The following is a 115343-nucleotide window of genomic DNA, read 5'->3' on the forward strand; positions in this document are numbered from 1 at the left end:
TCCCGGTCTGATCTGTCACCTATGTATCCGGTCATACAGAAGCGCCACCGGGCATCAAGGCTACATCAGAACTTATAATCCACGCCGACAAAGTAGCGACGGCCATCTTCCGTGTAGCTGTAATCGTCGCGGCTCAGATCTTTGTCCAGCAGGTTCTGCACGCCCGCGCGCAGCTTCACGCTTTTCGTCGCCTGCCACGCGGTGCCGGTATTCCAGATAACATAGCCACCCGGCGTTGGGTCGCTGCTGGTCAGCGCGCGTTTCTCACCGGTGTAGTTGCCCTGAACATAGAACGACCAGTCCTGCGTCGCCTTCCAGTCAACGGTCCCGTTGGCGGTGTGGAACGGCAGATCGGACAGCGGTTTGTTGCCGCCGTTGCTGATATCACGACCGTCGTTGTAGGTGTAGTTCAGCGTCACTTTCCAGTCGTCCGCCAATGGGAATTTCAGCTCGGTCTCCACCCCGCGGATGCGCGCCTTGTTGACGTTGTAGTAGCGGAAAATCGGTTCACCGTCTGCATTCAGGCCAACGTAGTTAGGGTAGCTCTGCGCCTGTTTCGCATTGGCCGTACGGCTGAGGCTGATGCGGTCATCGACGTTATTCTGGAAGGTGGTCACGCTGGCCTGTACGCCCTCTAACCAGCCCTCTTCCCCGCTGTAGTAGAGACCGAATTCGAAGCTCTCGCTGGTTTCCGGCTTCAGATCCGGGTTACCGACAATCTCACAGGCACCGCGGCACGAGCCGGTGACCCAGTCCGGGCTCAGCTGCAGCAGTGACGGCGCTTTAAACGCGGTCGCCCAGCCCCCTTTCACCGTGACGGTATCGGCCGCGTTGTAGACCAGATAGGCGCGCGGGCTCCAGTGGTCGCCGTAGGTATCATGGTCGTCCATACGGATGCCGGTGGTCAGCGCCAGAGGTTCAAAAATACGCCACTCGTCCTCCAGGAACAGGGCATACTGGCTTGTCGACGTACTGCTGCCGGAGCCGCCCGTCAGGTTGACCGGATCCTTAAGCTTATCGTGACGCCATTCGCCGCCGAAGGTCATCAGCTGGTTGATGTCGCCCAGCGGCAGCACGTATTTCCCGTCTACCGCGTTGCTCTCGGAGGTGATCGGATTGCTGTTGCCCGGGTTTTTGTTATCCACCTTCTCGCCGTAAACCTTCAGCTCGCTGTTGCCGATGCCCCAGCGGCCGTTGTGGCTGAGAGAGTAGTTCTGACGCTCAAGGCGGTTTTTGTCGAGGGAATCCGAGTCACGATCCTGACGGTCGAAACCGTAGCCCGCCGTAAAGTCGTGATTTTCAGACGGCGTCCAGGCGAACTCCACATTCGCATCGCGGCTGGTGAAGCCTTCAATGCGCGGTGTTTCACCGCTCGCCGTGGTAGAGGACTTCTGCTGACCGTCTTTCTCACGCTTTGCGAGGCTACCGTAGGCTTTCAGCCCCAGCAGGCCGTCCACCAGCGGACCGCTGGTATAGAACTGGCCGTCGTACGTATCACCACGATCGCGATGTTCCTGAATTGTGGAATCAGCGCTCAGGGTGCCCGTCCATTTCTGGCCGATTTTTTTGGTGATAATGTTCACTACGCCGCCCAGCGCATCGGAGCCATAAAGCGAGGACATCGGCCCGCGCACGACTTCGATTCGTTCGATGGCGTCAACCGGCACCCAGTTGAGGTCGAAATCATTATGGCGGAACACTGCGTTACGGGAATTGACGCGCTTGCCGTCGATCAGGATCAGCGTGTAGCTGCTGTCCAGCCCGCGAATACTTACCCCTTTACGGTTGTCCCCTTCGCTCGTGAGCTGCACGCCCGGCACATCCCGTAACACATCTTTCAGGTTCTGAACGGGTTTGCGCTGCAAATCTTCCTGGGTAATCACGCTGATGCTTGCCGGTGCGTCTTTCAGGTTTTGCTCGGTCGCGGAAGCCGTGACAACCATTGTGTCGCCGGATTCCGCTGCGATAACAGGCAGGGCCAGGGACATTGCGGACGCACAAAGTCCTCCCCTGACGAAGGGATTCAACCTAAACATTCCATATCTCCATGAGGTAAATACAACTCAATCAAATCATCATTGCTCACAGCGTCTTCCTTGCCGCCCACATCTCCGGTGGGTCGGTGACACGCTTATTTTTGATAACGATAAAGCAAACGATAATTATTATCAATTAAATTGTTAAGAAATATATCTTTGTTACAGGGGGCGGGAATAAAAAAGCCCGCTCAAACGAGCGGGCTAAGAGAGAGGAAGTGCGATTATTGTTTAAATCGTTCCGGGAATTCCATTTCACTGTAGCGAACGAAGTGTGTTCCTTTCGTCAGCTTGTAGCCAAACCAGATGACGAGGAACAGCGGAATACCAATGTAGGTTGCCGTGACGGCGCCCCAGTCAATGGTGTCCGCCAGGAACGCTTCATAGTTCTGTCCCAGCGTAATAATCAGGCACAGAATGAAGGCGAAAATGGGACCCAGCGGGAAGAACCCTGAGCGATACGGCAGCTGGTTAACGTCATAACCCTGTTTGACGTAGCCACGGCGGAAACGATAGTGGCTAATGGCAATCCCCAGCCAGGCAATAAAGCCCGTCATCCCGGAGGTGTTAAGCAGCCACAGGTACACCGTCTGGTTGCCAAACATAGAGGTCAGGAAGCACAGGCCGGCAATCACCGTTGTGGCGTACAGTGCGTTGCGCGGTACGCCGCCACGGGACAGCTTCGCGAAAATACGCGGTGCTTTACCGTCGCATGCCAGCGTGTAGAGCATACGGGTGGACGCGTACATTCCGGAGTTACCGGCAGAAAGTACGGCGGTCAGGATAACGGCGTTCATCACTGCTGCGGCTGAAAGCAGGCCGGCATGCTGGAAGACCAGCGTGAACGGGCTGACGCTAATGTCTTTGACGTCATTACGCAGCAGGCTTGGATCGGTGTACGGAATGATCAGGCTGATAATCAGGATCGCGAACACATAGAACAGCAGGATACGCCAGAAGACCTGACGAACCGCGCGCGGAATATTCTTCTCCGGGTTCTCTGACTCACCGGCAGCAATGCCAATCAGCTCGGTTCCCTGGAAGGAGAAGCCGACAATCATTGCCACGCCAATCATTGCCGACAGTCCACCGGCAAACGGCGCATCGCCTATTGTCCAGTTACTCCAGCCCGCAGGTTCAGCGCCTTTGAAAATACCAACGATCATCGCCACACCGACGACGATAAAGATGATGACGGTTGCCACTTTGATCAAAGAGAACCAGTATTCCGCTTCGCCGAAACCGCGCACGGAGATGTAGTTCAGCAGGAAGATGACGGCCAGGAACAGGGCGCTCCAGATCCAGCCCGGCGTATCCGGGAACCACCAGTTCATCACCAGCTGTGCGGCGACAAGGTCAACGGCGATGGTGACCGCCCAGTTGTACCAGTAGTTCCAGCCCAGCGCGAAGCCGAAGCCTTCTTCAACGTATTTTTGACCGTAGGTCGAGAACGAACCGGATACCGGCATGTACGCGGCCAGTTCGCCGAGACTGGTCATCAGGAAGTACACCATCAGGCCAATCAGGATATAAGAGAAAAGTGCCCCACCCGGGCCGGCTGCCGAAATCGTTGCGCCAGAGGCAACGAAAAGACCTGTACCGATGGAGCCGCCAATGGCGATCATCGTCAGGTGACGCGCCTTGAGTTCACGACGTAGCGTGGGCGCTTCTGTGGTTTTAATTTCTGAAACCATATGAAAATGCTGTCCATTTAATAAATGAGGCGCGATTGTAGCAGACGATCCGCGTTCCTTCCGGCAGAAATACTCAGTTATAAGAGAGCTTCATGACGCGGCCAGGATTATAAGTAAAGCATAATTTTTCCCTCTCCCCTTTGGGGTGAGGGACGCTGTCAGATTTCGCAATAGCGCAGAAAACGCTGCAGGGAGCTGGAAAGGTGTTTCTGGCGATGATGAATGCACCACAGCGTGCGCACCAGTTTCGGAAGCGGAACGGGAATCTCCACCAGCGATCCGGTTTCCAGCTGTTCGGCAATAACGCGCCGGGAAAGACAGCTGATACCCAATCCGTGGCGCACCGCGTGCTTAATCGCCTCTGAGTTCCCCAATTCCATCCCCAGCTGGAAATGCGGCAGATGGGACAGCAGCAGGTAATCGACAATTTCACGCGTGCCGGAGCCCTGCTCGCGCAGGATCCACTGCGCCTGCGCCAGCCGCTCCAGCGTCACCTCGCCCTGCAATAATGACGAGGCCGGGGACGCAAACACCACCAGCTCGTCTTCCAGCCAGGGCTCGGCAATGATATCGACGTTGTGGCAGGGCCCCTCGATGAGGCCGATATCCACGCGGAAGTCGATCACCGCGTTGATGACGTCCTGGCTATTGCCCACGCTCATCTCCAGCGGCAGGGTCGGGAAATCCCGACGATAGCGGGCGATCACCTCCGGCAGGATGTAATTGCCGATGGTGCTGCTGGCGTAGACGCGGATCGCGCCGTTATCTTCGCGGAACAGCTGTTCGATTTCGATAGCCTGCTCCAGCAGCGCCAGCGCGCGTGGATAAAGAAGACGACCGTGTTCGTTGACCACCAGACGCTTCCCTACCCTGTCGAAAAGCTGAACGCCCAGTTGTCCTTCAAGATCGGTCAACGCCGCGCTGACCGCAGACTGAGAGAGCGCCAGCATTTGTGACGCCTGGGTCGTCGAGCCGCTTTTCAGCACCTCGGCAAACACTTCCAGCTGACGCAAAGTAATGTGCATGGTTGCTTACCACTTATATAGATTGATTATAAGTATATAATCAATTTTATTTTTTAAGCCAGACCGCCGTAACCTTTAGCCAGACAAAGGAGAAGGTTATGTCAGAAATCACCTTACAACATCATCGTACAGTGTGGCACTTCGTGCCGGGTCTTGCGCTCAGCGCCGCAGTGACCGCCGTCGCGCTATGGGGCGGCAGCATCCCGGCCATCGCAGGCGCAGGTTTCAGCGCGCTGACGCTCGCCATTTTGCTCGGCATGGTCGTGGGTAACACCGTTTATCCACATATCTGGAAATCCTGCGACGGCGGCGTGATCTTTGCCAAGCAGCATCTGCTGCGTCTTGGGATCATTCTTTATGGCTTTCGTCTCACCTTTTCGCAGATTGCGGATGTGGGTGCGAGCGGGATCGCCATCGACGTTCTGACCCTGACCAGCACCTTTTTACTGGCCTGCTTTATCGGTCAGAAAGTGTTTGGACTGGACAGGCAAACCAGCTGGCTGATCGGTGCCGGGAGCAGTATCTGTGGCGCAGCGGCGGTGCTGGCAACGGAGCCGGTCGTGAAAGCCGAAGCCAGCAAGGTAACGGTTGCCGTCGCGACGGTGGTGATCTTCGGGACGCTGGCGATTTTCCTCTACCCGGCCATGTATCCGCTGGTCGCCCACTGGTTTAGCCCGGAAACCTACGGCATCTATATCGGCTCGACCATGCACGAAGTGGCCCAGGTGGTCGCAGCAGGACATGCCATTAACCCGGACGCCGAAAACGCGGCGGTGATTGCCAAAATGCTGCGCGTGATGATGCTGGCGCCGTTCCTGATTTTCCTGGCCGCACGGGTTAAACAGCTGGCTCCGGCGGGCGGCAGCGAGAAGAGCAAAATCACCATTCCGTGGTTTGCGATCCTGTTCATCGTGGTCGCTATCTTTAACTCCTTCCACCTGCTGCCGAAAGCGGTGGTGGATATGCTGGTGACGCTGGATACCGTACTGCTGGCGATGGCCATGGCGGCGCTGGGGGTGACCACACACGTCAGCGCGCTGAAAAAAGCCGGTGCGAAACCGCTGCTGATGGCGCTGGTGCTCTTCATCTGGCTGATTGTCGGCGGTGGCGCAATTAACCTCGCGGTCCATAGCCTGATGGCATAAACCACTACATCCTTCTCCTGTTAACCCGCTATCATAGGCATTTCGGGTTAACAGGAGTCCCTTTATGAAATATGTTGGAGCGCACGTCAGCGCTGCAGGTGGCCTTGCGAATGCCGCCATTCGTGCCGCCGAAATTGAGGCGACCGCTTTCGCCCTGTTCACCAAAAATCAGCGCCAGTGGCGCGCCGCACCGCTCACCGCTGAGGTGATTGATGATTTCAAAGCCGCCTGTGAGAAATACCGCTACGGGCCCGGCCAGATCCTCCCCCACGACAGCTACCTGATCAACCTCGGTCACCCGGTTGAAGAAGCGCTGGAAAAATCCCGAGAGGCGTTTCTGGATGAAGTGCAACGCTGCGAACAGCTGGGGCTGACGCTGCTGAACTTCCATCCGGGCAGCCATCTGATGCAGATCGACGAAGATGCCTGCCTGGCGCGCATTGCAGAGTCCATTAACATCACGCTGGATAAAACCAAAGGCGTGACGGCGGTGATTGAGAACACCGCCGGTCAGGGCAGCAACCTCGGCTTTAAGTTCGAACATCTGGCGGCGATTATCGACGGCGTGGAGGACAAATCCCGCGTCGGCGTGTGCATTGATACCTGCCACGCCTTTGCCGCCGGTTATGACCTGCGCACCACCGAGGCAACAAAAAACACGTTTGATGAGTTCGAGCGCATTGTGGGCTTTAAATACCTGCGTGGAATGCACTTAAACGATGCGAAAAGCGCCTTTGGTAGCCGCGTTGACCGCCATCACAGCCTGGGCGAAGGCAACATTGGCCACGATGCGTTTCGCTTTATCATGCAGGACGCTCGCTTCGACGGTATTCCGATGGTGCTTGAAACCATCAATCCGGACATCTGGGCAGAAGAGATTGCCTGGCTGAAGGCACAGCAAACCGCTGAACAGGCGGCATAAAAAAAGCCGGGTTGCATTAGCACCCGGCTTTTTTATTGCTTACCGCTTACGCTGCTTTCGCCACAACTTCCGCTTCCGGACGTTTCAGCACCGCGTAAGAGAGGCCCGCCACCAGCGTACCGGCAACAATCGCCAGCAGGTAGCCCAGTACCGGGGTGATGGCGCCAGGGATCAGCAGCACGAACAGACCGCCGTGTGGTGCCATCAGTTTTGCGCCAATCGCCATGGAGATTGCACCCGTTACCGCACCACCTGCGATACAGCACGGCAGCACACGCATTGGGTCACGCGCCGCGAACGGAATCGCGCCTTCGGTGATGAAGCACAGACCCAGCACCAGCGCGGCTTTACCGCCTTCCTGCTGCGCTTTATCGAACTTACGACGGGCAATAATCGTCGCCAGGCCGAGCGCCAGCGGAGGCACCATGCCTGCCGCCATGATGGCTGCCATTGGCGCGTAGGTCTGGGTACTCAGCAGGCCCACACCAAAGGCGTACGCCGCTTTGTTCACCGGACCACCCATGTCGGTACACATCATGCCGCCGAGGATTGCCCCCAGCAGAACCGCGTTCGCGGTGCCCATGGTCTGCAGCCAGTGGGTCAGACCCGCCAGGATGCCCGCAACCGGCTTACCAATCAGGTAAATCATCGCCAGGCCGACCACCAGGCTGGAAATCAGCGGAATGATCAGGATCGGCTTCAGCGCTTCCATACTCTGCGGCAGCTTCAGCTTCGAGCTAATCAGCTTCGCGACGTAACCGGCGAGGAAGCCCGCGATGATACCGCCGATAAAGCCAGAACCGGTGCTCACGGCCAGCATACCGCCGATAAGCCCCGGGGTCAGACCCGGGCGGTCAGCAATGGAGAAGGCAATAAAGCCCGCCAGTACCGGCACCATCAGGGCGAAGGCTGAGCCCCCGCCGATCTGCATCAGCGCTGCCGCCAGCGTTCCTTCTTCTTTAAACGCCGTGATACCAAACGCGAACGAGAGCGCGATACACAGACCGCCCGCGACCACCATCGGCAGCATGTAAGACACGCCGGTCAGCAGGTGACGATAGGCGCCTGCGGACTCTTTCTTCCCTTCCGTCGCGGTCTGGCGCGCGCCGGTTGCCTGATACGGCTTCGCTTCCACCAGCGCTTTATCAAACTCCTGCGCGGTCTTTTTCAGCGCCAGGCCTGTAGAGGTACGGTACATTGGCTTACCGGCAAATTTCGCCAGGTCCACTTCGATATCCGCCGCCACAATCACCAGATCGGCCTCCACCACTTCCTCTGGGGTGATGGCATTGCCGGCACCGACGGAGCCGCGCGTTTCAACTTTTACCCACCAGCCGCGTTTTTTCGCTTCGGTTTCAATGGCTTCAGCCGCCATAAAGGTGTGAGCCACCCCCGTCGGACAGGCCGTCACCGCCACAATGCGTTTCGGGCCCGTGGCCGCAGCCGGTGCCGTCGCGACAGGCGCGCTGTAGACAGACGCGTGACCTTTCGCTTCGCTCAGGAACAGTTCCGGATGTGCCACCGCGCGATTAATATCGCCCAGCCACACTTTTTTGCCGTTCAGCGCACTGTCAGCCGGGATGTTGTCGCCCAGGACAATGGCCAGTTCGGCATCGCCCGGGTTATCAGTCATCTCGAGATGTGCTTTGTTCGCCGCCGCTCCCAGCAAGGTCTTCGCCATATAGGCGCGTGCCTGTCCGAGACCGGAGTCAATGATCAGCAGCGTTTTCATTATTCCTCTCCTGCTGTTAGTTAAAAGGTTTTAAGTCAACGCGCGCCATCATCGCGGCTAACTGGGTACGATCGGTAATACCGACATTGCTCTGGCTGACGGCCAGGGCAGCAACGGCAGTGGCAAGACGTAAGGTATGTTCACTGGATTCCCGCATCAGCAGACCATAAATCAGTCCGCCAACCATGGAATCCCCTGCGCCAACGGTACTCACAACCTCCATTGACGGCGGTTTGGCGATCCATTCGCCAGACGCGTTAACCCACAACGCGCCTTCTGCACCAAGAGAGATCACCACGTGAGCGATACCCTGCTCGCGCAGCGCATGGGCAGCGTCAATCACATCTTTTAATTCTGGCAGCTTACGGCCCGCCCAGATCTCCAGTTCGCGGCGATTTGGCTTCACCAGCCACGGAGAGGCTTTCAGGCCCGCGACCAGCGCGTCACGGCTGCTGTCAAAAATAATGCATGGGCACTGGCTGCGCAGGCGCGTCATCCAGTCGGTAAACGCTTCCGGGCTGACGCCGGATGGCAGGCTGCCGCTGACGCACACCATGTCAAACTGCCCCAGCCAGGTCAGCGAGTCGTTGACAAAGCGTTCCCAGTCTGACGGCGTCACTTCGAAGCCAGAGAAGTTCAGATCGGTCACTTCACCGTCTTTCTCCGTCAGCTTAACGTTGATACGGGTACGGCCCTGAACAACCTGGAAACGGTTGGCAATGCCCAGCTCGCTGAACAGCTGCTGGAAACCATCCTGGTTGTCTTTGCCGAGGAATCCGCCCACGGTGACATCGATACCGAGATCCTTGAGCACTTTCGCGACGTTAATCCCTTTGCCCGCAGCATGCAGGCCGGTGGTACGCACGAGGTTAACTTCGCCGCGCTCAATTTCCGGGCAAAACCCCACCAGGTCATAAGCCGGGTTCAGCGTAATAGTCGCAACACGTCTGCTCATTATGCGCCCTCCCCCAGACCCGCCGCGATGGCATCGCCAATCGCTTTCAGCGCCTGTTCAGCATCGGCACCCTGCGCGGTGAAACGCAGACGGTGGCCTTTCTTCACGCCCAGCGCGACCACTTTCATCAGACTACGGCCGTTGGCCGGTTTGCCCGTGCCATCAAGATTCGCCACGGTAATCTCACTCTCAAATTGTTTAATGGTATTCACCAGCATGGTGCCCGGACGGGCATGCAGGCCGTGCTCGTTACGCACCACGAACTCCGCGGTTAGCACGTCATCCGTCAGCGCATCATCACTGGTCAGCAGTGCCAGCACGGTGGATGCATCAGCGTTCAGCAGTTTTTCAGCTTTGTTGTTCAGCAGCAGATCGCCAAGACGCTTCAGCACGGAAACCGGCTGTTCATCAGCCATCGCGACGGTCACCAGCATGGCTGCGCGCTCGCCTTCTACCTCAAACGCCGTGGCAGCACGGCTCACGGCAATCGCACTGCGCAGGTTGCCTTCAGCACTGTCGTTCAGCCAGATGCCCTGACCCAGATTCAACGGCTTATCGTTAATCACGCGCGTCACAAAGGTGGCATCCGCCGCGCCGGCTTCTTTCAGACGACCCGCGTTCAGCGCCTGCAGCGTCACCAGATCGGAAGCAACCACATCCAGCGTCAGCGTTTCATTATCCAGTTTCAGCGCTTCACTCTGTTTTTCGCCCATCAGCAAGGCGCGCAGCTCTTCCGCGGTGGTGGCGGATTTAAGCTGTTCAGCCACCGCGTCATCGCTCAGGACATGCGTCAGCTGACGCAGCAGACCTAAATGTTCATCGCTGCTGGCCGCGATACCGATGGCCACATAGGCCACCTGACCGTCGCCCCAGAGCACGCCCTGCGGGAACTGATACACCTTAACGCCGGTTTTCAGCACCTGATCGCGGGTGTCGGTGGTACCGTGCGGAATGGCAATGCCATTGCCGAGGAAGGTTGAAGTCTGCTGCTCGCGGGCCAGCATGCCGTTGACATAGCCGTCCGCGACGTTACCCGCCTGCACAAGCGCAGCGGCAACCTGGCGAATAGCCTCTTCTTTATCCCCGGCCTGAGCGCCCGGGTGGATATCCTGAACAGATAACTGGAACATGGTTCTCCACTCCTGCTGAACTTGAATCGTTTTAGCTTTAATGAGAAAAAATGCGCTAGCCTGCTCCGTTTGTTAAAACAAGATAGCGCTGAAACGTTTCAAAAAGTCTTGCGCTTTCTGCTGTACCTTGCAAGTAAACTCGTCTTTCTGATATCAGAATTTAGAGATACAGCACATTTCTTCTTCATTGAGCTGAATTTTGCTGAAGTTCAGCAAGTCAGTTTCAGCTAAGGTCAGCAGCGTGAGAGACAAGTTGAAATGCCATTTTGATTTTTCGTGGCATCATTGACCGCACCCACTGTTTATTTTTTAGCTGACGGCGTACACTCCGCCCCTCTCTGCTACTCGCTAATTATAAAACATGCATAACACCCCTGCGGCTGCCTCGCCAAAGCCCTTTGACTTGACCTCAGCGGCCTTCCTGATTGTTGCCTTTTTCACGGGCATTGCCGGTGCGTTACAGACGCCGACGCTGAGCTTATTTCTGACCAATGAGGTTCATGTTCGTCCGGCGCTGGTTGGCTTCTTTTTTACCGGAAGCGCCATCATCGGCATCCTGGTCAGTCAGTTTCTGGCGGGGCGCTCCGACAGAAAAGGCGATCGTAAAAGCCTGATCGTTTTCTGCTGCCTGCTGGGGGTCATGGCCTGCGTTCTTTTTGCCTGGAACCGCAACTACTTCATTCTGCTTTTCGTCGGGGTATTCCTGAGCAGCTTTGGCTCGACGGCTAACCCACAGCTGTTTGCGCTTGCCCGCGAACACGCCGACCATACCGGACGTGAAGCGGTGATGTTCAGCTCTGTCCTGCGTGCGCAGGTGTCGCTGGCGTGGGTGATTGGCCCGCCGCTGGCCTACGCGCTGGCGATGGGTTTTGGCTTTACGGTGATGTACCTGAGCGCGGCAGTCGCGTTTGTGGCGTGCGGCGCGCTGGTGTGGTTCTTCCTGCCGTCCATGCGCAAAGAGCCCAAGGTGGCAACGGGCGTGCTGGAAGCGCCGCGCCGTAACCGCCGCGATGCCCTGCTCCTGTTCGCGATCTGCACGCTGATGTGGGGCACCAATAGCCTGTATATCATCAATATGCCGCTGTTTATCATTAATGAACTGCACCTGCCGGAGAAGCTGGCGGGCATCATGATGGGCACCGCAGCCGGGCTTGAGATCCCGACCATGCTGATCGCAGGCTATTACGCAAAGCGCTTCGGGAAACGTTTTTTAATGCGCATCGCCGCCGTCGCCGGTCTGCTGTTTTATATCGGTATGCTGACGGTACATACGCCGGGGCTGTTGCTGGCGTTACAGCTGCTGAACGCTATCTATATTGGTATTCTCGCCGGGATAGGCATGCTTTATTTCCAGGATCTGATGCCGGGCCAGGCAGGCTCCGCCACCACCCTTTATACTAATACCACCCGCGTGGGCTGGATTATTGCCGGTTCAATGGCCGGTGTCGTGGCCGAAATCTGGAACTATTACACGGTGTTCTGGATTGCGCTGGTGATGTGTACGCTGACGATGGGCTGTCTGGCGAGGATTAAAGACGTTTAAGGCGCGGTGAGCGCTTCCAGCTCAAGAAGGTACGTTATCGCCTGCTCTCGCGTGCTGCCGCACATTTCAGCCGTGGGCTGAAGCCCGGAGCAGACCTTCGGGCGCAACGGTGAGCCAAAGATCATGCACAGGTTCGTTTCCGAGAGCTGAACGCAGCGGGTATTGGCAGGCTTGCCCTCGGGCATTCCTGGAATGGGGCTTGAAATGGACGGTGCAGTACAGCACGCGCCACAATCGGGACGACAATCCATAAATGCTCTCTTCCGCTGGCGAATGCCCGTACGGTCGGGCATCGCGCGCACAGTAACACCTTTTGTGTATTGATAGCAAAAGCCACGAATTCCTCTTGCCTGAAAGGCCGCGCGCGAGTAATTTGGCGCGATATTTTTTACCTCCCGTAAACAGGATTACTGCAATGCCAAGAGCGAACGAAATTAAGAAAGGTATGGTACTGAATTACAACGGCAAATTGCTGATTGTGAAAGATATCGATATTCAGGCACCAAGCGCCCGTGGTGCAGCTACGCTGTACAAAATGCGTTTCGCCGATGTGCGTACCGGCCTGAAGGTGGAAGAGCGCTTTAAAGGGGACGATATCGTCGATACCGTGACCCTGACCCGTCGCTATGTTGATTTCTCCTACATCGACGGCAACGAATACGTGTTCATGGACAAAGAAGATTACACCCCGTATATCTTCACCAAAGACCAGATTGAAGAAGAGCTGCTGTTCATCCCGGAAGGCGGTATGCCTGATATGCAGGTTCTGACCTGGGACGGCGTGCTGTTGGCGCTGGAACTGCCTCAGACCGTCGATCTGGAAATCGTTGAAACCGCACCAGGCATCAAAGGCGCATCCGCCAGTGCCCGCAACAAACCGGCTACCCTGACCACCGGCCTGGTTGTGCAGGTGCCGGAATACCTTTCTGCTGGCGAGAAAATCCGCATCCATATCGAAGAAAAACGCTATATGGGTCGCGCTGACTGATTGCGGCGTTTGTCGGGTGGCGCTACGCTTACCCGACCTACGAAAAAACCGGCCCAGAAGCCGGTTTTTGTGTTTTTGTAGGCTGGGTAAGGCGAAGCCGCCACCCGGCAATTCCGTTTACAGCAGCTCCGGATACTTCGTCATCTTCAGCGCCAGCTCAACGCCGCGCACTTCCGCCATCCCTTTAAGACGGCCAATCGCCGAATAGCCCGGGTTGGTTTTCTTACGCAGATCGTCCAGCATCTGGTGTCCGTGATCCGGACGGAACGGGATAGGACGCACATCGCCAGCCTGCTTGCGACGCGCCTCTTCCGCCAGAATAGCGTCCACCACCGCGACCATATTCACATCACCGCCCAGGTGCGCCGCCTCGTGGAAGGTTTTTGGGTTCTCTTCACGGCAGGTCGCGCGCAGATGCGTAAAGTGAATGCGATCGCCGAAGGTTTCAATCATCCGCACCAGATCGTTATCGGCCCGCACGCCGTAGGAGCCGGTACACATGGTAAAGCCGTTGTGAATGCTGTCGACCGTCTCTTTCAGCCACTGCATATCTTCAATCGTAGACACGATACGCGGCAGGCCGAGGATAGGACGCGGTGGATCGTCCGGATGTACCGCCAGGCGAACCCCCACCTCTTCCGCGACCGGCACAATTGCGCGCAGGAAATACGCCATGTTTTCACGCAGCTGCTGCTTATCAATATTGCCGTACTCCGCCAGGCGGGCGCGGAACTGATCCAGCGTATACCCCTCTTCGGCACCCGGCAGGCCCGCAATAATATTACGGGTCAGCTTTTCGATATCCGCGTCGCTGGCGGCATTGAACCATTGGAGCGCCTGCTGCTGCTCTTCAGCGGTGTAATCCGCGTCGGCGCCAGGGCGTTTCAGAATGTGCAGTTCGAATGCCGCAAAGGCAATCTGATCGAAGCGCAGCGCTTTTGAGCCGTCCGGCATTTGATATTCGAGGTCTGTACGCGTCCAGTCCAGAATGGGCATGAAGTTGTAGCAAACGGTATCAATACCGCAGGCCGCGAGGTTACGGATGCTCTGCTGATAGTTGGCAATCCAGGCCTGATACTCGCCGGAATGGGTTTTGATGTCTTCGTGAACCGGAATGCTTTCTACCACAGACCAGGTTAATCCTTTTTCCGCCAGCAGCGCCTGACGCGTCTGTATTTCCTCTACCGGCCAGACCTGACCGTTAGGAATATGATGCAGCGCCGTGACGACACCCGTTGCGCCAGCCTGACGCACATCATCAAGAGAAACCGGATCGTTCGGCCCGTACCAACGCCAGGTTTGTTCCATTGCCTCACCCTCTTAAGTTGTTATACCAATATGCGTTACTACAATGACGACTACCATACATGTTTACCGCGAAGGGTCAATACACCGCCACACATTGATTGATCAAACTCACATAACGGGGATATTTACGGCTCACCAATTTTATTTGCTGTCATATAACTTTACACTGGCATTGTTAATTAATGGTTAATCAGGTGTATCTCATGAAGACAATTGCCTCCACCGCCCTTCCTGCCCGGGTTCAGCAACCGCGCTACGATCGTCAGCAACTGCGCTCCCGCATCGTCCACTTTGGCTTTGGCGCGTTTCACCGTGCGCACCAGGCCTTGTTAACAAATCGGGTGCTGAATGAAAAAGGCGGCGACTGGGGGATTTGTGAGATTAGCCTCTTCAGCGGCGACGTGCTGATGAGCCAGCTGCGCGCGCAGGATCATCTGTTCACCGTGCTGGAAAAAGGGGCTGAAGGAAATGAGGCCATTATCGTCGGTGCCGTCCATGAATGCCTGAACGCAAAGCTGGACTCCCTGCCCGCCATTATTGAGAAATTTTGCGAGCCTCAGGTCGCGATTGTCTCGCTCACCATCACAGAGAAAGGCTATTGCATCGATCCCGCGACCGGGAAGCTCGACCTGAATAACCCCCGGATCGTCCACGACCTTGAAAACCCCTCAGAGCCACATTCCGCCCCTGGGATCCTGGTCGAAGCCCTCCACCGCCGCCGCGAGCGCGGCCTGCCTGCCTTTACCGTGCTCTCTTGCGACAATATCCCGGACAACGGGCACGTGGTGAAAAACGCCGTGCTGGGCATGGCGCAAAAACGTTCCGCAGGGTTATCTGAATGGATCGATACCCACGTAAGCTTCCCCGGAACGATGGTCGACAGGATTGTTCCCGCCGCGACGGAGGCCTCGCTGGCGGAAATCACCGACGCGCTCGGCGTGGAAGATCCGTGCGCCATCAGCTGCGAGCCGTTCATTCAGTGGGTAATAGAAGATAATTTTGTCGCCGGCCGTCCCGAGTGGGAAGTGGCGGGTGTCCAGATGGTGCAGGATGTTCTGCCGTGGGAGCAGATGAAATTACGCATGCTCAACGGCAGCCACTCTTTCCTGGCGTATCTCGGGTATCTTGCCGGCTACGCGCATATTAATGAATGCATGGAGGATGCAGCGTTCCGGGAAGCCGCCCGTCGGCTGATGCTGAACGAGCAGGCCCCCACGTTACGGATTAAGGATGTCGACCTCACCGCGTATGCCGATAGCCTGATCGAACGCTTTGCCAACCCGGCCCTCCAGCATCGGACCTGGCAAATCGCGATGGACGGTAGCCAGAAGCTTCCGCAAAGAATGCTGGACGGGATCCGCGTTCATCTTGAGCGAAACACGCCGTGGCCGCTGCTGGCCCTGGGCGTGGCCGGCTGGATACGCTACGTCAGCGGCACCGACGAGCGCGGCAACGCGATTGACGTTCGCGATCCCCTCAGCGATAAAATCCGCACGATCGTCAACGCCAGCAGCGACATCGACCGCGTCCCCGCGCTGCTGGGGCTGAGCGAAGTGTTTGGTCACGATCTCGCGCACAATCGTGTTTTTGTTGAGGCTGTTAGCCAGGCCTATCAGCGCATCACCCGTCACGGCGCACGTCAGGCTGTTATCGAAACGTTAAATATTTAACGATTGTTGCGCTTAACGCGAACGGATAAAGCCTTCGTTCGCCCTTCCCCTTCTCACAGGTCACGTTTTTCGCCAGGATAGAGAACAGTGTTATCGCATCATCATTCTCATCCGGAGCGCACGTGACCAAAACCAACCTCATCACCGGTTTTCTCGGCAGCGGTAAAACCACCTCAATTCTCCACCTGCTGGCGAATAAAGATCCGGCCGAGAAGTGGGCCGTGCTGGTCAATGAATTTGGCGAGGTGGGCATTGACGGCGCGTTACTGTCATCCAGCGGCGCGATGATTAAAGAGATCCCCGGCGGATGCATGTGCTGCGTCAATGGCCTGCCGATGCAGGTGGGGCTCAATACCCTGCTGCGTCAGGGCAAACCCGACCGCCTGCTGATTGAGCCCACCGGGCTGGGCCACCCGAAGCAGATCCTCGATTTACTGACCGCCCCGGTTTACGAGCCGTGGATCGATCTGCGCGCCACACTGTGCCTGCTCGATCCGCGTCAGCTTCTGGATGACAAGGCGGTGGCCAACGAGAACTTCCGCGATCAGCTCGCCTCGGCGGACGTTATCGTCGCCAACAAGGAAGATCGCGCCACGCCTGAAAGCCAGGCCGCGCTGGAGGCGTGGTGGCAACATTTTGGCGGCAATCGCACGCGGGTGCAGACCACCCAGGGGAATATTGATAGCACCCTGCTTGACCTGCCTCGTCTGAACCTCACCGAGCTGCCTGCCAGCGCGGATCATGCGCACAGCCATCCGGTTAAGCAGGGTCTGGCAGCCCTGAGCCTGCCGGAGCACCAGCGCTGGCGTCGTAACCTGAACAGCGGCCAGGGATACCAGGCCTGCGGATGGATTTTCGATGCTGAGACCGTTTTCGATACTATCGGGATTCTGGAGTGGGCCCGCCTTGCGCCCGTCGATCGCGTGAAAGGGATCATGCGCACGCCGGACGGACTGGTGCGGATCAACCGCCAGGGCGACGATTTCTTCATTGAAACGCAGAACGTGGCGCCGCCTGACAGCCGAATAGAGTTAATTAGTGCGGTTAACGCCGACTGGAATGCCCTCCAGTCCAGCCTGTTGAGGATTCGTTTAAGTTCGGGCGGCTAACGTTGCCCCAGTTTTCACTCTATGCAGAACGTTATGACAACTCGATTTCCCCTGATATTACTGCTTAATGTCGCCGGTCTGGCGCTTTTCTTCTCCTGGTATATCCCGGCGAATCATGGTTTCTGGTTCCCCCTGGATTCTGGCATCTTTCACTTCTTCAACCAGGCGCTGGTGAAGAGCGACGCATTCCTGTGGCTGGTGGCCATCACCAACAACCGCGCCTTCGACGGTTTCTCGCTGCTGGCCATGGGCTGCCTGATGCTCTCTTTCTGGCTGAAAGAGGATAAAGCGGGACGTCGGCGTATTCTGATTATCGGTCTGGTAATGCTGCTGTTTGCTGTCGTCATTAATCAGCTGGCTACCGCGATAATTCCGGTTAAGCGTTCCAGCCCTACGCTCTTTTTCACCGATATTTATCGCGTCAGTGAGCTGCTGCATATTCCAACAAAAGATGCGTCGAAGGACAGTTTCCCCGGCGATCACGGCATGATGCTGCTCATTTTTTCCGCAGTCATGCTTCGCTATTTCGGCCGAAAAGCGTTTGCCATAGCCCTGATTATTTTTGTGGTTTTTGCCTTCCCGCGCGTAATGATTGGCGCTCACTGGTTCACCGATATTGCTGTCGGTTCGCTCTCCGTTGCGCTGATTGCGCTGCCGTGGTGTTTAATGACCCCGCTGAGCGACAGGATAATAGCGTTGTTCGATCGCTATCTTCCCGGTAGAGCGCAACAACAATTAAACAAATAACTAACCTAAATTAACGTGAGCTATCAGGGATCGACATGATCCCCGATAGCCTTCCCGCCACGATCTTTTCCCTCTGTCATATTCTTGTCATCACATTCATGATAAAAATGAAGCAATTGCGCGATCACGCGTCGGATCTGACCGCATTTTAAGCAATTACGGATTTTTACTTTCTGTATCACATTTTCTTATAAAAAAAAGGCTTTTTTTACTCGCAATACCCCTGGCAATCGGTTAATCTCGAACTCGTTTTGCCCCATAGGGATAATTATTTCGATGGTGAATAATTTTGTGCGCTATGCCACAAATGTGACCAGAAAGAATTGTCTCGATGTGAACAGATAATTAGTCTCGTCACGTTTGGCATTTTTATAACGATATTTGTCGTTAAGGACTTCAAGGGAAAATAAACAAAATGGTCAAATCTCAACCGTTTCTGAGATATATCTTGCGGGGGATCCCGGCGATAGCAGTCGCGGTACTGTTATCTGCATGTAGTACATCGAACACCGCGAAGAATATGCATCCTGAGACGCGTGTTGTGGGAATGGAAGATTCCTCTTCACTGCAAGCCTCTCAGGATGAATTTGAAAATATGGTACGTAATCTGGACGTGAAATCCCGCATTATGGACCAGTATGCTGACTGGAAAGGCGTGCGTTATCGTCTTGGCGGCAGCACGAAAACAGGTATTGATTGTTCCGGTTTTGTACAGCGTACGTTCCGCGAGCAATTTGGGTTAGATCTTCCGCGTTCAACCTATGAACAGCAGGAGATGGGCAAGTCGATTTCACGTACCAAACTGCGCACCGGCGATTTAGTTCTGTTCCGCGCGGGGTCTACAGGTCGACATGTTGGCATCTACATTGGTAATGACCAGTTCGTACATGCCTCCACCAGCAGCGGTGTGACCATTTCCAGCATGAACGAACCGTACTGGAAGAAGCGTTATAACGAAGCGCGCCGCGTACTGACCCGCAGTTAATATAACTATTGTATCGTTGGTTATCCCTTGGCTGGCGATATGATGAAAAAAAGCACTGCTTCGGCAGTGTTTTTTTTTGCCCGTTACACTGAATACATCAAGCGGCTTTTCAGGAATCACGACGTCTATGCTCACCCGCTACTTCTCCAGTAATCGTAAAATACTGATCCTCAGTATTATCACGGGTCTCATCACCGCCCTGCTCCTGGGTTCCCTGCAATTTTCGTGGAGTTACCACAAGCGGGAAGTCAAATTCGACACCCTGGTGAATGATGTGAGCGCCTACATGGGGAGCTATTTCGAAGACCTAAAAAAAGCGGTCAATGTCCTCCAGCCTCTCACGCTGAACACGTGCCAGGACGTCAACCAGGAACTCACCTCACGCGCGGCCTTCAGCATTAACGTTCGCGCCTTCCTGCTGGTCCGGGACAAGATGGCATTCTGCTCCTCGGCAACAGGCCCGATGAATGCCCCGATGGAGACGCTCATACCTGAGCTGAACATCAATAAACAGATCGATATGGCGTTGCTTCCGGGTACCCCCATGCTGCCTGATGAACCTGCGATTGCGATCTGGTACCGCAACCCATTAGTGAAGGACGGCGGGGTGTTCACTTCTGTGAATATTAATCTGACGCCATACCTGCTTTATACTGAGCGCCAGGACGAGTTCGCGGGTATCGCTATCATTATCGGCGATAACGCCTTGTCGACGCGGTCCAGCACGCTGGTTCATACCCGCGACTTGCATGACATCCCGGTCCGCACGGCGACGCTGAAAGACCTCCCCCTGACCATCAACCTGTATGCGGACGCATGGACCAGCGATGAAATTCTCTACGCGCTGTTCTTCGGGCTGGTATGCGGGATTTGTGCCGGATCGCTTAACTACTACATCCTCAGCATTCGGCTCAACCCGGGTAAAGAAATTTTAAGCGCTATCAAGCGCGGTCAGTTTTATGTGGTTTATCAGCCCGTCGTCGATGCCAAATCGCTCAGGATGACCGGGCTCGAAGTCCTGATGCGCTGGAAACACCCGACAATGGGGGAAATTCCGCCGGACGCGTTTATCAATTTTGCCGAAGCACAGAAGCTGATTGTCCCGCTGACGCTGCATCTCTTTGACCTTATCATTCACGATGCGCCCGTGTTACAAACGCTGTTACCTCCGGGCGCAAAGGTGGGTATTAACATTGCACCGGGGCATCTGCATGCGGAAAGCTTCAAGGACGATATGCGCACCTTCAAAGCCCTGCTGCCGCCGGATTACTTCCAGATCGTGCTGGAAATTACCGAGCGCGATATGCTCAACCATCGGGAGGCCAACACCCTTTTCGAATGGCTGCATAACGAAGGGTTTGAAATCGCCATTGATGATTTTGGTACCGGCCACAGCGCGCTGATTTACCTTGAGCATTTCACCATGGACTATCTCAAAATCGACCGTGGTTTTGTTAATGCGATCGGTACCGAGACCGTGACGTCGCCGGTGCTGGATGCCGTTCTGACGCTGGCAAGACGACTGAATATGTCGACCGTCGCCGAAGGGGTAGAGACGCCGGAACAGGCGGCCTGGCTGCGCGAACACGGCGTTAACTTCCTGCAGGGATACTGGATTAGCCGCCCGATGCCGCTGGCGCAGTTCCGCGAATGGCGGCCTGATATTTCGCCCGAAGGCGATTAATTTCACATTGCCCGTGACGTCACTTATTATTCAGCTTAACCGAGCCGGTCTGTAGAGAGGGAGCTGCCGCGAGATGCTTATGCGCTTTATGTTGCTGATGTTGGCATTCACGAGCCTGTCCAGCCAGGCGCAAACCATCAAAGAGAATATCGCCTTCGCGGTGATTGGCGAGCCGAAATACGCGGTCAATTTTACGCACTTCGATTACGTCAACCCAACCGCGCCAAAAGGCGGTAAGGTCACGCTTTCCGCCACGGGAACCTTCGACAACTTCAACCGCTACGCCCTGCGCGGCGTGGCGGCCGCGCGTACGGAATCGCTTTACGATACGCTCTTTGTCACCTCCGATGACGAGCCCGGCAGCTACTATCCGCTGATTGCCGAGAACGTGCGTTACGCCGATAACTTCGCCTGGGCGGAAATCTCGCTGAACCCGCGGGCACGTTTTCACGATGGCACACCGGTGAAGGCCAGCGACGTTGCGTTCACCTTCCATAAATTCATGACCGAAGGCGTCCCCCAGTTCCGCATCGTATATAAAGGCGCGTCGGTCAGAGCCATCGCGCCGCTCACTGTGCGCATTGAGCTGAACGAACCGAACAAAGAGAATATGCTCAGCCTGTTCTCGCTGCCGGTGATGCCGGAATCGTTCTGGAAAAATCATAAGCTGAGCGACCCGCTTTCAACGCCTCCTCTGGCTGGCGGCCCCTACCGCATTACCGACTGGCGAATGGGGCAATATGTCGTTTATTCCCGCGTCAAAGACTATTGGGCGGCCAATCTGCCGGTCAACCGCGGACGCTGGAACTTCGACACCCTTCGCTATGATTACTACCTCGACGATAACGTGGCGTTTGAAGCGTTCAAAGCCGGGGCATTCGATTTGCGCGTCGAGAGCAGCGCCAAAAACTGGGCGACCCGCTATATCGGCAAAAATTTCGCCAAAGGCTATATCGTCAAAGACGAACACAAAAATGAATCTGCCCAGGACACCCGCTGGCTGGCGTTTAATATTCAGCGTCCGGTATTTAATGACCGCCGGGTGCGGGAAGCCATCTCCCTGGCCTTTGATTTTGAGTGGATGAACAAAGCGATGTTTTACGGGGCTTATAGCCGCGCCAACAGCTATTTTCAGAATACCGAATACGCCGCGCGCGATTATCCGAAAGCCGACGAGCTGGTTCTGCTGGCCCCCCTTAAAGCAGAGGTACCGCCAGAGGTGTTTACAACGGTGTTTCAGCCGCCCGCATCGAAGGGTGACGGTTACGACCGCGACAACCTGCTCAAAGCCAGCAAGCTGCTGGATGACGCAGGCTGGCACCTGAAGAATCAAAAACGTGTGGATGCCAAAACGGGCAAGCCTCTCAGCTTTGAACTGCTGCTCTCGTCCGGGGGCAACGACCAGTGGGTGCTGCCGTTTAAGCACAACCTTGAGCGGCTGGGCGTGACCATGAACATTCGCCAGGTTGATAACGCGCAGATCACCAGCCGCATGCGCAGCCGTGATTACGACATGATGCAGCGCCTGTGGCCCGCGCAGCCGTGGCCTAGCTCGGACCTGCAAATCTCCTGGGCCTCCAGCTACATCGACTCCTCGTACAATGCGCCGGGGGTAAAAAGCCCGGCGATTGATGCGCTGATTGCGAAAATCGTGGCGGCGCAGGGGGATAAAGACAAGCTCGTGCCGCTCGGGCGCGCCCTCGACAGGGTCTTAACCTGGAACTACTACATGCTGCCGATGTGGTATATGGGCGAAGATCGCCTTGCGCGCTGGGATAAGTTCTCCGTGCCTGCCGTGCGCCCGGTCTATTCTCTGGGCTTTGACACCTGGTGGTATGACGTTAACAAAGCCGCCAGACTTCCCGCTGAGCGGCGATAAGGAATTATCATGGGTGCCTATCTTCTCCGCCGTCTGCTGCTGGTCATCCCCACCCTGTGGGCCATCATCACGATTAACTTTTTTATTGTGCAAATCGCTCCCGGTGGGCCGGTCGATCAGGCCATTGCCGCCATAGAATTTGGCAACAGCGGCGGCATGCCGGGCGGCGGCGGTGAAGGGATGGGCGCCAGCCATGCGCGAACCGGCGTAGGGAATATCAGCGAAAGCCATTACCGCGGCGGACGCGGGCTGGATCCGGAGGTGATCGCCGAGATCACCCACCGCTACGGCTTTGATAAACCGATTCACGAGCGCTATTTCAAGATGCTCTGGGATTACATCCGCTTTGATTTTGGCGATAGCCTGTTTCGCAGTGCGTCAGTGCTGACGCTGATCAAGCAAAGCCTGCCGGTTTCGATCACGCTCGGGCTGTGGGGTACGCTGATCATCTATCTGGTCTCTATACCGCTTGGGATCCGCAAAGCGGTGTACAACGGCAGCCGGTTCGATATCTGGAGCAGCACGTTCATCATTATCGGCTATGCCATCCCGGCGTTTCTGTTCGCCGTTCTGCTGATCGTCTTTTTTGCCGGGGGCAGTTATTTTGATCTCTTCCCGCTGCGGGGGCTCGTCTCCGCCGATTTCAGCTCCCTGCCGTGGTACCAGAAAATCACCGACTACCTCTGGCATATCACGCTGCCGGTTCTGGCCACGGTCATTGGCGGGTTTGCGGCCCTGACCATGTTGACCAAAAACGCCTTTCTCGATGAAATTCGTAAACAGTACGTCGTCACGGCCCGCGCTAAAGGCGTGAGCGAAAAGCAGATCATGTGGAAGCACGTGTTCCGCAACGCCATGCTGCTGGTGATCGCCGGATTTCCGGCCACGTTCATCAGTATGTTTTTTACCGGCTCGCTGCTGATAGAGGTGATGTTCTCGCTTAACGGTCTGGGCCTGCTGGGCTATGAGGCCACCGTGTCGCGTGATTATCCGGTAATGTTCGGCACGCTCTATATTTTCACCCTGATTGGCCTGCTGCTGAATATCATCAGTGATATCAGCTATACGCTGGTCGATCCCCGAATCGATTTTGAGGGCCGATGATGCCGCGTTTAAGCCCCGTCAACCAGGCCCGCTGGGCCCGCTTTCGCCACAACCGCCGCGGCTACTGGTCGCTGTGGATTTTTGCCGTGCTGTTTGTCTTAAGCCTGTTTTCAGAACTGATCGCTAACGATAAACCGCTGCTGGTGCATTTTAACGATCGCTGGTACGTGCCGGTCATCGCCAATTACAACGAAAGCGACTTTGGCGGCCCGTTTGCGACGCCGGCGGAGTATCAGGATCCGTGGCTTCGCCAGCAGATTGAGCAGCACGGCTGGGCGCTCTGGGCGCCGGTGCGTTTTGGCGCAAACAGCATTAACTTCGCCACCACGACCCCCTTCCCTTCCCCGCCCTCCGCGCAAAACTGGCTGGGAACGGATGCAAACGGCGGCGACGTGCTGGCGCGCATCCTGTATGGCACGCGTATTTCGCTTCTCTTTGGGCTGATGCTGACGATCTTCTCCAGCGTGATGGGCGTCGTGGCGGGTGCCATTCAGGGCTACTACGGCGGGAAAATTGACCTCTGGGGCCAGCGGGTGATTGAGGTCTGGTCAGGCGTGCCGACGCTCTTTCTGATCATCCTGCTTTCCAGCGTCGTACAGCCCAACTTCTGGTGGTTATTAGGCATTACCGTCCTGTTCGGCTGGATGGCGCTTGTCGGTGTGGTCAGGGCCGAGTTTCTGCGCACCCGTAATTTCGACTATATTCGTGCCGCGCAGGCGCTTGGCGTGAGCGACCGCGGGATCATCTTCCGCCATATGCTGCCCAACGCCGTGGTGGCAACGCTCACCTTCCTGCCGTTTATTCTGTGCAGCTCCATCACCACCCTCACCTCACTGGATTTTCTCGGTTTCGGGCTACCGTTGGGTTCCCCGTCGCTCGGCGAACTGCTGCTGCAGGGCAAGAACAACCTGCAGGCGCCGTGGTTAGGCATCGCCGCCTTTCTTTCCGTGGCCGTGCTGCTGTCGCTGCTGATTTTTATTGGCGAAGCCGTGCGCGATGCCTTTGATCCGAACAAGGCGGTTTAAAATGACCCAGCCCCTGCTCCGTATTGATAACCTGTCGATTGCCTTTTCAAAACAGGACGAGACGCGCACCGTGGTCAGCGACCTGACGCTGCAGATCCAGCGCGGTGAAACGCTGGCCCTGGTGGGTGAGTCGGGTTCAGGCAAGAGCGTTTCGGCACTCTCCATCCTGCGGCTGCTGCCTTCTCCGCCGGTGAGCTACCCGCAAGGGGATATCCTTTTTCACGGCCGTTCGCTGCTGCACGCCGACGAACAGACCCTGCGCGGCATTCGCGGCAACAAAATCGCGATGATCTTTCAGGAGCCGATGGTGTCGCTTAACCCGCTGCACAGCCTGGAAAAACAGCTCTATGAAGTGCTCTCCCTGCACCGTGGGATGCGCAAAGAGGCCGCGCGGGGAGAAATTCTGGATTGTCTTGAACGCACAGGCATACGCAATGCGGCCAAACGGCTGAATGATTTTCCGCATCAGCTCTCCGGCGGCGAACGCCAGCGCGTGATGATCGCCATGGCGCTACTGACGCGCCCCGAGCTGTTGATTGCCGACGAGCCCACAACGGCGCTGGACGTGACGGTACAGGCGCAAATACTGACGCTGCTGCGGGACCTGCGTGACGAGCTAAACATGAGCCTGCTGTTTATCACGCACAACCTGAGCATTGTGAGAAAGCTGGCCGACAGCGTCGCGGTGATGCAAAACGGCCGCTGTGTTGAACAGAATGCGGCGTCCACGCTGCTGAGCGCGCCGCAATACCCCTATACGCAGCGCCTGCTCGACAGCGAACCCTCCGGCGACCCGGTTCCCCTCGACGCTGACAGCACGCCGCTGCTGCGCGTTGAGGATCTGTCCGTCTCGTTCCCGATCCGCAAAGGTATTCTGCGCCGCATTGTCGATCGCAACCCGGTGTTAAAAAATATCCGCTTCTCGCTGCGCCCGGGCGAATCCCTCGGGCTGGTGGGCGAATCCGGCTCGGGTAAAAGCACCACCGGTCTGGCGCTGCTGCGCTTAATTGCCTCACAGGGCGAAATTCTGTTTGACGGCATGCCGCTGCACCGCTGGAACCGGCGGCAGATGCTGCCCGTACGTCCTCGCATGCAGGTGGTCTTTCAGGATCCCAACTCCTCGCTTAACCCGCGGCTCAGCGTGTTACAGATTGTCGAAGAGGGCCTGCGCGTCCATCAGCCCGGCCTGAGCGCGCAGCAGCGCGAGCAGGAGGTCATGCGGGTAATGGTTGAAGTGGGTTTAGATCCCGAGACGCGCCACCGCTATCCTGCGGAATTTTCCGGCGGGCAGCGCCAGCGTATCGCCATTGCCCGCGCGCTGATCCTGAAACCAGAGCTAATTATTCTGGATGAACCGACGTCGTCTCTGGACAGGACCGTACAGGCGCAGATCCTGGCGCTGCTTAAAGGGCTACAGGAAAAGCACCGGCTGGCCTATATCTTTATCAGCCATGATTTGCAGGTGGTGCGGGCGCTATGCCATCAGGTGATTGTGTTGCGACAGGGAGAGGTGGTCGAGCAGGGAGAGTGCAAGCGCGTATTTAACGCGCCAACGCAGCGCTACACGCGCCAGCTGTTGTCGTCAGACTAGCGCTCAGAATGGATACTGGCCGGAGAAAGGCTCTGCAATAGCAACGCCAAAATTTTTCAGGCGGCAGGTGGCAGCAAACTCGTCCTGGCTTTTCACAAACAGGCACGGCTCCCCTTCGCATTCCAGCACGGAGCTGTCCACTTCGATATCCGTCAGGGCCTGACTGAGACGCTCCATCACCCGCCATGCATTTTCATCGCTCGGGCTCAGCAGCTTGAGCGCCACCAGGCAGTTTTCACAGCCCGCGACGTTTTGCGGAATCGGTTCAACTTTCGAACCAGCAAAACCCGCCGACCAGCGATAGCTCTGGGGCAAGCGATGGACAATAGAAAGTTGTAATGTATTCACGTTCGTTCCCCGGAAGCAAAATTTACTTCACAATTTATTTACATTTATAGTAACACATCATCGCCAGCCTGCACTATTCAGCACTTTTTTATCGGTATTCAGGCTCGCGTCGGCGCTATATGTACCCGTTTCTGCGATCTAACTCAACCTTTTTGAATACAATGATGTGACTTTTTACACAAATAGATTTTACATAAAATAAACAAACACGGCATAAACGAACGGGGGTTTGGTTGATATGCATCAACAAAAAAGGCCCTGCCGGGCCTTCTCTGTGTTTTAGTGGGCCGCTTTTCGCGGTCGACTGGCGTAAAGATAGAAGAGTATCGAGCTGGTTGCGCAAAAAGCCATCGCCCACAGCATGGGCCATGCCGTCGTAAAGGTGGCCATAGAAAGCAACGCGCCAACGATAGCGCCGATGCCGAAGCGGAACGTCCCCGCCAGGGAAGAGGCGGTCCCCGCCATGTGCGGGAACTCATCCAGAATCACCGCCATCGCATTGGACGACACCATCGACACGCAGCCGACAAAGGCCGCTACGCCGACCACCAGCGCCCAGAAGCCCACGCCCAGAAACGCGCTCACCACCAGCCAGATCGCCATCACAAACTGGATCCACAGCCCCGCGCGAAACATGTTCAGCGCCCCCACCCGCCGGACAAAGCGGCTGTTGATGATGGTCATGATGAACAGGAAGACGATGTTAAGCGCAAAGTAATAGCCGAAGTGCTGCGGCGACACGTGGTTAAGCTCGATGTAGACAAACGGCCCGGCGCTCAGGAAAGAGAACATTCCGGCAAAGCTGAACCCGCTTGCCAGCATATAGCTGAGCACGCGCTTGTGGCGAAACAGCGAGGCAAAGTTGCCGATGGTGGTACGGATGTGAAACTTCTGGCGGCGCTCGACGGGAAGCGTTTCATCTATAAAGAAGAAGATCATTGCCGAGGCCAGCAGCGCGGCCAGGGCCAGGATCCAGAAAATCACATGCCAGCTGAACCACACCAGCACCGCACCACCCGCCATTGGCGCCACCAGCGGCGCAATCGTCGTCACCAGCATCACGAACGACATCATGCGGGAGAACTCTTCCTTCGGGTAGATATCGCGCATCAGGGCGTTAATCACCACGCTTGCCGCTGCCGCCGCCAGACCATGGAAGAAGCGCATGATAATCAGATGATCGATGGTCTGGGCCAGCGCACAGGCAACCGCAGCGGCCGCAAAGACCAGCGTCCCGCCCAGAATGACGGGCTTGCGTCCAAGGCTGTCCGCCATCGGGCCATAAAACAGCTGGCCAAGGGCAAAGCCGAGAATATAGGTGCTGAGCGTCATCTGCGCGCTGCCCGCCGGGACGCCAAACTGCGCGGAAATGACCGGCAGCGCGGGCAGGTACATATCAATAGACAGCGGCATCAGCATGGCCAGCAGGCCAAGAATGAAGACGATTTTGAACGACGAGTGTGGCCTGATGGTCACAGGGTTCTCCTGAAATTAGTGCGAAGGCAGACCGACGCTGGCGATCTCTTCTTCCGTTAACGGACGGTATTCGCCTGGCGCAAGGTCGGGATCGAGTTCAATCGCACCAATCCGTTCGCGATGCAGGCCAACAACGTGGTTCCCCACCGCGGCAAACATACGTTTCACCTGATGGTAGCGCCCTTCGCTGATGGTCAGACGGACCTCCGTCGGGGTGATGACTTCAAGCACCGCCGGTTTAGTCAGATCTTTTTCATTATGCAGCTGCACGCCTTTCGCGAAGTGCTCAGCCGTGTCATCCGACACCGGTGACTCCAGCGTGACCAGATAGGTTTTCTCGCAGTGGTGGCGTGGAGAGGTGATGCGATGCGACCACTGACCGTCGTCGGTCATCAGCACCAGACCGGTGGTGTCGATGTCGAGGCGGCCTGCGGCATGCAGCTTGTGCGCCACCGGTTCGTCGAGGAAATAGAGCACCGTCGGGTGATCCGGATCGTCCGTTGAGCAGACGTAGCCTTCCGGCTTATTGAGCATGAAGTAGCGAGGACCGTGCTGCTGGGTCAGCGGATTGCCGTCGTACTCCACCTGATGGTCAGGTTGCAGTTTGAACGCGCTGTCTCTCACAATGTCGCCATCCACGGTAACGCGGCTGGCGCGAATTTCGCGCCCGGCAATAGCGCGGCTTACGCCGAGTTGCTGAGCGATAAACTTATCAAGTCGCATGAAATCTTTTTAGCCTTAATGGTGCAGGAAGTCGGACAACAGGTCCGAAAATAGAAGCAGTCTGGAACGGTTCAGTATAATGGTCTGGTTGCGCCACTCAAGGGAAAAAGTTTCGTGGCATACTATCTATACCCTAAATAATTCGAGTTGCATGAAGGCGGCAAAGGAGTGAATCCCCGGGAGCTTACATAAGTAAGTGACCGGGGTGAACGAGTGCAGCCAACGCACAGGCAACTTGAAGTATGACGGGTATATGTGCGGAATAACGAAACCGAGACACCATGACTTTTACACTTCGTCCCTATCAGCAGGAAGCCGTTGACGCCACCCTCGCCTGGTTCCGTAAACATCGCGAGCCGGCGGCGATTGTGCTCCCGACCGGTGCAGGCAAAAGCCTGGTCATTGCCGAACTGGCGCGTCTGGCCCGTGGCCGCGTGCTGGTGCTGGCGCACGTTAAAGAGCTCGTCGCGCAAAACCATGCCAAGTATTGTGCACTTGGACTGGAAGCCGACATTTTCGCCGCCGGTCTAAAGCGTAAAGAGAGCCACGGCAAGGTGGTGTTTGGCAGCGTGCAGTCGGTGGCCCGCAATCTGGATCTGTTTCGCAGCGAATTTTCGCTGCTGATTGTCGACGAGTGTCACCGCATCAGCGATGACGACGACAGCCAGTATCAGCAAATCCTGACGCACCTGAAAGACGTGAACCCTCACCTGCGCCTGCTGGGCCTGACGGCGACCCCGTTTCGTCTGGGTAAAGGCTGGATCTATCGTTACCATTATCACGGCATGGTGCGCGGCGATGACAAGGCCCTGTTTAGCGACTGCATCTACGAGCTTCCGCTGCGCTACATGATTAAACATGGCTACCTGACGCCACCTGAACGGCTGGATATGCCGGTGGTGCAGTACGATTTCAGCCGCCTGCAGGCGCAGAGCAACGGGTTATTCAGCGAAGCGGATCTTAACCTGGAGCTGAAAAAGCAAAAGCGCATTACGCCGCATATCATCAGCCAGATTGAGGAGTTCGCCGCGACGCGTAAAGGGGTGATGATCTTTGCCGCCACCGTTGAGCACGCGCGCGAAATCACCGGGTTACTGCCCTCCGGCGACGCGGCGCTCATCACCGGCGAGACGCCCGGCCCGGAGCGCGACCGCCTGATTGAGGCCTTTAAAGCCCAGCAGTTCCGCTATCTGGTTAACGTGTCGGTGTTGACTACCGGCTTTGACGCCCCGCACGTCGACCTGATCGCTATCTTGCGCCCGACCGAATCGGTCAGTCTGTATCAGCAAATTGTTGGCCGCGGCCTGCGTCTGGCGCCGGGGAAAACCGACTGCCTGATTCTGGATTATGCCGGTAACCCGCACGATCTCTATACGCCTGAGGTCGGCGCGCCAAAAGGAAAAAGCGACAACGTGCCCGTGCAGGTCTTTTGCCCTGCCTGCGGGTTTGCCAACACCTTCTGGGGCAAAACCACCGCCGACGGCACGCTGATCGAACATTTTGGCCGCCGCTGTCAGGGCTGGTTTGAAGATGATGAAGGGCATCGCGAGCAGTGCGATTTTCGTTTCCGCTTCAAAAACTGCCCGCAGTGCAACGCCGAAAATGACATTGCCGCTCGCCGCTGTCGGGAGTGCGACACGGTGCTGGTTGACCCGGACGACATGCTGAAAGCGGCGCTAAAGCTGAAAGATGCGCTGGTGCTGCGCTGTTCCGGCATGGCGCTACAGCCCGGCGCCGATGAAAAAGGCGAATGGTTGAAAATCACCTATTACGACGAGGACGGGGCGGACGTCAGCGAGCGCTTCCGGGTCCAGACGCCTGCCCAGCGAACGGCCTTCGAACAGCTGTTTATTCGCCCGCACACCCGCACCCCGGGCGTGCCCCTGCGCTGGATCACCGTGGCCGATATCGTGCGCCAGCAGGTGCTGTTGCGCCATCCGGATTTTGTCGTCGCCCGTAAGAAAGGCCAGTACTGGCAGGTGCGCGAGAAGCTCTTTGACTACGAAGGTCGCTTCCGTCGCGCCAACGAATTGCGCGGTTAGCGGGACTTTTCATTGATGTGAGGGGCATTTGAGTATAAAATGCCGCCCGCTTCACATCCGTGAGGCAGAACACTCACCTGCTGCTGGGTCGCCTGTAGTAGGGTTTTAAATACAGAGAGAAATCAATGTTCACTATCGAAGCAGAAGTACGTAACGTGCAGGGTAAGGGTGCGAGCCGCCGCCTGCGTACCGCTAACAAGTTCCCGGCTATCGTTTACGGTGGCGAAGCTGCTCCAGTTGCAATCGAACTGGATCACGACAAACTGTGGAACCTGCAGACCAAAGGTGAATTCTACAGCGAAGTTCTGACCATCGTTGTTGGCGGTAAAGAAGAAAAAGTGAAAGTTCAGGCTGTTCAGCGTCACGCGTTCAAGCCAAAACTGACTCACATCGACTTCGTTCGCGCGTAATCGCAAACCTGTCGAAAAAAACCCCGCTTCTGCGGGGTTTTTTGTGCCTGTTATTTACCGCCCGAGGTGCGGCGCTGAAGCTGATCGCGCAGATTCGGCGGCGTCCCCTTAATGGTCAGCGTATCGGTGGCCGGATCCCAGAAGATACGTTCCCCCAGCAGCATCGCATCAAAGTTGATGGTTAACCCGCCGCCGCTGCCGGCAAACTTGGTTAACTGACGCAGCGTGCTGCGATCCGCCGGGAAGCTCTCTTCAAGCTCATAGCCCTTCTCTGCGGTAAATTCCTGGAAGCTGACTTCGCTGACGCCCGCCAGCTCTTTTGACAGCGACTCCAGCTCAATCTCTTCCCCAGCCTGCAGCTGTTCGTTGCAGTAGCTGTAAACCTGCTGGCGCACCGTCTGGCGCTCAGATTTATCAAGCTGCGCTTCGGCTGTGAAATCGTCAACCGCCTGGAGCAGCCCTTTGTTCTGCGCTTTGGCGTTAAGCCCTTCACTGGCACCGAGGAAGTCCATGAAGAAATCCGCCACTTTGCGGCCCACGCGTCCCTTCAGGAAAGTCAGGTAGCGGGTCGACTCCGGGTTGGTTTCCCACTCGGTCAAATCAATACGCGCCACGATATCCGCATGGTTGATATCCAGATAATGCGTCGAGCTGATATCCAGCTGCTCGTTCACGCGCATGCTGCTTAAGTTATTCAGCACGGTAACCAGCAGGTACTCGACCGCCAGGTAGCGGTAGTGGCAGAACAGCACGATCCCGCCGTCGGCGAACGGATATTTTGCCAGCTCATCGCGCAGACGCCCGGTTGCCGCACGGCTAAACGCCAGGAAATCCTCTTCACCCTGGCGCTGCAGGCGCAGGCTATCGGCCAGTTCACTCTCTTCGCTGAACAGCCCATAGGCTTTATTTTTGGCGCTGTAGACGCGATGCAGCTCTGCCATCATCTCCACAACGGTCGCCGTAGGTTCCAGTAACGAATCGCGTAGCACCACTTCGAGGGTTTGCTCATCGCGCTTGATAAGCTGGTGCAGGGCAATCTGGTTGATTTCCAGACTCATGATAAACTCTCCTTTTAGACCGGGCGGTATTCAACCACCACCAGGACATGTGTGCAACAACAGATAAAAAAGGGGAAAAAAAGCTGTTGCTACGGTAATATGTTGCCCTTTCATCAACAAACTGATTTTGATTTATGCCACAACATTCCCGCTACAGTGATGAACACGTTGAACAACTGCTCAGTGAGCTGGTCAACGTACTGGAAAAACATAAAACGCCGACCGATCTCTCCCTGATGGTTTTGGGAAATATGGTCACCAACCTGATTAACACCAGCGTTGCTCCGGCTCAGCGTCAGGCGATCGCAAAATCTTTCGCCCAGGCTTTACAGTCGTCCGTCAGCAACGACCCGGCCCATTAAGGGATACGAACAACAGTTTATGGTGACGAATCGTCAGCGCTACCGTGAAAAAGTCTCCCAGATGGTCAGCTGGGGGCACTGGTTTGCCCTGTTCAACATTCTGCTGGCGACGGTCATTGGCTGTCGTTATCTGTTTGTCGCAGACTGGCCAACAACGCTCACCGGGCGTATCTACTCCTGGATAAGCGTTGTCGGTCACTTTAGCTTTTTGGTTTTCGCCACCTATCTGCTGATCCTGTTCCCCCTGACGTTTATCGTCATGTCGCAGCGTCTGATGCGATTCTTGTCCGCCATCCTTGCGACTGTGGGGATGACGCTGCTGCTTATCGACAGTGAAGTGTTCACCCGCTTCCACCTGCATCTCAACCCCATCGTCTGGGAGCTGGTGATTAACCCCGACCAGAACGAAACGGCCCGCGACTGGCAGCTGATGTTTATCAGCGTCCCGGTGATCCTGTTGATTGAGATGCTGTTTGCCACCTGGAGCTGGCAAAAACTGCGTAGCCTGACCCGCCGACGCCATTACGCGAAGCCCGTCGCCGCGCTCTTCTTCGTCTCCTTTATCAGTTCGCACATCATGTATATCTGGGCGGATGCGAACTTCTATCGTCCTATTACTATGCAGCGCGCGAACCTGCCGCTCTCGTACCCGATGACGGCCCGTCGCTTCCTCGAGAAACATGGCCTGCTTGATGCGCAGGAGTACCAGCGCCGTCTTATCGAGCAGGGTAACCCGGAAGCCGTCAGCGTGCAGTATCCTCTGAGCGACCTGCGCTATCGCGATATGGGCCGCGGGCAAAACGTCCTGCTCATCACCGTCGACGGCCTGAACTATTCCCGTTATGAGAAGCAGATGCCAGCCCTGGCCAATTTCGCGAGTCAAAACGTCACGTTTACTCAGCACATGAGCTCCGGTAACACAACCGACGCGGGCATCTTTGGCCTCTTCTATGGCATTTCAGCCGGATACATGGACGGCGTACTCTCTACCCGCACGCCTGCGGCGCTGATCACCGGGCTGAATCAGCAGGGCTATCAGTTAGGGTTGTTCTCATCCGATGGCTTTAACAGCCCGCTCTACCGCCAGGCGCTGCTGTCTGATTTCTCACTGCCGGCGGCACAGAATCAGTCCGATGCGCAGACCGCCAGCCAATGGATAAACTGGCTGCAGCGCTATGCCCAGGAAGATAACCGCTGGTTCTCATGGGTTGCCTTTAACGGTACAACGCTTGCTAACAGCAACAAGAGTGATTTCGCGCGCCGCTACGGCCGCGCGGCGGGTGATGTTGATGCGCAGATTGCCCGCGTGCTTGACGCGCTACGTGAGTCCGGCAAGCTGGACAACACCGTGGTGATCGTGACGGCAGGCCATGGCGTCCCGTTAGGTGACGAGACGAAGAGCATGAGCTGGTCACGCCCTAACCTGCAGGTTCCGCTGGTCATCCACTGGCCGGGCACCCCGGCGCAGCGCATCACTATGCTTACCGAGCATAAAGATGTGATGACCACCCTGATGCAACGCCTGCTGCACGTCAGCACGCCGGCAAACGAGTATTCGCAGGGCCAGGATCTCTTCAGCGCCGCGCGCCGCCATAACTGGGTTACGGCAGCAGGGAATAATACGCTGGTGGTGACCACGCCGAAGCTGACGCTGGTGCTGAACAGCAACGGGAATTATCAGACGTATAACCTGCAGGGTGAGCGGCTGAAAGACCAGAAACCGCAGCTGAGCCTGCTGCTGCAGGTCCTGACGGATGAGAAGCGTTTTGTCGCTAACTGATTAATAATAAACCAGTTAGCGACGGATTTCCTTGCATTCAAAACGGAATCGAGTAGTATTCTTTCTATGCGTCGGCACGTAGCGCAGCCTGGTAGCGCACCGTCATGGGGTGTCGGGGGTCGGAGGTTCAAATCCTCTCGTGCCGACCAAAAATACATTGAAAACCAGCCTCTTATGGCTGGTTTTTTATTTCGCCTCGTCCGGCGTTTTGCGCAGGTACACAAGCGTTACCAGACAAATCACCGCCCCGGCATAAAACGTATATTCCGCCCCAAACGTTTCCCAGATGGCTCCTGCCCCCAGGCTGGCGACTAACAATCCCACGCCGCTGACCAGACTAAAAATGCCGTAGGCGGTACCGCGCAGATCCGCAGGCGCCGTTTTTGCGATCATTGCCGCCAGCAGCCCCTGCGTCATCCCCATATGCACTCCCCAAAGCGCAACGCCCAGAAGCATTCCAGCCCAGTGGGTGCTCAGCGCCAGCACAATATCTGCTCCAATCAGCATCACCAGACCCCACTGCAGTAGCCGGGTGTGGCTCATCCGGTCCGATAACTTGCCAAACGGATAGGCAGAGAGGAAATAGAGCAGATTCATGGCTACCATCACCAGCGGGATCAGCGCCAGCGGCACCCCCGACTGCTGTGCGCGCAGAACAAGAAAGGCTTCACTGAAGCGTGCGAGCGTGAAGATGGCCCCCAGACCAATAACCCACCAGCAGCCTTTCCCGAGACGCCTGAGGTTCTCTTTTTTGATGGGGTTCGTGCGTTTATGTTCGACGGGCGTTTTCGGCTCATGCAGGCCGAAGAAAAGCAGCGCCACGGCGAGCACGCCGGGGATCACCGCGATCCAGAAAATCGTGCGGAAATCATCGTTCCACAGCAGCATCAATCCTACGGCCAGCAGCGGCCCGAGAAATGCGCCGATGGTGTCCATCGACTGACGCAGCCCAAAGGCCGCGCCGCGAAGTTCCGGCGGCGTAACGTCAGCAACCAGCGCATCGCGCGGCGCTCCCCGGATCCCCTTCCCGACCCGGTCGATTAAGCGTGCCCCCAGAATCATGCCGGAAGAAGAGGCGATAGCGAACAACGGTTTACTCAACGCGCCAAGACCGTAGCCCAGAACCGCCAGCCCTTTACGCTTGCCCAGATAGTCACTGATGGCACCGGAAAACACCTTGATAAACAGCGCAGTGGCCTCAGCCAGGCCTTCAATCAAACCAATGAAAATGACGCTGGCGCCCAGCGTCGTGACCATAAACAATGGCAGCAGGCTGTGAATGATCTCCGAAGAGATATCCATCAACATACTTACTCCACCGACCACCCAGACACCTTTTGGGATCTGGCGGAGCGTGGCAAACCGGGATTGCATTAAGCCTCTCCTGCTTTCTGTAAACAAAGGTGCTCTCAACAGAATATCCTGGAAAGGCGAATAAAAATTATCAGGCATAAAAAAAGCCACCCCGCAGGATGGCTTCGATATCGCAAATCGGCGTCTAGTGTTTATCACGTCCGCCCAGGAAGAAAATGCCCAGCGGGATGGCCAGCAGAACGGTGAATACCAGACTGTAGACAAAGATCATCGCCGACTGCAGGACGTACATGCTGGTTGTCCAGGCAGAGAGAGGAATGTTGTACTGTTCGATGACGCCAACAATCGTGGCACGCCCCACGCACGCGGCAGCAATCATAAACACGACCAGCAGCGCCAGGAGGAACTTGCGGCCTTCAGGCGTTTTCAGTTTTGCACGAACCATCTCTCTTCCCTTTTACAGATGAATAACATTATAGAGGGTCTAAAATAACACAAACGCCTGCCGGACTCCACGCCAGTACAAATCTCCACTTAAGTGGCAAATATATGGTTTATTACGCTATTAATATTGAAAATGTAAGTAAATAACACCAATCATTCACAGTCGCTATGTTAACCTGTGCAAGATCGTTTTGACATAAAGGAATGACAATGAAAAACGCACCTAAATTTGCCATCGCACTCATCGCCGCCGCGTGCGTCAGCACCAGCGCTTTCGCCAGCGAAACACCTAAAGCGCAGCCGCTGGAAAAAGTCGCCCCGTATCCGAAAGCGGATAAAGGGATGACGCGTCAGGTGATTCAGCTTCCGGTTCAGCAGGATGAAGCGAACTACAAAGTGGAGCTGTTAATTGGCAAGACGCTGGAAGTGGACTGCAACCAGCATCGTCTGGGTGGTCAGCTGGAAAGCAAAACGCTGGAAGGCTGGGGTTACGACTACTACGTCTTTGATAAAGTCACCTCTCCGGTCTCCACCATGATGTCCTGCCCGGATGGCAAGAAAGAGAAGAAATTTGTGACCGCCTATCTGGGCGACAACAGCCTGCTGCGCTACAACAGCAAGTTGCCGATCGTGGTTTATACGCCTGAAAATGTGGAAGTGAAGTATCGCGTGTGGAAGGCTGAAGAGAAGATTGAGCAGGCTGTCGTACGTTGAAATTAAGTCGGGTGGCGGCTTCGCCTTACCCGACCTACAAAACAACACCGAACATAGGCCGGGTAGGCGTCAGCGCCACCCGGCTTTTTTACCTTACAGCGCGATATCCGCAACCGGTTTGTTTTCCGGCTGAGGCTTCAGCTCCGCTTTTGGCGCAGCATCCGCAGCCTGCGGTTTGATGTACTGCAGCTGCAGTACGCGGCTGGTGTATTCCAGCTCCTGCTCCGTCGCGCTCACGTTACCGTTCAGCTTCGTGCCGTAGGATGGAATAATGGTTTTCAGCTTCGCCTGCCATTCCGGACTGGCGACTTTATCTTTAAACACTTTTTCCATCAGGTGTAGCATGATTGGCGCAGCGGTAGACGCACCCGGTGACGCACCCAGCAGCGCGGCGATGGTGCCGTCCTTATCGCTCACCACTTCGGTGCCCAGACGCAGCACGCCACCCTCTTTCGGATCGCGCTTGATGATCTGCACGCGCTGACCCGCCTGCCACAGACGCCAGTCTTCTTTCTTCGCCTCAGGATAGTACTCTTTCAGCGCTTCGAAACGGTCGTCGTCAGAGAGCATCACCTGGCTAATCAGGTATTTCACCAGATCGAAGTTATCCAGCCCCACGTCCATCATCGGCTTGACGTTAGAGGTGGTGGTTGCGCTGAGCAGATCCCACAGGGAGCCGTTTTTCAGGAATTTAGTGGAGAAGGTCGCGAACGGGCCAAACAGCACCACGCGTTTGCCGTCAAGCATACGGGTATCGATGTGCGGAACAGACATTGGCGGCGCGCCCACGGAAGCCTGACCGTACACTTTTGCCAGATGACGATTCACCACTTCCGGGTTATCGGACACCAGGAACTGACCGCCCACCGGGAAGCCCGCGTAGTCATCCGCTTCCGGAATACCGGACTCCTGCAGCAGTTTCAGCGCGGCACCGCCCGCACCGATAAAGACAAACTTCGCCTTGATGACGTGCTCGGCTTCGTTGTTTTTCAGATCGGCAACGGTCACGCTCCAGCTGTTATCCGCGTTGCGCTTGAAACCGCGCACTTCGGTGCTGAGCTGCAGGTTGAAGTTCTCTTTTTTCTTCAGTGACGTCACCAGCTGACGGGTAATTTCACCGTAGTTGACGTCGGTACCAATTTCGGTACGGGTCGCCGCCACTTTCTGGTTCGGGTCACGACCTTCCATGACCAGCGGAGCCCACTCTTTAATCTGCGCGTGGTCTTCAGAGTATTTCATTCCGCGGAACAGCGTGCTCTGCTGCAGTGCGGCGTAGCGCGCGCGCAGGAAGTTGACGTTCTGCTCGCCCCACACAAAGCTCATGTGCGGTACGGTGTTGATGAAAGAGTGCGGGTCGTGCAGTACGCCGCTGTTGACCTGGTGAGACCAGAACTGGCGAGATACCTGGAACGCCTCGTTGATCTCTACCGCCTTCTCGATACTAATGGAACCGTCCTTTTTCTGCGGCGTATAGTTCAGTTCCATGAGTGCCGAATGGCCGGTACCGGCGTTGTTCCAGCCGTTCGAACTCTCCTGCGCCACGCCATCAAGGCGCTCGACCATGGTCATTGACCAGTCCGGCTGCAGTTCTTGCAGATAGGTTCCCAGCGTGGCGCTCATGATACCGCCACCGATTAAAAGGACGTCCGTTTCCTGCTCTTTTGGTGCGTCAGCTTTCGCCGCCATAGAGACGGTGTTAAGCCCCACGGCCAGAGAAAAGAGCATGGCAGTCATTTTTTTCATAATTTATGCCTTAGTGTAAAAGTGCTTGATGCGTGGAAATTGCAGGTGAAACAAGCTGCGGGGGCACGGTAACAACTTTTAAATATTGTTTAAAGGTTACGAAATTATTGTAATTGTGAAATTTAATGATGGATTGTTTGTGAGGAATTATCGAAGCGTCTGGTAAAGCGCGGTTTAACTGGCTAGTATGTTGCGTTTTGTGATCGCGCGCACGGAAGCCTGCCCTAACCAGCGAAACGTTATGTCCCTACCCCATTCTGCTGTCTCTCCCGAAAACCGTGTCGCCAGCGTGCTGCGTTCCCCTAAACAGCTGACGCGTGAAACGCTGGCTGGCGTGATTACCGCCCTGGCGCTGATCCCCGAGGTCATCTCATTTTCGGTGGTGGCGGGCGTTGACCCGAAGGTCAGCCTGATCGCTTCCGTGGTGCTGTGTCTTGCCCTGTCCGTGCTGGGTGGTCGCCCGGCGATGGTCACGGCCGCGGCCGGTTCCGTGGCGCTGGTTATTGGACCCATGGTGCATCAGCACGGCGTACAGTACATTCTTCCCGCCGTGCTCATGGCTGGCGTAATTCAGATTCTGTTTGGCGTGCTGGGCATGGCCAGGCTGATGCGCTTTATTCCCCAGTCGGTCATGACCGGGTTTGTTAACGCCCTCGGGATATTGATTTTCTTTGCGCAGGTTCCGCATTTCTGGAGCCGAAGCCCGCTGATTGTAGGCCTGTTCGTGCTGACGGTACTGATCGTGCTGTGGGTGCCGCGCTATTTCAAAAGCATCCCTTCCCCACTGATTGCGATTGTGCTGTTAACCTTGTTTACCGTTTCAACCGGGCAAAACCTGCCGACCGTGGGCGATGAAGGCGCCATGAGCGGCGGCTTGCCGGGTCTTAGCGAACTTCTGGTCCCCCTCAATCTACAGACGCTGAGCATAATCTGGCCGTGCGCGTTGAGCATCGCGTTTGTCGGCCTGCTGGAATCCCTGCTGACCGCAAAGCTGGTGGATGAGCTGACCGCGACGCCGTCAAGTAAACGCCGCGAAAGCATTGGATTAGGCGTCGGCAATATTCTGGCCGGATTTTACGGTGGGATTGCGGGCTGCGCGATGATCGGACAAACCATCGTTAACGTAGAGATGGGGAAAGGCCGAAGCCGAATTTCAACCTTCGCTGCGGGCATCGTGCTGCTGATCCTGGTGACGGCGCTCAGCGACGTGATGGCCAACATCCCGATGGCGGTGCTGGCGGGCATTATGGCCATCGTCGCCGTTAAAACCTTCAGCTGGCACAGCCTTCAGCCGGCCACGCTGAAAACGGCCCCGATTGCAGAAACGGTCGTCATGCTGGTGACCGTTGCCGCCACGGTATCAACCGGCAATCTGGCGATTGGCGTGCTGGGCGGGATTATCGTCATGGTGCTGCTTCCCGCCCGCATTAAGCGTCGGCTTAAAGCAGAAAAATCGTCGCCAGCCCAAGAAAAATAAAGAAACCGCCGGTATCGGTGATGGCGGTGATCATCACGCTCGACCCCACCGCGGGGTCGCGCCCCAGTTTGGTCATGGTCAACGGGATAATGACGCCCATCATCGATGCCACGAGCAGATTCAGCACCATCGCCAGCATCATCACGCCGCCTAACGCCATATCGTCATACAGCCACCAGGTGATGCCGCCCATAATGCCGCCCCACACCAGGCCGTTGATCAGCGCCACGCCCATCTCTCTGAAGATCAGAAAGGCGAAGTTGCCGGGCTGAATATTCTCCAGCGCCAGCGCGCGAACAATCATCGTGATAGTCTGATTGCCGGTATTGCCGCCAATCCCGGCCACAATCGGCATCAGCGAGGCCAGCGCCACCAGCTGCGAAATGGTGTGTTCAAAGCCGTCAATCACGCGGGAGGCGATAAACGCGGTACACAGGTTAATGGCCAGCCACGCCCAGCGCGTTTTCACCGCCTTGCCGACGGAAGCATGGACGTCATCTTCCGCGCTGATCCCCCCCAGCGCACGCAGGTCGTTATCGGTTTCTTCATAAACGACGTCAACGATCTCGTCGATGGTCAGACGCCCCATCAGTTTGCCGACGGAGTCCACGACGGCGGCACTCACGAGGTCATCACGTTCGAAGGTACGCGCCGCTTTTTCCGCATCGTCCTCCGGGGAGAAGACCATCGGCTCGTTTTCCATCACCTCGCTCACCTTCCGCTGGGTGCTGTTGAGCAGGATGGTTTTCAGCTCCAGTTCGCCGAGGAGGGTTTTATCCCGGGAGGTGACAAACAGCTTATCGGTGTTATCCGGCATTTTGCCCAGGCGGCGCAAATAGCGCTGCACGGTGCCGAGCGTCACGTCCGGGCGCACCGTGATAACGCCGAACTCCATAATCGCGCCGACGCTGTTTTTCTCGTAATGCATCACCTGACGCACGCGCGCGCGTTCATCGGCAGGCAGTGACGCCAGCAGGCGGCCGGTCAGGTTTCGCGGCAGGTGTTGAACCAGGTAAATCTGTTCGTCGATATCCAGCGTTTGCAGGGCGTCGAGGATGTCCCGATCGCTCATCTCATCGATCAGGTCGTCCCAGACGTTTTCCGAGGCCTCAAGCAGCACCTGTCCGCGCTCGTGATCCTGCACCAGCCTCCACAGGGCATGACGCTCTTCCGAGGGAAGCGCTTCAAGGGTGTCCGCCAGATCCGGCGGGGGTAAGTGAGCAACCAGCGCACCTACCTCAGCAATATCGTCGGCTAACGTGCCGACATCATATTGCTCAGCCAGGGTCAGTTTGCCTAATAGCGTAGACGTGACCGCTTTATCGGTCGTGAGAAGCCAGATCAGTCGCGCACGTTCCTGGTCACGCTGTCTGGCGCTGTTTTTCTTTAATACCGACATCAATCATAAATCCATGAAATAAGTTGGTATTAAGCATAGCGCGAGGATATGTAAATAAGAATAAACAACGGGCCGGGATGGAGAAAAAAGCGGCATATCGTGCAAATCATTGTGCCCGGCGGCGCTACGCTGCACGGGCCTACAAAATCCCAGGCCGGGTAAGGCGAAGCCGCCACCCGGCACACGGGCATCAGGCCGTTCGCGCCACCGCGTCACGCGAGGCCGCATCGCGCGCTTCACCGGTCAGCTCGCTCAGCCTGCCGTCGCGCATCTCCAGCAAGCGGTCAGCGTGAATAAAGTAATGATCGTCGTGGCTGATGGCGAAAATGGTTTTGCCCATCTCCTGCATCAGCGGCAGCAGCACCTGATAAAACTCGCGGCGGAAGTGCGGGTCCTGATCCGCCGCCCACTCGTCGAGCAGAATGATGTCACGCTCTTCCGCCAGCGCCAGCAGCAGCGCCACGCGTTTTTTCTGCCCTTTGGAGAGTTTGAGGTTAAGGATCTTGCCGTCCTGAAGTTCCAGCTTGTGCGACATCTGCAGGTGCGCCAGCCATTTTTCCACCAGCGCAGGATTGGCCTGCTGCCCTTCCGGCCCCAGCAGCCGATCAAACAGCCAGACGTCGGTGAACACCGCCGAGAAAAGCTTGCGGTAGTCCTCGGGCTTCTCCGCGCTCAGCGCCCTGCCATCCAGTAAAATCTCGCCCGACTGCGGCTGATAAAGGCCAGTGAGCAGCATCGCCAGCGTCGATTTACCGCTGCCGTTGCCGCCAATCAGGAACAGCAGCTCGCCGCGGCGGATCGTCAGATTGAGCGGCCCCACGGAGAAGGCGCTTTCCTGATAACGGAACGTGACGTTACGCAGCTCGAGCGTCTGCCAGTTCGGGAAGGCCTGCGGGCGCGGGAATTCGGCCTTAAACGGCGCGAGATCGAATTTTTTGAGTTTATTAAAGGCCACCTGCGCACTCAGCAAGGTGGGCAATGCGCCGACCGCCGAGAGCAGCGGCGTGCGCAAAAACAGCAGCGTCAGTGAGTAGGTTGCCGCGACGTTGGTATCCGCCCAGCCCAGGCTGTTCGCCATCCAGAACACCAGGCCAATGGCGCCCAGCATCATAATGTTTGACCAGTTCACCGCGCTCAGGTGGAAGGTATCGGCGCGAATGATGTGATGCCGGTATTCGCGCGCGTCCGGAATATAGAGATGGTTAAAGATATACTCGGCGCGCTCGCGGTTCAGGGTGAGCTCTTTGCGACCTTCCAGTACCGTCTGGTAATCGTTATAGAGCTTATCTTCGGTTTCGCGCAGGACCGCCATGTGTTTATAGACGCGGGACACCAGCACAAAACCGCCCCAGATGGTGATGGCAATCCACAGCGCAGTCACCGCCAGCATTTTGCTGGAGAGCCAGGCGAGATAAGCCGCCGAGCCGAAGGTCAGAATGATCCCCTGCACCAGCTCCGGCAGACGAACGAACGCGATAGTAATGGCGCGAACGTCGCTGGTCAGCCCCGCCAGCAGGGAGGCGCTGCCGAGCTGCTCGACGCGCTCGACCTGAGTGTCCAGGATGCGCTTGATAAACTCGCTGCGCAAACGAAAAACGAAATGGTGCCCGAGCGCGGTCAGCGCCAGCTGGGAACCGAGCGTAACCGCCATCAACAGAAGCAGCAGGCCGAGAAACTCCGGCAATACGGAGAGCGAAGTGTCGACCATTTCAATCAACCGCACGTTAATAAACGCGATCAGGCCAATACCCAGCGCGGCGCTGGCCAGGCTTAACGCCATGACGGCGACGAAGGGCCAGCGGTACTGACGCCAGACGAGGAGAAGTAGTTGCATGCAGGCAATCCGGACAATAAAAATCAGCCAGCAGTGTAAACTGCCCTGCGCGGACATCAAGAATAATTCTTATTTTAGTTTACTGTACCCCGCCTGACGGAAGGTCAGATTAAAGCGGTACTCGCCCGTGAGGGGGTGAACGCCGGGTTTCAGCGGCTGAATGCCGTGATAGTAAAGCCGCGATTCCCTGCCCCACACCACCACATCGCCATGTTCCAGCATGATACGTTTGAGCGGATCGTTGCGGCGTAATCCCCCAAACTGAAAGACGGCGGGCAGGCCTAACGATACCGAAACGATAGGCGCGCGCAGATCGGGCTCATCCTTGTCCTGATGCAGCGAGAGCTTCGCCCCGACGGCGTAGCGGTTGATCAGACAGGCGTCAGGACGGAAGTCAGGATAATCCGCCGCCACGGCAGCCTCGTGACAAAGTGCCTGGAAAACCGCAGGCATGGGAGGCCACGGCCGACCTGTCGTGAGATCGTTCGGAGCATACACATACCCACGTTCGTTTGTCGCCCAGCCCAGTTCGCCGCAGTTGGTCATGGCCACCGACATGGTGTAGCCGCCCGGCGTCACCATATGGCGAAACGGTGAAGCCGCTGTGACCTCTTCAATACCGGCAAGCAACGCCTCCGCACGGGAGAGAGCAAAGCGGCGCAGGATAACCGCCCCCGGCGCAAGCGGCTCCTGCCAGGGTTCAGCATCCGCAAAAAGATCGAGCATTATCCCTCCCGGCGTTTCGCCTCACGTTTTAGTAATAGCGCTTTTCGCGCCGCCCCCCAGCGATAGCCCGACAGCGCGCCGTCGTTGCGAACCACGCGATGACAGGGGATCACAATCGCCAGCGTGTTGGCCGCACAGGCTCCGGCGACGGCGCGTACCGCACTGGGCTGACCAATCGCCTGCGCCACCTGCTGGTAACTTGCCGTTTCACCGCAGGGAATTGCGCGAAGGGCCTGCCAGACGCGCTGCTGGAACGCGGTACCGCGAATATCCAGCGGCAGCGCAAGCGGTACGTCGCGGTTATCAATACTGGCAATGACCTGGTGGATCCGCTGTACGAAGGCGTCGTCCCGCGGCGCGTGCGTTGCTTTTGGAAATTGCGTTGCAAGCTCTGCGGTTAATTCAGCATCGGTGTCACCCAGCAGAATCGCGCAGATCCCCCGCTCGCTTTCGGCGACCAGACAGCGTCCTAACGAACAGTCATCGATAGCATACCGTACGGCCACCTCTCCTTTACGGTACTGCTTCGCCGTCATGCCCAACGCATCGTTGGCTTTACGATAATAGCTGCTGCTGTCGGGAAATCCCGCTGCCAGCACGGCATCGGTAATTTTGTCTCCCTGCGCAAGCGCGGTGCGCAGACGCTGACCCCGTGCCGCCTGCTGCCAGGCTTTTGGCGTCATGCCGGTCACGGATTTAAACAGGCGGTGGAAATGGAAAGGACTCATGGCAACCTGCTCCGCCAACCTCTCCAGAGTTAGCGCAGGATCCTGCTCCAGAAGCCGACAGGCGTGTTCCACTTTTGCCAGCTTTTGCGCCTGCGGATCGCGCTTGTCCGGCATGCAGCGCTTGCATGGACGAAAGCCCGCCTGAGCGGCGTGCCGGGCATCGGGATAAAAGCGGACATTTTTACGCAGCGCGTGGCGGGCGCGGCATGACGGACGGCAGAAAATACCCGTCGTCTGCACGGCGAAGACAAACTGATCGTCAGCGAGCGGATCGCGGGCCAGCACGGCCTGCCAGCGATCCTCATCGGTAGTGAAGGTTGGGTTTTTCATGATCGGCTCCTCGTATAAGCATACATAGAGCGTGCCTGAGCGCCACCGATAAAAAACCCGCAACCTTGCTTTTTAATTTTTGTCGCTGACCAGGAAACTGTTGAACTGCGGCGAGCTCCAGGTTTTAAACCCGTCGCCCTCTTTGGTGATCATATAAACCGCCAGCCCTTCCTGACGGACCACCTCTTTGGCTTTTTCCGGGCCAAGAACCATTAATCCGGTATCCCAGGCATCCGCTTCGAGCGCGGTGGGGGCAATGACCGTCACCGAGACCAGGTTATGCGTGATGGGGCGACCGGTCTGCGGATCAATCACGTGCGAAATACGCTTCCCGTCAAGCTCATAATAGTTGCGATAGCTTCCGGAAGTGCTGATGCCATGTCCGTTGATATCCACTATCGCCTGCACGGCATTTTGCCGATCCGTCGGTTTTTGAATCGCCACGCGCCACGGTTTATCGCTGGCGTTCATGCCCCGACTGACCAACGCGCCGCCCACGGAGACCAGATAACGGGAAATCCCCTCCTGCGCCATCAGTGCAGCAAGATGATCCGCCGCATAGCCTTCCCCGACCGTCGACAGATCGACAAACAGATCGGGAATATCTTTCTGCAGGTACTGCTGCCCGTACTGGTTGATGACGGTCAGATGCTGTAGCCCGGTCCGGGCGCGGGCGTCATCAATGGCCGCCTGTTCGGGCGTCTTCACCGGCTGTTTATTCGGGCCAAATCCCCAGAGGTTCACCAGAGGGCCGACGGTGACATCCATCGCACCGTTGGTTTTATAACCTACGCGCATTGCCTCGGTCACGATATCGGCCATCGCCTCGCTCACCGGCCACAGAGAGGTGCTGGTTGAGAGGTTAAAGCGCATCAGCGCCGAGTCATTTTTATAGGTCGACAGCAGCTGATCGTCGGCGTCCAGCTGTGCCTGGATTTTGCCCCGAAGCTCATCCGTGCGCGTTTTATCGAGGTTCATCACGCTGACGCGCCAGAAGGTGCCCATCGTTTTGCCTTCGAGCACCGTCGCGGCAGGTGCGTCGGTTTTCGCCACGGGCGCGGGATCGTTACACGCGGTCAGGAAAAAAAGCATAGCCAGAAAGCTGGCGCGTAAAAAAGTCATGTCCATTCATTATTATCCTCATGCCAGGGCGGCAAGAGTACACCAAAACGGGTGAGTTGTGAGAATCTGGGAAGCACAAAAAAAGGGAGCCATCAGGCCCCCTTACGTCACACGATGGCGCGATTAGAACTGGTAAACCAGGCCCAGCGCGACGATATCGTCAGTACCGATACCTGCCTGACGGGTGAATTCATTTTCATCAACCAGGTTGATTTTGTAATCCACGTAGGTGGACATGTTTTTGTTGAAGTAGTAAGTCGCACCCACATCAACATATTTCAGCAGATCCTGATCGCCGTAACCTTCGATGTCTTTGCCTTTAGACTGCAGGTAAGCTACGGATGGACGCAGGCCGAAGTCGAACTGGTACTGAGCAACCACTTCGAAGTTCTGCGCTTTGTTAGCAAAGCCGTAAGCGGTAGTTGGGTTGCTGCCGTTAGAGGTACCAAAACGGGTTGCGTTGTAGGTCTGAGAGTACTGTGCTGCCAGATAGATGTTGTTGGCATCGTACTTCAGGCCACCAGAATAGACTTCTGCGTGATCCCCTTTACCGTATACGCCCAGTGCGTTCTGATCGGCGGTACGTTTGGAGGAGGACATCGCACCACCCACGCTGAAACCTTCGCCCAGGTTATAGGTCACGGATGCACCGTAGCCATCGCCGTTCTGGTTCAGCAGGCTGCGACCGTCGGTGTTTTCACCGCTTACGCTGCCGTTTTTGCCCTGATACTGCAGAGCAAAGTTCAGGCCATCAACCAGACCAAAGAAGTCCTGGTTACGGTAGGTTGCCACGCCGTTAGCACGAGACTGCAGGAAGTTGTCGGCACCATAGGTGTCTCCACCGAATTCAGGCAGAACGTCGGTCTAGGAGGTCACGTCGTAAATCACGCCGTAGTTACGACCGTAATCGAATGAACCTGCTTCCGCGAACTTCAGACCTGCAAACGCCACACGCGTCCAGGACTGGTTGTCGCCTTCGTCCTTGTTGCCCTGAATCTGGTATTCCCACTGGCCATAACCGGTCAGCTGATCGTTAACCTGAGTTTCACCTTTGAAGCCAAGACGCATGTAGGTCTTGTCGCCGTCGTTACCCTTGTCGTCAGAGAAATAATGCAGACCATCGACTTTGCCGTACAGATCTAATTTGTTGCCATCTTTGTTATAAATTTCGGCCGCATTTGCTGCGCCTGCCACCAGGAGTGCTGGTACCAGGAGGGACAGTACTTTAACTTTCATTTTATTAACCCTCTGTTATATGCCTTATAATTGCCACTGCTTACTGGTTAACCCTCATTAACCAGTCGGCAATTTCATTCTCCGCAAAATTACAGAATAATCCAATGCGAATATGATACGAAAACTTTGAAGATGTTTCATTTGTCAATCAAGATGTTTCAAAATGTAAATATCAAGGAACTTTTACAAAGCACAAATAGCTTATAAATTTAGCACTTATAATCAAAAGAAAAATCATACATATAGCAATCAAGTACTTATAATAAAAACCGTTACAGCACTGAATGACAAAACAAGATCGCGGCTAATCTCTAAAATATCTCTCGCTATCATCATTAACTTTATTTATTACCGTCATTCAGTTTTGAATGTCTGTTTATCCCTAATTGAGCCGGATGCTTCGCATTCGGTTTTTTTTTACCTTTCTTTACGCAACGCCTCATTTTTTGTGCTACCGCACCGAAATTGTAACGACTATTAACTAAATTCTCCCCGGCCATCTTTCGCTAACACACAATTGATGTAAAACTTAATTTCTTGTTAATTCGTGCTATTTGCTGGCCAGGCGCACTTTTTATTTGTACGCGCAGGACGAGTTTGTACATGTTTACCGCGCCACCCGCCGCCGGTATTGTCCGTTGAAAAAGTCGCCTGTTCCCGGACGGTGGCGCTGGAAATTCAGTTATTACCCTTTATACTGCCCTATCGCCACAGAGCATGACCATGACGGGTTAAAGATATCAATGAGTCAGACTGAAACCACCGCCCCGAGCAAATTCTCCCTCCTCCCCGGGAGCATCACCCGTTTCTTTCTTCTTTTGATCGTTGTGCTGTTAGTGACCATGGGGGTGATGGTACAAAGCGCGGTTAACGCCTGGCTGAAGGATAAGAGCTATCAGGTCGTCGATATCACCCACGCCGTGCATAAGCGCATCGATACCTGGCGCTACGCCACCTGGCAGATTTACGACAATATTGCGGCCGCCCCGGCCTCCTCATCCGGAGATGGACTTCAGGAGACGCGGCTTAAGCAGGATGTCTATTACCTCGAAAAACCGCAGCGTAAGACTGAGGCGCTCATTTTTGGCTCTCACGACAGCGCAACGCTCGAGATGACACAGCGTATTTCGACCTATCTGGATACCCTCTGGGGGGCCGAAACGGTGCCGTGGTCGATGTACTATCTGAACGGTCAGGACAACAGTATGATCCTGATCTCAACCCTGCCGTTAAAAGATCTCTCTTCCGGGTTTAAAGAGACCACCGTGGGCAGCATCGTCGACTCCCGCCGGGCAGAGATGCTGCAGCAGGCGAATGCCCTTGATGAACGTGAGAGCTTCTCTTCCCTGCGTCGTCTGGCCTGGCAAAACGGTCATTATTTTACTCTGCGCACCACCTTCAACCAGCCAGGACATCTGGCGACGGTTGTGGCCTTCGATTTACCGATTAACGATTTAATCCCGCCGGACATGCCGCTCGACAGCTTCCGTCTGGAGCCCGACAACAGCACCCAGAACATGCGTGCGGCATCTGACAAAGAGGCCGCAGAAAGCGTCTCGATCTCCTTTAACGGCTCAAAAATCGAAATTGCCTCATCCCTGAACTCGACCGGTATGCGTCTGGTGTGGCAGGTGCCGTTTGGCACGCTGCTGCTCGATACCCTGCAAAATATCCTGCTGCCTCTGCTGCTGAATATCGGTCTGCTGGCGCTGGCGCTGTTTGGCTACAGCACCTTCCGTTTCCAGCCGGGGCGTCAGAGCGACGCCTCTGCGGTCCCGGCAGGCACCAGCAATGAACTGCGCGTGTTACGTGCGCTAAATGAAGAGATTATTTCCGTGCTGCCGCTTGGGGTCTTAGTTCACGATCAGGAAGCGAATCGTACGGTAATGAGCAATAAAATTGCCGACCATCTGCTGCCGCATCTTAACCTGCAGAACATCACCACCATGGCGGATCAGCACCAGGGGGTGATCCAGGCCACCATCAACAATGAGCTGTACGAGATCCGTCAGTTCCGCAGCCAGGTCGCCTCCCGCACGCAAATTTTCATCATTCGCGATCAGGATCGCGAGGTGCTGGTGAATAAAAAGCTCAAGCAGGCGCAAAGACTGTATGAGAAAAACCAGCAGGGGCGCGCCGCATTTATGCAGAACATTGGCGATGCCTTCAAGCAGCCGTTAAAAACGCTGGCGACCCAGGCGGCGGCGTTAAATACGTCAGAAAGCCACCAGCTTGCCTGTCAGGCCGACTCGCTGGTCAGAATGGTTGACGAGATCCAGCTGGCGAACATGCTGGAGAATGATTTCTGGAAAGGAACACCAACCCTCTTCTCTATTCAGGATCTGATCGATGAAGTGGTTCCGGAAGTCCTGCCCGTGATTAAGCGTAAAGGGTTGCAGCTGCTGATCAATAACAATCTTCCAGCAAATGACGAGCGCCACGGCGATCGTGAAGCGCTGCGCCGCATACTGTTGATGATCATTCAGTACGCGGTGACGACCACGCAGATCGGCAAGATCACCCTCGAAGTCAGTACGGAGGAGTCGGCAGAAGACCGCCTGACGTTCCGCATCCTCGACACCGGGGAAGGCGTCACCACGAGTGAAATTGATAATCTCTACTTCCCGTTCCTGAACGACACGCAAAGCGATCGCTACGGCAAGGCCAATGCCCTCACCTTCTGGCTGTGCGATCAGCTGGCACGCAAGCTCGGCGGCCATCTGAATATCAAAGCCCGTGAATCCCTCGGCACCCGCTATTCTCTGCACGTGAAAATGGCGGCCAATCCGCAGGAAGAAGATGAAGAGCGTCTGCTGGATGATGTCGTGGTGATGGTCGATGTGACCTCGAACGAGATCCGCAATATTGTCGTTCGTCAGTTAGAAAACTGGGGGGCGGCCTGCATCACGCCGGATGAAAGACTTGCAAGTCAAGAATTTGATCTGTTTTTAACTGATAATCCGTCTAATCTTACTGCCTCCGGCTTGCTTTTAAGCGATGATGAGTCAGGCGTGCGGAAAATCGGCCCTGGCCAGCTGCGCGTCAACTTTAATATAAGCAATGCGATGCAGGAAGCTGTACTACAACTAATAGAAGAGCAGCTGGCGCAGGAAGAGATAGCGGAATCCCCGCTTGGTGGTAATGAAAATGCCGAGCTTCACGCCAGCGGATACTATTCACTCTTTGTTGATACAGTACCAGATGATGTTAAGCGGTTGTATACTGAGTCCGCTGCGAATGATTTTGCAGCGCTGGCACAGACAGCACACCGGCTTAAAGGGGTGTTTGCCATGCTTAATCTGGTTCCCGGCAAGCAGTTATGTGAAACGCTGGAACATCTAATTCGTGAGAAAGATGCCTCTGGCATTGAAAAATACATCAGCGACATTGACGCCTACGTCAAAAGCTTGCTGTAGCAAGGTAGCCTTATACATGAACAATATGAACGTAATTATTGCCGATGACCATCCGATTGTACTGTTCGGTATTCGCAAATCACTTGAACAGATCGAGTGGGTGAATGTAGTCGGTGAATTTGAAGACTCTACAGCACTGATCAATAACCTCCCAAAGCTTGATGCACACGTGCTCATTACCGATCTCTCCATGCCCGGAGACAAATACGGTGATGGGATCACGCTCATCAAATATATTAAACGTCACTTCCCGGATATCTCGATCATTGTTCTGACCATGAACAACAACCCGGCGATCCTGAGCGCGGTACTGGATCTGGATATCGAAGGGATTGTGCTGAAACAGGGCGCACCGACCGATCTGCCTAAAGCGCTTGCGGCGCTGCAGAAAGGCAAGAAGTTCACGCCTGAAAGCGTTTCTCGTCTGCTGGAAAAAATCAGCGCGGGTGGCTACGGTGACAAACGTCTGTCGCCGAAAGAGAGTGAAGTTCTGCGCCTGTTCGCAGAAGGTTTCCTGGTGACCGAGATTGCCAAGAAGCTGAACCGCAGTATTAAAACCATCAGCAGCCAGAAGAAATCAGCGATGATGAAGCTGGGTGTGGACAACGATATTGCTCTGCTGAACTATCTCTCCTCCGTCACGCTGAGTGCAACTGACAAAGATTGATCTCCGCTGTCTATGCCGGGTGGCGCTCACGCTTACCCGGCCTACAGACCCCGCAGAAAAGGCCCTTCCGGGCCTTTTTTATATTCTCGTTTTTCTCACGCGCTCTGCGTAAATCGACAATGTCTGCTTCAGCACGTCCAGCGTCACCGGTTTCGACAGACAGCTGTCCATGCCTGACTCCAGACAGCGCTGCTTCTCTTCCGCCAGCGCGTTCGCCGTTACGCCCACCACCGGCAGCGTCAGGCCAAGCTGCCGGATGCGCTGCGTCAGACGGTAGCCGTCCATGTTAGGCATGTTGACGTCGCTCAGCACGATATCAATATGATTCTTACTCAGTACGTTCAGCGCATCCACGCCGTCATTGGCGGTTTTGCACTGGTAGCCCAGCGATCCAAGCTGGTCAGCCAGCAGGCGGCGGTTAATCGGATGGTCATCCACCACCAGAATCATCATATCGTCATTCACCGACGCCAGAGACTCCGGTGACGGCAATCCGCCCGCGCCGTCGCGCTCTTCCAGCTCCACTTTGTAGATGCGTGCCAGCAGGCTCAACAGCTCGTGCGGCGTCGCAACACTGTGTACCCATTCCCCAGGCGCGCGCTCGACGGGAATGCCGATGTGGCGACGGCAGAAGAGCACCGACCCTCTCCCCTGCCACGGTTGCTCCTGCATCTCGTCGGCGATCAGCACATCGTCAACGTCCGGTGTTTGACCTTCATAGCGGCACACCCTCACGCCGCAGTGGGTCAGCAGCGCCGTCAGATAGTCATTCAGCGAGGCGTTATGCACCGCCAGCCAGCAGCGCTTATCGCTCAGGCCATCTACCGTGGCTTTTGCCGGATATTGCGCAGAATAGAGCGGAATGCGGATGGTGAACTGGCTGCCCATGCCGGGCTCGGTATCTACGGAGATATCGCCGTCCATCATGCTGACGAGCTTCTCACAAATCGCCAGCCCCAGTCCGGTGCCCTGGAAGTTACGCTGCACGCCGGTACCGACCTGGAAGAACGGATCGAACAGGCGAACCACCTCCTTCGCCGGAATGCCGACCCCCGTGTCGCGCACGCGAATGCTCAGGTAATCCCCTGCCCGGCAGACGTGCAGCACAATACAGCCGGTATCGGTAAATTTGATGGCGTTGCTGAGCAGGTTAGAGATGACCTGCTGCAGGCGCATCGGATCGCCGTGCAGCGTCAGCGGCACGTCCGGTTCGATAAAGCAGTAGAGCCCCAGCTGTTTACGCACCACCAGCGGCAGATAGTTGGCGCTGATGTGGTTCATCACCTCGCGCGGTGAAAACTCGCGCGGCTCGATTTTCAACTGCTCGGACTCAATTTTAGAGAAGTCGAGAATATCGCTGATGATTTTCAGCAGCAGGCTGGAGGAGTTGTTCATCGCCGTCACCAGCCGGTCGACGCCTTTCGGCAGCTCTTTAGTCTGCAGCAGGTCGAGGTTACCGATAATCCCATACAGCGGCGTACGCAGCTCGTGGCTGACGGTCGCAAGGAACATGGATTTTGACTGGCTGGCCTGCTCCGCCGCCTGCGCCATCTCCTGCAACGACTCTTCCATCTTCACGCGCGCGGAGACATCCACCAGCACGCAAATCGCCACGTTTTCATTGCGATAGCGGGAATGGACAAAGCTAATCTGCAGGTTGGTGTGCGTACTGGTGAGCACGTCAACGAAGTTAACCTGCTGACCGCAGATAATCTGCGTCAGCCTCTGCCGGTCTTCGTGCGTCAGCATGTTCAGGTAGTTATGCGCCAGTTCGTTACTCAGGATGTTGGTCCCGTCCTGGGTACGCAGGATACAGATCCCCACCGGCGCCGAGGCAACAATCTTGCGGTTAAACTGCTCGTGTTCCTCCAGGCGCTGGGCGTCGCTTTCGGCGGGAATAAAGATTTTCCGCTCATACATGCGCGCCAGCGTAAACAGCGCGCCCCCCGCCAGCAGGTTGAGCAGAATCGCATTCATGATAAGAATGCGTATCCGCTCAAGTACCATATCCACCGGCAGCGAATAGACGATACTCAGCGACGAAGGCGGCAGGCTCTTCTTCAGCACCAGCTCGCGGAAGCCCGAGGTATAGCCAAACCACGACCGCTCCTGCATCCAGTGCGGTTCGACGTTCAGCCGGTTATCGGGCCCGGCAAGCGAGATCAGCTGATGGCCGTTTTCATCCAGAATGGTCACCCCCATGGGCAGGCTGCCAGGGGTGAAGAAGTTTTCCATGCGGATGGTCTGCTCAATCCCCATCAGCGCCTGCAGGCGATTACCGAGATAAACCGGCGTCAGGGCATAGAAATAGCCCACACCGGGGCGCGGGCCCTGGCTCACCCAGAAGATGTTATTCCCGCGCTCGTCCTGTGGTGCATTGCGGTATTTCACAATACGTTCATGCAGGCTTTTCAACGCATTGTCACGCTCAACGGGCACGTCGCGTAGGCCAAAGTCAGCCATGCAGAGATTTTCGCTGCCAATCAGGAAGACGCGGTTCAGGTCATAGGCGGCGGAGAAGTTGTCGCGCCAGTAGCGCATAAACCAGGCTAGCGATTCCAGCGACCCGCGCCAGGTATTGCTCATGGTGGAGCAATCGGAATCCGGGAACAGCGGCTGGAAGTCCGGAACTTCGGTTTTGTCGTTACGCCCGCGGAGCGCAAGAATACCGTTTTCCGCCGTCAGACGATTCTCGGCAATATACTTCAGCTCCTTCATGACGTCAGACGTTCGCTGAATGTAGCGCTGGGCCTGGTCGGAGCTTAAGTTAAACTCCTGGCGGATCTCCGCTTCTTTCTGATGCAGCGCATTAACGATGTAAAACACCGAGAACAAGGCCACCAGCAGCCAAAGCAGGAGCGCCAGCGCTCTAAACAGATAGCGAGAGACTTTCAGCGTAGTACGAAAGGAGACGAGGTATTTCAAGGGGGCGAGGCTCCGCCGTCGGGGTCAAAAGAATGTGGTTAAGGTAGCGGTAAACGCGCCAGGTCGCAACGTTGACTTATCTGCTTCTGCAAAAGAAAAGGGCCGGAATCCGGCCCTTTTTTACATCAGGAGACATTACTCGTCAGCGTCATCCGCTACGTCATCGTCGGTGTCGGCTTCTGGCGCGATGTCCTCATCGCCTTCCGCGACGCTACCGTCGATGGAGTCGAGCTCTTCGTCATCCACCGGCTCGGCAACGCGCTGCAGACCCACCACGTTTTCATCTTCCGCTGTACGGATGAGGATCACGCCCTGAGTGTTACGACCCACCACGCTGATCTCAGACACGCGGGTACGCACCAGCGTACCGGCATCGGTGATCATCATGATCTGGTCGGCATCGTCTACCTGCACCGCGCCGACAACGGAACCGTTGCGCTCGGTCACCTTGATGGAGATAACGCCCTGCGTGCCGCGAGACTTGGTTGGGTATTCCCCTTCCGCCGTACGTTTACCGTAACCATTCTGCGTGACGGTCAGGATAGCCCCTTCACCGCGCGGAATAATCAGAGAAACAACGCTGTCTTCGCCAGCCAGTTTGATACCACGAACGCCCGTCGCGGTACGGCCCATTGCACGGACGGCGTCTTCTTTGAAGCGCACCACTTTACCGGCCGCAGAGAAGAGCATGACTTCATCAGAACCGGAGGTCAGATCCACGCCAATCAGCTCGTCGCCTTCGTTCAGGTTCACGGCGATAATACCGGCAGAACGCGGACGGCTGAATTCGGTCAGCGCGGTTTTCTTCACGGTACCGCTGGCGGTCGCCATAAAGACGTTCACGCCCTCTTCGTACTCGCGTACCGGCAGAATGGCGGTGATACGTTCGTTCGCTTCCAGCGGCAGCAGGTTAACGATTGGACGACCACGTGCGCCACGGCTTGCTTCCGGCAGCTGATAGACTTTCATCCAGTACAGACGACCGCGGCTGGAGAAGCAGAGGATCGTGTCATGGGTGTTCGCCACCAGCAGGCGGTCAATAAAGTCTTCTTCTTTAATACGTGCTGCAGATTTACCTTTACCGCCACGACGCTGTGCTTCGTAGTCCGTTAACGGCTGATACTTCACGTAGCCCTGGTGAGACAGGGTCACCACAACGTCTTCCTGGTTGATCAGGTCTTCGATGTTGATGTCCGCGCTGTTGGCAGTGATTTCGGTGCGGCGCTCGTCGCCGAACTGATCGCGGACCAGCTCCAGCTCTTCGCGAATCACTTCCATCAGGCGCTCTGCGCTGCCCAGGATATGCAGCAGCTCAGCAATCTGTTCCAGCAGCTCTTTGTATTCGTCGAGCAGTTTTTCATGCTCAAGGCCGGTCAGTTTCTGCAGACGCAGATCCAGAATCGCCTGGGCCTGCTGTTCAGTCAGGTAGTATTGACCGTCACGCACGCCGAACTCAGGTTCCAGCCATTCAGGACGCGCCGCGTCATCGCCCGCACGTTCCAGCATCGCGGCGACGTTGCCCAGATCCCACGGACGGGAAACCAGCGCGGTTTTCGCTTCCGCCGGGGTTGGCGCACGACGGATCAGCTCGATGATCGGGTCGATGTTGGCCAGCGCAACCGCCAGCGCTTCAAGGATGTGCGCACGGTCGCGCGCTTTGCGCAGTTCGAAGATGGTACGACGGGTCACCACTTCACGTCGGTGACGGACGAACGCGCTCAGGATCTCTTTCAGGTTCATGATCTTCGGCTGACCATGGTGCAGCGCAACCATGTTGATACCGAAGGAGACCTGAAGCTGCGTCTGGGAGTACAGGTTATTCAGGACAACCTCACCCACCGCGTCGCGTTTGATCTCAATCACGATGCGCATACCGTCTTTATCAGACTCGTCACGCAGCGCGCTGATGCCTTCAACGCGTTTTTCTTTTACCAGCTCGGCGATTTTTTCAATCAGACGCGCTTTGTTCACCTGATACGGGATCTCGTGAACAATAATGGTTTCACGGCCGGTTTTGGCGTCCGCTTCTACTTCAGCGCGGGCACGGATGTAAATCTTGCCGCGGCCGGTACGGTACGCTTCTTCAATGCCGCGACGACCGTTGATGATCGCCGCCGTCGGGAAGTCCGGGCCCGGGATGTGTGCCATCAGCCCTTCAATGCTGATATCTTCATCGTCGATATAAGCCAGACAGCCGTTGATCACCTCGGTGATATTGTGCGGCGGAATGTTGGTTGCCATACCGACCGCGATACCGGACGAACCGTTCACTAACAGGTTCGGGATCTTGGTGGGCATCACATCTGGGATGCGCTCGGTGCCGTCGTAGTTATCGACGAAATCAACGGTCTCTTTTTCCAGGTCGGCCATCAGCTCATGAGCGATTTTCGACATACGGATTTCCGTATAACGCATCGCCGCAGCGGAGTCGCCGTCGACTGAACCAAAGTTACCCTGACCATCTACCAGCATGTAGCGCAAGGAGAATGGCTGCGCCATACGAACGATGGTGTCATAAACGGCGGTATCACCATGCGGGTGATATTTACCGATGACGTCACCGACGACGCGGGCAGATTTTTTATAGGCTTTATTCCAGTCATTGCCCAATACGTTCATGGCGTATAGTACGCGACGGTGTACCGGCTTAAGGCCATCGCGGACGTCCGGCAGCGCACGGCCAACAATGACCGACATCGCATAGTCCAGATAGGAGCTCTTCAGCTCTTCCTCGATGTTAACCGGTGTAATTTCTCTCGCAAGGTCGCTCATCTAACCGCTATCCCTCTACTGTATCCCGGATTCAAAGGTCGCAAATTATAACACAGCCGAGGTGATTGAGGTAAACCTATACGCTTTATTCACAGGGATTGCCTGATATACTCATTCGTCTTGCTAAATAAGGAGTAAAAGCGCCCATGAATGCCGAAAAATCCCCGGTGGCTCACAACGTTGACCACGAAGAGATTGCCAAATTTGAAGCGGTGGCGTCCCGCTGGTGGGATCTCGAAGGCGAGTTCAAACCGCTGCACCGTATTAACCCGCTGCGTCTGGGCTATATTGCGGAGCGTTCCGGCGGTCTGTTCGGTAAAAAAGTGCTCGACGTCGGCTGCGGTGGCGGTATCCTGGCGGAAAGCATGGCGCGCGAAGGGGCGAACGTCACGGGCCTGGATATGGGCTTTGAACCGCTGCAGGTTGCTCGTCTTCATGCGCTGGAGTCTGGCATACAGGTGGACTACGTGCAGGAAACCGTGGAAGAACACGCGGCAAAACATGCTCATCAGTACGATGTGGTGACCTGCATGGAGATGCTGGAACACGTTCCCGATCCGCAGTCCGTGGTGCACGCCTGTGCAAAACTGGTGAAACCGGGTGGACAGGTCTTCTTCTCGACCATCAACCGCAACGGTAAAGCCTGGCTGATGGCCGTCGTTGGCGCGGAGTATGTGCTGCGCATGGTGCCGAAAGGCACACATGACGTGAAGAAATTCATCAAGCCTGCCGAACTGTTAGGCTGGGTCGACCAGACGTGGCTCAAGGAGCAGCACATCACCGGCCTGCACTACAATCCGCTGACCAATAAATTCAAACTCGCACCGGGCGTTGATGTTAACTATATGTTGCATACAACCGCCAAAAACGACTAACGTCATTCGTTATTCTTATAAAGATTGCGCGACATCATGTTGCGCAATTCTGACCGCCCGTTGAAGAAATCAGCACTCGATCAAATTTTGAATTTTTTTTCTTAATTATTGACATGTCTTCCAGGCCTTACGGTACGAGGACTTAGCCTTTTTTACCCTTTCACAACCTCAATTTAACGTCAAAATCAACCCTTGTACTGAAAAGAATCCTTACTAGAATACTCACCATATAGCGTTTTTCTTATCGCAAACCCCCTATATGTAGTATTTATCCACAGAGTTAGTCACAAGACGGTTCTGTGGATAAGCGGGGGATATTTTTTTATTTCACGGACAGGTAAACCCCACATGAATCAGAGTCTGCTGGTGACAAAGCGCGACGGTACTACCGAGCGTATCAATCTGGACAAAATCCATCGAGTTCTCGACTGGGCAGCAGAAGGACTGAACAACGTATCTATCTCCCAGGTTGAACTGCGTTCACACATCCAGTTCTACGACGGCATCAAAACGTCTGATATCCACGAAACGATCATTAAAGCGGCGGCGGACCTCATCTCCCGCGAAGCACCGGATTATCAGTACCTCGCTGCACGTCTGGCGATTTTCCACCTGCGTAAAAAAGCCTACGGCCAGTTTGAGCCGCCGAAGCTTTACGATCACGTGGTGAAAATGGTTGAGCTGGGCAAATACGACACGCATCTGCTGGAAGACTATACGGAAGAAGAGTTCGAGCAGATGAACGGGTTTATCGATCACTGGCGCGACATGAACTTCTCCTACGCGGCGGTGAAGCAGCTCGAAGGCAAATACCTGGTTCAGAACCGTGTAACCGGTGAGATCTACGAAAGCGCCCAGTTCCTCTATATTCTGGTGGCCGCCTGCCTGTTCTCTAACTATCCACGTGACACCCGTCTGGATTACGTGAAGCGTTTCTACGATGCGGTATCGACGTTCAAGATTTCACTGCCGACGCCAATCATGTCTGGCGTGCGCACCCCAACCCGTCAGTTCAGCTCCTGCGTACTGATCGAGTGTGGTGACAGCCTGGATTCCATCAACGCCACGTCCAGCGCCATCGTGAAATACGTTTCCCAGCGTGCCGGTATCGGCATCAACGCCGGTCGCATCCGTGCGCTGGGCAGCCCGATTCGCGGCGGTGAAGCATTCCACACCGGCTGTATCCCGTTCTATAAGCACTTCCAGACGGCGGTAAAATCCTGCTCTCAGGGCGGCGTGCGCGGCGGTGCTGCGACCCTGTTCTACCCTATGTGGCACCTGGAAGTGGAAAGCCTGCTGGTCCTGAAAAACAACCGTGGTGTTGAAGGCAACCGCGTGCGTCACATGGACTACGGCGTGCAGATCAACAAGCTGATGTACACCCGTCTGCTGAAGGGCGAAGAGATCACCCTGTTCAGCCCGTCCGACGTCCCGGGCCTGTACGACGCGTTCTTCGCCGATCAGGACGAATTCGAGCGTCTGTACACCAAATACGAAAAAGACGACAGCATCCGCAAGCAGCGCGTGAAGGCGGTGGACCTGTTCTCCCTGATGATGCAGGAACGTGCCTCTACCGGCCGTATCTACATCCAGAACGTTGACCACTGCAACACCCACAGCCCGTTTGATCCGGTGGTTGCACCAGTGCGCCAGTCTAACCTGTGCCTGGAGATCGCCCTGCCGACCAAACCGCTGGAAGACGTGAACGACGAAAACGGTGAAATTGCGCTGTGTACGCTGTCCGCGTTCAACCTGGGTGCCATCAAGAGCCTGGACGAGCTGGAAGAGCTGGCCGTGCTGGCGGTTCGTGCGCTCGACGCCCTGCTGGACTACCAGGATTACCCAATCCCGGCCGCGAAACGCGGTGCGATGGGGCGTCGTACCCTGGGTATCGGCGTGATCAACTTCGCCTACTGGCTGGCGAAAAACGGCAAGCGTTACTCCGACGGCAGCGCCAACAACCTGACGCACCAGACGTTCGAAGCGATTCAGTACTACCTGATGAAAGCGTCCAACGAGCTGGCGAAAGAGCAAGGCGCGTGCCCGTGGTTCAACGAAACCACCTACGCGAAAGGCATTCTGCCAATCGACACTTACAAGAAAGACCTGGATGCGATCGTCAGCGAGCCGCTGCACCTCGACTGGGAAGGCCTGCGCGAGTCCATCAAGACTCACGGCCTGCGTAACTCCACGCTCTCTGCCCTGATGCCGTCCGAGACCTCTTCGCAGATCTCTAACGCCACCAACGGTATTGAGCCGCCGCGCGGCCACGTCAGCATCAAAGCCTCGAAAGATGGCGTGCTGCGTCAGGTGGTGCCGGATTACGAGACGCTGGGTGACAACTACGAGCTGCTGTGGGAAATGCCAAACAACGACGGCTACCTGCAGCTGGTGGGTATCATGCAGAAGTTTATCGACCAGTCGATCTCTGCCAATACCAACTATGACCCGACGCGCTTCCCGTCCGGCAAGGTGCCGATGCAGCAGCTGTTGAAAGACCTGCTGACCGCCTATAAATTTGGCGTGAAAACGCTGTACTATCACAACACCCGTGACGGTGCGGAAGACGCGCAGGACGACCTGGTTCCGTCAATTCAGGACGATGGCTGCGAAAGCGGCGCATGTAAGATCTAATGTAAATGCCGGGTGGCGCTACGCTTACCCGGCCTACGTTTTTAGGACACACTCATGGCATATACCACCTTTTCACAGACGAAAAACGACCAGCTCAAAGAGCCGATGTTCTTCGGCCAGCCGGTCAACGTGGCACGCTACGATCAGCAAAAATATGACATCTTCGAAAAGCTGATTGAAAAGCAACTCTCCTTCTTCTGGCGTCCGGAAGAAGTGGACGTCTCCCGCGACCGTATTGACTACCAGTCTCTGCCGGATCACGAAAAACATATCTTCATCAGCAACCTGAAGTACCAGACGCTGCTGGACTCCATTCAGGGCCGTAGCCCGAACGTGGCGCTGCTGCCGCTGATCTCGATTCCTGAGCTGGAAACCTGGGTGGAAACCTGGGCGTTCTCTGAGACGATCCACTCCCGCTCTTACACCCACATCATCCGCAACATCGTGAACGATCCGGCGGTGGTGTTTGACGATATCGTCACCAACGAGCAGATCCAGAAGCGCGCGGAAGGCATTGCCCATTACTACGACGAGCTGATCGAGATGACCAGCTACTGGCACCTGCTGGGCGAAGGCACCCACAACGTGGATGGCAAAACCATCACCGTGAACCTGCGCGCGCTGAAAAAGCAGCTGTACCTGTGCCTGATGAGTGTTAACGCGCTGGAAGCGATCCGCTTCTACGTCAGCTTCGCCTGCTCCTTCGCCTTTGCCGAGCGCAAGCTGATGGAAGGCAACGCCAAAATCATCCGTCTTATTGCCCGCGATGAAGCCCTGCACCTCACCGGTACCCAGCACATGCTGAACCTGCTGCGCAGCGGCACGGACGATCCGGAAATGGCGGAAATCGCCGAAGAGTGCAAGCAGGAGTGCTACGACCTGTTCGTGCTGGCGGCTCAGCAGGAGAAAGAGTGGGCAGACTACCTGTTCCGCGACGGCTCCATGATTGGCCTGAACAAAGACATCCTGTGCCAGTACGTTGAGTACATCACCAACATCCGCATGCAGGCGGTCGGTCTCGACCTGCCGTTCCAGACGCGCTCTAACCCGATCCCGTGGATCAACACCTGGCTGGTGTCCGATAACGTGCAGGTTGCGCCGCAGGAAGTGGAAGTAAGTTCTTATCTGGTCGGTCAGATTGATTCTGAAGTCAACACCGACGACCTGAGCGACTTCCAGCTCTGATGTCACGCGTCACGTTAAGTCTTTCCGGCACTGAGGTACTGTGTCGGGAAGAGCACCCTTCTCTGCTGGTGGCGCTTGAGGCGCATCAGGTCGAAGTAGAGTACCAGTGTCGTTCCGGCTACTGCGGCTCTTGCCGCTGCCGTCTGGTCGCCGGCCAGGTGGACTGGCTGACCGAACCGCTAGCCTTTATCAACGAAGGGGAAATTTTGCCCTGCTGCTGCCGGGCAAAAGGCGATATCGAGATCGAGATGTGAATGTGTCGGGTGGCGCTTCGCTTATCCGACCTACAAAACCGCAGTTCGTAGGCCGGGTAAGGCGCAGCCGCCACCCGGCAATTTCAGCGTTTATCCTTCAGGAAGCTCACCGCTTTATCCGGGAAATCCGTAAACAGTCCGTCCACGCCCGCCTGGTTATATAACACCTCATAAAGCTGATTCACATCCGTGGCATACGGCGGAAGCTGGTCTGCACGCACGGTGTACGGATGCACCTGCATCTTGCTGGCATGCGCCTCTTTCACCATCGCCGTCAGCTTCACGTGTCCCGGCGTTGAGCCTTCCGCCACCAGCATGTGGTAATCCGGCCCGATGCCGTCGGCGTACTGCGCAATCTGCTTCATCGCACCCGGCTTAAACATCCAGTCGTAGCTGTAGTTCACCCACTTGCCGTCCGGCTGCTTCTCCTGGGTTTCATTCCAGTCGGTATAGGCAATCAGCTGCACCAGATTGAGATCCATCCCCATCTTCGGCTCCAGCTCGGTTTTGATGCGCTTCAGCTCGGCGGCGTCAAAACACTGCAGGTAGACTTTGTCCTGCTTGCTGGTGTAGCCGTACTGTTTGAGCACCTCCAGCGTCTTCGCGGCAATGTCTTTCCCTTCCTGATGGTGGAACCATGGGGCTTTGATTTCCGGGTAGATGCCGATGTTTTTACCGGTGGAGTGGTTCAGTCCCTGAACAAACTCAATCTCTTCCTGGAAGGTATGGATCCGGAAGTCAGATTTGCCCATCGGGAAACGTCCCGGATAGACCTGCACCTTCTTGCCGTTTTCAATCTCGAAGCCTTCGGTGAACTTCAGGGAGCGGATCTCCGCCAGCGTGAAGTCAATGGCGTAGAAGCGGCCATCTTTGCGGGCGCGATCCGGGAAACGCTCTGCTACGTCCGTCACGCGGTCAAGATAATGGTCGTGCAGGACGACCAGCTGGTCGTCCTTCGTCATCACCAGATCCTGCTCCAGGTAATCCGCCCCCTGCGCATAGGCCATCGCTTTTGCCGGCAGCGTATGCTCCGGCAGATAGCCGCTCGCACCTCGGTGGGCAATAACGATTTTATCCGCCGCCAGCGCGGAGCCTGTCATCAGGCCCGCCAGCAGCAAGCCGGTTGCTAACTGAGTTAATTTCATCGCAAAGCTCCTTATTGACGACGCGCCAGCACTTCCGCGTGGTGACGTTTTTCACCGATCATCACAACAACCAGCAGCAGTACCGCCAGCACGCTGCCGCCGATCATCACCATAAAGCCGCCGTCCCAGCCGAAGAAGTCAACGGTATAGCCCACGATGGCGCTCGCCGCGACCGAACCGCCGAGGTAGCCGAACAGGCCGGTAAAGCCCGCCGCCGTTCCCGCCGCTTTCTTCGGCGCCAGCTCCAGCGCGTGCAGACCGATCAGCATCACCGGACCGTAAATCAGGAAGCCGATGACGATCATACAGGCCATATCCACACCCGGATTTCCCGGCGGGTTGAGCCAGTACACTACCGTTGCGATAGTCACCAGGGTCATAAAGAAGACGCCCGTCGCACCGCGGTTACCCTTAAACACCTTGTCCGACATCCAGCCGCAAAGCAGCGTGCCTGGGATCCCGGCGTATTCATACAGGAAGTACGCCCAGGAGGATTTATCCAGCGCGAAGTGCTTCACCTCTTTCAGGTAGGTTGGCGACCAGTCGAGGATGCCGTAGCGCAGCAGGTAAACGAACACGTTGGCGACCGCGATGTACCACAGCAGCTTGTTCGGCAGGACGTACTTCATGAAGATCTGTTTTGCGGTCAGCTCCTCTTCGTGCTCCTTGCTGTAATCATCCGGATAGTCGTTTTTGTACTCTTCAATCGGCGGCAGGCCGCAGGACTGCGGCGTATCGCGCATCAGGGCGAAAGCAATAATCGCCACCAGAATGGCACCAAAGGCAGGCATGTAGAGCGCCGCGTGCCAGTCGTTGAACCAGGCCATCCCCAGCAGGAACAGCAGCGGCGGAATACCGCCGCCCACGTTATGGGCGCAGTTCCACACCGACACGATGCCGCCGCGCTCTTTCTGCGACCACCAGTGCACCATGGTGCGTCCGCACGGCGGCCACCCCATTCCCTGGAACCAGCCGCAGAGAAACAGCAGCACGAACATGATGGCAATGCTGGAGGTTGCCCATGGCACAAAGCCCATAAACAGCATCACCGCTGCCGCCAGGATCAGACCGGCAGGCAGGAACACGCGCGGATTCGAGCGATCCGACACGGAACCCATGATGAATTTGGAAAAACCGTAGGCGATGGATATCCCTGACAGCGCGAACCCCAGATCGCCGCGGGAGAAGCCCTGCTCCACCAGATACGGCATGGCGAGCGCGAAGTTTTTACGTACAAGGTAGTACGCCGCATACCCGAAGAAGATCCCCAGGAAGATTTGCCAACGCAGACGGCGATAGAGCGGATCTATTTCTGCCTCTGGCAGACGCGCCCTGTGGGGCGCAGGTTTGAAGATACTGAGCATAACAGCCTCCGTGGCCTTGAAATGAATGAGCAGGTGGCTCGCACCTGAATTCCAGAGGCGGGGATGTTAAGAAATCACGGTGATTGTTACTGTGAATCAACGCACAGATTGTTACAGAAATATGACAGAATGCGCAAAAAAGCGCATGAAATCACGTTTCACTTTCGAATTCCGCGCGTTTATGTTCGAAATCAAACAAACCACAAAATTACTATGGCTAAATGATAAAAAACGAACATAGAGGGTAAACAATGACCAGTCACGATCCTCGTTATAGTGATGTGATAATCATTGGTGGTGGCGCAACCGGCGCCGGGATCGCGCGCGATTGCGCCCTTCGCGGCTTAAGCGTTACGCTTCTGGAACGCCATGATATCGCCACGGGCGCAACCGGACGGAACCACGGCCTGCTGCACAGCGGCGCCCGGTATGCGGTCACCGACGCGGAATCCGCGCGCGAATGTATTGCTGAAAACCAGATCCTCAAGCGTATCGCACGCCACTGCATTGAGCCGACCGACGGCATCTTTATTACCCTTCCCGAAGATGACCTCGCCTTTCAGGAGACCTTTATTACCGCCTGCACTGCCGCGGGCATTCAGGCGGAGGCCATGGATCCGGCGCTGGCGCGGCGGCTGGAACCGTCGGTCAACCCGGCGCTTATTGGCGCGGTTAAAGTCCCTGACGGTACCGTCGATCCGTTTCGCCTGACCGCCGCCAACATGCTGGACGCCCGTGAGCATGGCGCACGCATTCTGACCGGACATGAAGTGACCGGGCTTATTCGCGAAGGTCATCGCATCTGTGGGGTGCGGGTGTTTGATACGCAGTACAACGAGCACGGCGAGCTGTATGCCGCCGTAGTGGTCAACGCGGCGGGGATCTGGGGCCAGCGTATTGCGGAATACGCGGACCTGTCGGTGCGCATGTTCCCGGCGAAAGGCTCGCTGCTGATCCTCGACCACCGCATCAATAACCACGTGATTAACCGCTGCCGCAAGCCGTCTGACGCCGATATCCTCGTCCCGGGCGATACCATTTCGTTAATCGGTACGACTTCAACGCACGTGGACTACAGCGAGATAGACTACAACCGCGTGACCGCCGAAGAGGTCGACATCCTGCTGCGCGAAGGGGAAAAACTGGCCCCGGTGATGGCCCAGACGCGCATTCTGCGCGCCTACGCGGGCGTGCGTCCACTGGTCGCCAGCGACAACGACCCGAGCGGACGGAACGTCAGCCGGGGCATCGTGCTGCTCGATCACGCCGCGCGCGACGGCATGGACGGGTTTATCACCATCACCGGCGGCAAGCTGATGACCTATCGCCTGATGGCCGAGTGGGCGACCGATGCCGTCTGCCGCAAGCTCGGAAATACCGAGCCGTGCGTCACGGCAGAACAGCCGCTGCCGGGATCGCGTCAGTCCACCGAAAAAACGCTGCAGAAAATCATCTCCCTGCCCGCGCCGCTGCGCGGGTCCGCGGTATACCGCCACGGCGACAGAACGCCACCGTGGCTTGGTGAAGGAAGATTGAGCCGCAGCCTGGTGTGCGAGTGCGAAGCCGTGACGGCCGGTGAGGTGCAGTACGCGGTGGAGAACCTGACGGTCAACAGCCTGCTCGATCTCCGCCGCCGCACCCGCGTCGGAATGGGGACCTGTCAGGGCGAACTGTGCGCCTGCCGTGCTGCGGGGCTGCTGCAGCGTTTTCATACCACCACCGCCACCCAGTCGCTCGATCAGCTCAGCGCGTTTTTAAACGAGCGCTGGAAAGGCATTCAGCCTGTCGCCTGGGGCGATGCCCTGCGTGAAAGTGAATTTACCCGCTGGGTCTACCAGGGGCTTTGCGGTCTGGAGAAGGAGCAACACGATGAAATTTGATACCGTGATTGTCGGCGGCGGGCTGGCGGGCCTGCTCTGCGGCATTAAGCTCACGAAGCAGGGGCTGCGCTGCGCCATTATCACCCGGGGGCAGAGCGCCCTGCACTTCTCGTCGGGCTCGCTGGATCTGGTGGACGAAGCGTACCGCGATAAGCTGCCGCCGGAGCACCCTTATCACCTGGTTGGCGCACAGCATATTGACCGCTTTGCGCTGGAAACCGAAGCGCTGCTGGCGGAGTGCGGCGCGCGTCTGCAGGGCAGCGCCAGGTTCAATCACCAGCGCGTTACGCCGCTCGGCACCCTGCGTTCCGCCTGGCTCAGCCCGGAGGAAGTGCCCGTTGCCCCCATTCGCGCGGGACGCGTGCGGGTGGTAGGGATTAGCGGCTTTCTGGATTTTCAGCCCCATCTCGCGGCGGCGTCACTTTGTCGCCAGGGCGTTAACGCCGAAACGGCAGAGATAGAGCTGCCTGAGCTTGATGTCCTGCGCGATAACCCGAGCGAATTTCGCGCGGTGAATATCGCCCGTTTTCTGGATAACGAGGACAAATGGCCGCTGCTGTATGAGGCGCTCAGCCCGCTTGCGGCAGGATGCGATGCGCTATTGATGCCCACGTGCTTTGGCCTGAACGACAACCGACTCTGGCGCTGGCTCTCAGACCGTCTGCCCTGCACGCTCGGTTTGTTGCCCACGCTGCCCCCGTCTGTCCCCGGCATTCGCCTGCATACCCAGCTCCAGCGTAAGTTTGTTGCGCAGGGTGGCGTCTGGATGGCAGGTGATGAAGTGAAAAAAATCACCCTGACAGACGGCGCGGTGAGCGAAATCTGGACGCGCAGCCACGACGATATTCCGCTTCGCGCCCGCTATACGGTGCTGGCAAGCGGCAGCTTCTTCAGCAACGGGCTGCTGAGCAGCCGGGAGGGCATCCGGGAAGCCATTATGGGGCTGGATGTTCGCCAGCGAGCCTCCCGCGCGGACTGGTATCAGAGTGATTTCTTCTCGCCGCAGCCCTGGCAGCAGTTCGGCGTGATTGTCGATAACCACCTGCATCCGCAGCTTGCCGGTAAGCCCGTCAGTAATCTCTTTGCCATCGGCTCGCTGCTGGGCGGGTACGATCCCATTACCCAGGGATGCGGTGGCGGAGTCTGCGCCGTCACGGCGCTGTATGTGGCAGAGCAGATTAGCCAGCGCACGGAGGCTGAACAATGAACGATACCCGTTTTGAAAGCTGCATCAAATGCACGGTGTGTACCACCGTCTGCCCGGTCAGCGGCGTGAACCCACGCTATCCCGGGCCAAAGCAGGCCGGGCCGGACGGCGAGCGTCTGCGCCTGAAGGACGGCAAGCTGTACGATGAAGCGCTGAAATACTGCATCAACTGCAAACGCTGCGAAGTCGCCTGCCCGTCGGATGTGAAAATCGGCGATATTATCCAGCGCGCCCGGGCGCGCTACAGCACGCAAAAGCCGTCGCTGCGGGACGCGATTCTGAGCCACACCGATCTGATGGGCAGCGTCTCGACGCCGTTTGCCCCGCTGGTGAATGCCGCGACCGCTCTCAAGCCGGTGCGCCAGCTGCTGGATGCCACGCTGAAGATAGACCATCACCGCAGCCTGCCAAAATATTCTCACGGCACCTTCCGCCGCTGGTATAAATCCGTGGCGGCGGAGCAGGCGCAGTACGCCGAGCAGGTGGCTTTTTTCCACGGCTGCTACGTGAATTACAACCACCCGCAGCTGGGTAAAGATCTGCTGAAGGTGCTGAACGCCATGGGAACGGGCGTTCAGCTACTGAATAAAGAAAAGTGCTGCGGCGTGCCGCTGATTGCCAACGGGTTTACCGATAAAGCACGCAGGCAGGCTCAAAGCAATGTCACCTCCCTGCGCGAGGCGATTGTCGAGAAAGGCATACCGGTATTGGCGACCTCATCCACCTGCACCTTCACCCTGCGCGACGAGTATCCGCATCTGCTGGATGTGGATAACACCGGCCTGCGCGAGCACATCGAGCTGGCGACGCGCTTCCTGTGGCGCAAGCTGGACAGAGGACAGACGTTGCCGCTGGGGAAATTACCCCTGAAAGTGGTGTACCACACGCCGTGTCATATGGAAAAAATGGGCTGGTCACTCTATACGCTTGAGCTGCTGCGGTTAATTCCGGGGCTGGAGCTGACGGTGCTGGACTCACGCTGCTGCGGGATTGCGGGAACCTACGGCTTTAAGCGTGAAAACTACGAAACGTCGCAGGCGATTGGCGCTCCGCTGTTCCGTCAGATTGAGGAGAGCGGCGCGGATATCGTGGTGACGGACTGCGAAACCTGCAAGTGGCAGATTGAGATGTCCACCAGCAAGCGCTGCGAGCATCCGATTACGCTGCTGGCAAAGGCGCTCGGGTGAACATGGCCGGGGCGAAAGGCCCCGGCACAGGCGTTACTCCACGAACAGCGACTCAACCACGTTAATCCAGCCGTGCTCGCTGGCCACCTCTTTGCCATTCAGCCAGCGGCGCAGCATGTTCAGCGCCATCATGGCGCACACCTCCTGACGCACCGCCAGGCTGTGGCGGGTAATGCTCATTTTTACCCGCAGGGCGTGGGTGCCCTCAGGCGTCGCCAGCGCGAAGTTGAGGTATTCCTCATCCAGCCCGCCGACAAACAGCGCCAGACCGGCAAAATGCTTCACCCTTCTCTCGGACGCCCAGCGGGCGGTCTGCGCCAGAGTCTCCTGCTGGAACGGCACCACTTCGCTGGCCAGCAGCGGCGCGTTGACGCGCGACAGCTGCAGCGCCAGCAGGCCACCGGTGAACTGCTCGCTTAAGGTCACGCTCAGCTGGCGCGACTGCAGATGCTTCGCAATCTGCGCCGGTAGCCCTTCCGTGCCTTCAAAGATCAGGCTTTCACCCGCTACGCGCTGCACCTCAGGCCACAGCGCCAGCATCGCCTCTTTCTGGGTGGCCGGTCCGGTCAGCTTGAGCTCAATGATCGGCATGGAGGATCGATAGCCCATAGACACGCCCGGCGGGAGTGAGAGGTGATCGAGGCTCTGAGCCAGATCGCTTTCCGAACGACCAAAAGTGGTCAGACGCAGGCACAGCGGGGGTTCCGGCAGGGTAAAACGCTGGCGAAGGCGCGGCAGGATCTGCTGCTCGACCATCACTTTAAATTCTGAGGGCACGCCCGGCGTGAAGAACATCAGGCAGCGGTTCAGCTGCATGGCAAACCCGCACGCGGTACCGACCGGGTTATCGACCAGTTCAGCACTGGCGGGAATTTCAGCCTGTTTGCGGTTGCTGGGGGCCATGACGCGACCACGTTCGGAGAAAAAACGCGCCATCTGCGAGAGCCACGCCTCATGCAGCACCAGCCCTTCGCCTTTTGCGGTCGCGGCGGCCAGGGCACTGAGATCGTCACTGGTGGGGCCGAGCCCGCCGTTCACAATCAGCACGTCGCACTGTTCACTGCGCTCGCGCAGAACAGCGACCAGTGACTCAAGATTGTCGCCCACCGTATTGCGGCGCGTTAACGGTAATCCTTGCTCAAAGAAAAGATCGGCCAGCCAGGCAGCATTGGTATCAATAATTTGTCCATGCAGCACTTCGTCGCCGGTGGATAACATCTCCACGTTAATCATTGTGTTCTCCCGCTTATTTGGTCAAAACACTATAGCGCAAACGCGGGGTGGAGAAGAGGAGAAACTGGCGCGACAGCATGCCGCGCCGGAGAGATTAGAAGCCTGCGCTAACGCCCACGTACGGACCGTCGGCCAGCGCGTTGTCGCGGTTACCGTCTTTGCCGGCCAGGTTCAGATAGCGATAGCCTGCTTCGATGGTGATTGGACGCATGATGGTCCAGCGCGCGCCGGCGTTGGCTTCCTCATAGCTGTCGATACCGCTTGAGAGGGAATCTGGAGAGTAATAGTACTCGCCAAACAGGCCGAAGCTGTCGCCAATTTTCCACTGCAGGCCGCCGCCCACTGCCACCGCATATCCTTCGTCACCGTCATTTGGGTTGGTATAGATACCTTTACCGCCGACGGTCGCCAGGAACGGGCCCAGAGGAATGTTGAGGCCCAGGCCGAGGCTTGCCGCGTCGCCGTCGTCATCGTTATGCGTCCAGCCGCCGGTCATCGCCAGACCGGATGTCTCGGTACCCATGCCGAAGCCCAGGTGGGTATAATCCTGACCCGCCGAGCCGTTAATGCTAATGGCGTTCGCCGCCGCAGATACAACCATCAGGCCGAAGCCCAGTAATGCCACTTTTTTCATTGTCGTGATCCCGCACAATTTTTATAGAGAAGCCCCAAAACCGCGAGATTTTAACCTGGGTCTTCCGGGGATCAAGCACTCTGCGTGCGGCCGGCCAGTAGATTGTAACTATTTGAAACGGCTATTATCCCTTCAGCGTTGCGTTAACCCACTCCTGCAGCGCGCGACGCGAAACTTTAATGCCGCCATTTTTGAGTTCGGTCGGCAAAAGCAGCCAGCGGACGGGTTGCTCAAAACGCGCCACCTTGTCCCTGACCCAGTCGGGTAAAGTGGTGATATCCGTTCCCGGCTCGCACTCCACCACCGCCACCGGACGTTGCCCGAACTCAGCGTCGTCCAGCGGAACGATAAACACCTGGTTAACCTGCGGGTGCGTGGCGATAACGCGCTCGAGCGATTCCGGCTGGATCCCTTCTCCGCCGCTAAAAAAGAGGTTATCCATGCGGCCGAGGATCGTCAGACGGCCGTCATGCCATTCGCCGCGATCGCGGGTGGCGAACCATCCCTGCGCGTTGGTCAGCGGAATCAGTTCGCCATCCCGCCAGTAGCCTGAGGCCATGCTTTGCGCCCTGATCCAGACTTCACCGTTAACGACCTGCACCTCTCTGCCCGGCAGCGCACGGCCCACGTCCGGCTCGCCGTCGGCCTCTTTCGCACAGACGGTTGAGGCAAACTCGGTCAGACCGTAGCCGCAGAAGGTGCGTATATCCTGCTCTCGCGCCTGTTCGGTCAATTCCACAGGGATGGCCGCCCCGCCCAGCAGCACCGCTTTCAGTGCGACAGGCTGGTGGGCATTAAGCAGACGCCAGAGCTGGGTTGGCACGAGCGAGGCGTGGGTGCAGCCGCACAGCGCCTGCTCCAGAGGCTGTTTCTCGCGCACGGTTAACCGCGCGCCGGCCTGCAGCCAGCGCCATAAAATCCCCTGGCCGGAAACGTGAAACAGCGGCAGCGAAAGCAGCCAGTCGTCATCTTCACCGTAGGGCATCAGCGACAAAACGCCGCGCGCGCTGGCAAGATGGGCCTCGCAGGTATGGACCGCCGCTTTCGGCAGTCCGGTGGAGCCTGAGGTCAGCGTCATGGAGGCCAGCCGCGCCGGTTGCCACGCAGCGCAATACGCATCGGCGGTCTCGCGCATGCTCAGGGCAGGAAGGCCGTCGTAGCTGCCGTCCAGCACCAGCGCAAAGCGCAGCGTCATCTGCGGGAGCAGCACGTCCAGCAGCGGGCGCGGCAGCTGCGGATTAACGGGAAGAATACGCGCCCCGCACTGGAGCAGCGCCAGCCACGCCAGCAGGGTGTGCGGGTGGTTATGGGCCAGCAGCAGCACGCCGTCGCCCTCCTCCACGCCCTGACGGTGAAAGCCCGCCGCAAGGCTGTCGATGCGCGCGCACAGCTGTTGCCAGCTGAGCACCTCGTCGTTCAGCCTCAGAGCCGGTTTATCGGCAAATTGCGCACGCCAGTGCCGCCACGGCCAGTCGGTAAAACTCATCGCAACGGCTCCAGCGCCGCGACGTCGAGGCACGGCAGCGCGCTGTCCGGCCACGGGCGAAGAAGCTGAGCCTGCATCAGGTTCAGCGTGTCGAGGCCGGGGACCGTGTCAGGCGTTAACCAGGCGGCAATGCGCGCCAGCTGGGTTAGCCCAAGGCTGGACTCAATTGACGAGCTGATGACCGCCGTCAGCCCTAAGGCGTGCGCCGCCGCGACCTGCTCGCGCACTTTCGCCAGGCTGCCGGTCAGCGTCGGTTTAATCACCACCGCGCTGACGCCGGGCTCGGCAGCAAATTCAAAATCGGCCTCGCGCAGGCTTTCATCCCAGGCGATGGCAATCCCCGTTTCACGGGCAAACGCGCGTGAATCGTCGCGGGTTTTGCACGGCTCTTCGAGGAAGGCAATGCGGCTGCGGTACGCCGGATTGACGTACTTTGCAAACTGCTGCGCCTTAAGCGGCGTCCAGGCACGGTTGGCGTCCAGACGCAGATGCAGATCGGGGATCGCCTCCAGCAGCAGGTTGGCGACCATGCCGTCACGCACCGCTTCATAAAGCCCGACTTTGATTTTCGCGACCTTCTCGCCCGGCATAGCGGAGAGCTGCGCGAACAGCTCGTCCGGATCGCCCGTACAGAGCGGTGCCGCGCGGTAATTCCCGGCTTCTGGCAAGCTGCCGTCCAGCTCCGCCAGCGCGCAGCTGATACCAAAGGCCGCGGAAGGGACGTCCGGCAGCGCCGGATCCGCCCCCTCGCGCCACGCGTCCGCCCACGCCAGCAAGGCCGCCCGCGCGTCATCCAGCGACTCGAGGCTAAAGCCCGGCAGAGGCGAAATCTCGCCCCAGCCTTCCCGCTCGCCCTGCTGCAGATGCACGAAGAAGCCGTCACGGGTTTTTAACCGCCGTTCACGCAGCACCACGCCCGCGTCCATCGGTATCTGCCAGCGGTAAACCTGCGCGCGACGCATTACGGATTCCGTTTGTATTTGCTGAAGTCTGGCTGGCGTTTTTCGTTAAACGCGTTGCGCCCTTCCTGACCCTCTTCGGTCATGTAGAACAGCATGGTGGCGTTGCCCGCCAGCTCCTGCAGACCCGCCTGACCGTCGCAGTCGGCGTTGAGTGCCGCTTTCAGGCAGCGCAGCGCCATCGGGCTGTTTTGCAGCATTTCGCGACACCAGCGTACGGTCTCTTTTTCGAGATCGGCAAGCGGCACCACGGTATTCACCAGGCCCATATCCAGCGCTTCCTGCGCGTTGTACTGACGGCACAGGAACCAGATTTCACGGGCTTTTTTCTGCCCGACGATGCGCGCCATGTAGGAGGCACCCCAGCCGCCGTCGAAAGATCCCACTTTCGGGCCGGTCTGGCCGAAGATGGCGTTTTCAGCGGCAATGGTCAGGTCGCACATCATGTGCAGCACGTGGCCACCGCCGATGGAGTAGCCCGCCACCATCGCCACCACCGGTTTTGGACAGGTGCGGATCTGACGCTGGAAATCGAGGACGTTCAGGTGGTGCGTCCCCGCATCGTCCTGGTATCCGCCGTAGTCGCCGCGCACTTTCTGATCGCCACCGGAGCAGAACGCTTTCTCGCCTTCGCCGGTCAGGACAATCACGCCGATGTTGTCGTCATAGCGCGCATCCGCCAGGGCCTGAATCATCTCTTTCACGGTCAGCGGACGGAAGGCGTTACGCACCTGCGGGCGGTTGATGGTGATTTTGGCAATACCGTCGGTGGATTTGTGGTAACGAATGTCGGTGTAGCCTTCGGAGCAGTCCTGCCATTCAACCGGGGCGTAAAGCATGTGTTCATCAGGATAGATCATAGAGTGTCCTTTATTCGAAGACGCAGTATCTGAGCCAGACTCGCGGCAACCGCGTCGGGGTTTTCACGGTGGGCGTTGTGTCCGGCGTTGGGAATTGCATGGCAAACGGCGTTCAGCTCCGCAGCAAGGGCCGTAAACTTCTCATCACGTTCGCCATAGAGATAATCAAAAGTGAAATCACGTGCGCTGAGCGCGGTACGCAGGTCGGGCTGCACGGCCAGCGACGTCGCCTCGAGCATCATCGCCAGCGCCGCGCCGTTGTTCTGGCTGCGCAGGGTAATCAGCGCGTCGCGCTGGGCGTCCGTCAGGGAGGCAAACACGGGCTGTTGGTACCAGTCAGCGAACACCTTATCCAGCGGTTCGCTGCGAAAACGCGTCGCCCAGCGGCGGTCTGATGCCAGCCGCGCCTGTCGCGCATCGGCATCCTGCAGGCCCGGATGGCCGCCTTCTACCGTCACACCCAACAGCCCCTTCGGCTGCTGGCAGGCATGGAACATCGCAATGCGGCCGCCGAGGGAGTACCCGACGAGCCAGAATTTCAGTATGTTGTAACTAATCAGAGTTCGGGTAAGCAACGCGCTCATCTCGTCGAAGCCCGTCACGCCAAGATTCCGGGATCCGCCGTGTCCCGGCAGATCCAGATACAGCCTGGGGTAATCGCAAAGCCGCTCACCAACACCCTGCCACTCGCGGCAATCGCCGGAAAAACCGTGCAAAAAGACCAGCCAGGGATAGCCTGGTTTTCCAGCCTGCTGCACGCCCGAGAGGATCACAGCTGGCTCACCTGCGCCAGCAGGCTTTGCAGGGCCTGCGCACCGTCAGCCTCGTTAACTACCAGCTCAATCAGCGTCGCGCCGGGCTGCTTCCAGGCGGTGCTTAACGCCGCATCCAGCTGTTCCCAGCTTTCCGGGCGATGGTATTTCAGGCTGAACATTGCCGCGGCGTGTTCGAACTGCACGTTCTGCGGCATCAGATAGAAGCGCTCGCGCTCGCTCTGCGGCGTGGGCAGCAGGGAGAAAATCTGCCCGCCGTTGTTGTTAACCACGATCAGCACAAACGGGGCAGACGCCTGACGCAGCAGCGCCAGCGCGTTGAGATCGTAAAGCGCGGAGAGATCCCCCACGATGGCCAGCGTCGATTTTGCGCTGGCGCGCTGCACGCCCGCCGCCGTCGAGATCAGCCCGTCGATGCCGCTGGCGCCACGGTTGCTGTACACCGGGTAGCCCGCGGGCAGCTGCGAAAAGGCGTCAATCAGCCGCACGACCAGGCTGTTGCCGACAAACAGCTGCCCCTGCTCGGGCAGGTACTGGCGAATACGGTGCGCCAGCCCGGCCTCGCTGAACGCTTCACAGCGCGCATGGGTCAATTCCCACGCCTGGCGCGACAGGTCCGGGAGGGTAACCGCCCAGGGTTTGCGTTTTTCAGCCGGATGGAGCGCCAGCCAGGCGTCGATACGGCTGACCAGACGACGACCGCGGTGGTGCGCCGGGTCAAGACGCCCTTCCAGCGCGTCCACCAGCCAGTATTCGTCCGGTGTGCAGGTGGCCTGCCACTGCAGTAACCGTTTGCCGGTTAAACTCGATCCAAGCTGGACCACAATTTGCGCCTGCGACAGCTCGGTGACCGCTTTGGCATTACCCAGCCAGAGATCCGCGCACGGCAGCGGCTGACCGGTCTGGGAAAGCACGTCGCCGATCAGCGGCCAGCCCAGGGTTTGCGCCCATTCGGCGACCAGCTTGCCTTCGGCGGCGCTCATGCGCCCGGCGATAACCACGCCGCGCTTCTGCCGCCAGAAGAACCAGTCGCGCTGCTTCGCGCTCTCAAGGTGCGTCTGCTCGCGCAGCCACGGTTTTTCACTCTGCCACCAGTCACCGAGGGTCTGCTGCCAGTCAAGACCCGTATCGTCCAGCTCGCCGTACAGCGGCTCGGCAAACGGGCAGTTAATGTGCAGCGCCCCGCCGCGCAGCGTCTCCATGGCATGATCGACGGTGGAGACCAGCCAGCTTGCCGGAATATCCTGGGTGGGCCGGGGCAGCGAAATCGTCTGCGAAGGATGCGAAGAAAAGAGTCCCGGCTGACGGATGGCCTGATTGGCGCCGCAGTCGATAAGCTCAGGGGGACGATCGGCCGTCAGCAGAATCAGCTTTTCACCGGTTAACCCGGCTTCAATCAGAGCCGGATAGAGGTTCGCCACGGCGGTACCGGAAGTGACAATCACCGCCACGGGTTCTTTGCTGACCTTCGCCAGACCCAGCGCGAGATGACCGAGGCCGCGCTCATCAAAGTGGGTGTGGTGAATCAACGCCCGGTTTTCGGCGGCCGCCAGCGTCAGCGGCGTTGAGCGAGAACCCGGTGCAATACACACGTGCCTGACGCCATGGCGCGTCAGGGCTTCAAGGATCACCGCCGCCCAGCGTCGGTTAAAAGAACTTACTGACATGAGATTGTCCGGTATCAAGAATGCGACACAGTATAAATAATAGAAAAAATTGGAATTTTGATGTGAATCGGGATTGCGCGATTCAGTATTAATCCCTTAGGAGCAGAGAGCGCAATCCGGCCGCTTTGTTTTCAATCTCCTGCCACTCCTGCTCCGGGTCAGATCCGCTGACAATACCCGCTCCGGCGTAAAGCCGCAGAGCGTCTTCCTGTACGCGCGCCGAGCGCAACGCCACGCAGAACTCACTCTGGTCAGGCGATAAATACCCGGCCGAACCGGCGTACCACTCGCGGTTAAAGGGCTCAACCTTCTGAATAAACTCGCGCGCAGGCTGTCGCGGCAAACCGGCAACGGCCGCCGTCGGCTGTAGCATATGCAGACACTGCTCGTCGTCGGCCTGTTTGAGCTCGGTCCAGATACAGCGGCGCAAATGCTGCACCTTACGCAGGCGCACCACCTGGGGGGGCAGTACCTCAAGCGTCCGCGTGTAGTGCTGAAGACGCTGACAGATATCCTCCACGACCAGCATATTTTCGCGCTGGTTTTTATCGTCATTCAGCAGCCACTCGCCCAGACGCTGCGCCTTTTTATCATCGGTATGGCTGGCGACGGTGCCCGCCAGCGCTTCGGTGCGCAGCAGCGTGCCGCGTCGCCGCCAGAGACGCTCGGGCGTCGAGCCGAGAAACGCGTTGCTGGCGTCGAATACCATGCAGAAGTGATAGCAATGTAAATTGAGGGCGCGGCTGGCCGCCATCAGCGCGACGGGGTTAATGCGCTGTGTAAACTGAAGATCGGTGGCCCTCGCAAGGACAACCTTTTCAAAATCACCGCGCGCGATGGTTTCGGTCGCCCTGCGGACAAGTCTCAGCCATTCGGCCCGTTGAGGCTGATGGTTTTCGTGCTCAACCTGAACGGCCAGCGGGCGGATAGGCCTGGCTGGCTGGAGCCGCTGTAAAAAATCCCGCGCGGCATGGGCATCTTCCTGAAGTGAATAATCGCTCCACAGCTGCAGACGCAGCGTAGCGGTGCCGGCGGTACGTCGCCAGAGCAGTCGCGGTAAAAAGAGGCTGCCCTGCTCCGGATTAAAGGCGTTCAGGCCGCAGATGCGAGTATCACCTGCCGCGTTTTGCTCGCGCAAAAACTGCGTGGCTAACGCCAGAGAGGAAAAGGTGATAACCGCCCCCAGCGCGGCCAGCTCTTCATCGCCGTTACGCTGCTGCCAGTAAAACTGCGGATAGCACTGCTGCGCCCCAAGCCAGGCGAGAGGGTCGAAGGCATCGTTTAACGGGAAAGAGACGTCGAAATGACGTATGCCGGGCGTTGCGGGTAACGCTTGCGAAAGCTGGGTACGCAATTGCTCCAGCGCGAGGAAAATCGAATTCACGCGAACCTCTCCCTGTTAAAACCTCGTATTATACGGGGTACTGACCATAAATAGCAGTACCCACATATAGGGAGTGGTTAAGCGGCTTAACGACGGGCTAAGAGCAGCCCCAGTACCAGGCCGACGGCAGCACCTACTCCAATGCCCTGCCACGGTTTTTCATGCACGTAATCATCGGCACGATACACCGCTTTTTTGGCGCGGTAGTAGTAGGTATCAGACGCATGGCTGACGCGGTTTTTCACTTCATGCAGCGCCTGCTCGGCGCGGGCTTTTAGCTCAATATATTTCTGATCGGCAGGGTCGCCCGAGGAGCGTAACACCTCTTCCAGCGTTTCGCTCAGTAAGGCCAGGTCGTCGTCGATACGGGTATCCCAGGATTGAAATGACATATTTTTCTCCATGTTAGTACACCAGTTCGCTAACTATAGCCAACGACTCGCCATTACGCCTGCTTCGCTTCCCGCGCCATGCCGATGTGGGGAATGCCGTCTTCATCATACACCTCGGTGACCGGCACGAAACCAAAGTGGCCGTAGAAGGACTGCAGGTGCGCCTGCGCGCCCAGGTATAACGCCTTGTTCGGCCACTGTTTCTGGCATGCCTCCAGCGTTTTATCCATCAGCTGATAGCCCAGTTTTTCACCGCGTGCTTTGCCGCTGATGATGACCCGACCAATCACGACAGGCTCGAATTCGTCCTCGCTTTTCAGAATCCTCGCATACGCCACCAGCTCGTTTTCCCGCCAGCCAAGAATATGGCGGTTCTCGCCGACGAGATCGTCGCCGTCGATGTCCTGATACGGGCAGATCTGTTCAACCACGAACACTTCGCAGCGCAGTTTCAGCAGGGCGTAAAGTGAATGAACGGTGAGGTCACTATGGTGTAAATCTTGCCACTGGATCATGTCAGTCTCCTTCCTGGGGTTCATCACGTTATACTAAACCCCTCCCCGTTCAGCAAAGGGCTGATTGCGTTATGGAACTGATTTTTCTGGGTACGTCCGCGGGCGTGCCAACCCGCTCACGGAATGTGACGGCGATACTGCTGGATCTTAAACACCCCACCCGCGGCGGGCTGTGGCTGTTTGACTGTGGTGAAGGGACGCAGCATCAGCTCCTACACACCGCTTATCACCCCGGCAAGCTGGATAAAATTTTTATCACCCATCTGCATGGCGACCATCTGTTTGGCCTTCCCGGCCTGCTGTGCAGCCGCTCGATGGCCGGTAACGCCAACCCGCTGACGATTTACGGGCCTGCGGGTATTCGTGAATTTGTTGAAACCACGCTGCGCCTGAGCGGGTCGTGGACGGATTATCCGCTGGAGGTCGTTGAGATTAGCGAAGGCCTGGTTTTCGATGACGGTGATTATAAGGTGAGCGCTCAGCCGCTGAATCATCCCGTTGAGTGCTATGGCTATCGCATTGAAGCGCATGACAAACCCGGCGCGCTGGACGCCGCCGCGCTAATGGCCGATGGCGTAAAACCCGGGCCGCTGTTCCAGCGCCTGAAGCACGGCGAGACAGTCACGCTGGAGGACGGGCGCATCATCAATGGGCAGGATTATCTCGCCGCACCGCAGCCCGGCAAGAAGCTGGCGATCTTTGGCGACACGGCCCCGTGCCGGGCGGCGCTCACGCTTGCCCAGGGCGTGGACGTGATGGTGCATGAAGCGACGCTTGAAACGGCGATGGAAGAGAAAGCCAACGGCCGGGGTCATAGCTCCACGCGTCAGGCGGCGCAGCTAGCCCGTGACGCGGGCGTCGGGAGGCTCATCATCACCCACGTCAGCTCGCGCTACGACGCGCGGGGCTGTGAAAAGCTGCTGGAAGAGTGCCGCGCGCTGTTCCCGGAATGTGAGCTGGCCGAAGATTTCGCTCAGGTCAGCGTTTAGTCCTTCATTTTTCCCTCAGGATGCCGATAACGATTAAAAGGTCAGCATTTCTCTCGAGGGTAGAATGGATAATTTCCAGAAAGATATTGATGACAGGGCGAATCTGACCCTGTCGAACCGTTTTGAACTGTTGCTGTTCCGTCTTGGCACCTCTCTTAACGAAAATAAATCTGAGCTGTTTGGCATTAACGTCTTTAAGCTGCGTGAAATTGTGCCGATGCCGGAGTTCACGAAACCCGCCGGGATGAAATCACCGCTGATGGGAATGGTGAATATCCGCGATCAGGTGATCCCGGTGATTGACCTGGCCGCCGTGGCGGGCTGTAAGCCCACCACCGGGCTGAATATCCTGCTGATCACCGAATATGCGCGCAGCGTGCAGGCGTTTGCCGTGGAGTCGGTTGAGAACATCATGCGTCTGGACTGGAAGCAGGTGCACGCGGCGGAAACCGCCGTCAGCGGTCGCTATATCACCAGCATTGCCTGCCTGGATGAGAAAACGGATACCAACGATCTGGCGATGGTGCTGGACGTTGAGCAGATCCTGTATGACATCACCCCGGCCAACCACGATCTGCACGCCACCAATCTGAAGACCACCAAATTCCATATCAAGCCGGGCGCGGTCGCGATTGTGGCGGAAGATTCCAAAGTGGCGCGTTCGATGCTGGAGAAAGGTCTGCAGGCGATGGAGATCCCAGCGCAGCTGCACATCACCGGCAAAGACGCGTGGGAAAAAATTGGCGTGCTGGCCGCACAGGCGCAGGCTGAGGGCGTGCCGATCACCGATAAGATCGCGCTGGTGCTGACCGACCTCGAAATGCCGGAGATGGACGGTTTTACGCTGACGCGCAAAATCAAAACCGATCCGGTATTGAAGGATATTCCGGTGGTGATCCACTCTTCCCTTTCCGGCAACGCCAACGAAGACCATATTCGCAAGGTGAAGGCCGACGGGTACGTCGCGAAGTTTGAGCTGAACGAGCTGTCGTCGGTGATTGAGGAGGTGCTGGACCGCTCGATGAAGAAGATTGACGGGCCGTTGATTAGCCGTAAACAGCTGGCTTAGTCGGGTGGCGCTACGCTTACCCGACCTACAAAACCCGTAGGCCCTGCAAGCGTAGCGACGCTGGGCAATAAAAAACCCGCCGAGGCGGGTTTTTGTTTTTACATTAATGGCATCGCGCGCTGCACGATATCAATCAGCGGTTGCGGATAGATACCGAAGATCAGCACCAGCAGCGCGGAGATGAGTACCACGATACCACCAGCGCTGTACTGCCAGTTGCCTGGAGCATCACGATTGAGCTGCTGAGGTGCGCTCAGGTACAGGCTCACGGCCACGCGCAGGTAGTAGTAGAGACCAATCGCGGAGCCGATCACCACGCCCGCGGTCAGCCACCACAGGTGCGCCTGCACACCGACGGCCAGCACGTAGAACTTACCGATAAAGCCAAGCGTCATCGGAATACCGGCCAGAGAGAGCATCATCACGGTCATTACGGCGGACAGGATCGGACGGTGCCAGAACAGACCACGGTAAGAGAACAGTGAATCGGCATCCGGACCACGGTACGGGCTGGACATCAGGCTCACCACGCCGAAGGCGCCGAGGCTGCTGAACAGGTAGCCGGCCAGATAGACGCCCACGGCTTCCATCGACATCTCACCGCTCTGCAGCGCAATCAGCGCCACCATCAGGTAGCCCAGATGAGAGATAGACGAGTAGCCCAGCAGACGCTTGATATTGGTCTGGCTCAGCGCCATCAGGTTACCGAAGATGATGGAGACGAACGCGATGATGCCCAGCACCACGCGAACCGCTTCGCTGTCTCCCACCGGCGCGTACAGGAACAGACGCATCACCACCCCGAAGATGGCGATTTTGCTCGCCGTCGCCAGGAAGGTCGACACCGGAGCCGGTGCACCCTGGTAGACGTCTGGCGTCCACAGGTGGAACGGGACCAGAGAGAGTTTGAAGCCAAGGCCAACAATCATCATGCCCAGACCCGCCAGCAGCAGCGGCTCATGCAGCATGCCGTCACCGAGGCTCTTGCCGAGCGCCATAAAGGAGAGGTTACCGGACTGTGCGTACACCAGCGCAATACCAAACAGCAGGAACGAGGACGCCGCCGCAGACAGGATGGTGTACTTGATGCTTGCTTCCAGCGAGCGCTTCTGGCGGAAGGCGTAACCAATCAGACCGAACAGCGGCAGAGAGATCAGCTCAATGCCGAGGAACAGCGCGGCCAGGTGGTTCGCATTCGCCAGCAGAATGCCGCCCAGCGCGGCAATCAGAACCAGCAGGTAAAACTCTTCTTTGTTGTCGTTGTAGCCTTCAAGCCACGGGTACGCAAAGGTACAGGTTGCCAGGCTCGCCAGCAGCACCAGACCGGTATACAGCATGGCGTAACCGTCAACGCGCATCAGCGGGGTGACGTCCATCGCCCCACCCTGGCCAACAAACCAGAGTGAGACTAACGCGGCGTTCAGGCCGATGACCGACAGCGTGGCATTCAGGAAGTGATTGCGTCGCCACGCAATGGAGAGCATCACAACCACCACCGTCAATCCGACGATCAGCAGCGGTAGCAGCGCGATCAGTTGTTGTGGAGTTATTGTCATGGCGAATTACGGCCTTGTAGTAGAAACAGAATTAACAAACCACTGCTGGATATTGCCCATCGCGCTGTGCGAGGTATCCAGAATCGGCTGCGGGAAGAAGCCCAGCAGCACCAGCAGTACGACCAGCAGCAGGATGATGAACAGCTCACGCAGCGACATCCCCGGCAGTTCTTGTGCAGCAATTTCGCTCTTCGCTTTACCGAAGTAAGCGCGGTGCAGCATCGCCAGCGAATAGACGGAAGCGAACACCAGACCAAAGGTGGAGATCACGGTAATCACCGGTACCACTTTGAAGCTGCCGAACAGAATCATAAATTCGCCGACGAAGTTACCGGTGCCCGGCATCCCCAGAGTCGCCACCGCGAAGAACATGGAGAGCGCTGGCAGCCACTTAATTTTGCTCCACAGGCCGCCCATCATACGCATGTCGCGGGTGTGCAGACGTTCATACAGCTGGCCGCACAGGATGAAGAGGCCGGCTGCGGACAGACCGTGCGCAATCATCTGGATCACCGCCCCCTGGTACGCCAGCTGGCTGCCGGTGTAGATAGCAATCAGCACGAATCCCATGTGGGAAACGGAGGTGTAGGCAATCAGACGCTTGATGTCGTACTGGGTGAAGGCCATCCAGGCACCGTAGAAGATACCGATCACACCCAGCCACATGGCAATCGGTGCGAATTCTGCGGAGGCGTTCGGGAACAGCGGCAGAGCGAAACGCAGCAGACCGTAGGCCGCCGTTTTCAGCAAGATGCCCGCCAGGTCAACGGAACCCGCCGTTGGCGCCTGAGAGTGCGCGTCTGGCAGCCAGCCGTGCAGCGGAACCACCGGCATTTTCACCGCGAAGGCGATGAAGAAGCCCAGCATCAGCAGATATTCCACGCCGTGCGACATTGGGGTCTTCAGCAGGTCTTCGTAGTTGAAGGTCCAGGTGCCGGTCGCGTTGTGGTGAACAAACACCAGCGCCAGAATGGCAATCAACATCACCAGACCACTCGCCTGGGTATAGATGAAGAACTTGGTTGCCGCCGTGATACGCGTTTTACCGTCGGACGCCTTGTGGCCCCACAGCGCGATCAGGAAGTACATCGGCACCAGCATCATCTCCCAGAAGAAGAAGAACAGGAACATGTCGATGGCAAGGAACACGCCGATCACGCCGCCCAGGATCCACATCAGGTTCAGGTGGAAGAAGCCCTGGTATTTTTCGATTTCACGCCAGGAGCAGAGTACCGCCAGAACGCCGAGCAGGCCGGTCAACACCACCATCAGCAGTGAGAGACCGTCAATCGCCAGGTGGATCGTAATGCCGAAACGTGGGATCCACGGCAGGATGAACTCAGACTGCCACTGCGGAATGCCCGCAGACTGGGTCAGTGAGTAACCGCCCTGCAACCACAGTTGCAGGCCAAGCGCGAGCGTCAATCCCATGGTGATCAGCGCGATCCAGCGCGGCATCTTCACGCCAAAGCGTTCAGTCTGCCAGCACAGGAAGCCGCCGATGAAGGGAATTAATATTAGCCAGGGTAGTAACATGGCGATTTACATTCCTTTTTAAGGCCCCCAGCAGGGGCCTGATTTTCAACGAATTCGAATAAAATTCACTTAACGATCAACGCAACACCATCAGCAGCGCCAGCACGACAACCGCACCGATGCTCATGGACGCCACATACCAGCGCAGGTAACCGTTCTCGCTGTACAGCAGGCCTTTGCCTGCAAAGCGGGAAAGGATCGCCGGGATATTCATCAGGCTGTTCAGCGGGTCGCGCTTCAGCAGCCACGCGATGCCCAGGAACGGCTTAACGAAGATCATGTCGTACAGCCAGTCGAAGCCCCACGCGTTGTACCACCAGGTGCCCAGCAGGCGGCCCGGCGCACTGTTGGCCACGGCAGTGACCAGCGTACGTTTGCCCAGCCACAGCCATGCCGCAATCAGGATGCCCGCGATAGCGACCACACCGGAGGTGATTTCAAGCGTCAGAACGCGACCGTGCTCAAGCTCGGTTGTCGCCGGCAGCACGCCCTGCAGCGGAGGCACAATCATCGCGCCAACGAAGGTGGACAGTACCAGCAGCACAATCAGCGGCAGGTGATGGGTAATCCCCTTCCCTGCGTGAGCGTGAATTTGTTCTTTACCGTGGAATACGATGAAAATCATACGGAAGGTATACAGGGAGGTCATGAACGCACCGACCAGACCCGCAACCATCAGATTGATATGACCATTCGCCATGGCACCCGCAAGGATTTCGTCCTTACTGAAGAAGCCCGCGGTGATCAACGGCAGTGCCGCCAGCGCCGCGCCGCCCACCAGGAAGCAGACATACACCAGCGGGATGGACTTACGCAGTCCGCCCATTTTGAAGATGTTCTGCTCGTGATGGCAGGCCAGAATCACCGAACCGGATGAGAGGAACAGCAGCGCTTTAAAGAACGCGTGCGTCATCAGGTGGAAAATGGCCGCGTCCCAGGCCTGAACGCCCAGCGCGAGGAACATGTAACCAATCTGACTCATGGTGGAATACGCAAGTACGCGCTTGATGTCGGTCTGCACCAACGCGGCAAAGCCTGCCAGCACCAGCGTGACCGCACCTACGATACCCACCAGGTGCAGAATTTCCGGAGTCATCAGGAACAGGCCATGGGTACGCGCAATCAGGTAAACACCGGCGGTAACCATGGTCGCAGCGTGGATCAGCGCGGAGACAGGGGTTGGACCCGCCATCGCGTCGGCCAGCCATGTCTGCAACGGCAGCTGCGCGGATTTACCCACGGCACCACCCAGCAGCATCAGCGTTGCCCACCACAGCATGTTGTTGCCTGCGGCGAAGTGCGCTGGCGCCAGTTCAACCATTTCGCGGAAGTTCAGCGTGCCCAGTTCGTTGTAAAGAATGAACAGCGCGAAAGCGAGGAAGACGTCACCCACGCGGGTCACGACGAACGCTTTCATGGCCGCTGCGCCATTCTTCGGTTCGGTATAGTAGAAACCGATCAGCAGGTAAGAACACAGACCCACGCCTTCCCAGCCCAGATACATCAGCAGCAGGTTATCGGCCAGGACCAGAACCACCATGCTGGCGATAAACAGGTTGGTGTAGGCGAAGAAGCGGGAGTAACCCTCTTCACCGCGCATATACCAGGAGGCGAACATGTGGATCAGGAAGCCGACGCCGGTGACCACGGAGAGCATAGTCAGGGAGAGACCATCCAGCACCAGGTTGAAACCGATGTTGAAATCACCGACCGACATCCAGGTCCACAGCGGCACGCTGAAAGGCTGACGCCCGTTGTTAAAGAAGTCGATACCCGCATACGCTGTCACCAGCGCGGCCAGGCCAACAGAGCCCATGCCGACGGTTGCAGACAGATTCTCAGACCAGCGGCCACGAGAAAACGCCAGCAGCACGAAGCCAATCAGCGGAAAAATAATGGTTAAGGCAAGCATGTTCATCCACGCAACTCACTTACTGAATCGATGTTCAGATTCTGGCGGCGACGATGGAGCTGCAGCAACAGCGCCAGGCCAATACTCGCTTCGGCAGCCGCAAGGCTGATGGCGAGAATGTACATCACCTGACCATCGGTCTGGCCCCAGTAGCTTCCGGCGACCACGAAGGCCAGCGCGGAGGCGTTAATCATGATTTCCAGCCCGATCAGCATAAACAGCAGATTGCGGCGGATAACCAGACCAGTCAGACCCAGAACGAATAAAATCGCAGCGAGGATCAGTCCATGTGTTAAGGGGATCATGCGCGCTCCTCCGTTTTTCTTTTCGCGCGGTCGTCAGTGCGGTTGCTCAGCACCTCGCCAGCACGCTCTTCGCGGCCAACGTGGAAGGCCACAACCAGACCTGCCAGCAGCAGCATGGAGGCCAGTTCAACCGCCAGAACGTATGGGCCAAAGAGCGTAATACCGACCTCTTTAGCGCCAATCGGCGTGCCGTCGATGCCCTGATCGTTAACACCCTGAATGGCGTACACGATCACCACCAGCATGATGGCCGACAAAATTGCCGGGCCGATCCACACCTGCGGTTTTAACCACTGACGTTCCTGCTCGATTTCAGAGCCGCCCAGGTTCAGCATCATCACGACGAACACGAACAGCACCATGATGGCCCCGGCGTAGACGATGATTTCCAGCGCACCGGCGAAGTGCGCGCCCAGTGCGAAGAACACCCCGGAAATGGCCAGCAGCGAGATGATTAAGTACAGCAGCGCATGCACCGGGTTGGTGTGCGTGATCACTCGCAGCGTAGCCAGGATGGCGATAAGGCCACAGATATAAAAAGCGAATTCCATTGCCCTCTCCTTACGGTAACAGGCTCTTGACGTCGATAGGCTTGGCTTCGTTCTCTGCTTCGCCCTTATCTTTGCCGTCGATTGCCATACCCGCCATCCGGTAGAAGTTATATTCCGGGTATTTGCCCGGACCGGAAATCAGCAGATCCTCTTTCTCGTACACCAGGTCCTGACGCTTGTACTCACCCAGCTCGAAGTCTGGAGTCAGCTGAATCGCCGTGGTTGGGCACGCTTCTTCACACAGACCGCAGAAAATGCAGCGTGAGAAGTTGATGCGGAAGAACTCAGGGTACCAGCGGCCGTCTACCGTCTCGGCTTTCTGCAGAGAGATACAGCCAACCGGGCACGCTACCGCACACAGGTTACAGGCAACGCAGCGCTCGGAACCGTCCGGGTCGCGCGTCAGCACGATACGGCCACGGTAGCGCGGCGGCAGATATACCGGCTCCTCCGGGTACATCCGGGTTTCGCGTTTGGCAAACGCGTGCAGGCCGATCATCCAGATACTGCGTACCTGGGTACCGAAGCCTACCAGTAATTCTTTTAAGGTCATGGTCTATTGCCCCTTATGGCTGCTGCCAGAGAATGACAGCGGCCGTTACCAACAAGTTGACGAGCGTCAGCGGCAGGCACACTTTCCAACCGAAGGACATTACCTGGTCATAACGCGGACGCGGTAACGCTGCGCGAATCAAAATGAACATCATCATGAAGAACGCGGTTTTCAGCGCGAACCAGATGAACGGCGGTAAGAACGGGCCATGCCAGCCACCGAAGAACAGCGTTACCATCAACGCGGAAATGGTGACGATACCGATGTACTCGCCCACGAAGAACAGACCGAATTTCATACCGGAATATTCGATGTGGTAACCGTCGGCCAGTTCCTGTTCGGCTTCTGGCTGGTCAAACGGGTGACGGTGACACACCGCCACGCCCGCGATAGCAAAGGTAATAAACCCAAAGAACTGCGGAATCACGTTCCAGATGTCGGCCTGGTTGTTGACGATGTCGGTCATGTTAAATGAACCGGCCTGCGCCACCACGCCCATCAGGGAGAGACCCAGGAACACTTCGTAGCTCAGGGTCTGCGCGGACGCACGCATCGCACCCAGCAGCGAGTATTTGTTGTTACTGGACCAGCCTGCGAACAGGACCGCGTAAACCGCGAGGCCTGCCATCATCAGGAAGAACAGAATGCCGATGTTCAGGTCAGCGACCACCCAGGTCGGGCTGACCGGCACGATAGCAAACGCCAGCAGCAGCGAGGTGAAGGCGATCATCGGTGCCAGAGTAAAGATCACGCGATCCGAGAAGCGCGGGATCCAGTCCTCTTTAAAGAACATCTTAATCATGTCCGCGACCAGCTGGAGTGAACCACCCCAGCCCACGCGGTTCGGTCCGTAACGGTTCTGGAACAGACCAAGCAGACGACGTTCACCAAAGCTCATGAACGCACCACAGGTGACCACCACCAGCAGAATGACAATCGCTTTCAGAATGCTCAGCAGGATGTCGATAAGATCCGGCGTTAACCAACTCATGCTTTTGCCTCCTGCAGATTATCAAGACGCGCACCCGCCAGAACCGGCGCGATGCCAGGCATACCCATCGGCAGACCGACCTGCCCTGCTGTCAGACTTTCAGAAATAATCAGCGGCAGGCTGATGGTCTGGCCGTCATAGCTAAAGGCAATGTTCGCGCCCGCGTTAACGCCAAGCTTCGCGGCATCCGCCGGGTTGAGCTTGATGTACGGCTGCGGCATGCGGGTCTGGAAGACCGGTGAACGCTGGGACAGCTCGTCGCTACCGAACAGGTGGTAGTACGGGGCAATACGCCAGCTACCGTCCTGCGCCTGGAAGCTCGCCGGTACGGTGGTGAAGAAGTCCAGACCGGTTTCGGAGGCTTCAATCAGACGCACGCCCGGATCGCCGTGGCGCAGGGAGCCGCCCACTTCAGCCTGGAACTTGTTCCATGCCTGCGGGGAGTTCCAGCCCGGTGCCCATGCGAACGGGATTTGCGAACGCGGCGCAGACGGCTGGTTGTTCCCTTCCATGGAGAAGGCGAACATGGTGTCTTTATCCTGCGGCTGGCGCGGTTCGTGCACGCTGATGTTGGCGCGCATCGCGGTACGGCCGCTGTAACGGTGCGGTTCACGCGCCAGTTTCTGGCCGCGAATGCGGAAGCTCGCTTCAGGCGCGGCATCTTTAATGCCTGCCAGCTGAGGCAGTTTTTCCACCACCGCGTCGATAACATGGTCGAGCTGCGTCCAGTCCACTTCACGGCTCTGCACGGTGCTGTGCAGGGAGTGCAGCCAGCGCCAGCTCTCCAGCATCACGGTGTTGCTGTCGTAGTACGCCGGGTCATAAACCTGGAAGAAACGCTGCGCGCGGCCTTCGTTGTTGATAACGGTACCGTCGCTTTCTGCGAAGCTTGCCGCAGAGAGCACCAGGTGCGCTTTATCCATAATCGCGGTGCGCTGATGATCGATAACCATCACCAGCGGCGCTTTAGAGAGTGCAGCGTCGACACGCGCGGCAGAAGCATGACGATGCAGGTCGTTTTCCAGCACCACCACGGCGTCAGCGGCACCGGATTCCAGTTCGCTTAACGCAGCTTCCAGCGAGCCGCCGCCAATCATGCCCAGACCAATGCTGTTCACCGCACGGGCAATCATGGTCACGCCAACGTCAGCACCGCGGCCTTTCAGGGCTTTGGCCACGTTGGCTGCGGCCTGAATGATCTCTGCGCTACCGGCGTTGGTACCGGAAATAATCAGCGGTTTCTTCGCACCGGCCAGGGCCTGAACAATCACGTCAACCTTGTTTTGCAGGTCGCGATCCAGCTCAACGGCCGGTGAGTTGTTGTCCAGCGCGTGGGCAATGGCAAAGCCAAGACGCGCCTGATCTTCAACCGGTGCGCAGTAGGTCCACGCCGCAATATCGTCCAGACGGGTATTGTCGACGTTGGTCACAAACAGAGGGTGCTTCGCGCGCTGGCCGATGTTCAGGATTGCCGCAATCTGCCAGTCAGCCACTTTCTGCGCCGCTGCCATTTCACGTGCTTTTCCCTTCACCGCCTGACGAACCGCCAGAGCCGCGCGTGCGCCGGTCTGCGTCAGGTCTTCACCCAGCACCAGAACCGCATCATAGGATTCAATTTCGCGCAGCGCAGGGGTATGGATACCGCCTTCACGCAGCACTTTCAGTACCAGCTGCAGACGTTCCTGCTCGCCCTGGGCGATGCCGGTATAGAAGTTTTCCGCCCCGACCAGCTCGCGCAGCGCGAAGTTGCTTTCGATGCTGGCGCGCGGGGAGCCGATACCAATCACTTTCTTCGACTGGCGCAGAATATCTGCCGCGCCCTGCATCGCCTGTTCAGCGTTCAGGGTAATGAAGTCGTCGCCACGGCGCTGAACCGGCTGACGCGGACGGTCCTTCAGGTTCACATAGCCATAGCCGAAACGACCGCGGTCGCACAGGAAGTAGTGGTTAACGGTACCGTTGTAACGGTTTTCGATACGACGCAGTTCGCCGTAGCGCTCACCCGGGCTGGTGTTACAGCCGAGAGAACATTGCTGGCAGATGCTTGGCGCAAACTGCATGTCCCATTTACGGTTGTAACGCTCGGAGTGGGTCTTATCCGTGAAGACGCCGGTCGGGCAGATTTCTACCAGGTTACCGGAGAATTCGCTCTCCAGCACGCCGTCTTCCGGACGGCCGAAGTAGACGTTGTCATGTGCGCCATACACGCCCAGATCCTGACCGTCTGCATAGTCTTTGTAGTAACGCACGCAGCGGTAGCAGGCGATGCAGCGGTTCATTTCGTGAGAGATGAACGGCCCCAGATCCTGGTTACGGTGGGTACGCTTGGTAAAGCGATAGCGACGGAAGCTGTGACCGGTCATCACGGTCATATCCTGAAGGTGGCAGTTACCGCCCTCTTCACAGACCGGGCAGTCGTGCGGGTGGTTGGTCATCAACCATTCCACAACGCTTTCACGGAACTGTTTGGCTTCTTCGTCATCAATCGAAATAAAGGTGCCTTCGGTGGCTGGCGTCATACAGGACATCACCAGGCGACCACGCGTGTCTTCCGCGTTTTGATATTGCTTCACCGCACACTGGCGGCAAGCACCGACGCTGCCCAGCGCCGGATGCCAGCAAAAGTACGGAATATCGAGGCCAAGAGACAGACAAGCTTCCAGCAGGTTGTCCGCCCCGTTGACTTCGTATTCTTTGCCGTCTACATGAATCGTAGCCATTAGCATGCTTCCAGTTGGCTCGGTCGAAACCGAGCGTTAATCAAAATTCTTGTCGTTACCAGCGCGCTTTAAGCAGGTTCGGCTGAATCCCATTGATCGCATGGGTATTGCTGAACGGCTGCTTGATGCCTGCTTCAAACTCGTCGCGGAAATATTTGATCGCGCTCTGCAGAGGTTCGACGGCACCCGGTGCGTGGGCACAGAAGGTTTTACCCGGGCCTAAGAATCGACACAGTTGCTCAAGCGTTTCGATATCGCCAGGCTGGCCTTCGCCACGTTCGATTGCACGCAGGATCTTCACGCTCCACGGCAGACCATCACGGCACGGTGTGCACCAGCCGCAGGACTCACGGGCGAAGAACTCTTCCAGGTTACGCACCAGCGAGACCATGCCGATCTCGTGGTCGACGGCCATCGCCAGCGCCGTACCCAGACGGCTGCCTGCTTTACCAATGCTTTCGAATTCCATCGGCAGGTCAAGGTGGGCTTCGGTCAGGAAGTCTGTCCCTGCCCCACCCGGCTGCCAGGCTTTGAATTTCAGGCCATCGCGCATGCCGCCGGCGTAGTCTTCAAGAATTTCGCGCGCGGTGGTACCGAACGGCAGTTCCCAGACGCCAGGATTTTTCACGCGACCGGAGAAGCCCATCAGCTTGGTACCGGCATCTTTGCTTGAGGAGATGCCCTGATACCACTCCACGCCGTTCGCGAGGATAGCCGGAACGTTACACAGGGTTTCGACGTTGTTTACGCAGGTCGGTTTACCCCACACGCCGGAGCTTGCCGGGAACGGCGGCTTGGAACGCGGGTTCGCACGGCGGCCTTCCAGGGAGTTAATCAGCGCGGTCTCTTCACCGCAGATATAACGCCCAGCACCGGTGTGCACGAACAGCTCGAAGTCAAACCCGGTGCCCAGAATGTTTTTGCCCAGCAGTCCCGCTTCGGTGGCTTCGGCAATCGCGCGACGCAGATTTTCTGCCGCTTCGATGTACTCACCGCGCAGGAAGATGTAGCCACGGTACGCTTTCAGCGCGAACGCAGAGATCAGCATGCCTTCCACCAGCAGGTGCGGCAGCTGCTCCATCAGCAGGCGGTCTTTATAGGTACCCGGCTCCATTTCATCGGCGTTACACAGCAGGTAACGGATGTTCATGGATTCGTCTTTTGGCATCAGGCTCCACTTCAGACCGGTGGAGAAGCCCGCGCCGCCGCGGCCTTTCAGGCCAGACTCTTTTACCGCGTTAACGATGTCGTCCGGCGCCATGCCGCCAAGGGCTTTACGCGCACCGGCATAGCCGTTTTTGCTCTGATATTCGTCGAGCCATACCGGCTGTTTGTCATCACGCAGACGCCAGGTCAGTGGATGCGTCTCAGCAGTACGAATTACAGTTTTCATTTGTACTGCTCCAGCAGGTCAGGAATCGCTTCCGGCGTCAGATGGCTGTGAGTGTCCTCATCAATCATCATGGTCGGCCCCTTGTCGCAGTTACCCAGGCAGCAGGTTGGCAGCAGAGTAAAGCGCCCATCGAACGTGGTCTGGCCCGGCTTGATATTGAGCTTCTTCTCAATCGCAGCCTGAATGCCCTGATAACCGGTGATGTGGCAGACCACGCTGTCACAGTAGCGGATCACATGGCGGCCTACCGGCTGACGGAAGATCTGGCTGTAGAACGTGGCTACGCCTTCTACGTCACTTGCCGGAATACCCAGCACTTTCGCGATCGCATAGATCGCCCCGTCCGGCACCCAACCACGCTGTTTCTGTACGATTTTCAGCGCTTCAATGGACGCCGCACGCGGGTCTTCGTAGTGGTGCATCTCGTGCTCAATGGCGGCACGTTCTGCTTCACTCAGCTCAAAAGCCTCGGTTTGTGGTTGTTGATTCTCGTGCATAATTAGCGGTCCACATCTGACATAACAAAATCGATACTACCCAGATACACAATCAGGTCGGAGACCAGACTGCCGCGGATGGCGGACGGGATCTGCTGCAGGTGCGCAAAGCTCGGCGTACGCACGCGGGTACGGTAGCTCATGGTGCTGCCGTCACTGGTCAGGTAGTAACTGTTAATACCCTTGGTCGCTTCGATCATCTGGAAGGATTCTTGTGCCGGCATGACCGGGCCCCAGGAAACCTGCAGGAAGTGGGTGATCAGGGTTTCGATATGTTGCAGCGTGCGCTCTTTCGGTGGCGGCGTGGTCAGCGGGTGATCCGCCTTGAACGGGCCTTCCGGCATGTTGTTGAGGCACTGCTCAAGGATGCGCAGACTCTGGCGCAGCTCTTCCACTTTCAGCATCACGCGGGTGTAGCAGTCGGAAACGCCGCCGCCCACCGGGACTTCAAAGTCGAAGTTCTCGTAGCCAGAGTAAGGACGGGCTTTACGCACGTCGAAATCAATACCGGTCGCACGCAGACCTGCACCTGTTGTCCCCCACTCCAGCGCTTCTTTCGCGCCGTAGGCAGCAACGCCCTGGGAACGCCCTTTCAGGATGGTGTTGCGCAGCGCGGCTTTCTCGTAAGAGGCCAGACGTTTCGGCATCCAGTCGAGGAATTCACGCAGCAGACGGTCCCAGCCGCGCGGCAGATCGTGTGCCACACCGCCGATACGGAACCAGGCCGGGTGCATACGGAAACCGGTAATGGCTTCTACCAGATCGTAAATTTTCTGGCGATCGGTAAAGGCGAAGAAGACCGGGGTCATCGCGCCGACGTCCTGAATGAACGTGGAGATGTACAGCAGGTGGCTGTTGATACGGAACAGTTCTGACAGCATGACGCGAATCACGTTAACGCGATCCGGCACGGTAATGCCTGCCAGTTTCTCAACGGCCAGCACGTATGGCATTTCGTTGACGCAGCCGCCGAGGTACTCGATACGGTCAGTATACGGAATGTAGCTGTGCCAGGACTGACGCTCGCCCATCTTCTCAGCACCACGGTGGTGGTAGCCGATGTCTGGCACGCAGTCGACAATCTCTTCGCCGTCGAGCTGAAGAATAATACGGAAAGCACCGTGCGCAGACGGGTGGTTCGGACCGAGGTTGAGGAACATGAAGTCCTCGTTGTCGGTACCGCGCTTCATGCCCCAGTCTTCCGGTTTGAAGGTCAGCGCCTCCATCTCCAGATCCTGCTTGGCTTTGGTCAGCTCAAACGGATCGAATTCGGTAGCACGTGCCGGGTAGTCTTTACGCAGCGGGTGGCCGGTCCAGGTCTGCGGCATCATGATGCGCGTCAGGTGTGGGTGGCCGTCGAAGGTCATGCCGAACATTTCCCATGTCTCACGCTCGTACCAGTTGGCGTTCGGGAAAAGTTTGGTGATCGTCGGCAGATGCATGTCGTTTTCAGACAATGCCACCTTGAGCATGATATCCGTATTACGGTCTATTGAGATCAGGTGGTAGAAAACGGAAAAATCCGCAGCAGGGAGACCCTGGCGGTGCGTTCTGAGACGTTCGTCCATGCCGTGTAAGTCAAACAGCATGACGTATGGTTTTGGCAATTTCTTGAGGAAATCGACAACTTCCAGCAATTGTTCACGCTTCACCCAAACAACGGGTACCCCGGTGCGGGTAGCCTGAACAGTAAAGGCATCCGGCCCAAAACGGTTGCGCAGTTCGCCAATGACTGGGTCATCCAGATGATCCCGGGTCTGCCAGGCGGCTTCTTGCGCGGTTAAGTCGGTCATATTGTTCACCATTGCAAATGGTCCGTGGTGACTGTTGAGCCTGGCTTCGCGCTATTTGAGTAGTGATATGCGAAGGTGTTCTCCAGGCCTACAGGCGCAAATTAAATTTCGTCAGGCGTACGCAGATTGGTGACGGCAATACGTTCACCACGTTTACGCTCGCGCTCAGACTGCATGTTCGCGCGATACACACCCTGATCGCCAACGACCCACGACAGTGGGCGACGTTCTTTACCGATGGACTCCTGCAGCAGCATCAGCGCCTGCATGTAGGCTTCCGGACGAGGCGGACAACCCGGGATGTACACATCCACTGGGATAAATTTATCTACGCCCTGTACGACAGAATAGATGTCGTACATACCGCCAGAGTTAGCACATGCGCCCATGGAGATAACCCATTTTGGCTCCAGCATCTGGTCATAAAGACGCTGAATAACAGGTGCCATCTTGGTAAAGCAGGTACCGGCCACCACCATCAGGTCAGCCTGACGTGGGGAAGCACGCAGTACCTCTGCCCCAAAACGCGCAACGTCATGCACCGCAGTGAATGACGTCACCATTTCAACGTAGCAGCAAGAAAGGCCAAAGTTGTAAGGCCAGATGGAGTTCTTACGACCCCAGTTGACCATATCGTGCATGGCATGTTCGAGTTTGCCCATGTACACGCTTTTATTGACTTCTTGCTCCAGGGGGTCGGTTACGATCTCCTGTTTTTGCAGGGGGTAACGGTCATTCTCACCGTTAGGATCTATGCGGGTGAGCGTATAATCCATCTTATTGCCTCGCTGTTACTGCTGACGATTAGAGATACTGTTTTCCGGGTTGATGTGTTCACGACGTGAACGCGCAGGCGTCCAGTCAAGCGCGCCAATACGCACCAGATAAACCAGACCGGCCAGTAGCACTAAAATGAAAATTGCGGCCTCGACAAAGCCCACCCAACCACTTTCGCGAATGGAGGTAGACCACGCGAAGAGGTAAAGCGCTTCCACGTCGAAGATGACGAAGAACATGGCTACCAGGTAAAACTTGGCAGACAGGCGTAAGCGAGCGGTACCTACTGAATCAATACCTGATTCGAAAGGTGTGTTTTTGTGCCTTGCACGGGCGCGACCGCCCAGGAACCAGCCGCCGACTAACATCAGGCAGCACAGGCCAATGGCTACAATAAGAAAGATTGCGAATGCCCAGTGATGAGCGATGACTTCTGTGGATGTTGACATACTCATTGCTTACTCATCAAAAGTGATACCAACGACACTGCTCTTGCTGGCAGATGGGCATCACATCGATTCATGGGGAGGAACAAATAACCTTACACTAACTGTCAGAAATGAGACGTAGACAGCAAAATGATGGGGTTTTTTACTCCTTTCTATAACCTATTGTCAACTTTAACAAAGGTTTCTTCACATTAAATTACATCGAGCGATTCTCATTAACATTTGGTGCCCTTTAACCCTGGTGGGTACATGACTTTCCGTCAAATGTATGTTGTTGAATCGTGTCCGTTTCGGAAGTAAAAAAAATAACCCTCCTATTTTGACAGGATTTGCCAACGATTCCTCCCCCCAAATAGGAGTATTTTCTTGATCTGCGACACGCTTTTGTTAATTCAACCTGGAAAACGGCAACATATTTCCTGTTTTTTTAACATAGGGGGGATATGGATGAAGTTAGAACGGAAAACGGATGAGTTTTAATCAAAAGCATTTAGCTTATTGATAAATAGAGGATATCCCGGAAATCCACACGGCATACACGGGTATTATTGCTAAAAAAAAGCCACTGCATGTGAAAATCACACGAGTGGCTTTTTTTTACACTTACATTTTGTTACCAGAATTTTGAGCTGGCGATCACTCAAAATCCCCTTCAACGATCAGGGAATCATCCCCCCCTTCGGAGGTAACGCGCTCGAACTGCCACGGGTTATGGTAGTTTTCCATCGCCTCGAACACCACCTTTGCCAGCTCGTTATGGCTGGACGAATTATGGCAGAGCAGATATTCCGTATCCGGCAGCGCAGGCAGGCCATCGGATTTTCCCAGAACGCGCAGATCGGGGCTCATCATTTCTACCGGACGGGCGGTAACACCCAGACCGGCTTTCACGGCGGCACGCACCGCTGGCAGCGTGGACGCCACATACGCCAGACGCCACGGAATATTGGCCTCATTCAGCGCCGTCAGCACCATATCGCGGAACGGGCTCGGGTCATCCAGTAACACCAGCGGCACCGGCTCGCCTTTTTGCAGCACGTATTCGGCCGCGCAATACCAGTGCGTAGGTGATGTTCGCAGCGTCAGGCAATCAAACTGCCCGGGACGATGCGTGGTGACCACCAGGTCGACTTTATTCTCATTTAACATCTCAACCATAAAAGCATTACGCTTTACGCTAACGTCCAGCACAAGCTTCGGATAAACCGAACTGATGCGATTGAGAAGAAACGGCAATATAGTATCCGCCGACTCATCAGATGCACCTAACGTTAGCACGCCCTGAAGGTTGCTAAACATTAATGACATACATGCTTCATCATTAAAGCGAAGAATTTTCCTGGCATAACCCAGAAGCTGAATACCGTGTTCCGTTAAGAGCTTATTACGCCCGTGACGGGCAAATAGCTCTTTACCAACCAGTTGCTCCAGCCGCTGCATTTGCTGGCTGACGGCGGACTGAGTTCGGCAAACGGCGGCAGCAGCTGCTGCAAAAGTGTTGAGATCGGCGACCGCAACAAACGTTCTCAGCAGATCGAGGTCGAGATTCATTATCGGACGATTTGCATTTATCATATCTATTCACTTTCAGGTTGCTCGTGCGGAGCTGCCCGGGTTGAAGCTGTGTGTGTACAGTTAAGCAATTCCCTCTGAAGATTTTCCCTCGCATCCCGGCCCGGCAGACTGCCTGACAGATAGTTATTGTGCTGCTTTATATCAACAGTCAGAAAGCACGTTTCATGACGTTATTTTTATTCTCTTAAACGTTCAGGATATTTAGATGTTCGCAGGTTTATGTAAATTACATTAAAGGTATAACACCTTTTCTGCCATCTGTATCGCAGCGCTGTCAACGTAGCAGGAGATGTGCGACACATTCCAGCCAGAGATAACTCTAACAATAACAATCAATTAATTCAGAAAACCAGTGTCAGATATACAAAAAACGTGCATCTGTCCTCTGCTTTCCTTGAAGACATCTTAACCCAAATCCACTTTATTTATAAGTCTTATTGCAATATTAAGGATTAAAGAAGAATGTTAAGCTTCTAAACTAATTTTATTAAAATTAACTAAAGTTGCATTTTATAGGTTAATAATAAATAAATTTTAATTTAGATTAAGACTATTCATTAATGGCACTTAACATTAATTTCACATGAGTAACTTTTATCCACAGTATGCTATTACAGAAACAGGTATCAAGCATTCAGGTTTTACGAAAAGTCACTCAGGGTGATTGCCACCTCTGTCCAGCTTACCACTTATTTTTAACAGCACATTATACAGTATTTTGGCAAATGGATAGCACATTTAACCTAACCTCTCGCTAAGCGCGCAACTTTAAGACAGTGAAAAAGCGTACGCGCAGCGAAAAAGATTCATCAATAATTTTCTCCGGGCACAAAATCTTCTCCTGCACACCCTTCAAAACGAAGCGAGGGGGGAGTACATTATTCCGTGCTGACTTCCACGGCAGGGAGCGGCAATAATAGCGAAAAGGTTAAAGGTTCATGTCCCCTATCGAAAAATCCAGCAAGCTAGATAACGTCTGTTATGACATCCGCGGCCCGGTTCTGAAAGAGGCAAAACGCCTTGAAGAAGAAGGCAACAAGGTTCTGAAACTCAACATTGGTAACCCTGCGCCGTTTGGTTTTGAAGCGCCGGATGAAATTCTGGTTGATGTGATCCGCAACCTTCCGACTGCACAAGGCTATTGCGATTCAAAAGGACTTTACTCCGCACGTAAAGCCATTATGCAGCACTACCAGGCACGCGGTATGCGTGATGTTACCGTTGAAGATATCTATATCGGCAACGGCGTCTCCGAACTGATTGTGCAGGCAATGCAGGCCCTGCTGAACAGCGGGGACGAAATGCTGGTACCCGCGCCGGACTATCCGCTGTGGACGGCTGCCGTATCACTGTCCAGCGGTAAAGCAGTGCATTATCTGTGCGACGAATCCTCCGACTGGTTCCCGGACCTGGATGATATACGCGCAAAAATTACGCCCCGCACGCGCGGTATCGTCATTATTAACCCCAACAACCCGACGGGCGCGGTCTACTCAAAAGAGCTGCTGATGGAGATCGTCGAGCTGGCCCGCCAGCACAACCTGATCATCTTTGCAGACGAAATTTACGACAAGATCCTCTACGACGCGGCGCAGCACCATTCCATCGCCGCGCTGGCCCCGGACCTGCTGACCGTCACCTTTAACGGCCTGTCCAAAACCTACCGCGTGGCCGGTTTCCGCCAGGGCTGGATGGTGTTAAACGGTCCTAAAAAACACGCCAAAGGCTATATTGAAGGGCTGGAGATGCTGGCCTCCATGCGTTTATGCGCCAACGTGCCGGCGCAGCACGCGATCCAGACCGCGCTCGGCGGCTATCAGAGCATCAGCGAGTTTATCGTGCCCGGCGGTCGCCTGTACGAACAGCGTAACCGCGCGTGGGAACTGATTAACGATATTCCGGGCGTCTCCTGCGTGAAGCCGAACGGGGCGCTCTATATGTTCCCGAAAATTGACGCAAAGCGCTTCAATATCCACGACGACCAGAAAATGGTGCTCGATTTCCTGCTGCAGGAAAAAGTGCTGCTGGTTCAGGGCACGGCGTTTAACTGGCCGTGGCCGGATCACGTGCGTATCGTGACGCTGCCGCGCGAAGATGACCTGGAAATGGCCATCAGCCGTTTCGGCCGCTTCCTCTCAGGATACCATCAGTAACGTTGCCTTTCTGCCGGGTGGCGCTGCGCTTACCCGGCCTACAAAATCCGCAAATTTGCATCTTGCCTCCCCTCCCCGCACAATGAACGCCTGTCGCAGTGAAGACAAAAGGTAACCTATGAGTCAGAGTCATTTCTTTGCCCACCTCTCCCGCCTGAAACTCATCAACCGCTGGCCGCTGATGCGCAATGTCCGCACGGAAAATGTGTCAGAGCACAGTCTGCAGGTTGCGATGGTCGCTCACGCGCTTGCCGCGATTAAAAATCGCAAATTCAACGGTCAGGTTAATGCGGAACGCATTGCCCTGCTGGCGATGTACCACGATGCGTCAGAAGTGCTCACCGGCGACCTGCCTACGCCGGTGAAATATTTCAATTCGCAGATTGCGCAGGAATATAAGGCCATTGAGAAAATTGCCCAGCAGAAGCTGATTGAGATGGTGCCCGAAGAGCTTCGTGATATTTTCGAGCCGCTTATCAACGAGCATCAATACACGGAAGAGGAGAAGTCGCTGGTTAAACAGGCCGACGCGCTGTGTGCCTATCTGAAGTGTCTCGAAGAGTTGTCCGCAGGGAATAACGAATTCTTGCTGGCGAAAACGCGCCTGGAAAAAACGCTGGAATCCCGCCGCAGCGAAGAGATGGATTACTTTATGCAGGTGTTTGTACCGAGCTTCCATTTATCGCTGGATGAGATCAGCCAGGATTCTCCCCTCTGATTTACGCCCAGCGGCGCTGCGCTTGCAGGGCCTGCTGGCTTGTTGGCCGGGTAAGGCGCAGCCGCCACCCGGCAAAATGCTCAGAACGGAAACAGGACCGGTATCAATACCACGCACACCACCATCACCAGCACGGTGAACGGCACGCCCAGCTTCACGAAATCGCTGAATCGATAGTTCCCCGGTCCCAGCACCAGCGTGTTTACCGGTGAAGAGACCGGCGTCATAAACGCCGCGGAAGCGGCCATCGCCACCATCATCGCAAACGGATACGGCGATACGCCCATGGACTTCGCCATCGCCAGGGCGATAGGTGCCATCAGTACCGCCGTTGCGGTGTTCGAGATAAACAGGCCGATGGTGGCGCACATGATAAACAGGCAGACCATCATCATGTATGGCCCATACCCGCCGCCCACGTCCATTAAGCCTTTAACGATCAGATCTACCCCGCCGGTTTTTTGCAGCGCCAGGGCAAAAGGCATCATCCCGACAATGAGAATGATGCTCGGCCAGTGAATGGCCTTATAGGCGCTTTCGGCGTCAATGCAGCGGAATTTACCCATCAACAGGCAGGCGATGATTGCGGCGACCGGATTGGGGATCTCATCGGTCAGCATCAGCGCCACCATCAATACCAGGCAAAAAATCGCATGGGGCGCCTGGCTGTGCGCGGGCGACGCGTCGCTCTCCTCAACGGGCATGTTGAGCACCACAAAATCACGCCCTTTTTGCCCGAGCTGGCTAATCAGCTTCCAGTTACCGACGACGAGAAAAATATCGCCCAGCAGGATCGGCTCATCCACCACCGCCCCTTCCATCGCCACGCCATCGCGCTTCAGCCCCACGACGTTCAGGCCATAGCGGGTGCGGAACCCCATCTCCCGCACGGTTTTACCCAGCAGTTCCGACTCCGGGATCAGCGACACCTCGGCCATGCCGACATCCAGCGCCTGATCGGAGAAATACTCCCCGCGCAGCACCATCGGCTCCAGCAGCTGTTCGCTGCAGAACTCGCGCAGGTCCACATCCGCGGTGGACATATCAATCAGCAGGACGTCACGCGCGCGGAATTCCGACACCCCGTTGACGTTGACGATCACCCGGCGAAACCGTCGCCAGCGCTCTACGCCGATCACATTCGCGCCATAGCGCTCACGCAGCTTCAGGTCATCCAGCCGCTGCCCCACCATCGGCGAGCCGGGCCGGATCGCCAGACGGCGCGCGCGCCCGGTAAGGCGGTACTCTTTAATCAGATCGCGGAAGGTGCGTCGCTTCCATCCTTCTTTATTTTTGTCCTGTTTTTCACCTTTCAGGGCAAAACGGGTCAGCAGCATGTAGACCACGCCCATGACCAGAATGACCAGCCCAAGCGGGGTGACGCTGAAAAAGCTAAAGCCCTCAAATCCTTCCCGGATCAGTTCGCTGTTGACCACCAGGTTCGGCGGCGTGGCCACCAGGGTCATCATGCCGCTGATAAGCCCGGCAAAGCTCAGGGGCATCATCAGGCGCGACGGCGAGCTCTGCATCCGCATGGAGACGCTCAGCACCACCGGGATAAAGATAGCGACCACGCCCGTGGAGCTCATAAACGCCCCCAGCCCGGCGACGGTCACCATCAGGTAGATTAGCATCTTGGTTTCGCTGCTGCCCGCCACCTTCACCAGCCACGACCCCATGATGGTCGCTACGCCGGTGCGCACCAGCCCATCACCGATAATAAACAGGGCGGCAATCAGGATAACGTTGGGATCGCTAAATCCGGAGAAGGCTTCCGGCAGCGTCAGCGTTCCGCTGAGCACAAACGCGACGATGACAAACAGGGCGACGGCGTCCATGCGTACCTTGCCCGTGGCAAAAAGAATGATGGCGATTAAAAGCAGGCTCAGGACCCAAATCAGTTCACCGTTCACAACCTATCCTTGTCAGTGGAAGATGAGGAATTTTGCCATAAAAAAGCCCCAGCAATGTGGGGCCATATCATGGGATTACATTTTTAGCGAGACGGTTACAACTCCGTCAGAGGCTTTTGAAACAGACAGTGCCGTCAGTGAATCCAGCACCAGGTCTGCCTCGTCCAGGCGGGGAGATTCCGCCGGAACGTTAACGGCGATGACGTGGCTTCCTGCGTTCAGCCCGGCCAGTACGCCAGCCGCCGCATCTTCGACCACCACGCACTCTGCAGGGTCCAGGCCCAGCAGTTCAGCGCCCAGTAAAAATGCGTCAGGCTCCGGTTTACCCCGCTTCACGCGCTCCGCCGTGATAAACACGTCCGGCGTTGGCAACCCTGCAGCCTTGTGCCGGGCGTGGGCCACCGGCACGGAACCGGAGGTGACAATAGCCCACGGGATCTGCGCCTCGTTCAGATGCTCAAGCAGTTCGCGCGCGCCCGGTAACGCGGTGATGCCGTCCGTATCGGTGGCTTCAATGTGTTCCAGGTACTTGAACTCCGCCTGAATGTCCTCCTCAGAGCGTCCGGCCAGGAAGTGCCGTAGCGAGGTAATGGCCTGTTTGCCATGGATAAAATTCAGCACGTCCTGATGGTCGATGCCATGTCTGTCAGCCCAATGGCACCAGGAACGTTCCACAACCGGCAGCGAGTCCACCAGCGTACCGTCCAGATCAAACAGAAAACCTCTACACTGCACACGCACCTCCGTCAGGCATTAATGATTTGTTGAATTTCGTTGCTGCTTAAATGGTACTGACGCGGGCAGGCGTGCCACGCGCTCAGCATACGCTGATATTTATCCCACATCGGGGTCTGCGCGTTGAAGCCGTGGGTGCCCGCGTCAAAGTGGGTATAACGCCCTTCTGTATTCACCATAAAGCGAACATAGCTCAGATAACGCGCTTCCGTTGCGGCATCAAAGCCTAAGAAGGTCACGCGGCGCTCGTCAATGGACTGCTGATCTTTGAGATTCGTCCAGGACACATGCAGGGCGTGATACATCTCCATAGTGTCGATCACGATGCGACAGGTTTCTTCTTTCAGCTCGCCAAACTCGCGGTCCAGTTCGCGCATTTGTAGACCAAAGCCGCGTTCGACGATGGTTTGCAGGCGGCTGTAGCGCGCAGCGTTATCGGGATCAAGCATAGTCATCATCTTGTACTGGTTAGACAAAATCAGACGTTGGGCATGGGTCATTTCCATCTTTCGACTCCTGTAGCGCATTGCACTTAAAAAAAAGACACGGTAACTGATTGTTACTGTGCCCTCTTTTCTTGGTCGTTTCGATGATCAATCACAAGTCATCGAGGAATGTTTTATCCAGTTGCTTAAATGCACGCTTTAACGTGTCCGCCAGCGCCTGGTAATCCGGCTTGCCTTCCACCGGGGCGAGCGCCTGCCCGGCCTCTTCCAGTTTACCGCGCACTTCATAAAACCAGTGTAAAATAGAAGGGGGAAGTGGCGTGATGGACCGTTTACCTAACCACCACAGGCCCTGCATTGGCAGGCTTAATGCGAAGAGCGCCGTGGCAACGGCAGGACCAAGCTGTCCACCCAACGCAATCTGCCAGCACAGCGTAAAGATAGCGACAGGCGGCATAAAGCGAATCGCATAGCGCGTAGCGCGGATGGTGCGATTCTCAATAAACATCGGCGCAAGGCGCTTTTCCATCGGCCACGTCTTTGCGTAATGCTGTCCCCGACGAAACAGGCTAAAGAAATTAACGGACGGGTTCTCTGGTGTCGACATGGCTGTACCTCAACTTCACATATAAAAATTAAAATTTTCGTGCAAAACCACAACAAGCTATGACAACGTTCAAAATATTTTGTCATCACTACCCCGTATCGGGTATCCTGTGCCAGCCTGATAGGGCCTTAGACGAGAATCATTAGCTCGTCAAATTATTGCATATTATGCCTTTGGCTGAAAATTGTGCAAAATGGCATAAAATCATAGTTATTTCTTCCATCATGCCACAATGTTCGTTTGGCATGATGTTAATCATAAATGTCCGGGTCATCATGCGTTACGCTGTTAGACTCACTGACGTTTTTTTAGCCACGTATCAATAATAGGTACTTCCATGTCGAGTAAGTTAGTACTGGTTCTGAACTGCGGTAGCTCCTCACTGAAATTCGCCATCATCGATGCGCTCAACGGTGACGAATACCTCTCTGGTTTGGCCGAATGTTTCCATCTGCCTGAAGCACGTATCAAGTGGAAGATGGACGGCAGCAAACAAGAAGCGGCTTTAGGTGCAGGCGCCGCTCACAGTGAAGCGCTGAACTTTATCGTTAACACTATTCTGGCACAAAAACCAGAACTGTCTGCTCAGCTGACTGCGATTGGTCACCGTATCGTCCACGGCGGCGAAAAATACACCAGCTCCGTGGTGATCGACGACTCTGTGATCCAGGGCATCAAAGACTCTGCCTCTTTCGCACCGCTGCACAACCCGGCTCACCTGATCGGTATCGCTGAAGCGCTGAAATCCTTCCCGAATCTGAAAGACAAAAACGTGGCCGTATTCGACACCGCGTTCCATCAGACCATGCCGGAAGAGTCTTACCTCTATGCCCTGCCATACAGCCTGTACAAAGAGCACGGCGTACGTCGTTACGGCGCGCACGGCACCAGCCACTTCTATGTGACTCAGGAAGCGGCAAAAGTGCTGAACAAGCCGGTTGAAGAACTGAACATCATCACCTGCCACCTGGGCAACGGTGGTTCTGTTTCTGCTATCCGCAACGGTAAATGTGTTGATACGTCCATGGGTCTGACCCCGCTGGAAGGTCTGGTGATGGGTACCCGTTCCGGTGACATCGACCCGGCGATCATCTTCCACCTGCACGACACCCTGGGCATGAGCGTTGACCAGATCAACAAAATGCTGACCAAAGAGTCTGGCCTGCTGGGTCTGACCGAAGTCACCAGCGACTGCCGTTACGTTGAAGACAACTACGCAGAGAAAGAAGACGCTAAACGTGCAATGGACGTTTACTGCCACCGTCTGGCGAAATACATCGGCTCTTACACTGCGCTGATGGAAGGCCGTCTGGACGCGGTTATCTTCACCGGTGGTATCGGTGAGAACGCGGCAATGGTTCGTGAACTGTCCCTGGGCAAACTGGGCGTTCTGGGCTTCGACGTTGATCACGAGCGTAACCTGGCTGCCCGCTTCGGCAAGTCTGGCTTCATCAACAAAGAAGGCACCCGCCCTGCTCTCGTTATCCCAACTAACGAAGAACTGGTCATCGCGCAAGACGCGCACCGCCTGACTGCCTGATTCCACACCGCCAGCAATGCTGGCGGTGCTGTTTTGTAACCCGCCCGATTTGGGCGGTAACGAAAGAGGATAAACCGTGTCCCGTACTATTATGCTGATCCCTACCGGAACCAGCGTCGGCCTGACCAGCGTCAGCCTTGGCGTTATCCGTGCTATGGAACGCAAAGGCGTTCGTCTGAGCGTCTTTAAGCCAATCGCCCAGCCACGTGCCGGTGGCGATGCACCAGACCAGACCACCACCATCGTTCGCAAGAACTCCAATCTGCCGGCGGCTGAACCGCTGAAGATGAGCCATGTTGAGTCTCTGCTCTCCAGCAACCAGAAAGACGTGCTGATGGAAGAGATCATCGCCAACTACCATGCTAACGCGCAAGACGCAGAAGTGGTGCTGGTTGAAGGTCTGGTTCCAACCCGCAAACACCAGTTTGCCCAGTCTCTGAACTTCGAAATCGCGAAAACCCTGAACGCAGAGATCGTTTTCGTGATGTCTCAGGGCACTGATACCCCGGAACAGCTGAACGAGCGTATCGAACTGACGCGCAGCAGCTTCGGCGGCGCGAAAAATACCAACATCACCGGCGTGATCGTCAACAAACTGAACGCGCCAGTGGATGAGCAGGGCCGTACTCGCCCTGACCTGTCCGAGATCTTCGACGACTCGTCCAAAGCGAAAGTCATCAAAGTTGACCCGGCTAAGCTGCAGGAGTCGAGCCCGCTTCCGGTTCTGGGCGCGGTGCCATGGAGCTTCGATCTGATTGCCACCCGTGCAATCGACATGGCGCGTCACCTGAACGCGACCGTGATTAACGAAGGCGACATTAACACCCGTCGCGTGAAGTCCGTGACCTTCTGTGCGCGTAGCATTCCGCACATGCTGGAACACTTCCGCGCAGGTTCCCTGCTGGTGACCTCCGCAGACCGTCCTGACGTGCTGGTTGCAGCCTGCCTGGCCGCAATGAACGGCGTGGAAATCGGTGCGATCCTGCTGACCGGTGCCTACGAGATGGACCCACGCGTCAGCAAGCTGTGCGAACGCGCGTTCGCTACCGGCCTGCCGGTCTTCATGGTGAACACCAACACCTGGCAGACCTCCCTGAGCCTGCAGAGCTTCAACCTAGAAGTGCCGGTTGATGACCACGAGCGTATCGAGAAAGTTCAGGAATACGTTGCGGGCTACATCAACGCAGACTGGATCGAATCCCTGACCGCGACCTCCGAGCGCAGCCGCCGTCTGTCTCCGCCAGCCTTCCGCTACCAGCTGACCGAGCTGGCGCGTAAAGCGGGCAAACGCGTTGTTCTGCCAGAAGGCGACGAACCACGTACCGTTAAAGCGGCGGCTATCTGTGCAGAGCGCGGCATCGCGACCTGTGTGCTGCTGGGTAACCCGGATGAGATCAACCGCGTAGCGGCCTCTCAGGGCGTTGAGCTGGGCGCTGGCATCGAAATCGTTGACCCGGAAGTGGTTCGCGAAAGCTACGTTGCCCGTCTGGTTGAGCTGCGTAAGAACAAGGGCATGACCGAAGCCGTTGCGCGTGAGCAGCTGGAAGACAACGTGGTGCTGGGCACGCTGATGCTGGAGCAGGACGAAGTTGACGGCCTGGTTTCCGGTGCGGTTCACACCACGGCGAACACCATCCGTCCACCGCTGCAGCTGATCAAAACCGCGCCAGGCAGCTCTCTGGTGTCTTCCGTGTTCTTCATGCTGCTGCCTGAACAGGTTTACGTTTACGGCGACTGCGCGATCAACCCGGATCCAACCGCAGAGCAGCTGGCTGAGATCGCTATCCAGTCCGCAGACTCCGCGACCGCTTTCGGTATCGAGCCACGCGTGGCGATGCTCTCCTACTCCACCGGCACATCTGGTGCAGGTAGCGACGTAGAGAAAGTGCGTGAAGCGACCCGTATTGCGCAGGAAAAACGCCCTGATCTGATGATCGACGGCCCGCTGCAGTACGATGCCGCAGTCATGGCTGACGTTGCAAAATCCAAAGCGCCGAACTCGCCGGTTGCAGGTCGCGCTACCGTGTTCATCTTCCCGGATCTGAACACCGGTAACACCACCTACAAAGCGGTACAGCGTTCTGCCGACCTGATCTCCATCGGGCCAATGCTGCAGGGCATGCGCAAACCTGTGAACGACCTGTCTCGTGGCGCACTGGTAGACGATATCGTTTACACCATCGCGCTGACAGCGATCCAGTCTTCGCAGCAGCAGTAATGTACTGCCGGATGGCGCTTCGCTTATCCGGTCTACAAAACCGTAGGCCCGGTAAGCGCTAGCGCCACCGGGCAACAAAAAGGCGACCACTTAACCGGTCGCCTTTTTTATTTACAGCAGCTCTCTCGCCGCCGATACAATGTCATGTGCCGTCAGGCCATACTCTTTCTGCAGGAAATCCTGCGTTCCCACCTGGCCGTAACGCTCCTTGACCCCGACCCGCCGCATCGGCACCGGACAGGTTTCCACCAGCACTTCCGCTACCGCCGACCCCAGCCCGTTGTGAATGCTGTGGTTTTCACAGGTCACGATGCGCCCGGTTTTCTCGGCGTAGTTTTTCACCAGCATCCGGTCGATGGGCTTCAGGGTAAACATGTCGATGACCGCCGCGCTGACGCCCTCCTGCTCAAGCTGCCGCGCCGCCTCAAGGGCTTCTGCAACCATGATGCCGTTGGCAATCAGCGTAAAATCGCTCCCCTCGCGCAGCACGTTACCTTTTCCAATGGTGAAGGTGGAGCCCGGCGCATACACGCTCGGCGCCTGCTTACGAATGGTCCGCACCCAGTAGAAGCCGTCGAGATCGATAAGCTGGCGCAGCACGTCCTCAAACATCACCGCGTCGGTCACCTCCAGCACCACCGAATGCGCCAGCCCGCGCACAATGCCCATATCCTCAAACGACATATGCGTTCCGCCGTTGTGGCAGGCCGTCACGCCCGCGTCTGAGGCAATCACCTTCACGTTGTTGCGCTGATAGTCCAGGGACATAAACAGCTGGTCAAAGCAGCGGCGACTGGCAAAGGCGGTGAAGGTGTGAACGAACGGCTTGCGGCCGGTAAGCGACAGCCCGGCTGCCGTGCCGATGACGTTAGCTTCCATAATGCCGCAGTTAATCACGTGCTGCGGATAGTCGCGCGCCACGCCGTCCATCGCCATCGAGCTCATCAGGTCGGCTTCAAGCGCAATGATGTCGCTTCCGGCCTCAATCTGCTTTGCCACGAAGCCCGCGTAAACTTTACGCATCTCAACGGCGTCTTTCTGTCCTGCCGGTGCAACCTTAATCATGTGAAGCCTCCAGTTGGCGAATCGTCTCGTTGAGGGCCGCTTTACTCTCCGCGGTCAATCGCAGGTGATGCGAGTTGCTGAGCTGCTCCAGATACGGCACCCCCTGGCCTTTGATGCTGTCAAGGATCACCACCCGCGGGCGAGCGTCCGCGGCAGGCACCCGGGACGTTACCTCCAGCAGCGCCGGAATGTCGTCCCCCTTGACCGTCACCACGTCAAAGCCAAAGGCGCGGAATTTGCCCTCGAGGTCGAACGCGCAGATGATCTCGTCCAGCTCGCCGTCGAGCTGCTGTTTGTTCCAGTCGACAAATACCGTCAGGTTGTTCAGGCGATGGTGGGCAATAAACTGGAACGCTTCCCAGCACTGCCCCTCGTTCAGCTCGCCGTCGCCGACGATGCAGAAGACCCGATTCGGCCGCCCTGCCAGCCTGTGCGACAGCGCCATGCCGCCGGCGATGGAAATCCCCTGCCCCAGCGAACCGGTGGTAGCATCTACGCCGCGCGTTTTCAGACGGTCCGGGTGGCTCGGCAGGCGCGTCCCGTTTTGGTTGAGCGTGCTCAGCTCTTCTGTCGGGAAGTAGCCCTTGATCGCCAGGGTGCTGTAGAGCGCGGGGCCCGCATGGCCTTTTGACAGCACGAAATAGTCTCGCTCCGGCCAGTCCGGGTCCGCCGGGTCGATTTTCATCACCGCGCCGTACAGCACGGCCAGGGTTTCAACCACCGACATGCTGCCCCCGTAGTGGCCAAAGCCCAGCTGCGTCAGGGATTTCAGCGTCTCCAGGCGGATCTGACGCGCGAGTTCGGTTATCTCTTTCTCATTCATGATTTGGCTCCGGTGTTTTCCTGCGCGTTACCGCCCGCAGGTTTGTTTTTCGCGAAGACGTTGTACGCCACCAGCAGCGCGAACAGCGCCACGACCAGCCCGGTGATGGCCAGCGGCGACAGGAAGCGCGCGAGGTTGCCGAGCACAATCCCAACCGCGCCGAAGTCGGCGTCAGAGAAGGTGGTGTTGGCAAAGCCAATGGCGCCCAGTACCGGCAGCAGCAGGACCGGCAGGAAAGTGATTAGCAGGCCGTTGGCAAAGGCCCCTATCATCGCCCCGCGGCGTCCGCCGGTGGCGTTACCGAACACGCCCGCGGTTGCGCCGGTGAAGAAGTGCGGCACCACGCCCGGGAGGATCAGCACCCAGCTAAACTGACCGCAGATGAACAACCCCACAATCCCGCCGAGGAAGCTGAACAGGAAGCCAATCAGCACCGCGTTAGGTGCATAGGGATACACCACCGGGCAGTCCAGCGCAGGACGCGCGTTCGGCACCAGTTTTTCCGAGAAGCCGGTAAAGGCCGGGACGATTTCCGCCAGAATCAGGCGTACGCCCTGAAGGATGATGAACACGCCCGCCGCGAAAGTGATAGCCATGATGATGGCGTACACGAGGTAGTTCTGACCGGCGCTGAAGGTGGCCTCGACGTACTCACGCCCGGCGCTCACCGCCAGGATCAGGTAGATAATCATCATGGTCAGGGAGATGGAGATTGAGCTGTCGCGCAGGAAGCTCAGGTTCTTCGGCAGGTTCATCTCTTCGGTTGAGCGGGAGCCTTTGCCCACCTTGCTGCCAATCCAGCCGGACAGCACGTAGCCCAGCGTGCCGAAGTGGCCGAAGGCAATCTCATCGTTGCCGGTAATGCGCTTCATGTAGCGCTGCGCAATCGCCGGGAAGAAAGCCATGATCAGGCCGAGGATTAGCGACCCGGTAAAGACCAGCCCTACGCCGTCAAAGCCCGCCACCGTCAGGATCACGCCAATCATGCACGCCATATAAAACGTATGGTGCCCGGTCAGGAAGATGTACTTCAGGCGGGTAAAGCGGGCGACGATAATATTCGCCACCATCCCGAAGGCCATAATCAGCGCGGTCGCTGCACCGTATTTTTCGAGCGCAATGGACACAATGGCTTCATTGTTTGGAATAATGCCCTGAATAGTAAAGGCGTGTTCAAACATGCCGCCTAACGGATTTAATGATCCCACCAGCACGGTGGCACCACCGCCCAGTACAATAAAGCCCAGAATCGTTTTAATTGTGCCTTTTACGACATCTGAAAACGCTTTTTTCTGCGCAACCAGACCGATTAACGCAATTAAACCCACCAGCACCGAAGGGACTTTTAAAATATCAACAACGAAATTCAGCGTTTCAAGGATAAACATATCCACCTCGCCTTATCAGGGTTATTGTCTTTCGAACCAGGCGCGCAGCTGCGCTTCAAGTTCGTTGATGTCGATGATGTTGTTGATCACCACCAGCTGGCTGTCCGGCACGCTGGCGCTGGCCGCAATGTCTTTTGCCATCACGAACAGATCGGCCGCGCCCGGCGTCGCCGAGGAGAGATCGGAGTGTTCAACCTCAGCCTCAATCTCCAGCTTTTTGAGCACCTTTTTAATATTCATTTCGACCATAAAACTGCTGCCCAGGCCAGAACCGCAAATAGCCATGATTTTCATTGTTGTCCCCTTATTTTGAGTAGAGTACGCCCCATCACGCTGACGCGTAATGTAGTGAAAAACCGGATTACAGAATTAAATCAGAAGCGGTTAATAATTGTTTTAATTTCCTCCAGGGTATTCGCCTGATGCAGTTTCTCCATCTCCTCGTCGCTGGAAAATAATTCTGCGAGTGCGGATATCATTTCGATATGGCTATGTTTGTCAGGTGCCGCAAGCATGATAATCACATCGACAGGGTCAAACTCACCGGCACCAAACGAGACGCCCTGTTTTAGTTTTAATAACGACAACCCCAGTCCTTTGGCGCCTTCCTCCGGCCGCGCATGCGGCATCGCCAGCCCTGGTGCCAGCACATAATAAGGTCCTAACGCGTGGTGCTGCTTGATGATGGCCGTGACGTAGTCAGGCTCAATCACCTGCAAATCCAGCAGCGGCTTCGCGCACAGCTTCAGCGCCTGCGGCCAGTCTTCCACGCTCTCCTGCAGCGTGATGGTTGTATCATATATCCATTTTTTGAGCACTTTTCACTCCCGCCACACGTTTAAGATGAGCAAACTTTATTCAACGCATCGCGGATTGACTGCGATCGCGATCACAAAGATAGCGCTACCAATCGTTAACATGCAGAAATGTGATAGCGCTATCAAATTGCAATCACGTTACTAAATCACAGCAAAAAAAGGGATTTAAGGCGTATACTGCCTGTCACGTGAAACGAAGGAAAAAAAGAACGCGTCTGGTCAGCAGGAAGGTGTATGTCTCTAACCCGAAAACGGCGCAGTACTGGTAAAGTGACACTCGCCGATGTCGCACAGCTTGCCGGTGTGGGCACGATGACCGTGTCCCGTGCGCTTCGCACACCCGAACAGGTTTCCGATAAACTACGAGAAAAAATAGAAGCCGCGGTACAAGAGTTAGGCTATATGCCCAATCTTGCAGCCAGTGCCCTTGCCTCGGCCTCGTCATGGACAATAGCCATGGTGGTGCCCAACCTCTCCGAAGCCGGCTGCTCGGAGATGTTCGCCGGGCTACAGCAGGTGCTGCAGCCTGCCGGATATCAGATCATGCTGGCAGAATCCCAGCATCGTCTTGAGCAGGAGGAGAAGTTGCTGGAGACGCTGCTGGCGTCAAATATCGCCGCAGCGATTTTGCTCAGCGTTGAACATACCGACACCGTTCGCCACTGGCTGAAAAACGCCTCGATTCCGGTGATGGAGATGGGCGCCATGCGCGCCGATCCGATTGATATGAACATCGGGATTGATAACGTGGCGGCCATGTTTGAGCTCACGGAAATGGTGATTAAGCGCGGCTATCAAAACATTGGCCTGCTGTGCGCCAACCAGGAGCAGTGGATTTTCCAGCAGCATCTGCAGGGCTGGTATAAAGCCATGCTTCGCCACCATATGTCGCCTAACCGGGTCATTAACGCGGCGATGCCGCCGAGCTTCTCGACCGGCGCGGCGCAGCTGCCCGAATTCCTGCTGGCGTGGCCTGAGCTGGATGCGCTGGTGTGCGTCTCTGACGAGCTGGCCTGCGGCGCGCTGTACGAGTGCCAGCGCAGGCGAATCAAAGTGCCGGACGATCTGGCAGTGGTAGGGTTTGGTGATAGCGACGTGAGCCGCGTCTGTCAGCCGCCGCTGACGACCATGGCGGTGCCGCATCGTAAGATTGGCATCGAAGCCGGGAAAGCGCTACTGGAGCGCCTGAATGGCGGAGACTGGCGCGATCAAAAGCCCATCGCGTCCAGCCTGTGTCTGAGAGAGAGCTGCTGACGCTTACTCAGCCTCTTCCTCTTTTTCTGATTTGCTCGATTCGTTTTTGGCGTTGCGGGTCATCCACAGCGCCAGCGCTTTTAACGAATCCGGCGTGAACTCGTCGCAGCGCGCGGTGATCTCTTCCGGCGTCATCCAGCTGACTTCACTCACTTCTTCTTCCTGCAGGGCGAACGGGCCGTGGGAGACGCAGCTAAACAGTCCGCCCCAGACGCGGCAGTTCTCGTCTTCGAAATAGAACTGACCGTGCTCGGCAAACGGCACGCCGGCGATGCCTAACTCCTCTTCCGCTTCACGACGCGCAGAATCCAGCAGCACTTCATCCGCCTGGACGACGCCGCCTGCAGTGGCATCCAGCATACCCGGGAGAAAATCTTTGGTGTCCGTGCGGCGCTGAACCAGAATTTTACCCATACCGTCATGCACAACGATATATGTCGCACGGTGGCGCAGGCGCTCCGCACGCATTTGCTCGCGGCTGGCCTGCGCGATCACTTCATTCTCTTCGTTGACAATGTCAACCCACTCTGTACTTGCCAAATGACTCTGCTCCACCATCGGGAAACCTTCTTTTCTAAGCGCTCTTTCGGCGCGTTTGCAGTTGAGGTGTAACTTACGGATTAATCGCTACCTGCGCAATAACTTGCTGATCATTAAGTGCGATAACGCTCAGGGTATTTCCTTCCAGCATGCCGTAGCTCGCAGGATACCCGCCTTTTGGGATGCTGACCGAGCCCGGATTAAAGTGATAAATCTCACCGCGTTTTTCCGCAACCGGAATATGAGTTTGACCGTAAACCAGGACATCGCCAGCCGCGAGCGCCGGGAGATTATCCGGGCTGAAAAGATGCCCGTGGGTCAGGAACAGACGGTGTTGTTCGAGCAGCACCTGCTGCCACGGCGCGGTAATGGGAAAATGCAGCAGCATCTGGTCCACTTCGCTGTCACAGTTGCCGCGAACGGCGATGATGCGCGAGGCATACGGGTTGAGTTTTTCCGCGACCTGCGCAGGGTCATAGCCTTCCGGCAGCGCGTTGCGTGGGCCGTGATTCAACACGTCACCCAGAATAATCAGCCACTGCGCACCGCTTTTCTCAAACAGAGAAAGGACACGCTCGGTCGCGGGCAGCGATCCATGGATATCCGACGCAAACATCAGTTTCATCAGTCACTCCTCGGGAAAACAGACTGCCCCCATCATACCTGAAGCGTCAGGGCTTATCAGCCCGCGCGCTTAGCCGAGAGTGCCACATAGCGCTGCACGGAGGCACGCTGCCACTGGAACGCGGCATAATCCACCAGCAGCTGCGGCACCTCATCACCGTTGAGGATCAGGCGGTTTAGCATCAACGCCAGATCGGCATCCGCAATGCACCACTCGCCGAACAGGTTTGGGTTGCCATGGGCGAGCAGTAAGGAGGCGGTTTCAATCAGCTTCTGCGCGCTTTCCTGGCCTTCTGCGCTGAGGGCGGGCTTTTTCACCCCGGCAAACACGACGTCCGTGGAGCGTTCCACGCGAATCGGCACCAGATCGCTGCGCAGCCACGCCTGGATCTGCCGCGCCCGGGCGCGCTTTTGCAGATCGTGAGGATAGATACGCTCCCACTCCGGGGGGGCGAACCGATCTTCCAGATACTCATCGATCGCCGACGATTCGCTCAGAGCAAATCCATCAATCTCCAGCACCGGCACGCGTCGGGTCAGATCGTAGCCCTGCCACTGCGGCTTGAGATGTTCACCGCCGTCGAGATCAACGGTCTTCAGGGTAAAAGCGAGTCCTTTTTCGGCCAGCGCAACGTAAACGCTCATGACATAGGGAGAAAAGAAGTTCGCATCGGACCACAACGTGATGACGGGCTGGTTCATAACATCCTCATAGGCTGATCGGTTTTGACTCAACATATAATCTCTTTGCCTCGCTGTCACTTGATGAAAACTCACGATTTACAACAACCACCTATACTCATTTGTCATGGCACCACTATTCGCATGGACAGGAGTTGAGAATGATCGACCTTTATTATGCCCCTACCCCCAACGGCCATAA

At 56.8% G+C, this 115343-nt stretch carries 96 protein-coding genes, 1 tRNA gene and 1 pseudogene (1 of these 98 running past the window's edge); 37 read left to right on the forward strand and 61 right to left on the reverse strand.

Going from position 1 to position 115343, the window contains the following annotated elements; genetic code table 11:
- Window positions 1-65 precede the first annotated feature (65 nt).
- From cirA to yieE, 3 genes are all read right to left on the reverse strand, one after another.
- The gene (gene cirA / locus ACVCAM_RS07435) at window positions 66-2036 is read right to left on the reverse strand and encodes a catecholate siderophore receptor CirA (RefSeq protein ID WP_407223525.1); all 1971 of its coding nucleotides are present in this window, start codon (window positions 2034-2036) and stop codon (window positions 66-68) included.
- A 224-nt stretch (window positions 2037-2260) separates the two neighbouring features.
- Entirely contained in the window at window positions 2261-3730 is a 1470-nt protein-coding gene (locus ACVCAM_RS07440; protein WP_008500931.1) for an amino acid permease, read from the reverse strand.
- 158 nt (window positions 3731-3888) lie between these two features.
- Window positions 3889-4755 carry a DNA-binding transcriptional regulator YeiE gene (gene yieE, locus ACVCAM_RS07445; RefSeq protein WP_008500932.1) on the reverse strand — a complete coding sequence of 289 codons (867 nt, stop codon included), beginning with the start codon at window positions 4753-4755 and terminating at the stop codon, window positions 3889-3891.
- A gap of 98 nt (window positions 4756-4853) precedes the next feature.
- Here yieE and ACVCAM_RS07450 point away from each other — a divergent pair, with 98 nt between their 5' ends.
- On the forward strand, window positions 4854-5900 hold the full coding sequence (locus ACVCAM_RS07450; RefSeq protein ID WP_023294037.1) for a YeiH family protein: 1047 nt from the start codon (window positions 4854-4856) through the stop codon (window positions 5898-5900).
- A 64-nt stretch (window positions 5901-5964) separates the two neighbouring features.
- Window positions 5965-6822: a deoxyribonuclease IV gene (gene nfo / locus ACVCAM_RS07455; RefSeq protein ID WP_023294038.1), complete on the forward strand. Its 858-nt coding sequence runs from the start codon at window positions 5965-5967 to the stop codon at window positions 6820-6822.
- Window positions 6823-6868: 46 nt separating this feature from the next.
- Here nfo and fruA read toward each other — a convergent pair whose 3' ends face one another.
- From fruA to fruB, 3 genes are read right to left on the reverse strand one after another with little or no spacing between them, the layout of a single operon-like run.
- Window positions 6869-8554 (reverse strand): PTS fructose transporter subunit IIBC, encoded by a 1686-nt coding sequence (gene fruA, locus ACVCAM_RS07460; RefSeq protein ID WP_407223526.1) that lies wholly within the window; start codon window positions 8552-8554, stop codon window positions 6869-6871.
- A 16-nt stretch (window positions 8555-8570) separates the two neighbouring features.
- Window positions 8571-9509 (reverse strand): 1-phosphofructokinase, encoded by a 939-nt coding sequence (gene fruK, locus ACVCAM_RS07465; RefSeq protein ID WP_008500936.1) that lies wholly within the window; start codon window positions 9507-9509, stop codon window positions 8571-8573.
- A complete protein-coding gene (gene fruB, locus ACVCAM_RS07470) occupies window positions 9509-10639 on the reverse strand; it encodes a fused PTS fructose transporter subunit IIA/HPr protein (RefSeq protein WP_039025028.1) in 1131 nt (376 codons plus the stop codon). The genes fruK and fruB overlap by 1 nt, the downstream gene beginning before the upstream one ends.
- A 361-nt stretch (window positions 10640-11000) precedes the next feature.
- On the opposite strand from fruB, the gene setB reads away from it, so the two are divergent.
- Window positions 11001-12182 carry a sugar efflux transporter SetB gene (gene setB / locus ACVCAM_RS07475; RefSeq protein WP_407223527.1) on the forward strand — a complete coding sequence of 394 codons (1182 nt, stop codon included), beginning with the start codon at window positions 11001-11003 and terminating at the stop codon, window positions 12180-12182.
- Here the strand turns inward: setB and ACVCAM_RS07480 are convergent.
- Window positions 12179-12433, reverse strand: a complete 255-nt coding sequence (locus tag ACVCAM_RS07480) for a YkgJ family cysteine cluster protein (RefSeq protein WP_021241515.1) — start codon at window positions 12431-12433, stop codon at window positions 12179-12181. The genes setB and ACVCAM_RS07480 overlap by 4 nt on opposite strands.
- Before the next feature lie 164 nt (window positions 12434-12597).
- Between ACVCAM_RS07480 and yeiP the strand changes: the two genes are divergently transcribed.
- A complete protein-coding gene (yeiP, locus tag ACVCAM_RS07485) occupies window positions 12598-13170 on the forward strand; it encodes an elongation factor P-like protein YeiP (protein ID WP_008500940.1) in 573 nt (190 codons plus the stop codon).
- A 117-nt stretch (window positions 13171-13287) separates the two neighbouring features.
- Here yeiP and uxuA read toward each other — a convergent pair whose 3' ends face one another.
- Window positions 13288-14478: a mannonate dehydratase gene (gene uxuA / locus ACVCAM_RS07490; protein WP_046091534.1), complete on the reverse strand. Its 1191-nt coding sequence runs from the start codon at window positions 14476-14478 to the stop codon at window positions 13288-13290.
- 203 nt (window positions 14479-14681) lie between these two features.
- Between uxuA and ACVCAM_RS07495 the strand changes: the two genes are divergently transcribed.
- The 9 genes from ACVCAM_RS07495 to yejF all read left to right on the forward strand — a co-directional run bounded on the left by ACVCAM_RS07495 (window position 14682) and on the right by yejF (window position 26272).
- A complete protein-coding gene (locus ACVCAM_RS07495; protein ID WP_348570329.1) occupies window positions 14682-16148 on the forward strand; it encodes a mannitol dehydrogenase family protein in 1467 nt (488 codons plus the stop codon).
- A gap of 122 nt (window positions 16149-16270) precedes the next feature.
- Window positions 16271-17257 (forward strand): CobW family GTP-binding protein, encoded by a 987-nt coding sequence (locus tag ACVCAM_RS07500; protein ID WP_008500943.1) that lies wholly within the window; start codon window positions 16271-16273, stop codon window positions 17255-17257.
- Between the two features lie 33 nt (window positions 17258-17290).
- The gene (locus ACVCAM_RS07505) at window positions 17291-18004 is read left to right on the forward strand and encodes a phosphatase PAP2 family protein (protein ID WP_023618663.1); all 714 of its coding nucleotides are present in this window, start codon (window positions 17291-17293) and stop codon (window positions 18002-18004) included.
- A gap of 415 nt (window positions 18005-18419) precedes the next feature.
- A complete protein-coding gene (mepS, locus tag ACVCAM_RS07510) occupies window positions 18420-18989 on the forward strand; it encodes a bifunctional murein DD-endopeptidase/murein LD-carboxypeptidase (RefSeq protein ID WP_008500946.1) in 570 nt (189 codons plus the stop codon).
- A gap of 127 nt (window positions 18990-19116) precedes the next feature.
- Window positions 19117-20673 (forward strand): cyclic di-GMP phosphodiesterase, encoded by a 1557-nt coding sequence (locus ACVCAM_RS07515; RefSeq protein WP_008500947.1) that lies wholly within the window; start codon window positions 19117-19119, stop codon window positions 20671-20673.
- A gap of 73 nt (window positions 20674-20746) precedes the next feature.
- Window positions 20747-22552 carry an extracellular solute-binding protein gene (locus ACVCAM_RS07520; protein ID WP_447093561.1) on the forward strand — a complete coding sequence of 602 codons (1806 nt, stop codon included), beginning with the start codon at window positions 20747-20749 and terminating at the stop codon, window positions 22550-22552.
- A 9-nt stretch (window positions 22553-22561) separates the two neighbouring features.
- The gene (locus ACVCAM_RS07525) at window positions 22562-23656 is read left to right on the forward strand and encodes a microcin C ABC transporter permease YejB (RefSeq protein ID WP_008500949.1); all 1095 of its coding nucleotides are present in this window, start codon (window positions 22562-22564) and stop codon (window positions 23654-23656) included.
- Complete coding sequence (locus ACVCAM_RS07530) at window positions 23656-24681, forward strand: ABC transporter permease (RefSeq protein ID WP_025913176.1); 1026 nt, start codon at window positions 23656-23658, stop codon at window positions 24679-24681. The genes ACVCAM_RS07525 and ACVCAM_RS07530 overlap by 1 nt, the downstream gene beginning before the upstream one ends.
- Before the next feature lies 1 nt (window position 24682).
- Window positions 24683-26272 carry a microcin C ABC transporter ATP-binding protein YejF gene (gene yejF / locus ACVCAM_RS07535; RefSeq protein WP_407223528.1) on the forward strand — a complete coding sequence of 530 codons (1590 nt, stop codon included), beginning with the start codon at window positions 24683-24685 and terminating at the stop codon, window positions 26270-26272.
- A gap of 3 nt (window positions 26273-26275) precedes the next feature.
- On the opposite strand, the gene ACVCAM_RS07540 is transcribed toward yejF, so the two are convergent.
- From ACVCAM_RS07540 to rsuA, 3 genes are all read right to left on the reverse strand, one after another.
- Window positions 26276-26620, reverse strand: coding sequence for a YejG family protein (locus tag ACVCAM_RS07540; RefSeq protein WP_008500952.1), 345 nt, complete (start codon window positions 26618-26620; stop codon window positions 26276-26278).
- A 279-nt stretch (window positions 26621-26899) separates the two neighbouring features.
- Complete coding sequence (locus ACVCAM_RS07545; protein ID WP_025913174.1) at window positions 26900-28096, reverse strand: Bcr/CflA family multidrug efflux MFS transporter; 1197 nt, start codon at window positions 28094-28096, stop codon at window positions 26900-26902.
- Window positions 28097-28111: 15 nt separating this feature from the next.
- The gene (gene rsuA, locus ACVCAM_RS07550; RefSeq protein WP_021241522.1) at window positions 28112-28819 is read right to left on the reverse strand and encodes a 16S rRNA pseudouridine(516) synthase RsuA; all 708 of its coding nucleotides are present in this window, start codon (window positions 28817-28819) and stop codon (window positions 28112-28114) included.
- 281 nt (window positions 28820-29100) lie between these two features.
- On the opposite strand from rsuA, the gene ACVCAM_RS07555 reads away from it, so the two are divergent.
- Together ACVCAM_RS07555 and rplY are read left to right on the forward strand one after the other, a co-directional pair.
- Complete coding sequence (locus ACVCAM_RS07555) at window positions 29101-30861, forward strand: DEAD/DEAH box helicase (RefSeq protein ID WP_025913173.1); 1761 nt, start codon at window positions 29101-29103, stop codon at window positions 30859-30861.
- 125 nt (window positions 30862-30986) lie between these two features.
- Window positions 30987-31271, forward strand: a complete 285-nt coding sequence (rplY, locus tag ACVCAM_RS07560; RefSeq protein ID WP_407223529.1) for a 50S ribosomal protein L25 — start codon at window positions 30987-30989, stop codon at window positions 31269-31271.
- Window positions 31272-31321: 50 nt separating this feature from the next.
- Here the strand turns inward: rplY and yejK are convergent, their stop codons facing one another.
- Window positions 31322-32329 (reverse strand): nucleoid-associated protein YejK, encoded by a 1008-nt coding sequence (gene yejK, locus ACVCAM_RS07565; protein WP_008500957.1) that lies wholly within the window; start codon window positions 32327-32329, stop codon window positions 31322-31324.
- Window positions 32330-32463: 134 nt separating this feature from the next.
- Here yejK and ACVCAM_RS07570 point away from each other — a divergent pair, with 134 nt between their 5' ends.
- The 3 genes from ACVCAM_RS07570 (at window position 32464) to ACVCAM_RS07580 (ending at window position 34620) form a co-directional block, all read left to right on the forward strand.
- Window positions 32464-32691 (forward strand): YejL family protein, encoded by a 228-nt coding sequence (locus ACVCAM_RS07570; RefSeq protein WP_008500958.1) that lies wholly within the window; start codon window positions 32464-32466, stop codon window positions 32689-32691.
- Between the two features lie 19 nt (window positions 32692-32710).
- On the forward strand, window positions 32711-34471 hold the full coding sequence (gene yejM / locus ACVCAM_RS07575; RefSeq protein WP_023294051.1) for an LPS biosynthesis-modulating metalloenzyme YejM: 1761 nt from the start codon (window positions 32711-32713) through the stop codon (window positions 34469-34471).
- A 72-nt stretch (window positions 34472-34543) separates the two neighbouring features.
- Window positions 34544-34620, forward strand: a tRNA-Pro gene (locus tag ACVCAM_RS07580).
- Between the two features lie 37 nt (window positions 34621-34657).
- On the opposite strand, the gene ACVCAM_RS07585 is transcribed toward ACVCAM_RS07580, so the two are convergent.
- Window positions 34658-35845, reverse strand: a complete 1188-nt coding sequence (locus ACVCAM_RS07585) for an MFS transporter (RefSeq protein ID WP_023294093.1) — start codon at window positions 35843-35845, stop codon at window positions 34658-34660.
- Between the two features lie 124 nt (window positions 35846-35969).
- Window positions 35970-36230 carry a DUF2534 family protein gene (locus ACVCAM_RS07590; protein ID WP_010433451.1) on the reverse strand — a complete coding sequence of 87 codons (261 nt, stop codon included), beginning with the start codon at window positions 36228-36230 and terminating at the stop codon, window positions 35970-35972.
- 209 nt (window positions 36231-36439) lie between these two features.
- On the opposite strand from ACVCAM_RS07590, the gene eco reads away from it, so the two are divergent.
- Complete coding sequence (eco, locus tag ACVCAM_RS07595; RefSeq protein ID WP_025913171.1) at window positions 36440-36943, forward strand: serine protease inhibitor ecotin; 504 nt, start codon at window positions 36440-36442, stop codon at window positions 36941-36943.
- 93 nt (window positions 36944-37036) lie between these two features.
- On the opposite strand, the gene mqo is transcribed toward eco, so the two are convergent.
- Window positions 37037-38686, reverse strand: a complete 1650-nt coding sequence (gene mqo / locus ACVCAM_RS07600) for a malate dehydrogenase (quinone) (protein WP_023325740.1) — start codon at window positions 38684-38686, stop codon at window positions 37037-37039.
- 187 nt (window positions 38687-38873) lie between these two features.
- On the opposite strand from mqo, the gene ACVCAM_RS07605 reads away from it, so the two are divergent.
- On the forward strand, window positions 38874-40163 hold the full coding sequence (locus ACVCAM_RS07605) for a SulP family inorganic anion transporter (RefSeq protein ID WP_025913169.1): 1290 nt from the start codon (window positions 38874-38876) through the stop codon (window positions 40161-40163).
- Here ACVCAM_RS07605 and mgtE read toward each other — a convergent pair.
- From mgtE to ACVCAM_RS07635, 6 genes and pseudogenes are all read right to left on the reverse strand, one after another.
- Complete coding sequence (gene mgtE / locus ACVCAM_RS07610) at window positions 40126-41562, reverse strand: magnesium transporter (RefSeq protein WP_021241530.1); 1437 nt, start codon at window positions 41560-41562, stop codon at window positions 40126-40128. The genes ACVCAM_RS07605 and mgtE overlap by 38 nt on opposite strands.
- Before the next feature lie 190 nt (window positions 41563-41752).
- Window positions 41753-43396, reverse strand: a complete 1644-nt coding sequence (locus ACVCAM_RS07615) for a multidrug ABC transporter permease/ATP-binding protein (protein ID WP_150146959.1) — start codon at window positions 43394-43396, stop codon at window positions 41753-41755.
- A 69-nt stretch (window positions 43397-43465) separates the two neighbouring features.
- Window positions 43466-44122, reverse strand: coding sequence for a DNA oxidative demethylase AlkB (gene alkB, locus ACVCAM_RS07620; RefSeq protein ID WP_150146962.1), 657 nt, complete (start codon window positions 44120-44122; stop codon window positions 43466-43468).
- Complete coding sequence (gene ada / locus ACVCAM_RS07625) at window positions 44122-45180, reverse strand: bifunctional DNA-binding transcriptional regulator/O6-methylguanine-DNA methyltransferase Ada (RefSeq protein ID WP_008500244.1); 1059 nt, start codon at window positions 45178-45180, stop codon at window positions 44122-44124. The genes alkB and ada overlap by 1 nt, the downstream gene beginning before the upstream one ends.
- Before the next feature lie 72 nt (window positions 45181-45252).
- Window positions 45253-46308: an FAD:protein FMN transferase ApbE gene (gene apbE, locus ACVCAM_RS07630; protein WP_008500243.1), complete on the reverse strand. Its 1056-nt coding sequence runs from the start codon at window positions 46306-46308 to the stop codon at window positions 45253-45255.
- A gap of 117 nt (window positions 46309-46425) precedes the next feature.
- Window positions 46426-47538, reverse strand: a pseudogene (locus ACVCAM_RS07635) (porin OmpC).
- 743 nt (window positions 47539-48281) lie between these two features.
- Between ACVCAM_RS07635 and rcsD the strand changes: the two are divergent.
- Both rcsD and rcsB read left to right on the forward strand, forming a co-directional pair.
- Window positions 48282-50954 carry a phosphotransferase RcsD gene (rcsD, locus tag ACVCAM_RS07640; RefSeq protein ID WP_447093562.1) on the forward strand — a complete coding sequence of 891 codons (2673 nt, stop codon included), beginning with the start codon at window positions 48282-48284 and terminating at the stop codon, window positions 50952-50954.
- Window positions 50955-50970: 16 nt separating this feature from the next.
- Window positions 50971-51621, forward strand: coding sequence for a response regulator transcription factor RcsB (gene rcsB, locus ACVCAM_RS07645; RefSeq protein WP_003859405.1), 651 nt, complete (start codon window positions 50971-50973; stop codon window positions 51619-51621).
- Window positions 51622-51699: 78 nt separating this feature from the next.
- Here rcsB and rcsC read toward each other — a convergent pair whose 3' ends face one another.
- On the reverse strand, window positions 51700-54546 hold the full coding sequence (rcsC, locus tag ACVCAM_RS07650) for a two-component system sensor histidine kinase RcsC (RefSeq protein WP_008500240.1): 2847 nt from the start codon (window positions 54544-54546) through the stop codon (window positions 51700-51702).
- A 135-nt stretch (window positions 54547-54681) separates the two neighbouring features.
- Window positions 54682-57318, reverse strand: a complete 2637-nt coding sequence (gene gyrA / locus ACVCAM_RS07655; RefSeq protein WP_008500239.1) for a DNA topoisomerase (ATP-hydrolyzing) subunit A — start codon at window positions 57316-57318, stop codon at window positions 54682-54684.
- A gap of 146 nt (window positions 57319-57464) precedes the next feature.
- Between gyrA and ubiG the strand changes: the two genes are divergently transcribed.
- From ubiG to yfaE, 4 genes are all read left to right on the forward strand, one after another.
- Window positions 57465-58193: a bifunctional 2-polyprenyl-6-hydroxyphenol methylase/3-demethylubiquinol 3-O-methyltransferase UbiG gene (gene ubiG / locus ACVCAM_RS07660; RefSeq protein WP_025913163.1), complete on the forward strand. Its 729-nt coding sequence runs from the start codon at window positions 57465-57467 to the stop codon at window positions 58191-58193.
- A gap of 348 nt (window positions 58194-58541) precedes the next feature.
- Window positions 58542-60827, forward strand: a complete 2286-nt coding sequence (gene nrdA / locus ACVCAM_RS07665) for a class 1a ribonucleoside-diphosphate reductase subunit alpha (protein WP_008500237.1) — start codon at window positions 58542-58544, stop codon at window positions 60825-60827.
- Window positions 60828-60881: 54 nt separating this feature from the next.
- The gene (nrdB, locus tag ACVCAM_RS07670; protein ID WP_025913162.1) at window positions 60882-62012 is read left to right on the forward strand and encodes a class Ia ribonucleoside-diphosphate reductase subunit beta; all 1131 of its coding nucleotides are present in this window, start codon (window positions 60882-60884) and stop codon (window positions 62010-62012) included.
- On the forward strand, window positions 62012-62266 hold the full coding sequence (gene yfaE / locus ACVCAM_RS07675; RefSeq protein WP_008500234.1) for a class I ribonucleotide reductase maintenance protein YfaE: 255 nt from the start codon (window positions 62012-62014) through the stop codon (window positions 62264-62266). The genes nrdB and yfaE overlap by 1 nt, the downstream gene beginning before the upstream one ends.
- A gap of 83 nt (window positions 62267-62349) precedes the next feature.
- Here yfaE and glpQ read toward each other — a convergent pair whose 3' ends face one another.
- The gene (gene glpQ, locus ACVCAM_RS07680) at window positions 62350-63411 is read right to left on the reverse strand and encodes a glycerophosphodiester phosphodiesterase (protein ID WP_021241540.1); all 1062 of its coding nucleotides are present in this window, start codon (window positions 63409-63411) and stop codon (window positions 62350-62352) included.
- Window positions 63412-63422: 11 nt separating this feature from the next.
- Window positions 63423-64775, reverse strand: a complete 1353-nt coding sequence (gene glpT, locus ACVCAM_RS07685) for a glycerol-3-phosphate transporter (protein ID WP_025913159.1) — start codon at window positions 64773-64775, stop codon at window positions 63423-63425.
- A 251-nt stretch (window positions 64776-65026) separates the two neighbouring features.
- Between glpT and glpA the strand changes: the two genes are divergently transcribed.
- The 3 genes from glpA to glpC are packed head-to-tail and all read left to right on the forward strand — an operon-like array spanning window position 65027 to window position 69049.
- Complete coding sequence (gene glpA, locus ACVCAM_RS07690) at window positions 65027-66655, forward strand: anaerobic glycerol-3-phosphate dehydrogenase subunit A (RefSeq protein WP_025913158.1); 1629 nt, start codon at window positions 65027-65029, stop codon at window positions 66653-66655.
- Window positions 66645-67862 carry a glycerol-3-phosphate dehydrogenase subunit GlpB gene (gene glpB, locus ACVCAM_RS07695; RefSeq protein ID WP_248244600.1) on the forward strand — a complete coding sequence of 406 codons (1218 nt, stop codon included), beginning with the start codon at window positions 66645-66647 and terminating at the stop codon, window positions 67860-67862. Before glpA ends, glpB begins: the two co-directional genes overlap by 11 nt.
- Window positions 67859-69049, forward strand: a complete 1191-nt coding sequence (gene glpC, locus ACVCAM_RS07700) for an anaerobic glycerol-3-phosphate dehydrogenase subunit GlpC (RefSeq protein ID WP_248244601.1) — start codon at window positions 67859-67861, stop codon at window positions 69047-69049. Before glpB ends, glpC begins: the two co-directional genes overlap by 4 nt.
- Before the next feature lie 33 nt (window positions 69050-69082).
- On the opposite strand, the gene ACVCAM_RS07705 is transcribed toward glpC, so the two are convergent.
- From ACVCAM_RS07705 to ACVCAM_RS07750, 10 genes are all read right to left on the reverse strand, one after another.
- A complete protein-coding gene (locus ACVCAM_RS07705) occupies window positions 69083-70282 on the reverse strand; it encodes a nicotinamide mononucleotide deamidase-related protein YfaY (RefSeq protein WP_021241545.1) in 1200 nt (399 codons plus the stop codon).
- Between the two features lie 94 nt (window positions 70283-70376).
- Window positions 70377-70916, reverse strand: a complete 540-nt coding sequence (locus ACVCAM_RS07710) for a YfaZ family outer membrane protein (RefSeq protein ID WP_025913153.1) — start codon at window positions 70914-70916, stop codon at window positions 70377-70379.
- A gap of 124 nt (window positions 70917-71040) precedes the next feature.
- Window positions 71041-72402 (reverse strand): o-succinylbenzoate--CoA ligase, encoded by a 1362-nt coding sequence (gene menE, locus ACVCAM_RS07715; protein ID WP_063417580.1) that lies wholly within the window; start codon window positions 72400-72402, stop codon window positions 71041-71043.
- Window positions 72399-73364 (reverse strand): o-succinylbenzoate synthase, encoded by a 966-nt coding sequence (menC, locus tag ACVCAM_RS07720; protein WP_025913150.1) that lies wholly within the window; start codon window positions 73362-73364, stop codon window positions 72399-72401. The genes menE and menC overlap by 4 nt, the downstream gene beginning before the upstream one ends.
- Window positions 73364-74221: a 1,4-dihydroxy-2-naphthoyl-CoA synthase gene (menB, locus tag ACVCAM_RS07725; RefSeq protein WP_008500223.1), complete on the reverse strand. Its 858-nt coding sequence runs from the start codon at window positions 74219-74221 to the stop codon at window positions 73364-73366. Before menB ends, menC begins: the two co-directional genes overlap by 1 nt.
- The gene (gene menH / locus ACVCAM_RS07730; protein WP_025913149.1) at window positions 74218-74994 is read right to left on the reverse strand and encodes a 2-succinyl-6-hydroxy-2,4-cyclohexadiene-1-carboxylate synthase; all 777 of its coding nucleotides are present in this window, start codon (window positions 74992-74994) and stop codon (window positions 74218-74220) included. Before menH ends, menB begins: the two co-directional genes overlap by 4 nt.
- Entirely contained in the window at window positions 74991-76661 is a 1671-nt protein-coding gene (gene menD, locus ACVCAM_RS07735) for a 2-succinyl-5-enolpyruvyl-6-hydroxy-3-cyclohexene-1-carboxylic-acid synthase (protein WP_023344580.1), read from the reverse strand. Before menD ends, menH begins: the two co-directional genes overlap by 4 nt.
- A gap of 88 nt (window positions 76662-76749) precedes the next feature.
- Complete coding sequence (menF, locus tag ACVCAM_RS07740) at window positions 76750-78045, reverse strand: isochorismate synthase MenF (RefSeq protein WP_025913147.1); 1296 nt, start codon at window positions 78043-78045, stop codon at window positions 76750-76752.
- Between the two features lie 86 nt (window positions 78046-78131).
- Window positions 78132-78437: a stress response protein ElaB gene (gene elaB / locus ACVCAM_RS07745; RefSeq protein ID WP_008500219.1), complete on the reverse strand. Its 306-nt coding sequence runs from the start codon at window positions 78435-78437 to the stop codon at window positions 78132-78134.
- 53 nt (window positions 78438-78490) lie between these two features.
- A complete protein-coding gene (locus ACVCAM_RS07750; protein ID WP_008500218.1) occupies window positions 78491-78952 on the reverse strand; it encodes a GNAT family N-acetyltransferase in 462 nt (153 codons plus the stop codon).
- 71 nt (window positions 78953-79023) lie between these two features.
- Here ACVCAM_RS07750 and rbn point away from each other — a divergent pair, with 71 nt between their 5' ends.
- Complete coding sequence (rbn, locus tag ACVCAM_RS07755; protein ID WP_025913146.1) at window positions 79024-79941, forward strand: ribonuclease BN; 918 nt, start codon at window positions 79024-79026, stop codon at window positions 79939-79941.
- A gap of 64 nt (window positions 79942-80005) precedes the next feature.
- The gene (locus ACVCAM_RS07760; protein ID WP_023312530.1) at window positions 80006-81010 is read left to right on the forward strand and encodes a chemotaxis protein; all 1005 of its coding nucleotides are present in this window, start codon (window positions 80006-80008) and stop codon (window positions 81008-81010) included.
- 98 nt (window positions 81011-81108) lie between these two features.
- Here the strand turns inward: ACVCAM_RS07760 and nuoN are convergent, their stop codons facing one another.
- The 14 genes from nuoN to lrhA form a co-directional block, all read right to left on the reverse strand.
- Complete coding sequence (gene nuoN, locus ACVCAM_RS07765) at window positions 81109-82566, reverse strand: NADH-quinone oxidoreductase subunit NuoN (protein WP_008500215.1); 1458 nt, start codon at window positions 82564-82566, stop codon at window positions 81109-81111.
- Between the two features lie 6 nt (window positions 82567-82572).
- Window positions 82573-84102 (reverse strand): NADH-quinone oxidoreductase subunit M, encoded by a 1530-nt coding sequence (gene nuoM, locus ACVCAM_RS07770; protein WP_008500214.1) that lies wholly within the window; start codon window positions 84100-84102, stop codon window positions 82573-82575.
- A 76-nt stretch (window positions 84103-84178) separates the two neighbouring features.
- Window positions 84179-86020 carry an NADH-quinone oxidoreductase subunit L gene (gene nuoL / locus ACVCAM_RS07775; protein ID WP_447093563.1) on the reverse strand — a complete coding sequence of 614 codons (1842 nt, stop codon included), beginning with the start codon at window positions 86018-86020 and terminating at the stop codon, window positions 84179-84181.
- Entirely contained in the window at window positions 86017-86319 is a 303-nt protein-coding gene (gene nuoK / locus ACVCAM_RS07780; protein WP_003861496.1) for an NADH-quinone oxidoreductase subunit NuoK, read from the reverse strand. The genes nuoL and nuoK overlap by 4 nt, the downstream gene beginning before the upstream one ends.
- Window positions 86316-86870: an NADH-quinone oxidoreductase subunit J gene (gene nuoJ / locus ACVCAM_RS07785; RefSeq protein WP_447093564.1), complete on the reverse strand. Its 555-nt coding sequence runs from the start codon at window positions 86868-86870 to the stop codon at window positions 86316-86318. The genes nuoK and nuoJ overlap by 4 nt, the downstream gene beginning before the upstream one ends.
- A gap of 10 nt (window positions 86871-86880) precedes the next feature.
- Complete coding sequence (gene nuoI, locus ACVCAM_RS07790) at window positions 86881-87423, reverse strand: NADH-quinone oxidoreductase subunit NuoI (RefSeq protein WP_003861491.1); 543 nt, start codon at window positions 87421-87423, stop codon at window positions 86881-86883.
- Between the two features lie 13 nt (window positions 87424-87436).
- Entirely contained in the window at window positions 87437-88414 is a 978-nt protein-coding gene (gene nuoH / locus ACVCAM_RS07795; protein WP_008500211.1) for an NADH-quinone oxidoreductase subunit NuoH, read from the reverse strand.
- The gene (nuoG, locus tag ACVCAM_RS07800) at window positions 88411-91134 is read right to left on the reverse strand and encodes an NADH-quinone oxidoreductase subunit NuoG (protein ID WP_025913145.1); all 2724 of its coding nucleotides are present in this window, start codon (window positions 91132-91134) and stop codon (window positions 88411-88413) included. The genes nuoH and nuoG overlap by 4 nt, the downstream gene beginning before the upstream one ends.
- A gap of 55 nt (window positions 91135-91189) precedes the next feature.
- Window positions 91190-92527: an NADH-quinone oxidoreductase subunit NuoF gene (gene nuoF / locus ACVCAM_RS07805; protein WP_008500209.1), complete on the reverse strand. Its 1338-nt coding sequence runs from the start codon at window positions 92525-92527 to the stop codon at window positions 91190-91192.
- Window positions 92524-93024: an NADH-quinone oxidoreductase subunit NuoE gene (nuoE, locus tag ACVCAM_RS07810; protein WP_008500208.1), complete on the reverse strand. Its 501-nt coding sequence runs from the start codon at window positions 93022-93024 to the stop codon at window positions 92524-92526. Before nuoE ends, nuoF begins: the two co-directional genes overlap by 4 nt.
- Before the next feature lie 2 nt (window positions 93025-93026).
- Window positions 93027-94829 carry an NADH-quinone oxidoreductase subunit C/D gene (nuoC, locus tag ACVCAM_RS07815; RefSeq protein ID WP_008500207.1) on the reverse strand — a complete coding sequence of 601 codons (1803 nt, stop codon included), beginning with the start codon at window positions 94827-94829 and terminating at the stop codon, window positions 93027-93029.
- 89 nt (window positions 94830-94918) lie between these two features.
- The gene (gene nuoB / locus ACVCAM_RS07820) at window positions 94919-95593 is read right to left on the reverse strand and encodes an NADH-quinone oxidoreductase subunit NuoB (RefSeq protein WP_003861482.1); all 675 of its coding nucleotides are present in this window, start codon (window positions 95591-95593) and stop codon (window positions 94919-94921) included.
- A gap of 15 nt (window positions 95594-95608) precedes the next feature.
- The gene (gene nuoA / locus ACVCAM_RS07825) at window positions 95609-96049 is read right to left on the reverse strand and encodes an NADH-quinone oxidoreductase subunit NuoA (protein ID WP_006176516.1); all 441 of its coding nucleotides are present in this window, start codon (window positions 96047-96049) and stop codon (window positions 95609-95611) included.
- 630 nt (window positions 96050-96679) lie between these two features.
- The gene (gene lrhA / locus ACVCAM_RS07830; protein ID WP_220421246.1) at window positions 96680-97618 is read right to left on the reverse strand and encodes a transcriptional regulator LrhA; all 939 of its coding nucleotides are present in this window, start codon (window positions 97616-97618) and stop codon (window positions 96680-96682) included.
- Between the two features lie 938 nt (window positions 97619-98556).
- On the opposite strand from lrhA, the gene alaA reads away from it, so the two are divergent.
- Window positions 98557-99771 (forward strand): alanine transaminase AlaA, encoded by a 1215-nt coding sequence (gene alaA, locus ACVCAM_RS07835; protein ID WP_008500204.1) that lies wholly within the window; start codon window positions 98557-98559, stop codon window positions 99769-99771.
- 118 nt (window positions 99772-99889) lie between these two features.
- Complete coding sequence (gene yfbR, locus ACVCAM_RS07840; RefSeq protein WP_023344588.1) at window positions 99890-100489, forward strand: 5'-deoxynucleotidase; 600 nt, start codon at window positions 99890-99892, stop codon at window positions 100487-100489.
- Between the two features lie 80 nt (window positions 100490-100569).
- On the opposite strand, the gene ACVCAM_RS07845 is transcribed toward yfbR, so the two are convergent.
- From ACVCAM_RS07845 to yfbV, 4 genes are all read right to left on the reverse strand, one after another.
- On the reverse strand, window positions 100570-102402 hold the full coding sequence (locus ACVCAM_RS07845) for an SLC13 family permease (protein ID WP_023344589.1): 1833 nt from the start codon (window positions 102400-102402) through the stop codon (window positions 100570-100572).
- Window positions 102403-102477: 75 nt separating this feature from the next.
- A complete protein-coding gene (locus ACVCAM_RS07850) occupies window positions 102478-103137 on the reverse strand; it encodes a sugar phosphatase (RefSeq protein ID WP_021241560.1) in 660 nt (219 codons plus the stop codon).
- An 11-nt stretch (window positions 103138-103148) separates the two neighbouring features.
- Complete coding sequence (locus ACVCAM_RS07855) at window positions 103149-103643, reverse strand: YfbU family protein (RefSeq protein WP_407223532.1); 495 nt, start codon at window positions 103641-103643, stop codon at window positions 103149-103151.
- Window positions 103644-103734: 91 nt separating this feature from the next.
- Window positions 103735-104190: a terminus macrodomain insulation protein YfbV gene (gene yfbV / locus ACVCAM_RS07860; RefSeq protein WP_008502875.1), complete on the reverse strand. Its 456-nt coding sequence runs from the start codon at window positions 104188-104190 to the stop codon at window positions 103735-103737.
- A gap of 337 nt (window positions 104191-104527) precedes the next feature.
- Here yfbV and ackA point away from each other — a divergent pair, with 337 nt between their 5' ends.
- Both ackA and pta read left to right on the forward strand, forming a co-directional pair.
- On the forward strand, window positions 104528-105730 hold the full coding sequence (gene ackA / locus ACVCAM_RS07865) for an acetate kinase (RefSeq protein ID WP_008502876.1): 1203 nt from the start codon (window positions 104528-104530) through the stop codon (window positions 105728-105730).
- A 76-nt stretch (window positions 105731-105806) separates the two neighbouring features.
- Window positions 105807-107948, forward strand: coding sequence for a phosphate acetyltransferase (gene pta / locus ACVCAM_RS07870; protein ID WP_023294122.1), 2142 nt, complete (start codon window positions 105807-105809; stop codon window positions 107946-107948).
- A gap of 111 nt (window positions 107949-108059) precedes the next feature.
- On the opposite strand, the gene ACVCAM_RS07875 is transcribed toward pta, so the two are convergent.
- From ACVCAM_RS07875 to ACVCAM_RS07895, 5 genes are all read right to left on the reverse strand, one after another.
- On the reverse strand, window positions 108060-109013 hold the full coding sequence (locus tag ACVCAM_RS07875; RefSeq protein WP_407223533.1) for a transketolase family protein: 954 nt from the start codon (window positions 109011-109013) through the stop codon (window positions 108060-108062).
- The gene (locus ACVCAM_RS07880; protein WP_025912734.1) at window positions 109006-109836 is read right to left on the reverse strand and encodes a transketolase; all 831 of its coding nucleotides are present in this window, start codon (window positions 109834-109836) and stop codon (window positions 109006-109008) included. The genes ACVCAM_RS07875 and ACVCAM_RS07880 overlap by 8 nt, the downstream gene beginning before the upstream one ends.
- Complete coding sequence (locus ACVCAM_RS07885; protein ID WP_126324842.1) at window positions 109833-111224, reverse strand: PTS ascorbate transporter subunit IIC; 1392 nt, start codon at window positions 111222-111224, stop codon at window positions 109833-109835. The genes ACVCAM_RS07880 and ACVCAM_RS07885 overlap by 4 nt, the downstream gene beginning before the upstream one ends.
- 21 nt (window positions 111225-111245) lie before the next feature.
- Entirely contained in the window at window positions 111246-111518 is a 273-nt protein-coding gene (locus ACVCAM_RS07890) for a PTS sugar transporter subunit IIB (RefSeq protein WP_008502881.1), read from the reverse strand.
- Between the two features lie 80 nt (window positions 111519-111598).
- Window positions 111599-112042, reverse strand: a complete 444-nt coding sequence (locus tag ACVCAM_RS07895) for a PTS sugar transporter subunit IIA (protein ID WP_008502882.1) — start codon at window positions 112040-112042, stop codon at window positions 111599-111601.
- Between the two features lie 234 nt (window positions 112043-112276).
- Here ACVCAM_RS07895 and ACVCAM_RS07900 point away from each other — a divergent pair, with 234 nt between their 5' ends.
- A complete protein-coding gene (locus tag ACVCAM_RS07900) occupies window positions 112277-113296 on the forward strand; it encodes a LacI family DNA-binding transcriptional regulator (protein WP_021241565.1) in 1020 nt (339 codons plus the stop codon).
- A gap of 3 nt (window positions 113297-113299) precedes the next feature.
- Here the strand turns inward: ACVCAM_RS07900 and yfcD are convergent, their stop codons facing one another.
- The 3 genes from yfcD to yfcF are packed head-to-tail and all read right to left on the reverse strand — an operon-like array spanning window position 113300 to window position 115162.
- Complete coding sequence (gene yfcD, locus ACVCAM_RS07905; protein ID WP_055321845.1) at window positions 113300-113854, reverse strand: NUDIX hydrolase YfcD; 555 nt, start codon at window positions 113852-113854, stop codon at window positions 113300-113302.
- A gap of 55 nt (window positions 113855-113909) precedes the next feature.
- On the reverse strand, window positions 113910-114461 hold the full coding sequence (gene yfcE / locus ACVCAM_RS07910) for a phosphodiesterase (RefSeq protein WP_407223534.1): 552 nt from the start codon (window positions 114459-114461) through the stop codon (window positions 113910-113912).
- Between the two features lie 56 nt (window positions 114462-114517).
- Complete coding sequence (gene yfcF / locus ACVCAM_RS07915; protein WP_008502584.1) at window positions 114518-115162, reverse strand: glutathione transferase; 645 nt, start codon at window positions 115160-115162, stop codon at window positions 114518-114520.
- Window positions 115163-115302: 140 nt separating this feature from the next.
- On the opposite strand from yfcF, the gene yfcG reads away from it, so the two are divergent.
- Window positions 115303-115343: the 5' end (the start) of a GSH-dependent disulfide bond oxidoreductase gene (gene yfcG / locus ACVCAM_RS07920; RefSeq protein WP_008502585.1), read on the forward strand. The gene runs 589 nt beyond the window's last position; the window shows 41 of its 630 coding nt (coding positions 1-41); it begins with the start codon at window positions 115303-115305; the stop codon falls past the right edge of the window.

This window comes from Enterobacter sp. CFEC122 (genome assembly GCF_052983755.1).

Coding starts and splice junctions, on each gene's coding strand:
- glpC (WP_248244601.1), top strand. CDS start 67,859: ATGAACGATACCCGTTTTGAAAGCTGCATCAAATGCACGGTGTGTACC.
- nuoB (WP_003861482.1), bottom strand. CDS start 95,593: ATGGATTATACGCTCACCCGCATAGATCCTAACGGTGAGAATGACCGT.
- ACVCAM_RS07705 (WP_021241545.1), bottom strand. CDS start 70,282: ATGATTAACGTGGAGATGTTATCCACCGGCGACGAAGTGCTGCATGGA.
- ACVCAM_RS07615 (WP_150146959.1), bottom strand. CDS start 43,396: ATGCAACTACTTCTCCTCGTCTGGCGTCAGTACCGCTGGCCCTTCGTC.
- ACVCAM_RS07480 (WP_021241515.1), bottom strand. CDS start 12,433: ATGGATTGTCGTCCCGATTGTGGCGCGTGCTGTACTGCACCGTCCATT.
- ACVCAM_RS07750 (WP_008500218.1), bottom strand. CDS start 78,952: ATGATCCAGTGGCAAGATTTACACCATAGTGACCTCACCGTTCATTCA.
- ACVCAM_RS07900 (WP_021241565.1), top strand. CDS start 112,277: ATGTCTCTAACCCGAAAACGGCGCAGTACTGGTAAAGTGACACTCGCC.
- ACVCAM_RS07855 (WP_407223532.1), bottom strand. CDS start 103,643: ATGGAAATGACCCATGCCCAACGTCTGATTTTGTCTAACCAGTACAAG.
- menC (WP_025913150.1), bottom strand. CDS start 73,364: ATGCGTCGCGCGCAGGTTTACCGCTGGCAGATACCGATGGACGCGGGC.
- yfcD (WP_055321845.1), bottom strand. CDS start 113,854: ATGGTGGAGCAGAGTCATTTGGCAAGTACAGAGTGGGTTGACATTGTC.
- gyrA (WP_008500239.1), bottom strand. CDS start 57,318: ATGAGCGACCTTGCGAGAGAAATTACACCGGTTAACATCGAGGAAGAG.
- nuoE (WP_008500208.1), bottom strand. CDS start 93,024: ATGCACGAGAATCAACAACCACAAACCGAGGCTTTTGAGCTGAGTGAA.
- mepS (WP_008500946.1), top strand. CDS start 18,420: ATGGTCAAATCTCAACCGTTTCTGAGATATATCTTGCGGGGGATCCCG.
- nuoN (WP_008500215.1), bottom strand. CDS start 82,566: ATGACAATAACTCCACAACAACTGATCGCGCTGCTACCGCTGCTGATC.
- rplY (WP_407223529.1), top strand. CDS start 30,987: ATGTTCACTATCGAAGCAGAAGTACGTAACGTGCAGGGTAAGGGTGCG.
- ackA (WP_008502876.1), top strand. CDS start 104,528: ATGTCGAGTAAGTTAGTACTGGTTCTGAACTGCGGTAGCTCCTCACTG.
- ubiG (WP_025913163.1), top strand. CDS start 57,465: ATGAATGCCGAAAAATCCCCGGTGGCTCACAACGTTGACCACGAAGAG.
- ACVCAM_RS07520 (WP_447093561.1), top strand. CDS start 20,747: ATGCTTATGCGCTTTATGTTGCTGATGTTGGCATTCACGAGCCTGTCC.
- lrhA (WP_220421246.1), bottom strand. CDS start 97,618: ATGATAAATGCAAATCGTCCGATAATGAATCTCGACCTCGATCTGCTG.
- eco (WP_025913171.1), top strand. CDS start 36,440: ATGAAAAACGCACCTAAATTTGCCATCGCACTCATCGCCGCCGCGTGC.
- ACVCAM_RS07495 (WP_348570329.1), top strand. CDS start 14,682: ATGAAGACAATTGCCTCCACCGCCCTTCCTGCCCGGGTTCAGCAACCG.
- rcsB (WP_003859405.1), top strand. CDS start 50,971: ATGAACAATATGAACGTAATTATTGCCGATGACCATCCGATTGTACTG.
- yieE (WP_008500932.1), bottom strand. CDS start 4,755: ATGCACATTACTTTGCGTCAGCTGGAAGTGTTTGCCGAGGTGCTGAAA.
- ACVCAM_RS07890 (WP_008502881.1), bottom strand. CDS start 111,518: ATGAAAATCATGGCTATTTGCGGTTCTGGCCTGGGCAGCAGTTTTATG.
- uxuA (WP_046091534.1), bottom strand. CDS start 14,478: ATGGAACAAACCTGGCGTTGGTACGGGCCGAACGATCCGGTTTCTCTT.
- yejK (WP_008500957.1), bottom strand. CDS start 32,329: ATGAGTCTGGAAATCAACCAGATTGCCCTGCACCAGCTTATCAAGCGC.
- glpB (WP_248244600.1), top strand. CDS start 66,645: ATGAAATTTGATACCGTGATTGTCGGCGGCGGGCTGGCGGGCCTGCTC.
- alaA (WP_008500204.1), top strand. CDS start 98,557: ATGTCCCCTATCGAAAAATCCAGCAAGCTAGATAACGTCTGTTATGAC.
- ACVCAM_RS07570 (WP_008500958.1), top strand. CDS start 32,464: ATGCCACAACATTCCCGCTACAGTGATGAACACGTTGAACAACTGCTC.
- menE (WP_063417580.1), bottom strand. CDS start 72,402: ATGAGTTTTACCGACTGGCCGTGGCGGCACTGGCGTGCGCAATTTGCC.
- ACVCAM_RS07880 (WP_025912734.1), bottom strand. CDS start 109,836: ATGAATGAGAAAGAGATAACCGAACTCGCGCGTCAGATCCGCCTGGAG.
- ACVCAM_RS07555 (WP_025913173.1), top strand. CDS start 29,101: ATGACTTTTACACTTCGTCCCTATCAGCAGGAAGCCGTTGACGCCACC.
- nrdA (WP_008500237.1), top strand. CDS start 58,542: ATGAATCAGAGTCTGCTGGTGACAAAGCGCGACGGTACTACCGAGCGT.
- ACVCAM_RS07590 (WP_010433451.1), bottom strand. CDS start 36,230: ATGGTTCGTGCAAAACTGAAAACGCCTGAAGGCCGCAAGTTCCTCCTG.
- alkB (WP_150146962.1), bottom strand. CDS start 44,122: ATGCTCGATCTTTTTGCGGATGCTGAACCCTGGCAGGAGCCGCTTGCG.
- ACVCAM_RS07885 (WP_126324842.1), bottom strand. CDS start 111,224: ATGTTTATCCTTGAAACGCTGAATTTCGTTGTTGATATTTTAAAAGTC.
- setB (WP_407223527.1), top strand. CDS start 11,001: ATGCATAACACCCCTGCGGCTGCCTCGCCAAAGCCCTTTGACTTGACC.
- nuoA (WP_006176516.1), bottom strand. CDS start 96,049: ATGAGTATGTCAACATCCACAGAAGTCATCGCTCATCACTGGGCATTC.
- nuoC (WP_008500207.1), bottom strand. CDS start 94,829: ATGGTGAACAATATGACCGACTTAACCGCGCAAGAAGCCGCCTGGCAG.
- ACVCAM_RS07875 (WP_407223533.1), bottom strand. CDS start 109,013: ATGATTAAGGTTGCACCGGCAGGACAGAAAGACGCCGTTGAGATGCGT.
- nuoM (WP_008500214.1), bottom strand. CDS start 84,102: ATGTTACTACCCTGGCTAATATTAATTCCCTTCATCGGCGGCTTCCTG.
- yfbR (WP_023344588.1), top strand. CDS start 99,890: ATGAGTCAGAGTCATTTCTTTGCCCACCTCTCCCGCCTGAAACTCATC.
- ACVCAM_RS07585 (WP_023294093.1), bottom strand. CDS start 35,845: ATGCAATCCCGGTTTGCCACGCTCCGCCAGATCCCAAAAGGTGTCTGG.
- apbE (WP_008500243.1), bottom strand. CDS start 46,308: ATGGACATGACTTTTTTACGCGCCAGCTTTCTGGCTATGCTTTTTTTC.
- nuoK (WP_003861496.1), bottom strand. CDS start 86,319: ATGATCCCCTTAACACATGGACTGATCCTCGCTGCGATTTTATTCGTT.
- yejF (WP_407223528.1), top strand. CDS start 24,683: ATGACCCAGCCCCTGCTCCGTATTGATAACCTGTCGATTGCCTTTTCA.
- nfo (WP_023294038.1), top strand. CDS start 5,965: ATGAAATATGTTGGAGCGCACGTCAGCGCTGCAGGTGGCCTTGCGAAT.
- nuoJ (WP_447093564.1), bottom strand. CDS start 86,870: ATGGAATTCGCTTTTTATATCTGTGGCCTTATCGCCATCCTGGCTACG.
- ACVCAM_RS07760 (WP_023312530.1), top strand. CDS start 80,006: ATGGATAATTTCCAGAAAGATATTGATGACAGGGCGAATCTGACCCTG.
- glpA (WP_025913158.1), top strand. CDS start 65,027: ATGACCAGTCACGATCCTCGTTATAGTGATGTGATAATCATTGGTGGT.
- yeiP (WP_008500940.1), top strand. CDS start 12,598: ATGCCAAGAGCGAACGAAATTAAGAAAGGTATGGTACTGAATTACAAC.
- nuoI (WP_003861491.1), bottom strand. CDS start 87,423: ATGACCTTAAAAGAATTACTGGTAGGCTTCGGTACCCAGGTACGCAGT.
- rsuA (WP_021241522.1), bottom strand. CDS start 28,819: ATGCGACTTGATAAGTTTATCGCTCAGCAACTCGGCGTAAGCCGCGCT.
- nuoG (WP_025913145.1), bottom strand. CDS start 91,134: ATGGCTACGATTCATGTAGACGGCAAAGAATACGAAGTCAACGGGGCG.
- ACVCAM_RS07530 (WP_025913176.1), top strand. CDS start 23,656: ATGCCGCGTTTAAGCCCCGTCAACCAGGCCCGCTGGGCCCGCTTTCGC.
- ada (WP_008500244.1), bottom strand. CDS start 45,180: ATGAAAAACCCAACCTTCACTACCGATGAGGATCGCTGGCAGGCCGTG.
- menD (WP_023344580.1), bottom strand. CDS start 76,661: ATGTCAGTAAGTTCTTTTAACCGACGCTGGGCGGCGGTGATCCTTGAA.
- rcsD (WP_447093562.1), top strand. CDS start 48,282: ATGAGTCAGACTGAAACCACCGCCCCGAGCAAATTCTCCCTCCTCCCC.
- yfbV (WP_008502875.1), bottom strand. CDS start 104,190: ATGTCGACACCAGAGAACCCGTCCGTTAATTTCTTTAGCCTGTTTCGT.
- nuoF (WP_008500209.1), bottom strand. CDS start 92,527: ATGAAAACTGTAATTCGTACTGCTGAGACGCATCCACTGACCTGGCGT.
- ACVCAM_RS07710 (WP_025913153.1), bottom strand. CDS start 70,916: ATGAAAAAAGTGGCATTACTGGGCTTCGGCCTGATGGTTGTATCTGCG.
- glpQ (WP_021241540.1), bottom strand. CDS start 63,411: ATGAAATTAACTCAGTTAGCAACCGGCTTGCTGCTGGCGGGCCTGATG.
- mqo (WP_023325740.1), bottom strand. CDS start 38,686: ATGAAAAAAATGACTGCCATGCTCTTTTCTCTGGCCGTGGGGCTTAAC.
- yfaE (WP_008500234.1), top strand. CDS start 62,012: ATGTCACGCGTCACGTTAAGTCTTTCCGGCACTGAGGTACTGTGTCGG.
- ACVCAM_RS07505 (WP_023618663.1), top strand. CDS start 17,291: ATGACAACTCGATTTCCCCTGATATTACTGCTTAATGTCGCCGGTCTG.
- yfcE (WP_407223534.1), bottom strand. CDS start 114,461: ATGAAACTGATGTTTGCGTCGGATATCCATGGATCGCTGCCCGCGACC.
- cirA (WP_407223525.1), bottom strand. CDS start 2,036: ATGTTTAGGTTGAATCCCTTCGTCAGGGGAGGACTTTGTGCGTCCGCA.
- ACVCAM_RS07525 (WP_008500949.1), top strand. CDS start 22,562: ATGGGTGCCTATCTTCTCCGCCGTCTGCTGCTGGTCATCCCCACCCTG.
- nrdB (WP_025913162.1), top strand. CDS start 60,882: ATGGCATATACCACCTTTTCACAGACGAAAAACGACCAGCTCAAAGAG.
- glpT (WP_025913159.1), bottom strand. CDS start 64,775: ATGCTCAGTATCTTCAAACCTGCGCCCCACAGGGCGCGTCTGCCAGAG.
- elaB (WP_008500219.1), bottom strand. CDS start 78,437: ATGTCATTTCAATCCTGGGATACCCGTATCGACGACGACCTGGCCTTA.
- ACVCAM_RS07440 (WP_008500931.1), bottom strand. CDS start 3,730: ATGGTTTCAGAAATTAAAACCACAGAAGCGCCCACGCTACGTCGTGAA.
- rbn (WP_025913146.1), top strand. CDS start 79,024: ATGGAACTGATTTTTCTGGGTACGTCCGCGGGCGTGCCAACCCGCTCA.
- menB (WP_008500223.1), bottom strand. CDS start 74,221: ATGATCTATCCTGATGAACACATGCTTTACGCCCCGGTTGAATGGCAG.
- mgtE (WP_021241530.1), bottom strand. CDS start 41,562: ATGTCGGTATTAAAGAAAAACAGCGCCAGACAGCGTGACCAGGAACGT.
- fruA (WP_407223526.1), bottom strand. CDS start 8,554: ATGAAAACGCTGCTGATCATTGACTCCGGTCTCGGACAGGCACGCGCC.
- ACVCAM_RS07605 (WP_025913169.1), top strand. CDS start 38,874: ATGTTGCGTTTTGTGATCGCGCGCACGGAAGCCTGCCCTAACCAGCGA.
- yejM (WP_023294051.1), top strand. CDS start 32,711: ATGGTGACGAATCGTCAGCGCTACCGTGAAAAAGTCTCCCAGATGGTC.
- nuoH (WP_008500211.1), bottom strand. CDS start 88,414: ATGAGTTGGTTAACGCCGGATCTTATCGACATCCTGCTGAGCATTCTG.
- nuoL (WP_447093563.1), bottom strand. CDS start 86,020: ATGAACATGCTTGCCTTAACCATTATTTTTCCGCTGATTGGCTTCGTG.
- fruB (WP_039025028.1), bottom strand. CDS start 10,639: ATGTTCCAGTTATCTGTTCAGGATATCCACCCGGGCGCTCAGGCCGGG.
- ACVCAM_RS07515 (WP_008500947.1), top strand. CDS start 19,117: ATGCTCACCCGCTACTTCTCCAGTAATCGTAAAATACTGATCCTCAGT.
- ACVCAM_RS07450 (WP_023294037.1), top strand. CDS start 4,854: ATGTCAGAAATCACCTTACAACATCATCGTACAGTGTGGCACTTCGTG.
- fruK (WP_008500936.1), bottom strand. CDS start 9,509: ATGAGCAGACGTGTTGCGACTATTACGCTGAACCCGGCTTATGACCTG.
- yfcF (WP_008502584.1), bottom strand. CDS start 115,162: ATGAACCAGCCCGTCATCACGTTGTGGTCCGATGCGAACTTCTTTTCT.